General features: G+C 38.8%; 83 protein-coding genes. 39 read left to right on the top strand and 44 right to left on the bottom strand.

Translation table 11 applies throughout. The features are described 5' to 3' along the window. Positions 1 to 268: 268 nt before the first annotated feature. The 3 genes from DUT70_RS19685 to DUT70_RS19675 all read left to right on the top strand — a co-directional run bounded on the left by DUT70_RS19685 (position 269) and on the right by DUT70_RS19675 (position 5,875). Entirely contained in the window at positions 269 to 2,038 is a 1,770-nt protein-coding gene (locus tag DUT70_RS19685) for a S8 family peptidase (RefSeq protein ID WP_113649069.1), read from the top strand. Between the two features lie 117 nt (positions 2,039 to 2,155). After that, positions 2,156 to 2,980, top strand: coding sequence for a hypothetical protein (locus DUT70_RS19680; RefSeq protein WP_113649068.1), 825 nt, complete (start codon positions 2,156 to 2,158; stop codon positions 2,978 to 2,980). Positions 2,981 to 3,001: 21 nt separating this feature from the next. Beyond that, positions 3,002 to 5,875 (top strand): outer membrane beta-barrel protein, encoded by a 2,874-nt coding sequence (locus DUT70_RS19675; RefSeq protein WP_113649067.1) that lies wholly within the window; start codon positions 3,002 to 3,004, stop codon positions 5,873 to 5,875. A 17-nt stretch (positions 5,876 to 5,892) separates the two neighbouring features. Here the strand turns inward: DUT70_RS19675 and DUT70_RS19670 are convergent, their stop codons facing one another. The 3 genes from DUT70_RS19670 to DUT70_RS19660 form a co-directional block, all read right to left on the bottom strand. After that, on the bottom strand, positions 5,893 to 6,381 hold the full coding sequence (locus DUT70_RS19670; RefSeq protein WP_113649066.1) for a MarR family winged helix-turn-helix transcriptional regulator: 489 nt from the start codon (positions 6,379 to 6,381) through the stop codon (positions 5,893 to 5,895). 9 nt (positions 6,382 to 6,390) lie between these two features. After that, positions 6,391 to 6,876 (bottom strand): GNAT family N-acetyltransferase, encoded by a 486-nt coding sequence (locus tag DUT70_RS19665; RefSeq protein WP_113649065.1) that lies wholly within the window; start codon positions 6,874 to 6,876, stop codon positions 6,391 to 6,393. 197 nt (positions 6,877 to 7,073) lie between these two features. Beyond that, a complete protein-coding gene (locus DUT70_RS19660; protein ID WP_113649064.1) occupies positions 7,074 to 8,192 on the bottom strand; it encodes a M42 family metallopeptidase in 1,119 nt (372 codons plus the stop codon). A 117-nt stretch (positions 8,193 to 8,309) separates the two neighbouring features. Between DUT70_RS19660 and DUT70_RS19655 the strand changes: the two genes are divergently transcribed. Then, on the top strand, positions 8,310 to 8,711 hold the full coding sequence (locus tag DUT70_RS19655; protein ID WP_113649063.1) for a flotillin family protein: 402 nt from the start codon (positions 8,310 to 8,312) through the stop codon (positions 8,709 to 8,711). Here the strand turns inward: DUT70_RS19655 and DUT70_RS19650 are convergent. Genes DUT70_RS19650 through DUT70_RS19635 form a run of 4 tightly spaced genes read right to left on the bottom strand, consistent with a single transcriptional unit; the run spans position 8,701 to position 13,107 of the window. Beyond that, a complete protein-coding gene (locus DUT70_RS19650; protein WP_128353405.1) occupies positions 8,701 to 9,117 on the bottom strand; it encodes a GNAT family N-acetyltransferase in 417 nt (138 codons plus the stop codon). The two genes, DUT70_RS19655 and DUT70_RS19650, sit on opposite strands and share 11 nt — an antisense overlap. A 4-nt stretch (positions 9,118 to 9,121) precedes the next feature. After that, the gene (locus DUT70_RS19645) at positions 9,122 to 10,279 is read right to left on the bottom strand and encodes an MFS transporter (RefSeq protein ID WP_240432199.1); all 1,158 of its coding nucleotides are present in this window, start codon (positions 10,277 to 10,279) and stop codon (positions 9,122 to 9,124) included. A 6-nt stretch (positions 10,280 to 10,285) separates the two neighbouring features. Continuing rightward, a complete protein-coding gene (locus DUT70_RS19640) occupies positions 10,286 to 11,827 on the bottom strand; it encodes an acyl-CoA carboxylase subunit beta (RefSeq protein ID WP_113649061.1) in 1,542 nt (513 codons plus the stop codon). Positions 11,828 to 11,871: 44 nt separating this feature from the next. Next, complete coding sequence (locus tag DUT70_RS19635) at positions 11,872 to 13,107, bottom strand: porin (protein WP_113649094.1); 1,236 nt, start codon at positions 13,105 to 13,107, stop codon at positions 11,872 to 11,874. 179 nt (positions 13,108 to 13,286) lie between these two features. Here DUT70_RS19635 and DUT70_RS19630 point away from each other — a divergent pair, with 179 nt between their 5' ends. The 3 genes from DUT70_RS19630 to DUT70_RS19620 all read left to right on the top strand — a co-directional run bounded on the left by DUT70_RS19630 (position 13,287) and on the right by DUT70_RS19620 (position 15,956). After that, positions 13,287 to 13,625 (top strand): hypothetical protein, encoded by a 339-nt coding sequence (locus tag DUT70_RS19630; RefSeq protein WP_113649060.1) that lies wholly within the window; start codon positions 13,287 to 13,289, stop codon positions 13,623 to 13,625. Between the two features lie 80 nt (positions 13,626 to 13,705). Then, positions 13,706 to 15,304: a SulP family inorganic anion transporter gene (locus DUT70_RS19625; protein ID WP_113649059.1), complete on the top strand. Its 1,599-nt coding sequence runs from the start codon at positions 13,706 to 13,708 to the stop codon at positions 15,302 to 15,304. Positions 15,305 to 15,320: 16 nt separating this feature from the next. Then, on the top strand, positions 15,321 to 15,956 hold the full coding sequence (locus DUT70_RS19620; protein WP_113649058.1) for a carbonic anhydrase: 636 nt from the start codon (positions 15,321 to 15,323) through the stop codon (positions 15,954 to 15,956). A 469-nt stretch (positions 15,957 to 16,425) separates the two neighbouring features. Here DUT70_RS19620 and DUT70_RS19615 read toward each other — a convergent pair whose 3' ends face one another. Next, positions 16,426 to 17,835: an amino acid permease gene (locus DUT70_RS19615; protein WP_113649093.1), complete on the bottom strand. Its 1,410-nt coding sequence runs from the start codon at positions 17,833 to 17,835 to the stop codon at positions 16,426 to 16,428. 141 nt (positions 17,836 to 17,976) lie between these two features. After that, positions 17,977 to 19,611, bottom strand: a complete 1,635-nt coding sequence (gene pruA, locus DUT70_RS19610) for an L-glutamate gamma-semialdehyde dehydrogenase (RefSeq protein WP_113649057.1) — start codon at positions 19,609 to 19,611, stop codon at positions 17,977 to 17,979. A 346-nt stretch (positions 19,612 to 19,957) separates the two neighbouring features. On the opposite strand from pruA, the gene DUT70_RS19605 reads away from it, so the two are divergent. From DUT70_RS19605 to DUT70_RS19585, 5 genes are all read left to right on the top strand, one after another. Continuing rightward, a complete protein-coding gene (locus tag DUT70_RS19605; RefSeq protein WP_113649056.1) occupies positions 19,958 to 25,435 on the top strand; it encodes a T9SS type A sorting domain-containing protein in 5,478 nt (1,825 codons plus the stop codon). Positions 25,436 to 25,544: 109 nt separating this feature from the next. After that, positions 25,545 to 26,189 (top strand): TetR/AcrR family transcriptional regulator, encoded by a 645-nt coding sequence (locus tag DUT70_RS19600; protein ID WP_113649055.1) that lies wholly within the window; start codon positions 25,545 to 25,547, stop codon positions 26,187 to 26,189. Positions 26,190 to 26,212: 23 nt separating this feature from the next. Next, the gene (locus DUT70_RS19595) at positions 26,213 to 27,562 is read left to right on the top strand and encodes a TolC family protein (protein WP_113649092.1); all 1,350 of its coding nucleotides are present in this window, start codon (positions 26,213 to 26,215) and stop codon (positions 27,560 to 27,562) included. Positions 27,563 to 27,565: 3 nt separating this feature from the next. After that, complete coding sequence (locus DUT70_RS19590) at positions 27,566 to 28,615, top strand: efflux RND transporter periplasmic adaptor subunit (protein ID WP_113649054.1); 1,050 nt, start codon at positions 27,566 to 27,568, stop codon at positions 28,613 to 28,615. A 32-nt stretch (positions 28,616 to 28,647) separates the two neighbouring features. Next, a complete protein-coding gene (locus DUT70_RS19585; protein ID WP_113649053.1) occupies positions 28,648 to 31,704 on the top strand; it encodes an efflux RND transporter permease subunit in 3,057 nt (1,018 codons plus the stop codon). A 181-nt stretch (positions 31,705 to 31,885) separates the two neighbouring features. Here DUT70_RS19585 and DUT70_RS19580 read toward each other — a convergent pair whose 3' ends face one another. Further along, on the bottom strand, positions 31,886 to 33,025 hold the full coding sequence (locus DUT70_RS19580) for a sterol desaturase family protein (RefSeq protein ID WP_113649052.1): 1,140 nt from the start codon (positions 33,023 to 33,025) through the stop codon (positions 31,886 to 31,888). Positions 33,026 to 33,306: 281 nt separating this feature from the next. Between DUT70_RS19580 and lpxK the strand changes: the two genes are divergently transcribed. From lpxK to DUT70_RS19560, 3 genes are read left to right on the top strand one after another with little or no spacing between them, the layout of a single operon-like run. After that, complete coding sequence (lpxK, locus tag DUT70_RS19570) at positions 33,307 to 34,359, top strand: tetraacyldisaccharide 4'-kinase (protein WP_113649050.1); 1,053 nt, start codon at positions 33,307 to 33,309, stop codon at positions 34,357 to 34,359. Next, positions 34,331 to 35,146 carry a purine-nucleoside phosphorylase gene (locus DUT70_RS19565; protein ID WP_113649049.1) on the top strand — a complete coding sequence of 272 codons (816 nt, stop codon included), beginning with the start codon at positions 34,331 to 34,333 and terminating at the stop codon, positions 35,144 to 35,146. The genes lpxK and DUT70_RS19565 overlap by 29 nt, the downstream gene beginning before the upstream one ends. After that, complete coding sequence (locus DUT70_RS19560) at positions 35,146 to 37,152, top strand: putative porin (RefSeq protein ID WP_113649048.1); 2,007 nt, start codon at positions 35,146 to 35,148, stop codon at positions 37,150 to 37,152. Before DUT70_RS19565 ends, DUT70_RS19560 begins: the two co-directional genes overlap by 1 nt. 395 nt (positions 37,153 to 37,547) lie before the next feature. Here DUT70_RS19560 and DUT70_RS19555 read toward each other — a convergent pair whose 3' ends face one another. From DUT70_RS19555 to DUT70_RS19525, 7 genes are all read right to left on the bottom strand, one after another. Beyond that, positions 37,548 to 37,961 (bottom strand): DUF6157 family protein, encoded by a 414-nt coding sequence (locus DUT70_RS19555; RefSeq protein WP_113649047.1) that lies wholly within the window; start codon positions 37,959 to 37,961, stop codon positions 37,548 to 37,550. Beyond that, positions 37,948 to 38,370, bottom strand: coding sequence for a hypothetical protein (locus DUT70_RS19550; protein ID WP_113649046.1), 423 nt, complete (start codon positions 38,368 to 38,370; stop codon positions 37,948 to 37,950). Before DUT70_RS19550 ends, DUT70_RS19555 begins: the two co-directional genes overlap by 14 nt. Positions 38,371 to 38,391: 21 nt before the next feature. Further along, positions 38,392 to 38,802: a DUF4180 domain-containing protein gene (locus DUT70_RS19545; RefSeq protein ID WP_240432198.1), complete on the bottom strand. Its 411-nt coding sequence runs from the start codon at positions 38,800 to 38,802 to the stop codon at positions 38,392 to 38,394. A gap of 41 nt (positions 38,803 to 38,843) precedes the next feature. After that, positions 38,844 to 39,554: a porin family protein gene (locus DUT70_RS19540; RefSeq protein ID WP_113649045.1), complete on the bottom strand. Its 711-nt coding sequence runs from the start codon at positions 39,552 to 39,554 to the stop codon at positions 38,844 to 38,846. Positions 39,555 to 39,801: 247 nt separating this feature from the next. Next, positions 39,802 to 41,391 (bottom strand): ribosomal protection-like ABC-F family protein, encoded by a 1,590-nt coding sequence (gene abc-f, locus DUT70_RS19535; RefSeq protein WP_113649044.1) that lies wholly within the window; start codon positions 41,389 to 41,391, stop codon positions 39,802 to 39,804. A gap of 133 nt (positions 41,392 to 41,524) precedes the next feature. Next, positions 41,525 to 41,950, bottom strand: a complete 426-nt coding sequence (locus tag DUT70_RS19530; RefSeq protein WP_113649043.1) for a hypothetical protein — start codon at positions 41,948 to 41,950, stop codon at positions 41,525 to 41,527. Positions 41,951 to 41,959: 9 nt separating this feature from the next. Further along, a complete protein-coding gene (locus tag DUT70_RS19525) occupies positions 41,960 to 43,144 on the bottom strand; it encodes an asparagine synthetase B (RefSeq protein WP_113649090.1) in 1,185 nt (394 codons plus the stop codon). Between the two features lie 433 nt (positions 43,145 to 43,577). On the opposite strand from DUT70_RS19525, the gene DUT70_RS19520 reads away from it, so the two are divergent. The 3 genes from DUT70_RS19520 (at position 43,578) to DUT70_RS19510 (ending at position 47,047) form a co-directional block, all read left to right on the top strand. Beyond that, on the top strand, positions 43,578 to 44,036 hold the full coding sequence (locus DUT70_RS19520) for a peptidylprolyl isomerase (protein WP_113649042.1): 459 nt from the start codon (positions 43,578 to 43,580) through the stop codon (positions 44,034 to 44,036). 72 nt (positions 44,037 to 44,108) lie between these two features. Next, a complete protein-coding gene (locus DUT70_RS19515) occupies positions 44,109 to 44,645 on the top strand; it encodes a DUF5606 family protein (RefSeq protein WP_113649041.1) in 537 nt (178 codons plus the stop codon). A 110-nt stretch (positions 44,646 to 44,755) separates the two neighbouring features. Further along, the gene (locus DUT70_RS19510) at positions 44,756 to 47,047 is read left to right on the top strand and encodes a GH92 family glycosyl hydrolase (protein WP_113649040.1); all 2,292 of its coding nucleotides are present in this window, start codon (positions 44,756 to 44,758) and stop codon (positions 47,045 to 47,047) included. A gap of 46 nt (positions 47,048 to 47,093) precedes the next feature. Here the strand turns inward: DUT70_RS19510 and DUT70_RS21370 are convergent, their stop codons facing one another. Further along, a complete protein-coding gene (locus tag DUT70_RS21370) occupies positions 47,094 to 47,234 on the bottom strand; it encodes a hypothetical protein (RefSeq protein ID WP_164881236.1) in 141 nt (46 codons plus the stop codon). A 104-nt stretch (positions 47,235 to 47,338) separates the two neighbouring features. Then, positions 47,339 to 47,812, bottom strand: coding sequence for a 23S rRNA (pseudouridine(1915)-N(3))-methyltransferase RlmH (gene rlmH, locus DUT70_RS19505; protein ID WP_113649039.1), 474 nt, complete (start codon positions 47,810 to 47,812; stop codon positions 47,339 to 47,341). Between the two features lie 114 nt (positions 47,813 to 47,926). On the opposite strand from rlmH, the gene DUT70_RS19500 reads away from it, so the two are divergent. The 4 genes from DUT70_RS19500 to DUT70_RS19485 all read left to right on the top strand — a co-directional run bounded on the left by DUT70_RS19500 (position 47,927) and on the right by DUT70_RS19485 (position 52,235). Then, positions 47,927 to 49,738, top strand: a complete 1,812-nt coding sequence (locus DUT70_RS19500; RefSeq protein WP_113649038.1) for a MutS-related protein — start codon at positions 47,927 to 47,929, stop codon at positions 49,736 to 49,738. A gap of 320 nt (positions 49,739 to 50,058) precedes the next feature. Further along, a complete protein-coding gene (locus DUT70_RS19495; RefSeq protein WP_113649037.1) occupies positions 50,059 to 51,393 on the top strand; it encodes a GH1 family beta-glucosidase in 1,335 nt (444 codons plus the stop codon). An 18-nt stretch (positions 51,394 to 51,411) separates the two neighbouring features. Beyond that, on the top strand, positions 51,412 to 51,645 hold the full coding sequence (locus tag DUT70_RS19490) for a putative signal transducing protein (protein ID WP_113649036.1): 234 nt from the start codon (positions 51,412 to 51,414) through the stop codon (positions 51,643 to 51,645). A 74-nt stretch (positions 51,646 to 51,719) separates the two neighbouring features. Then, positions 51,720 to 52,235, top strand: coding sequence for a transposase (locus tag DUT70_RS19485; RefSeq protein ID WP_113649035.1), 516 nt, complete (start codon positions 51,720 to 51,722; stop codon positions 52,233 to 52,235). A 147-nt stretch (positions 52,236 to 52,382) separates the two neighbouring features. Here the strand turns inward: DUT70_RS19485 and DUT70_RS19480 are convergent, their stop codons facing one another. The 4 genes from DUT70_RS19480 to DUT70_RS19465 form a co-directional block, all read right to left on the bottom strand. Continuing rightward, positions 52,383 to 52,793 carry a hypothetical protein gene (locus DUT70_RS19480; RefSeq protein WP_113649034.1) on the bottom strand — a complete coding sequence of 137 codons (411 nt, stop codon included), beginning with the start codon at positions 52,791 to 52,793 and terminating at the stop codon, positions 52,383 to 52,385. 368 nt (positions 52,794 to 53,161) lie between these two features. Beyond that, complete coding sequence (locus DUT70_RS19475) at positions 53,162 to 55,444, bottom strand: aconitate hydratase (protein ID WP_113649033.1); 2,283 nt, start codon at positions 55,442 to 55,444, stop codon at positions 53,162 to 53,164. 192 nt (positions 55,445 to 55,636) lie between these two features. Further along, positions 55,637 to 58,402, bottom strand: a complete 2,766-nt coding sequence (locus DUT70_RS19470; protein WP_113649032.1) for a bifunctional aconitate hydratase 2/2-methylisocitrate dehydratase — start codon at positions 58,400 to 58,402, stop codon at positions 55,637 to 55,639. Positions 58,403 to 58,929: 527 nt separating this feature from the next. Further along, positions 58,930 to 59,856 carry a M23 family metallopeptidase gene (locus DUT70_RS19465; RefSeq protein ID WP_113649031.1) on the bottom strand — a complete coding sequence of 309 codons (927 nt, stop codon included), beginning with the start codon at positions 59,854 to 59,856 and terminating at the stop codon, positions 58,930 to 58,932. 149 nt (positions 59,857 to 60,005) lie between these two features. On the opposite strand from DUT70_RS19465, the gene DUT70_RS19460 reads away from it, so the two are divergent. Continuing rightward, positions 60,006 to 60,944, top strand: a complete 939-nt coding sequence (locus DUT70_RS19460) for an erythromycin esterase family protein (RefSeq protein ID WP_113649030.1) — start codon at positions 60,006 to 60,008, stop codon at positions 60,942 to 60,944. A gap of 114 nt (positions 60,945 to 61,058) precedes the next feature. Here DUT70_RS19460 and DUT70_RS19455 read toward each other — a convergent pair whose 3' ends face one another. Continuing rightward, positions 61,059 to 61,715: a polysaccharide deacetylase family protein gene (locus DUT70_RS19455; protein ID WP_113649029.1), complete on the bottom strand. Its 657-nt coding sequence runs from the start codon at positions 61,713 to 61,715 to the stop codon at positions 61,059 to 61,061. Between the two features lie 84 nt (positions 61,716 to 61,799). Here DUT70_RS19455 and DUT70_RS19450 point away from each other — a divergent pair, with 84 nt between their 5' ends. The 4 genes from DUT70_RS19450 to DUT70_RS19435 all read left to right on the top strand — a co-directional run bounded on the left by DUT70_RS19450 (position 61,800) and on the right by DUT70_RS19435 (position 66,410). Next, on the top strand, positions 61,800 to 63,245 hold the full coding sequence (locus DUT70_RS19450; RefSeq protein ID WP_113649028.1) for a TolC family protein: 1,446 nt from the start codon (positions 61,800 to 61,802) through the stop codon (positions 63,243 to 63,245). 42 nt (positions 63,246 to 63,287) lie between these two features. Then, positions 63,288 to 64,634: an efflux RND transporter periplasmic adaptor subunit gene (locus DUT70_RS19445; RefSeq protein ID WP_113649027.1), complete on the top strand. Its 1,347-nt coding sequence runs from the start codon at positions 63,288 to 63,290 to the stop codon at positions 64,632 to 64,634. 120 nt (positions 64,635 to 64,754) lie between these two features. Then, positions 64,755 to 65,756 carry an NAD(P)H-dependent glycerol-3-phosphate dehydrogenase gene (locus DUT70_RS19440; protein WP_113649026.1) on the top strand — a complete coding sequence of 334 codons (1,002 nt, stop codon included), beginning with the start codon at positions 64,755 to 64,757 and terminating at the stop codon, positions 65,754 to 65,756. A 309-nt stretch (positions 65,757 to 66,065) separates the two neighbouring features. Next, positions 66,066 to 66,410: a hypothetical protein gene (locus tag DUT70_RS19435; protein ID WP_113649025.1), complete on the top strand. Its 345-nt coding sequence runs from the start codon at positions 66,066 to 66,068 to the stop codon at positions 66,408 to 66,410. A 128-nt stretch (positions 66,411 to 66,538) separates the two neighbouring features. Here DUT70_RS19435 and DUT70_RS19430 read toward each other — a convergent pair whose 3' ends face one another. From DUT70_RS19430 to DUT70_RS19420, 3 genes are all read right to left on the bottom strand, one after another. Further along, positions 66,539 to 68,452, bottom strand: coding sequence for a DEAD/DEAH box helicase (locus DUT70_RS19430; protein WP_205529846.1), 1,914 nt, complete (start codon positions 68,450 to 68,452; stop codon positions 66,539 to 66,541). 488 nt (positions 68,453 to 68,940) lie between these two features. Further along, positions 68,941 to 70,230, bottom strand: a complete 1,290-nt coding sequence (locus DUT70_RS19425) for a T9SS type A sorting domain-containing protein (protein WP_113649024.1) — start codon at positions 70,228 to 70,230, stop codon at positions 68,941 to 68,943. Positions 70,231 to 70,303: 73 nt separating this feature from the next. Beyond that, complete coding sequence (locus DUT70_RS19420) at positions 70,304 to 70,750, bottom strand: DUF4293 domain-containing protein (RefSeq protein ID WP_113649023.1); 447 nt, start codon at positions 70,748 to 70,750, stop codon at positions 70,304 to 70,306. Positions 70,751 to 70,923: 173 nt separating this feature from the next. Between DUT70_RS19420 and truA the strand changes: the two genes are divergently transcribed. Both truA and DUT70_RS19410 read left to right on the top strand, forming a co-directional pair. Then, entirely contained in the window at positions 70,924 to 71,673 is a 750-nt protein-coding gene (gene truA, locus DUT70_RS19415; RefSeq protein WP_113649022.1) for a tRNA pseudouridine(38-40) synthase TruA, read from the top strand. Positions 71,674 to 71,720: 47 nt separating this feature from the next. Further along, on the top strand, positions 71,721 to 73,505 hold the full coding sequence (locus tag DUT70_RS19410; protein WP_113649021.1) for an ABC transporter ATP-binding protein: 1,785 nt from the start codon (positions 71,721 to 71,723) through the stop codon (positions 73,503 to 73,505). Positions 73,506 to 73,513: 8 nt separating this feature from the next. Here the strand turns inward: DUT70_RS19410 and DUT70_RS19405 are convergent, their stop codons facing one another. Continuing rightward, positions 73,514 to 73,936: a hypothetical protein gene (locus DUT70_RS19405; RefSeq protein WP_113649020.1), complete on the bottom strand. Its 423-nt coding sequence runs from the start codon at positions 73,934 to 73,936 to the stop codon at positions 73,514 to 73,516. A gap of 138 nt (positions 73,937 to 74,074) precedes the next feature. On the opposite strand from DUT70_RS19405, the gene dctA reads away from it, so the two are divergent. Next, entirely contained in the window at positions 74,075 to 75,358 is a 1,284-nt protein-coding gene (gene dctA / locus DUT70_RS19400) for a C4-dicarboxylate transporter DctA (RefSeq protein ID WP_113649019.1), read from the top strand. Between the two features lie 48 nt (positions 75,359 to 75,406). Here the strand turns inward: dctA and DUT70_RS19395 are convergent, their stop codons facing one another. Continuing rightward, the gene (locus DUT70_RS19395) at positions 75,407 to 76,108 is read right to left on the bottom strand and encodes a 4'-phosphopantetheinyl transferase family protein (RefSeq protein ID WP_113649018.1); all 702 of its coding nucleotides are present in this window, start codon (positions 76,106 to 76,108) and stop codon (positions 75,407 to 75,409) included. Between the two features lie 144 nt (positions 76,109 to 76,252). Further along, positions 76,253 to 76,951 (bottom strand): SMUG2 DNA glycosylase family protein, encoded by a 699-nt coding sequence (locus DUT70_RS19390; protein WP_113649017.1) that lies wholly within the window; start codon positions 76,949 to 76,951, stop codon positions 76,253 to 76,255. Between the two features lie 154 nt (positions 76,952 to 77,105). On the opposite strand from DUT70_RS19390, the gene sucD reads away from it, so the two are divergent. Further along, the gene (gene sucD / locus DUT70_RS19385) at positions 77,106 to 77,978 is read left to right on the top strand and encodes a succinate--CoA ligase subunit alpha (RefSeq protein WP_113649016.1); all 873 of its coding nucleotides are present in this window, start codon (positions 77,106 to 77,108) and stop codon (positions 77,976 to 77,978) included. 152 nt (positions 77,979 to 78,130) lie between these two features. Then, positions 78,131 to 78,622 (top strand): methionine-R-sulfoxide reductase, encoded by a 492-nt coding sequence (locus DUT70_RS19380; protein ID WP_113649015.1) that lies wholly within the window; start codon positions 78,131 to 78,133, stop codon positions 78,620 to 78,622. A gap of 119 nt (positions 78,623 to 78,741) precedes the next feature. Here the strand turns inward: DUT70_RS19380 and DUT70_RS19375 are convergent, their stop codons facing one another. The 3 genes from DUT70_RS19375 to DUT70_RS19365 all read right to left on the bottom strand — a co-directional run bounded on the left by DUT70_RS19375 (position 78,742) and on the right by DUT70_RS19365 (position 81,015). Further along, on the bottom strand, positions 78,742 to 79,956 hold the full coding sequence (locus DUT70_RS19375) for an MFS transporter (protein ID WP_317047828.1): 1,215 nt from the start codon (positions 79,954 to 79,956) through the stop codon (positions 78,742 to 78,744). Between the two features lie 115 nt (positions 79,957 to 80,071). After that, complete coding sequence (locus DUT70_RS19370) at positions 80,072 to 80,257, bottom strand: hypothetical protein (RefSeq protein WP_128353404.1); 186 nt, start codon at positions 80,255 to 80,257, stop codon at positions 80,072 to 80,074. A 170-nt stretch (positions 80,258 to 80,427) separates the two neighbouring features. Next, positions 80,428 to 81,015: an RNA polymerase sigma factor gene (locus DUT70_RS19365; protein ID WP_113649087.1), complete on the bottom strand. Its 588-nt coding sequence runs from the start codon at positions 81,013 to 81,015 to the stop codon at positions 80,428 to 80,430. Between the two features lie 475 nt (positions 81,016 to 81,490). On the opposite strand from DUT70_RS19365, the gene uvrA reads away from it, so the two are divergent. Both uvrA and DUT70_RS19355 read left to right on the top strand, forming a co-directional pair. Further along, on the top strand, positions 81,491 to 84,292 hold the full coding sequence (uvrA, locus tag DUT70_RS19360) for an excinuclease ABC subunit UvrA (protein WP_113649013.1): 2,802 nt from the start codon (positions 81,491 to 81,493) through the stop codon (positions 84,290 to 84,292). Between the two features lie 14 nt (positions 84,293 to 84,306). After that, positions 84,307 to 84,963 carry a LysE family transporter gene (locus DUT70_RS19355; RefSeq protein ID WP_113649012.1) on the top strand — a complete coding sequence of 219 codons (657 nt, stop codon included), beginning with the start codon at positions 84,307 to 84,309 and terminating at the stop codon, positions 84,961 to 84,963. Positions 84,964 to 85,099: 136 nt separating this feature from the next. Here DUT70_RS19355 and DUT70_RS19350 read toward each other — a convergent pair whose 3' ends face one another. The 11 genes from DUT70_RS19350 to DUT70_RS19300 all read right to left on the bottom strand — a co-directional run bounded on the left by DUT70_RS19350 (position 85,100) and on the right by DUT70_RS19300 (position 94,564). Beyond that, positions 85,100 to 85,540 carry a hypothetical protein gene (locus DUT70_RS19350; protein ID WP_113649011.1) on the bottom strand — a complete coding sequence of 147 codons (441 nt, stop codon included), beginning with the start codon at positions 85,538 to 85,540 and terminating at the stop codon, positions 85,100 to 85,102. A gap of 131 nt (positions 85,541 to 85,671) precedes the next feature. Further along, positions 85,672 to 86,064 carry a group III truncated hemoglobin gene (locus tag DUT70_RS19345; protein WP_113649010.1) on the bottom strand — a complete coding sequence of 131 codons (393 nt, stop codon included), beginning with the start codon at positions 86,062 to 86,064 and terminating at the stop codon, positions 85,672 to 85,674. A 181-nt stretch (positions 86,065 to 86,245) separates the two neighbouring features. Next, entirely contained in the window at positions 86,246 to 87,286 is a 1,041-nt protein-coding gene (locus DUT70_RS19340) for a DUF2157 domain-containing protein (protein WP_113649086.1), read from the bottom strand. Between the two features lie 57 nt (positions 87,287 to 87,343). Then, complete coding sequence (locus tag DUT70_RS19335; RefSeq protein ID WP_113649009.1) at positions 87,344 to 89,569, bottom strand: cation:proton antiporter domain-containing protein; 2,226 nt, start codon at positions 89,567 to 89,569, stop codon at positions 87,344 to 87,346. A gap of 60 nt (positions 89,570 to 89,629) precedes the next feature. Then, positions 89,630 to 89,962, bottom strand: a complete 333-nt coding sequence (locus DUT70_RS19330) for a hypothetical protein (protein WP_128353403.1) — start codon at positions 89,960 to 89,962, stop codon at positions 89,630 to 89,632. Between the two features lie 76 nt (positions 89,963 to 90,038). Beyond that, the gene (locus tag DUT70_RS19325) at positions 90,039 to 90,983 is read right to left on the bottom strand and encodes a bifunctional riboflavin kinase/FAD synthetase (RefSeq protein WP_113649007.1); all 945 of its coding nucleotides are present in this window, start codon (positions 90,981 to 90,983) and stop codon (positions 90,039 to 90,041) included. A 12-nt stretch (positions 90,984 to 90,995) separates the two neighbouring features. Further along, positions 90,996 to 91,859, bottom strand: coding sequence for a YitT family protein (locus DUT70_RS19320; protein WP_113649006.1), 864 nt, complete (start codon positions 91,857 to 91,859; stop codon positions 90,996 to 90,998). 2 nt (positions 91,860 to 91,861) lie between these two features. Further along, positions 91,862 to 92,605: a tRNA pseudouridine(55) synthase TruB gene (truB, locus tag DUT70_RS19315; protein ID WP_113649005.1), complete on the bottom strand. Its 744-nt coding sequence runs from the start codon at positions 92,603 to 92,605 to the stop codon at positions 91,862 to 91,864. Beyond that, on the bottom strand, positions 92,605 to 93,399 hold the full coding sequence (locus tag DUT70_RS19310; protein WP_113649004.1) for an undecaprenyl-diphosphate phosphatase: 795 nt from the start codon (positions 93,397 to 93,399) through the stop codon (positions 92,605 to 92,607). The genes truB and DUT70_RS19310 overlap by 1 nt, the downstream gene beginning before the upstream one ends. Before the next feature lie 59 nt (positions 93,400 to 93,458). Next, positions 93,459 to 93,686, bottom strand: a complete 228-nt coding sequence (locus DUT70_RS19305) for a DUF3098 domain-containing protein (RefSeq protein ID WP_113649003.1) — start codon at positions 93,684 to 93,686, stop codon at positions 93,459 to 93,461. Then, positions 93,686 to 94,564, bottom strand: a complete 879-nt coding sequence (locus DUT70_RS19300) for a cell division protein FtsX (RefSeq protein ID WP_113649002.1) — start codon at positions 94,562 to 94,564, stop codon at positions 93,686 to 93,688. Before DUT70_RS19300 ends, DUT70_RS19305 begins: the two co-directional genes overlap by 1 nt. Positions 94,565 to 94,847: 283 nt before the next feature. On the opposite strand from DUT70_RS19300, the gene DUT70_RS19295 reads away from it, so the two are divergent. From DUT70_RS19295 to DUT70_RS19275, 5 genes are all read left to right on the top strand, one after another. Then, positions 94,848 to 95,270: a hypothetical protein gene (locus DUT70_RS19295; protein ID WP_113649001.1), complete on the top strand. Its 423-nt coding sequence runs from the start codon at positions 94,848 to 94,850 to the stop codon at positions 95,268 to 95,270. A 118-nt stretch (positions 95,271 to 95,388) separates the two neighbouring features. Beyond that, complete coding sequence (leuS, locus tag DUT70_RS19290; RefSeq protein WP_113649000.1) at positions 95,389 to 98,169, top strand: leucine--tRNA ligase; 2,781 nt, start codon at positions 95,389 to 95,391, stop codon at positions 98,167 to 98,169. A gap of 343 nt (positions 98,170 to 98,512) precedes the next feature. Next, positions 98,513 to 100,942 carry a TonB-dependent receptor domain-containing protein gene (locus DUT70_RS19285; RefSeq protein WP_113648999.1) on the top strand — a complete coding sequence of 810 codons (2,430 nt, stop codon included), beginning with the start codon at positions 98,513 to 98,515 and terminating at the stop codon, positions 100,940 to 100,942. Between the two features lie 157 nt (positions 100,943 to 101,099). Continuing rightward, entirely contained in the window at positions 101,100 to 102,299 is a 1,200-nt protein-coding gene (locus DUT70_RS19280) for a helix-turn-helix domain-containing protein (protein WP_128353402.1), read from the top strand. Positions 102,300 to 102,403: 104 nt separating this feature from the next. Then, positions 102,404 to 105,953, top strand: a 3,550-nt coding sequence (locus tag DUT70_RS19275; protein ID WP_205529845.1) for a LamG-like jellyroll fold domain-containing protein, incomplete at its 3' end; no start/stop codon positions are given.

Genomic DNA, 105,953 nt, shown 5'->3' with positions numbered 1-105,953 from the left:
GTGCCTATCCCTAAACGCCCCCCTTCAGAAATGTCGGGGGGCTTTTTTGTGCACAACACTTCCAAACAATAAGGCCAATGAACGAAAATGGCAGCCAAAAGGGCCAACCCTATTGTTTCATAATCCCCTACATCTTTGGAATTGGGAAAATACTCCCAGCCAATGTCTATACTTTCTGTTAATTTTTGTTAAAGTTTTTTTCTAAACCATACCGTGGCTTCTTTTAATGGTTATTTTTGTATATTAAGAATATACTGAAAGAGTTAAAATGAGAGTTTATAGAATAATTATAATCGCTTTTGCGTTATTGGTTTCTTTTAATAAGGGTTATGCCCAAGATAAAAATGTCAAATTACCTCCCAATTGGTTCAATTTAGATTTAACAGCTGATGGGTATTTTGGGATCAGTACCGAGAAAGCTTATACGGAGCTGTTAAAGAATAAAAAACCTAAGCAAAAAATTGTGGTGGCCGTTATTGACGGCGGGACAGATATTAAGCACGAAGATCTGAAGGATGTACTTTGGACCAATACAAAAGAAATCCCAGGGAACGGTATCGATGATGATGGCAACGGCTACATTGATGATGTGCACGGATGGAATTTTATCGGTTCAAAGAACGCTAACTTAGCTCACGACAACTTAGAGTTGGTAAGAATAAAACGTAAGCTTGAGCCTAAGTATAGGTCTGTCATTAGAAGTACCGTGTTAGATAGTGCGGAGAAAGAAGAATATGCTCTTTATAAAAGAGTGGTATCAGATTTTGGGAAGAAATATGATGAGGCTAGTGCTGCATTTCCTATCTATATCGCTATAAAAAAAGTAATGGACTCTGTGGCGATGATTAATCAAAAGAAAATTCCTTCGCTAGAAGATATGGAGAAATACAAAGCTGATGATGAGTTGGAAGAGTACATTAAAAAGATTGTGCGTAAAGGATCTAAAGATGAAGGGAGTATAGAGAAGTTTTACGAAAGCATTCAAAAAGGACATAAAGAACTTGAACAGATGCTAAAATACAACCTAAATGAAAAATACGATGAAAGAGCAGCGCTTGTTGGTGATGATTATACAAATTCTAATGAGCGTATTTACGGCAATTCGGATGTGATTGGTCCAGATGCAGAACATGGTACCCACGTTTCTGGAATTATTGGTGCAAATAGAAGTAACGATATCGGAATTAAAGGCGTAGCCAATCATGTGAGCATCATGACCATTAGAGTGGTTCCACAGGGAGACGAAAGAGATAAGGATGTAGCCAATGGAATTAGATACGCAGTAGACAATGGTGCGAGAGTGATCAACATGAGTTTTGGTAAAGGGTACAAGTGGGATAAAAAAGTAGTTGATGAGGCTATTAAATACGCGGAATCGAAAGGAGTACTATTGGTTCATGCAGCAGGAAATGATAATCAAGACAATGATGTCACTGATAATTTTCCGACTAAATATTATGATAGTCCAGAAGCAGAGGCTTATGCGAAGAAAAATAAGCCACAAGTAAGTATGTTTCCTCCAATGCCAATGCCATCTAATCGAATGAATGGAGGACCTGCTCCAGCTCCTAAAAAAGATCCATTCGCTAAACTTACTTTAGATTCGGCAAAATACCAACTTCCGCATGCCAAAAATTGGATTGAGGTGGGTGCTAGTGCTTATAAAAATGATGATGACTTGAAAGCTTCTTTCTCCAATTATGGTAAACATAATGTAGATGTCTTTGCTCCAGGTTTTATGATTAACTCTACTGTTCCTAATTCAAAATATGAAGAATTTGACGGTACGAGTATGGCGGCTCCAGTGGTTACGGGCTTGGCTGCTTTAATTTTGAGCTATCATCCAGAATTGACCGCGGTAGACGTGAAAGATATCATCATGAAGTCGGTAACCAAAGTATCACGAAAAGTGAAATACAAAAATGATAAAGATGAAACGGTACGTGCTAATTTTTCGGAATTATGTGTGAGCGGCGGAATTGTCAATGCATACAATGCCTTAAAGCTGGCAGAGAGTTATAAGTCCTCGGCCAAGTAATTGATATAAAATTGTAGATCCCCAGCTCAACTGGGGATTTTTTTTTTGCTTGCTAGTTTTAATCCTTTTTCCCTTATTGATGTCTATGTAAATTCACCACAAATGTAAACCACTAAAATGAAGCTATTTTACACTCTTTTGCCCATACTTTTGCTAAGTATAGGTGTCAGTGCCCAAAAACTGCCAGATGTGCAAGTAAAGGGTGTTTTGGCACCAAGTACTATTCGTATAGATGGAAAGAACCTAGAATGGGGCACTTTCGCTGCTGAAAACAAGCGAACCAACTTATGGTATACCATTGCTAATGATGATAAGAACCTTTATCTGGCTATTAAAGCAAATGATAACGAAACCATCACCAAGATTATGGCGGGTGGCATTTCATTTACGATCAATACCAAAGGGAAAAAGAGAGAACAGGATGCAATCGTAGTCACCTATCCACTTATTGCAAGGACAAACGGTAATCGTGGGAATATGGGACAAAATAGACAAAGAGCTGGACAGGAAAGACAGGAACAAGGCCAAAAGGAAAGAGATTCGATTAATTTAGCACAACGCAAAACCCAATTAGCAGGAGTAAAGGAAATCAAGGCGCTTGGATTTAAACAGTTTTCTGATACGCTAATCTCTATTTATAATGAACATGGTATTAAAGCGGTTGCTAAGATGGATGACCAAGGTGCTTATGTTTACGAAGCTGCTATTCCACTATCCTTATTGGAAATTGCAGCAGGAAGTACCAATGAAATTGCTTATCAAATCAAACTTAATGGGCTGCCAAATACTGGAAATTTTGCGATGAGAGCTAATGCTGCTCCTGCTTTTGGTGGAGGGAATGGTAGAGGTGGCAATTTTGGTGGTGGAGGAAATGCCAATGCTTCCCGTCAAGATTTAATGACAGCGACTGATTTTTGGGGTAAATATATTCTTCAAAAGTAACGGCTAGCTACTATGATAAATATGAAGAATTACCTGTACGGTCTGGTGTTGCTTTCCATATTGCTTGTCATCAATTTAAAAACGCAGGCACAGAATACACCTAAGGGTAAAAATGTTCCGCCGCCAGTAGCTGCTAGAGAAATTAGTGGTATCGTAAAGGACACTACCGATTTAGGTATTCCAGGAGTTACCATTAGGTTAACCTCAGAGAAAGATACTTTAGTCACTAGTTCCAATCCAGATGGGATTTTCGTCTTTAAAAATGTAAAATCTGCAACTTATACCATGAGTTTTACGATGCTAGGCTATAAACAGCAAATCAATAAATACAAGCAAAATGATGCCATTCCTAGAATTGTGATGGACCCTATTGTTTTACGGTCCATGTCTAATACCCTAAATGAAGTAGTCATTAACGGAACACCATCCATCACCTACAAAACAGACACGGTAGAATACAAGGCCAGCGACTATATTGTAAGAGAAAATGCTACGGTTGATGAGCTTCTAAAAAAGATGGAGGGGATGGAAGTGGGCACAGACGGTAGTTTGATTCACCAGGGAAATAATGTAACCAAAGCGAAAATTAACGGAAAGGTTTATGCCGGTGGCGAGATCAGTACGGCCATACAAAATTTACCTGCTGAAATTGTAGATAAGATACAGATTGTAGATGATTACGGGGATCAAGCTGCCAGAACAGGTATTAAAGATGGCGATCCCGAAAAAATCTTAAATATTGTTACTCGTGCCGATAAATCTGTAGGAAACTCTGCGAATATTACTGCAGGAGGGGGTAATAATGAACGTTATGAAAGTTCAGTATTTGGAACAAGGCTTAACGGAAATCAGAATATTGCGGTAAACCTGCGTTTAAACAATACCGTAAATGGCGTCGCAAATACAGGTACAATGGGTGGTGATTCAAGTAATGGAGGGGGCGGTGGTGGCGGCCGAGGAAACGGAGGAAATGCAGGTGGCGGTCGTGGTGGCGCTAATGGTGGATCAGGTGGTAATAACGGAAACTCATCAGGGGGAAGTGGAGGTACCACCAATACAGGTTCTTCGGCATTTTCTTATAGAGATCAAATCGGCAAAAAAATACAAATCAATACCAACTACCGTTATAACTTTAGCAACGTAAATTCATTAAATAGTAGCTTATCTGAAATATACAGTACCAATGGAACTATTTTCTCTACCAATGAAAGCGAAAGGGATAATAAAACCAAAGGCCACAATTTCAATTTCGAGCTGGAAGCAAACATCGACAGTAATAACTTTTTAAGGGTTACTCCAGAAATTAGCTATTCTTCTACCACCAATAGTAGCTTGTCAAGCATAGGACAATCGGGCGCTTTAATTACTCAAAATCAGTTAGGTAATAGCTCGGGTAAAAACACCAGACCAAATATTGGTGCAACCGTATTTTATCAACATATTTTTAATAAACCCCGTAGAAATTTCTCGGCTCAATTTAGCTTTAACACCTCTGATCAAGAATCAGATCAGGAACGAAACACCAAGTTCTACAAGGACGATATTAACGTACTCGATTCTTTGGTACACCGATTAATCGAACGACGAAACCTCACCAACAATTATCGGGGAAGTTTGACTTATGTAGAGCCTTTGGCCGCAAATAGTCAATTGGAATTTAACGGTCAGATCACCTACAATGGCTATGACAATAGGGCAATTACAAGCAATATCGATGCCTTGGATAATAAGCAAGGGGTAGATTCACTGAGCAATATCTACGATTATTCGTTCACGCAAGCTCGAATTGCTTTGAATTACCGTTATGGTTTATCTAACACCTCAAAAGTGCGATTTTCTGTGGGAATCACAGGAGTACCTGCGGTGTTAAGTGGCACAAAAGTGAGTTTGGGAACGACTACCAATCGTAATAGTTTTAATTTAATTCCCATTGCCAGATTTCAATATGCTTGGTCACGCACCCATAGTATACAAATCAATTATTCTGGTAACGCAAAAGAGCCAACTTTCGATCAGATACAACCTGTTAGGGATGTGTCAAATCCACAGAATACCATTGTCGGTAATCCAGATTTGAAAGTTACTTTTAACCATTCCATTAACACGAATTATAACAATTACATCGCCAATCAAAGGCTAAATTATTCCGTTAATTTAAACGCTACTTTTATTGACAATTCTGTGGTGAGTAACATGGTGCAAATTTTCAATAACAATAATCAACTGTTGCGTAATGAAACGCGCTATGTGAACATGAATGGCAGCTATCGGATTGGGGGTAATTATTCGGTAAGTAAGCAATTGAACAATCGCAAGTATAACCTTTCTTTAAGTGGAAATGTAAATTACAATCACGGAGTTTCCATGAGTAATAACCTCGAAAGCATCACCCGCACTTGGAATATTACCGAACGTTTTGGCCCTCGTATCAACCCGAATGAATGGTTGGAAGTGAATCCTAACGTGTCATATAACATCACCAAATCCCAAAATACCATTAGTACAAACAGGGTTAACACTAAAACTTTGGCATTTAATATAGATGGGCGTTTTTATATGTGGCAATCGCTGATTTTCGGTTATAGTGCAAGTAAGAATTTTGTAAGTGGGATTGATGCAAACATCACCAGCAATCCATTGGTGATTAATGCCTATGTGCAGAAAGAATTTTGGAAGCGTAGGGCGTCTATTACGTTCCAAGCTTTTGACCTTTTAAAGCAAAATAATTTTGTAAACCTCAACGTGACGGATTTGGTAAAGACGGAAACCCGTACCAATGCCTTGAGTCGATATTTTATGTTGAGAGCCAACGTACGCTTACAAAAATGGACAGGAGCAAGAAACCGTAATGGTAGACAAATGATGCGTAGGGGAGATGGTAGTTTCTATCAATAAACAACCATCCTCACCAATTATTTTAACCCTGCTTTTTCTTTTAAAATTAGTGCCCGTTGAAAGAAACTTGATCTTTTGATTTTCTCTTCGGCTTCGTTAATGGCTTTCAATAGGTTGTTCTCGTTATCGATGATTTCTTCTAAGGCGCTGTTAATGATAGACCAAACGGGAAGCATTTTTACAATCAGCTCTTCGCCTTTTGCATTTAAAGAAATGATTCGTTTGCGCTCATCGGCCTTGTCCTTTTTGGATTGAACAATTTTTTCTTTTTCTAATTCTTTTAACAAACTAATGGTCGACGGATGGCTGTAGCCAATTTCTGTTGCAATTTCGACCACACTTAATGCTTTTTTCTGATGAAGCGTGTAAATCACAGGAAACCATTTAGGCTCAAAATTGATGTCGTATTCCTTGTATAATAAGGCACCGTCTTTACGTAACTGTTCACTTAATACTTGTAAACGAGTTGACAAAGCTAAAGCACCTACACTATTGATAATATTCATTTTTACCTGTTAGAATGATAAACGACAAAAGACATTGTCTACAGGCATAATTGGGAAAGCTTTTGGTAATTCGCCCTTTTCAATAAGCGAAAAGCCATTTTTTTCGTAAAAACGCAACGCCGCCTGTAAAACATCTTTGGTTCCCAAGTATAGGCTTTTTAAGCCAATTTCTTTGCTATAAGCCATTAAAGTCTCCAATAAAAGCTGTGCAATACCATATTCTTTGCCTCGGTATTCTTTTTTCACAAACATCTTTCTAATGGCTCCAAAATCGTCACTGCATTTGATAAGCCCGATGGTTCCTACCAATTCTCCGTCAATTTTAGCGCCCCAAAAATGCCCTCCACCTTGATGGTAGAATTCTTCGATGGTTAAAAGGTCTTGTTGATCTTTGATCCCAATGGCGATATTGAACTCATTTTGTTGTATGGGTAAAATGATATTAATCACAGCCTCGCTGTCATTATTGTAAATTGGAACAATGGTTATATTCATAATGTACAAAACTACGTAGTTGAATACGTATATTCAAATATTTTTTAAATAAGGATGGATGAACTATGAAATTTTGTTAATGCTATAGCGTTTTCTATGTGTCTATGTGGTTATATTTTTTAATTAAATGAACCACATAGGGGAATTAACTTATATGAAAAAGGCCTGAATAATTTTCAGGCCTCTTGTTATTTTGATTAGATTTTTGAGAATTCTCTAAAATCCTGTCCATCTTTAATGGCTAATAAACTTTCGTAAATTAAGCTGATCACATTGTCCACATCTTCTTTGTGTACCATTTCCACGGTAGTGTGCATGTAACGTAAAGGCAAGGAGATTAATGCCGAAGGAACACCTCCATTAGAATAGGCGAAAGCATCGGTATCCGTTCCTGTAGAACGTGATGAAGCTTGGCGTTGGAATGGAATGCCCGCTTTTTCAGCAGTTTTGATTAACAACTTATTCAAATTTGTTTGTACTGCTGGAGCATATGATACCACTGGGCCTTTGCCTGCTGATAAATCGCCTTGTGTAATTTTGTTAATCATTGGCGTGGTCGTATCGTGGGTTACATCAGTCACGATGGCTACGTTAGGCTTAATACGATCAGCGATCATTTCGGCACCGCGTAAACCAATTTCCTCTTGTACAGAGTTCACGATATATAAACCAAAAGGTAGTTTTTTCTTGTTCTCTTTTAATAAACGAGCTACCTCAGCAATCATAAAACCACCCGCACGGTTATCTAAGGCACGACCAACATAGTAACGGTCATTTAGCACCATAAATTCGTCTTCGTAGGTAATTACACAACCCACATGTACACCTAAGGCTTCTACTTCTTCTTTAGTGGTACATCCGCAATCCAAGAAAATGTTTTTAAGCTCTGGCGTTTGTTCTTTTTCGCCATGGCGGGTGTGGATAGCTGGCCAACCAAAAACAGCTTTTACATAGCCTTTTTCAGTATGGATATTTACACGTTTTGAAGGTGCAATTTGGTGATCAGAGCCTCCATTGCGGATAACGTAGATCAAACCATCATTGGTAATGTAATTCACATACCAAGAAATTTCATCGGCATGTGCTTCAATTACTACTTTATATTCGGCTTTAGGATTAATTACACCTACAGCTGTACCATAGTTGTCTACAAAATGCTCGTCAACATAAGGTTTTAGATATTCTAACCAAAGTTTTTGACCTTCCCACTCGTATCCAGTTGGTGCAGCATTATTGATATATTTTTCGAAAAACTGTAGCGATTTTTTGGTAACTACAGGCACATGTTTTTTATTTTCGTCTTTTTTCTTTGCCATAGTTTTTTAATATATGTGTGGCGGTAAATGTACATATTAAAGGCTTATAATGGAACCATTTTCTTGATTTTTGACAGGAAAATCATTATATTAAACAAACTCTAAAACTCAATATTTATGAACGTAATCAAGATTTTTATTCCAGTGGCTCTTTTTGTTTTAATGGTGATTGTAGCTTTAATGTGGGGCCTGCCGAGATATAATGTTTGGCAACAAGAAATGGCAGGTAAAGCTGAGATGGCCAAGGCAGAACAAAACCGCAGAATTTTGGTTGAAGAAGCCAAAGCTCGTTTGGAAGCGGAGAAATTAAATGCAGCTGCCGAAATAGAAAGAGCCAAAGGGATGGCAGAGGCGATGAAAGTGGAAAATGGCACCTTGTCTGCTACTTATAATCAGTATCTGTTTATTAGAACTTTAGAAAAATTAGCAGATAAAGGGAGCTTGCCACAAATTATTTATGTACCCTCAGAAGGTTTAACTCCTGTGATGGATTTGAATAAAACGCTGCCTAAAAAATAAGCTGCATTTTAATGTATTCCAGTTGGTTTCGTTGGTAAGGTACTCCTTCAGTAACGAAACCAATTTTTGTATAAAAGCCAATAGCACTTGTTCTGGCATTGCACCAAAGCAGTTGAACTGGTTGTTGGTTACAGTAGTCTATTACATATTTCAGCAATAATTTCCCTAACCCATTTCCTTGCTTGGATGGAAGCACGGCCATTTTCCTGAATTGTGCAATACCATCCTTTACGAATAAAGAAACTACTGCCGTAAGTTCATGGTTAAAGTATAGACCGAAATGGGTGCCTTCAAAATCATCAGCTAATTCCATGTCTGTGATTTCCTTTTCGGGATACATAGCTTGTTGCCTAATTCGCCAAGTAAGCGAAGGAAAGATTTGTTCTATTTGAATCGTTTCACTCAAGAGTTTAAGCTTTTTTGTACCACTGATAAATCAACATATTTAGGATGATGATTGCCGTAATACCATAGCAGAACATGGCCCATCCTCCTAATGACCATAGCCACAAACCTAATGCTGAACCACAGGCTGCACCTACAAAGCTCACCGACATAAAAATGGTGTTCAGTCGGTTCCTGGCTTCGGGAACTAGGGTGTAAATACGGGTTTGATTGGTGACGTGAATGGCTTGCTGTCCGATATCTATCAAGATAATACCAACAACAAAAAGGAATACGCTGTGGCCAGTGAAATAGAATAATGCCACACTGGTTAGTTCCAAAATAAAGCCTATCATCAAGTTTTTTCGTGGATTTCCGCCACCGCTCAACTTGCCTACCAATGGAGCAGCTAATGCGCCAGCGGCACCAGCAATGCCAAATAAACCAATTTGATAAGCACTAAAATGATGTGGCGGATTGGAAAGATAAAGCACCATCGTAGTCCAAAAACCCATGATGACAATAAAGGCAAAGAAGTTGATGATCGATGCTTCTCTTAAAACGGGTTGGGTTTTGATATAGGAGAACATAGATCGCATTAACTCTTTGTAGCCACCTGTAAAAGTAGGACGGCTTGTTGGAAAACGCACCGCCATCAACATTACCAACAAAGTACAAATGCCAGCGGCAATTAAGAACATGGCTCGCCAGCCTAGTAAATCGCCCACAGTTCCGCTAATAGCTCTTGAAGCTAAAATGCCTACCAATAAACCGCTCATTACGATTCCTATGTTATGACCACGGCTTTCATCATCACTTAAAGATGCGGTGAGAGGGAGAATAAGTTGTGGCACAATAGAACAAGCGCCAATTAAAACGCTGGCTATTTCAAGTACGAAAAAACTGTGCGAAAAACCAGCGATTAGTAGGGAAACAATTGCCAAAACGGTGATAACCAAAATCTGTTTTTTACGTTCGAACATATCGCCTAATGGCACCAAAAGGAATAGGCCAATGGCATATCCAGCTTGGGTTAAAAAAGTGATGCTTCCCGCTTCGCTTTCGGCCAGTTTAAACTCCTTGGCAATTAAAATTACCAAGGGTTGGCAATAATAGATGTTGGCAACGATGAGACCTGTGCAAAAGGCCATCAAAATTACATCGGCGCGTTTTAATGCTTGCATTTATAATTACAGTGGGATATTCCCGTGTTTTTTTCTTGGGGTGTTTACGACCTTGTTCTCGAGCATTTTAAAAGCCTTAATTAGTTTTTCACGAGTTTTAGATGGTTCGATTACTTCATCAACAAAACCACGTTCTGCAGCACGGTAAGGATTGGCAAAAATATCTGAATATAATTTCTCCTTCTCCAACCATTTTTCTTCAGGATTTTCGGCTGCAGTGATTTCTCTTTTAAAGATGATTTCAGCAGCTCCTTTAGCACCCATCACGGCAATTTCGGCACTTGGCCAAGCATAGTTCATGTCAGCACCAATGTGTTTAGAGTTCATCACATCGTAAGCACCACCATAAGCTTTACGGGTAATTACTGTAATACGAGGAACGGTGGCTTCGCTAAAAGCATATAGTAGTTTTGCGCCGTTATTGATAATACCATTCCACTCTTGGTCGGTACCAGGCAAAAAGCCAGGAACATCTTCAAAAACCAACAAAGGAATGTTAAAACAATCGCAAAAACGTACAAATCTGGCCGCTTTTACAGAAGCATTATTGTCCAAAACTCCCGCTAAATAAGCTGGCTGATTGGCCACAACGCCAATGCTAAGACCCGCTAGTCGGGCAAAGCCCACTACAATATTTTCGGCGTAAGCAGCATGCACTTCCATAAAACTATCGTCGTCGGCAACTTGTGCAATGACCTCTCTGATATCGTAAGGTTGGTTGGCGTTCGAAGGGAGCAGTTCGTTTAAGCCAGCTCTTTCTTCATTGCCTAAATCATAAGCGATAGCTGGAGGAGTTTCCTCGCAGTTTTGAGGGACGTAGCTTAATAGTTTTTTAACGTGATTAATGGCATCAATTTCATTGGCACAAGCAAAATGGGTAACCCCCGATTTGGTTGCGTGGGTACTGGCACCACCTAGTTCTTCGGAACTCACTTCTTCGTGTGTAACTGTTTTTACCACATTTGGTCCAGTTACGAACATGTACGAGGTGTTTTCAACCATTAAAATAAAATCTGTAATGGCAGGAGAATATACCGCACCACCAGCACAAGGACCCATAATGGCCGAAAACTGTGGCACTACTCCAGAAGCTTGCACGTTACGATAGAATATATCAGCATAACCACCCAGGGAAACAACACCCTCTTGGATACGGGCACCACCACTGTCGTTTAAGCCAATGATAGGCGCACCATTTTTCATGGCCATGTCCATGATTTTACAAATTTTTTCTGCGTGGGTTTCAGACAAAGATCCCCCAAAAACAGTAAAGTCTTGAGAAAAAACATAGGTCAATCTGCCGTTTACGGTGCCATAGCCCGTAATTACACCATCGCCAAGGTATTTCTCTCTTTCCATTCCAAAATCGGTACTGCGGTGGGTCACCAACATGCCGATTTCCTCAAAACTGCCTTCGTCCATTAAAAAATGAATACGCTCACGAGCCGTGAGTTTACCTTTTTTGTGCTGGCTATCAATACGAGCTTGTCCGCCACCTAAATGGGCTTCCTCTATTTTATCTTTTAAGATTTGGATTTTGTTGTTCATCGGTTTATATGGTTTATAGATTTGGTTAAAATTTAAAATATTCGCTACCAGCGATACTGGAGGCGAGTGGTAAAAACATTATCCTTAATGTCGTTTTGGTAATTGGCTAATTGTGTACCATCATTATGTACATGCTCGTTATAAATGGTAAGCTTTAAACGACCGTTAAGTGCATAGGTTATACCGTAGCCTAAAGTGCTAAATTTGATGTCGCCCGCAGTAGTATTATTTCCAGTTTTTCCAATTTCGGATTCATCAACATCAGTGTTCGGATCATAAACATCATAACCTACTATGGCAGTTAATTTAGTACTTGCAATTTGCTGCGTGAACCAGATAAAATATCCGTTAAAATTTCTAAGATATAAATTGGTGGTAGGTTGGGCCGCAAAACTTTGACTGGCTGCTAATCCCGAGATACTAGAGGAAGAAGCTACACCTGGTTGTTTACCTTGGATATATTCCGATTTGAGCGACGTGGTTCCAAAAGAGTTGTTGTATTCAAGCTGAAGATTGGCACCATAATAATCTCTTCGGAAATTATAACCTACGTTATTTGCATCTGTAACGCTTGCAAAACCATTTTCAATCGGTTTTAGATAGGTATCGGTATTGCTTCTAACCGTGCCTTTATAAATAGATCCACCAAATCCTAAGTGAAATTTTTTATTGGCTAAGCTGTCAAATTTAAAGTTGAGGTTTCCAATGATGTCTTTGTTAGAGTCGTAATCTTTGGCATTAAGTCCGCTACCGTTAACTACCGCTAATTCGGCAGTCACAAAGTGAAGCATTTTTTTGGGTCTGTAACTAATCATTGCACCCAAATCCCTTTCACGTGGCATTAAAGTTTGGAAAACTCGAGCCCTTTCAGGAAAATCTCTGTAACCAGAAGAATAAACGATGGAATAGCCAAATGGTCTGTTAAACAAACCAGCGGTAACAAGCAATGATTTGTCTTCGGGACTATGGAATTGAATAAAGGCATCCATAATGCGAAGACCATCTTGCGTACCATCCAGCTGAAATACTACCGAAGAAAATTTGTCTACACGATCTACCTTTAAACGCCCACGTCTAAGCATAAAACGGCTAGCAGAGTTTTGGCTAAAGTCGCCTCCCGACCATGAAAATATACCTGGTGATTGGGCTACTTGGAACTGTGTTTGCAGATATCCAGTAATCTTAATGTCGTGTATATCATAGGATGAAGGGGCATTATTATTCTGCGCCAACACAAAGAGAGGCAATATAGTTAGTAAACAAATAAAAAAAATCCTCATTAAATTTTGCTTCGATATGTATAAGAAAAGCTCAAAAGTAAATAAAGTTTGAAAATGCCCAATAATTTTGATTTCCACAGCACAAAATCTTTATATTACAAATTTATTACGTAATAAATTTTGAATTTAAGGGTTTTCGGAATTACTTTTGAAAAATCTGAAAAAGAAGATTTGAAAAAATGAAGCTAAGAAAATATAAGCTTTTGGTAGTTGCTATTTTTATGTGCGTTTTCGCGTCGAAGATGGTAATTTCTGCTGCGCCTATGTTTTTCAAGCATTTGGACGAAGATTTTATGGTTTCTGTAATCATGCAGTTGGAAAATGAAAACAGCGGCGATGATAAGGGAAAATCAAGCGTAAAGTTTGTAGACTATAAAATGACGTTCCAAAAATTTGACCTTAACTACGTTCACTTGGATTTAGATTGTGGCGTACCGAGTAGCTTTATCGAGCACTCGCGGCGCTATGTAGACCCATACCATCCTTCGGTGCCAACACCCCCTCCTAATTTCTCTTAAGTTTTTACCCGTACTATTTCCGTATGCATAATACGGAACTGATTTGATAAAAAAAACTTTAGAAATTAACATAATTCTTTATGAAAAATTCGAATTCGGCTTCTATGGGAAGCGGAATAGGCAAATATTTGCAAAAGAGGAATTTAAAAGCCGATTTGCCAGCAAGTATTGTAGTGTTCTTAGTGGCTTTGCCACTGTGTTTGGGGATTGCCTTGGCCTCTGGGGCTCCTTTGTTTGCAGGTTTACTTACTGGGATTGTTGGTGGTGTAGTAGTAGCCTCTATTAGCGGTTCGCAGTTAAGTGTAAGTGGTCCAGCCGCTGGGTTAACAACCATTGTTTTAGCCTCTATCACTAGTTTAGGAAGTTATCAGGCATTTTTGATGGCCGTAGTTTTGGCTGGTGTATTCCAACTTATTTTAGGATTGATTAAAGCTGGTACCATTGGTAACTATTTTCCCTCAAGTGTGATTGAAGGAATGTTGGCAGGTATTGGTATTTTACTGATCATGAAACAATTGCCGCATGCTTTAGGGGTAGATAGCGATTTTTTTGGTGACGAAAGCTTTTTCCAGAAAGATGGGGAAAATACATTTTCGGCACTAGCAAATGCTTTTCAGCACTTTAGTGTAGCAGCCATTGCGATTAGTGCGCTTTCCATTTTGGTGTTGGTATTTTGGCCTAAATTTAAGAAACTAGCAGTAGTTCCTGCTCCTTTAGTAGTGGTAGCGTTGGGTATATTGGGAGCCATTTTGTTTAGCGGCTCATCAAGTGCTTTAAAAGATAGCCAAATGGTGAAAATTCCAGAAGTAAACAGTGCAGCCGAGTTTTTTGGTTTGTTTACCATGCCTGATTTTTCTACCATTTTTGACTCAAAAGTGTTGATGGTTGCGCTTACTATTGCCGTAGTTGCCAGTTTAGAAACCTTGTTAAGCTTAGAAGCAGTTGATAAAATTGATCCTCTGAAAAGAGTATCGCCAACCAACCGCGAACTGATTGCTCAAGGTGTGGGTAACATTACAAGCGGTATGCTAGGCGGCTTGCCAATGACGGCGGTAATTGTGCGAAGCTCGGCTAACGTTAATGCTGGAGGCCGCACCAAAGTTTCGGCTATTTCGCACGGCTTATTGTTGTTGCTATCATTACTATTCATCCCCTCAATCATCAATATGATTCCGTTATCGTGTTTGGCAGCCATTTTATTGGTTACTGGATATAAACTAGCGAGAATATCTCTATTTAAGCATATGTATCACAAAGGTTGGGATCAATTTATCCCGTTTGTGGTTACTGTTGTAGGTGTAGTAGGTATTGATTTGTTGAAAGGTGTTGGTATTGGTATGGCGGTTTCAATTTTCTATCTATTGAGAACCAATATGCGCAATCCCTTCTTTTACCGAGTACAAGAAGAAGGAAACAAAAAGAACATCAGAATCAAGCTCGCCGAAGAAGTATCATTCCTAAACAAAGCTTCTATTCAGGTGTTGTTATCTGGGATTCCAAGTGAAACCAATGTGATTATTGATGGTGCTAATTCTAGGTATATCGATCCAGATGTGTTGGAAGCAATCCATAACTACAAACATAATGCTTATACAAAAGGGATTATTGTTACTTTAGAGAATATTAAGAAAACTTACTCGGTACCAAAAATTAACACAAAAATTGTTGAACAAAATTAATCATAGAAATAAAATAATGAAGGCACATACTTTAGAAACACAAACGACAATTACCCCTGAAAAGGCACTTGAAATATTAAAAGAAGGTAATGATAGATTTGTTCAAAATTTGAAAGCCAACAGAGATTTACTAGCACAGGTAAATGACACTAGAGCAGGACAATGGCCATTTGCTGTAGTATTGAGCTGTATTGACAGTCGTACTTCTGCAGAATTGATTTTTGACCAAGGACTAGGAGATATTTTTAGTGTAAGAATTGCTGGAAATTTTGCGAACCAAGACATTTTGGGTTCTATGGAATTTGGCTGTAATGTTGCAGGATCTAAATTAATTGTTGTTTTAGGGCACTCAAAATGCGGTGCTTTAAAAGGAGGACTAGATGCTGCTGCGATTCGCGGAATGGGAATGGAAAACCTTACACATTTAGTAGATCATTTTAATCCAATTATTGAGGAGATCATTACAGAAGGAGAAGAACGTTCATCTAAAAATGATGATTTGTTGGAAAGATTGAATGTACAAAATGTAAAACAAACCATTTTAGATATCCGCAACCAAAGTACCACTTTAAACCAAATGGAAAAAGATGGGAAAATAAAAATAGTTGGTGCCAATTATAATGTAGAAACTGGCGTTGTAAGCTGGTTATAGTATGATAGGATAGTTGTAGGTTTAGTAGTATATAATGTTGGAGAGGGTGCCTAGCGTTTGGGCATCCTCTTTTTTATGTAATTATGTTTAGCGAGCTATTTTCCAACCATTCATTTAGGCGTCATTCCTAAATGATTTTTTTTGAAAAACAAGGACAGCAGCTTCTTTTAAAGCTAGTCGGGCTTTACGCTACAATCTTTTTGATTGTCTGCCTGTCATTCCGAGGAACGAGGAGTCTACTTCTGATGAGCAACAACTTACAGATTCTTTGCCAACGCTTAGAATGATAATAAAAAACAAAAAGGATTTTCGCTGCAATCCCGTTTATGAAACTCAAGCAAGTAAATTGAAAACCAACGAAATTAAAGGCTTGTTAATGCTACTGAATTTACGATGTGTCTATGTGGTTCATCTAGTCACATAGATTATTGTTCTCAGTCTTAAATATTAAGAAGATTAAAAACGTTCTTTATTTTTTACGTTGAACTAAGTAATAACTTCCGTATAAAAACAACATCCATAACGGAATTAGTTCTACAGACATTTTCAAATCTGTAAGCCACATTATGACGAGTATGCCTGCTAAAAATAACAAGCAGATATAGTTGCTAATTGGATATAGAAACGATGGAAACTTTGTTTTTTGCGATTGATGTGCTTTCCTGAATTTAATATGCGTATAGCTAATCATTAACCAGTTGATGACAAGTGCTGAAACAACTAAAGACATGAGTATGCTTAGCGCTTGCTCTGGAATAATTTTGTTAATGACTATACAAATGGCAGCAAATACAGCGGAAACTAAAATCGCCATTACAGGCACGTAGTTTTTGTTAAGTTTAGATAGAAATTTTGGTGCATTGCCTTGTTGTGCCAATCCGTAAAGCATGCGGCTGTTGCTGTAAACACTGCTGTTATATACCGATAGTGCTGCGGTAAGTACAATCACATTGAGTACGTTGGCAATCAGTTTGGTGAAATTGATATGCTGTCCGAAAATATCAAGTTGGAAACCGTTAAGCCTTTCAAACACCATTACAAATGGACTGCTGCCGTCGGTAATGCTTTTCCACGGCGATAAAGAAAATAGAATAATCAATGCTCCAACGTAAAAAATCAATATCCTATAAATTACCTGATTGGTTGCTTTAGGAATGTTTTTCTCTGGATTTTCAGCTTCTGCAGCAGTAATGCCCACCAGTTCTAATCCGCCGAAAGAAAACATGATCAGTGCCATCGCTGCCAAAAGCCCTTCGTAGCTACCATTTCCGTTAGTGCTCAACCAGCTTTTTGGAAAGAAACCACCATCATTCCAAAGGTTTTTTATCGTTGCTTGCTCCCCACCTGTGCCGCTTAACAAGAGATATCCGCCAAATATAATCATCGCTATAATAGCCACTACTTTTACAATGGAGAACCAAAACTCTGCTTCGCCATAAACTTTTACCGAAGCAAGGTTGAGCATATTAATCACTACAAAAAAGAAAGCGCTAGAAGCCCAAAGCGGTATTTCTGGCCACCAAAACTGCACATAAATGCCAATAGCAGTCAGTTCAGACATACTTACTAAGATGTAAAGCATCCAATAATTCCAGCCAGAGGCAAAACCAGGAAAAGGTCCCCAATACTTATAAGCAAAATGACTAAAACTGCCCGATACAGGTTCTTGAACCACCATTTCGCCAAGTTGGCGCATGATGAAGAAGGCGATCATACCCGCAATGGCATAGCCTAAAATAACAGATGGCCCAGCCAACACCGCCGCGGGACCAATGCCCAAAAACAAACCAGTGCCTATTGCTCCGCCTAGTGCAATGAGTTGTATATGTCTGTTTTGTAAACCTCTTTTTAGATCGTTTTTGTTGTCAGTATTTTCCAAGGTTAATGGCTTTGAAGTGATCAAGTATTATTATGGCCGCAAAAATAGTCTTTTTGAATAAGAAAGCCCCGCAATGCGGGGCTTTCTGTGGTGATATGTTTAATAAAGCAATCAAAAAAATCACTTTTATTGAAATCAAGATTAGTCTTTTGCCAAAAACGGATAAGTATAATCTTTTGGAGGATCAAAAGTTTCCTTAATTGTACGTGGAGAAACCCAACGCAATAAGTTGATCATTGATCCTGCTTTATCGTTGGTTCCGCTACCTCTAGCACCACCAAATGGCTGTTGGCCTACTACTGCACCAGTACATTTATCGTTAATGTAAAAGTTTCCAGCGGCATTGCGTAGCGCGTGAGTAGCTTTATCAATCGCATAACGATCTTTAGCAATTACTGCACCTGTTAATGCATAAATAGAAGTAGTGTCGATGATTTCTAAAGTTTTATCGAAATCTTTATCGTCATAAACATACACCGTTAGTACTGGGCCAAATAGTTCTTCACACATGGTGGTGTATTTCGGGTCGTCTACCACTAAAACAGTAGGTTCAATAAAATATCCTTTACTCTTATCGTAGTTTCCGCCAGCAATAATTTCAACGCCTTTTGCTTTTTTTGCCTCGTCAATGTACTTAGCTAATTTGTCAAAAGATTTTTCGTCGATTACTGCATTGATGAAATTGGTGAAATCTTCGGTTGGCCCCATTTTTAAGGTTGCCAAATCTCTCAATAGATACTCTTTAATTTGAGGCCATTTGCTTTTTGCGATGTACACTCTTGAAGCCGCCGAACATTTTTGTCCTTGGTATTCAAAAGAACCTCTCAAGATTGCGGTGCTTGATACCTCAGCATCTGCAGAACCATGAACTAGGATAAAATCTTTACCGCCAGTTTCACCTACAATGCGAGGGTAAGTTTTGTATTTGTGAATGTTGCTACCAATAGTGTTCCAAATGTCTTGGAAAACTCCAGTAGAGCCTGTGAAGTGAATCCCAGCAAAATCAGGGTGTGAGAAAATCACATCGCCTGCATCAGGGCCTTTAACATAAACTAAGTTGATGACACCATCTGGCAATCCAGCCTCTTTAAAGATTTGCATGATTAAGCTTGCGGCGTAAATCTGCGTGTCGGCAGGTTTCCAAACTACCACATTTCCCATCATGGCTACGCATGAAGGTAAGTTTCCTGCAATGGCAGTAAAGTTGAAAGGAGTTAATGCAAAAACGAAGCCTTCTAAGGGGCGTTGCTCTACTCTGTTCCAGCTGCCTCTTGGAGAAACAGGAGGTTGTTGTTTGTAGATTTCGGTCATGTAACTCACGTTAAAACGCAAGAAATCTATCAGTTCGCAGGCAGAATCTATTTCAGCTTGGAAAGCATTTTTGCTTTGGCCTAGCATGGTTGCCGCGTTCAATTTATATCTGTATGGGCCTGCAATTAAATCAGCAGCTTTTAAGAAAATAGCAGCTCTTTGTTCCCAAGCTAAATTTTCCCAATTGGCTTTTGCCGCTAATGCAGCATCAATGGCTTGTTGTACGTGAGTTTTACTGCCCCTGCTAAAGGTGGCTAAAACATGTTGGTGATCGTGAGGAGGAGTGATGTTGATTTTCTCATCGGTAAATACCTCTTTGTCTCCAATATACATAGGGATATCCGTCACTTTAGATCTTCCCTCGGCCAAAGCCGCTTTTAATAATTCTCTTTCCTTGCTTCCTGGTGCGTAACCCAAAATGGGCTCATTAACAGGAACAGGAACGTTAAAAAATCCTTTAAGCATAATAAGTAGTAATTTTCACAAATATAGAGGTTTAATTTTGGATAGCGGATGATTAGCAACTATTGATTGCAGATTATTACGGTACAGTAACTAAATGCTCTAATTATGTTTATTGTCGGTGTTTTATATGGTGAAATCTATCTTTAAATGGGAAGGTGGAGAGATGGCCAGATGAATTCTTTGAATAAAAAAAATAGGAAAATAATCTTCGTTTTTAGGATGCAAATGAAGATTTATTCTTTAGAGAAAAAAGTTGTAACGTAATCTTTCTTTTTTTATTGTGATTATATCTAATTTAGATTTAAATCGCTCTCTCATAGCTAAATAGTTCTTAACCAGATAAATTATGAGAAAAACTCTACTCAGAGCACTACCTATGCTTTTTGTTGGATTGCTAGTGGCCCTTCAGGGCATACATGCGCAAACAAATTACTACGTAGACCCTGTTGTAGGGAATGATGCCAATGCGGGAACAGTAATAGGAGCGCCTAAGCGAAGTATTCAAGCTGCTGTAGATGCTGCAGCCTCGGGCGATATTGTTAATCTGGCCAATGGAACCTACTCTCCAGTAGGCGCCGTAGCTGGCTATTTCGTCAACATCAATAAATCTTTAACTATTCAAGGGGCTTCCACGGCAGGTACTATTATCGATGGTACTTTAGCCAACTACATTACTACGAGTAACTACGGACTTAGGGTTGCAGCAAATGACGTAACAATTTCTAACCTTACGGTGACTAATTTTGAAACGGGTATAGGAGTAGGAGTGGATGTCAGTAATGTTTATGTGATTAATGTGTCGGCTAGTGAAAATTACAGATATGGTTTTTATACCAATAAAAGTGTCACAAATTTAATCATCAGATTTTCAACGTTTAATTATAACGGAAATAAGGGTGGTTCTCCGGTGTCAAGCAGCGCAAGGGGAATTATGCTGCAAAGTACTGCAGCAACCTATGAAACTATTGAAATAGATAATAATGAGGTTTCTTATAATCAGTTGGTAGGGATAGATTTTGCGGGTTCAGCTTATACTAGCGGTATTAAGGTGATGAACAATACCGTAAATTCTAATGGGGATTCTGGTATTGGAATGTGGCTGGGTAAAAATGATCTTACATCCGCTCAAACTATTATTTCTGCTAATACTATTACACTGGCCAACAATGCTAGGTTCGGAATCGAAGTCAAAAATGTGTTGGCGTCAGGTGCTAATTCGGGAAATGGTGCTGTCATGGTTAATGGAAATATCATTACACAGTTGGGCACGCCAACAAACTCCAGGGATTTCGCAGCCATTGCTGTGTTGAGAAGGAAAGATGGCTATACGGATATTAATGATCAACCTTTTGGCGTATATATTTGGAATAATACGATTTCCAATATCAAAGGATCTGCCGCCGCGGAAGGTGATGGTTTTGGAATTGTGGTTGGCGGTACAGGACACACTATCATTGGAAATACCATTACGGGAACAGAAGTAGCTGTCCAATTGCAAAAAGGTAATATTGGTTATAATGGTGACGCTAATAGCCCTAGTAATTCAGGTGATGCCAATACACTTTATTTCGACAGGGATAACTCAGGCGATGCTTGTGCTTATTTGAGTGGTAATAACTTTAATTTAAACGGCACCAATTTCAGATTGGTGACCAGTGCGGTTGCCTCTACTGCCGTTGAGCCAGAATTGGTGGCGAGTAATACTACGACTTCGGTGCGTTTCTGCTCCATTCAATCAGCGATAGATGCGCCTTCAACACTTGCTGGTAATACCGTGAATGTTTTTGAAGGAACACATACCTTAACTACAGGAATTAATATCACAAAAAGTATTTCGTTGGTAGGTAATAATGGTGTTCTAGCTAACAAACCGATCATCACAGGAGGTGATGTGGCCAACAAAGCGCTGATTTATGTAGCAGTGCCGAATGTGACGATTTCAAATTTGCACCTCCGCTTTCAAGAAAGCAATTTTAACAACGCAACCACTACCACTACCGCGGGCTATGGGATCAAATCGGGACCAACGGGTAGTTTTAATAATTTAACTATTACCGATAATTTAATAGAGGGAACCAATACGAGCTACGTATTTAATAGTGCGGCAATCTTTTTAGGTGTTTTAAATACCAATGGAAACGATAAGGTGACCATCTTAAGAAATACCGTTGGGCATACTGTGTCGAATAACGCTTTGGGTAGAGCGGTAAGGGCATCTAATATCAACGGAAATATAGACGATAACAATTTTAAAGCGCATTACGCTACGATACAAGCGGGAGATATGAGCGGCGGAGCGCTGATTGTGAATAACAATACCTTGCAAGGTAAACTGGCCATGAACGGTTATGTGAGTCCAGGTAATAAAATCACCAATAATATTATCACCTCTGGTGGAACTGCTGATGCGAATGGACAAACAGGAGCTGATAGACAACCTGCATTGATTGAAATCATTTCTACCATTAACCCTGGTTCAACGGTTGAAGTGTCAGGGAATACCTTGAATGACTTTAAACTGTTAGGATTGGCGGTATTTTATTCGAGTAATGTGAGTGTGATTAACAATATCTTTAATCCGCTTGCGGGAAGTTCAAATACGGTAGGGCTTTATTTCGATACCAAAACCACCAATTCAGGAACTCCAGGTGCAAAATCATTTTCAAACTTAGTGGTGAAGCAAAATACCTTTAATACGCCTACACCTTTAGGTGCTGGACACGTGGGTATTAAATTCGCTAATTCGTATAGTGATGTCGCTTTGGCACCTTTAACCAAGGCTGTTATTGGTGGCCCAGGGGCTGATGCGAATATTTTCGTTGCTACCTTAGACAGATACATCAGCCTTGATGATAGGCCTGCTGGAACCACAGCGGGAGATCCAATTTGGTCTTCCCAATATTATAATTCAGCTGCGGTTACCAACATTTTACCTTTCTCTTCCAATATCGTTGCGGAGAAGAACGTGTATGGGACTTATGATACCAGAACAGACAGAACTTTGGCTACATTTTCAATTGTGAAAGCAAAAATTCATGATATAGATGACGTACCAGGTTTGGGAGAAGTGATTTTGAACCTTCCGATAAGAAATGTAAATACAAGTGAAGGTTTTGCGACGCTACAAGAGGCTATTGACGATACGGATACGCAAAACGGACATGTCATTAACGTGGAAGAAGGCACTTATACGCTTACTGCTGCCGTGTTGGTAAATAAGCAAATAACTTTGAGGGGGAATAACTTAAATCTGGGAGCTAAACCAATTATCAACGGTAGCACCGGTCCAGTGATTAATACAGGAGATCGAAAAAATGCACTGATTGAAATTGATGCGCCTAATGTGAAAATCCAAAATTTTGAGTTCCAAATTAACCAAGAACCGACTTATATTGGTATCGCTACCACTACCACAGATAATTTCAATAACCTAGAAGTTTCCGACAACGTGTTTAAAGGAACCAAAACACAAAGTGTGGCTGGTTACGAATGGTATAGTCATGCCATGAGATTGGGAAGAAATGATGTTGGTGTTCCAAATAATGCGATTAACCTAGTGCGTAATACCGTTACCTATGCTAATTTATTGGCTCCGGAATTGTTTGGAAGAGGTATTTATGCGTATAATACGTATGGGGTTATCGGTGGTTCACCTGCTGATAAAAATAATATTATCGCAGTGTATGGCTTACAAGCAGGCAACATTGGAGATGGTGCTGGTAATGATTTTGATTTTTCATATAACGACCTTCCAGTGGGTTTGGTGTCAGTGCTAAATGCGAAAGTGGGCAATCATAAAATCAACAATAACAACATTGGTGCTGGCATTCCAAGTTTGGCACAGGCAAACTTGATGGTAAGAATGTTGGAAGTGAAAGGAAGCAGAACAGCAAATGCAAATATCGAAGTCGCTAACAATGTTATTACTAACTATGCCAATATCGGGATCTTTGTGCAGCGATCAAACAATGTGAGCATCAAAAATAATACCTTAACGCCATTTACTGGAGCGACGGCCTTTAGTTCTATTGTGTTCTCAAGCAAGGAAGGAACTGCTGGTCCGCAAAGTCCAGTGACTTCAGAGAACCTTTCGATTACTAGCAATACCTTTAATGGTACAGGCGGTGTGGGGATCAGTTTCTATAACCATAACGGATCTGCTTCGGTAAAGCCAGTTTCGAATGTGAAAATTGGTGGTACTGAGGTGGATAAAAATATATTTGCCGCGAGTTTGGGAACATACATCTTTTTGGATGGAACGGCTTCTGGAACTTCGGCAGCTTATGGGACACTTTATGATGTGGCGCAAGATGGAACAAATACCACTAATATCTTTCCATTTAATGGCGATATAGATGCTTCCTATAATATGTTTGGAACCGTTCATAGTGGGACGGAAACAAATTTTGATAACTTGGTGGGGGTTAAAGCTCAAATTGTAGATGGGGTGGATAATGGCTTGGCGGGTTATGTGAACATTCAGCCGCAAAAAGCTTTTATTGGAGCCTTGGCTACCCTAGACAATGCTTTAAAAACAGTGCCCGATGGATTTACAGTGGTGTTAAAAAATGACCCAGCCATTTATGCCACTTTGGGTAATAGAACGCTTACCAATGCACACACTTTCGGTATCGATAATAATGTCATAAGCGAAATTGTTTTTGGAGATGTTAACCTAGGGGCGTTGGCAAAAGCGGTAACTTTTAATCAGCCAGTAAAGGCTACAGGTAACTTTGTGGTCACCGAAGGTAAGGTAAACGCCGCTGCGGGGCTAACGCTTGACGCTGCTAAAACCATTAGTTTTAATTTGAGTAAGCCGCAAAACTTCATTAACGGAAAAATTAAATTGCTTAATGTGGCTAACGGCACGGCCACAAACTTGATGATTGGAAAAAACACCGCTTCTACGGCAATTTCGCTAACTGGTGTAGTGGGTACTGCTTCAGATTTTGAGTTGGAGTATTTTCCAGTATCTTATGTGAATGTGGCTAGTTTTGACCCAGTGGCCTTGGGTTACATTCATAACAAAGAATATTGGACTGTGAATAAACTGAGTGGAAATGCTCAAGCCAAAGTGGGCTTAACCACCTACGATTTTGCTACGTCTGGTTTTTCAAGTTTTGCGACGCTGGATGCCGTGGTGGCGAGATTTAATACGGGTACGAATACTTGGGTAGGTGCTGGGAACGACAGCTTCTCGGTAGTTGGAGGTACTGGAACAATCACTTCAGGCCTAAATACTGATTTTGGGGTATTCACCTTTGCGAAAACACCTGGTGTTTTGCCTGTCGCTTTGGTAGATTTCACCGCAAAGCTTTCTGCCAGTGGTGCCTTAATTAGATGGACCACAAGCTCGGAGCAAAACAATGCCAAGTTTGAAATAGAGAAAAGCTTGGATGGTAAAAACTTTAGCGTGATTGATAGTAAAACAGGAAAAGGAAATTCAGCTACGGTGTCTAACTATGAAGTAGTTGATGTGAACTTCACACAATCTGCTTATTATAGATTGGCACAAATTGACGTCGATGGCACGAGGATCACTTTCGATAAACTCACTCGATTTGTAAAAGGCTTTGATCAAGAACTTTCTGTATTGGCTTATCCAAACCCAGTAACCACTAAACTTTATGTGAGCTTGGGTGCTTCAGCAAAAGAAAATGTTAAATTATTACTTACCGACATGACGGGCAAAACTTTGAAGGCGAAAAATGCAGATGGTTCTCAGTTAATGGAGCTAGATGTAGCCGAGGTTGGTCCAGGTTCTTATATCCTACAAGTAATTAAAAATAGCGGAAACGTGTCCAAAAAAATTGTGAAACTCTAATCCAAAATTAACAGCAACAATGAAAAGGAGGGGCCTAGCTTCTCCTTTTTTTATATAAAATGATTTGAGATTTTAAAATATTAACACTGTTAATTATATTTGCTTCGTCATGAGTGAAACAAATACAAAAAGCAAGCGCCTCAAACATAAGGAGGATCTGAGGAGAAAAATTTTAGAAGTGGCCAAAGAGCTGTTTCTAAAGCATGGCTATGATTCCATTTCTATTAGAAAAATTGCGGATAAAATTGGCATAAGCCCTACCACCATTTACCTCTATTACCAGGATAAAAGCGATGTGATTTATGCCCTGCACCAAGAAGGGTTTAAAATGCTTGCCACGCAATTTGCGGTGCTCAGAAATGTAGAAGAACCTTTCGAGAGATTGAAGGCTATGGGTAAGAGCTATATTGAGTTTGCAATGGAAAATCGTGATTTTTATGAGCTTATGTTCATTATGCGGGAGCCCATCGAGTTTGTGAATAAGAACTATGCCTGTGAATGGGAAGAGGGTGGGGCGGCTTTTGAGGCCTTGCTGGTTACTGTTGCCGATTGTAAAGCTAAGGGGTATTTTAAGCAAGCAGATTTGCACGCAATGTCCTTGTATGTTTGGGCAACTATCCATGGTATTTGCTCCTTAAAGTTGCAAGGACATTTGGACCATGTGGTGAATGCCCACTTTCCAGAAAAAGAACAGCAACTTAGTTTGGAGAAAGCTTTTGACACCTTGGTATTAAACTTGAAAAGTATTCAATAATAATGTTAACACTGTTAATTAAAATGAAAAATATTTGCTTGATGCTGATGCTTGTATTTGCTGCTTTCTCAGTGAATGCGCAGGTACTCCAGACTTATATTGATACCGCCTTTAAGAATAATATAGTGCTACAGCAAAAGAACGTGTCGTTGGAAAAAGCGCAGTACGCTTTGAAAGCGGCAAAAGGCTTGTTCCTTCCTTCGGTGGCTTTTCAAGCGGGGTATCAAACTGCCGATGGAGGCCGTAACATTCCGTTGCCCTTGGGAGATTTGCTCAATCCGATTTATAGCACTTTAAATCAAATTACGGGCGCTAATAATTTTCCAAGAATGGAAAACCAAACCATCAATTTCTTGCCCAAGAACTTTCACGATGCCAAAGTGCGTACTACCGTGCCTATCATCAACACTGATATTATCAATAACAAGCGCATTAGCGAGCAGCAATTGACTTTGAAGGAATTTGAAGTGCAAATTTATAAGCGTGATTTGGTGAAGGAAGTGAAAACCGCTTATTACAACTATTTAAGTGCGCTTGCTGCGGTTGATGTTTATAAATCTGGCTTGCAGTTGGTTAACGAAGGACTTCGCGTAAACCAAAAGCTGTTGGAAAACGGAAAAGGTTTGCCCGCCTACGTACTTCGTTCGCAAAGTGAAGTAGAAAGTGTAAGAGCTACCTTAATTGATGCCGAACAAAAAGTAAATAATGCTCGCTTATACTTTAACTTTCTTTTAAACAGAAATGCCGACGATGCAATTATTGTAGAAAAAGATGATAAAAATGATTTGGCTAAAGTGCAAGGTTTGTTGGCTACCTTGGATATTTCAGGACAACGAGAAGAGCTCAAAGCCTTAAACCAAGTGGTGAGTATTAATAAAACTGTCCGAAAAATGAATGGCCAATTTGCCGTGCCAAGACTAGGGGCATTTTTGGATTTGGGAACACAATCAGAAGGATTTAAGTTTAATTCCAATACCCGATATTATATGTTGGGTCTACAATTGGAAATCCCGATTTTTTCTGGAAATAGAAATAGCAATCGAATTAAAGAGAGCAATTTGGACTTGAAGAACGCCGAACTAAACGCAAATCTAGTAGCACAACAATTAAGTCTATCGGCAAAAACTGCACAAAATAATTTACGCTCAGCCTATCAAACCTACCAATCGTCCCAAAAACAATTTGAGGCTGCTTCTACCTATTTGCGCTTAATAGAAAGAGGTTATTTGGCAGGAGCCAATTCTTTTGTAGAAACCATTGATGCACGAAACCAATACACTTCGGCACAAATACTAGTCAACATTAATTTATACAAGGTGCTGATGGCCATGGCCAATATTGAACGAGAAACAGCATCCTATACGCTAAACTAAATTATGAAATCAAATATTACACAAATCAGCCTCAGCCTAGCCTTACTCATGCTGTTTGCCTGCAAAGGAAGTGACAAAAGAGAAAAGGCAATCGTTCAACAAGATACTATTCCAGTAAAAGTGATTTCGCTTTTGGCCGAAAATGCTGATGGAGAGGTGGCTACTTCTGGCTATTTCACCACTAACGATGAAACATTATTGTCTTTTAAAAACGGCGGCGTCATCAATCGCATTTATGTAAAAGAAGGAGATAAGGTAAGCAGAGGACAAGTACTGGCTACGGTGAACCCTACGGAAATTAGTTCCCAAGCCCAACAAGTACAGCTTTCCTACCAAAAAGCGTTACGTGATTACGAACGTGCCGACAAACTTTACAAAGACAGTGTGGCCACTTTAGAGCAATTGCAAAATGCCAAAACAATGCTCGATGTTGCAAAAAAGCAGCTGCAATCGGCCAAGTTTAACGAAAGCTATACCACTATCAATGCAACGGTGAGCGGTTATGTACTTAGAAAACTGGCCAACGAAGGTCAAATTGTAGGTCCTGGTACGCCAGTGTTGCAAATAAATGGTGCTAGCGAAGGTAATTGGGTGTTGAAAGTTGGCTTAAGCGATAAACAATGGTCGGCCTTAAAAGTTGGAGACAGGGCTGTGATTACCGCCGATGCATTGGCCGGTAAAACCTTGCAAGCCAAAGTAAGCAGAAAATCAGAAAGCATTGACCCGCAAAGTGGAACTTTTGGACTTGAGTTGTCCTTAAATGAACCAGTAAAAGGTTTGGCTGCGGGGATGTTTGGTAAAGCCAATATCTATCCATCAAAAAAACAAAGTGCATATGTGATTCCTTATGATGCCTTGTTGGACGGTGGCGAAAATGAAGGTTATGTATTTGTCACCAGTGATAACCAAGTGGCCAAGAAAGTGAAGGTACAATTGGGTGCTGTACAGAAAGATAAAATTGTCATTACAGGTGGATTAGAAGAAGCCAGTTCTGTCATTATTTCTGGCAGCGCCTACCTTACCGATGGCTCAAGAATAAAGGTGATTAAATAATATTTTTTACGCTTAAAATCGACCGAAAGCAAATGAAAATCTCAGATTATGCAGTAAAAAATTATCAGTTCACCTTAATCATGGTATTAATGGTGATGGCCTTGGGAATTACTACCGTTTTTAACATGCCAAGGGCCGAAGATCCTGACATGAACCCACCCAATTTCCCAGTGGTGGTGGTTTATCCAGGAGCAAGCCCTAAGGATATGGAGGAACTGGTGGTGAAGCCTCTGGAAAAACGTATTTACGGGTTAGACGATATAAAGACCATAAAAACCAATATCAGGGATGGTTTAGCAGTTATCATTGTTGAGTACAAATATGGTGGTAATGTAGATGATAAATACCAAGAGCTGGTAAGGGAAGTGAACAGTGAAAGGCCCAGCCTGCCACAGGAAATTTACAGCATGGAGGTGCAAAAGATCACGCCTTCCGATGTAAATATCCTACAAATTGCCTTGGTATCGGAAAATGCCTCCCGCGATAAACTCAAAAGTGTTGCAGAAGATTTGCAGGACCATCTTGAAAAAATACCTTCACTGAAAAATGTGGAGATGATGGGCTTGCCCGACCAGTTGGTAAAAGTAGATTTGGACTTGGAGAAACTGGCGCTGCTACGTATTCCTGTAACGCAAGTTTCCAATGCCATCCAAAGTGAAGTGGCCAATATTCCAGGGGGAAGCATTGATGCTGGCAATAAATCTTTCAATATTAAAACCAGCGGTAATTACCAGAGTTTAGACGAAATTAAGAATACCATTGTAGCTAGTGCTACGGGCAAAAACACTACCTTAAAAGAAGTAGCCAAAGTTTATTTTGATTATTCCCAAGAGAAGCACATCACCCGCTTAAATGGTTTCCGAAGTGTATTTGTAGTGGCCGCACAAAAAGCGGGCAGTAACATTACTAAAACCCAAGAAGCTTATTTGCCAGTGCTGGAATCCTTCAAAAAGACCTTGCCTAGCAATATTGACCTACAGGTGATGTTTGACCAGGCTAATAATGTCAACACCCGACTGGGTGGTTTGGGCTTCGATTTTGGAATTGCCATTTGTTTGGTGCTCATTACCTTATTGCCATTGGGTACCCGTGCTTCGTTAGTGGTTATGGTATCTATTCCTTTATCCTTAGCCATTGGTATCATCTTGATTAACCTACTTGGATTTAGCCTCAACCAATTGAGTATTGTAGGTTTGGTTGTTTCTTTGGGGCTATTGGTTGATGACAGTATTGTGGTGGTAGAAAATATAGAACGATGGATGCGTGATGGCCACGACAGGCTTACGGCAACCCTAATGGCCACCAAGCAAATTGGATTGGCCGTATTGGGATGTACTGCCACCTTGGTGATAGCCTTTATGCCATTGATGTTCATGCCAGAAGCCTCGGGCGAATTCATTAGAAGCTTACCCGTAGCGGTAATCTGTTCGGTAATTGCCTCCATGGTGGTGGCGTTAACCGTAGTGCCTTTCCTATCGAGTAAACTTTTAAAACCACATGCCGATGTACATGGCAATATCTTTTTGCGTACCCTGCAAAAAATTATCCATGGTTCTTATGCTAAATTATTGGATAAAGCTTTGCGTAGACCTTATTTAACGATTGCGGTTGGTGTGGCGATTTTTTTAGGCTCTTTGGCTTTAATTCCTGTGATTGGTTTCAGTCTATTTCCGTCATCGGAAAAACCACAATTTATCATTACGGTATCTACTCCTTTACAATCGAACTTGAAATACACCGATTCAATTGCTAAACAAATTGAAAAGGAAATCGAGGATATTCCAGAAGTAAAATACTTTGCTTCTAACGTTGGTAAGGGTAATCCAAGGATTTACTATAATTTGCTGCAAACCAACGAGCGTAGCGATTTTGCAGAGATTTTTGTTTTGCTACATCCCGATGTGAGGGCCGATAAAAAAGTAGCACTTATAGAAAAATTGAGAGCTAAGTGGTCGCCGTATTTAGGAGCTAAGGTAGAAGTGAAAGATTTTGAACAGGGCCAACCGATTATTTCGCCAGTAGAAGTGCGAGTGTTTGGTGAAAACCTGGATACCTTGCGGCGATTGGCTGGAAAGGTGGAGAATTTATTGCTTAAAACCGAAGGCACCATCTATACCAACAACCCATTGAAGAATTTAAAATCTGACATCAAGGTAGACATCAATAAAGAAAAAGCCTTGGCTTTGGGTGTGCCGATGGTGAATATTGACCGCACCGTAAGGATGGCCATTGCAGGTTTTGAAGTAGGTAAATACTTAAATCCAAAATCAAGTGGCGACGATTATAGCATTTTGCTCACCACCAAATATTCATCGGAACCAAACTTGGGTGTTTTTGATAACCTTTACGTCAATAACGTACAGGGAACGGCCATCCCATTAGCGCAATTGGCAAATTTAAAACTCGAAACTTCGGCATTAAGCATTAACCATCAAAACAAGGTGCGCACCATTTCGGTGAATTCATTTGTGCAAAAAGGTTATTTAAATGATAAGGTGATTAAAGATGTGGAGGCCCAGATGAAAAAGATGAAACTGCCCGAAGGCTATCATTTTGAAATGGGCGGCGAGGTCGAAAGTCGTAACCAGTCCTTCGGTGGTTTTGGCAGCATTATTTTGGTTACCCTGTTCATGTTTATTGCGGTGTTAGTATTGGAATTTAAAACCTTTAAAAGTACGCTAATCGTATTGTCAGTAATCCCCTTGGGAATAGTAGGGGCTGTACTTGCGTTGATGGTTACTGGAAATTCACTTTCATTTGTGGCTACCATCGGTATTGTAGCACTGGCAGGTATTGAGGTGAAAAACACCATTCTATTGGTTGATTTTACCAATCAGTTACGTGCAGAAGGAAAGCCATTAAACGAAGCCATTGAAGAAGCGGGGGAGGTGCGTTTCTTGCCAATCATCCTTACTTCTTTAACCGCAATTGGCGGTTTACTACCTATTGCTTTGTCCAGCAACCCATTGATTTCACCTTTGGCCATTGTCATGATTGGAGGCTTAATCAGTTCAACTCTGCTTTCCAGAATTGTAACGCCAGTGGTGTATAAATTGATGCCACCAAATATCAAGAAAACGGAAGAGTAATTGATCGTTGTTCGCAAAATACAAAGCCTTTGATAGATAAATCAAAGGCTTTGTTATTTAAAAGAAATTTCCCTCTCTGGCTACGCCATCTCTCCCAAAGGGAGAGAAAAGAAATACTGCAACTCTCTCCCTTTGGGAGAGATGCCCAACGGGCAGAGAGGGTATTTCAAAATTGATTGTATTATCTCTCGCTTCGTTCCTCCATATTCAAATCGGTATCAAACGGACTTTTGGTGAACGGATAAATGGATTGTTTAATAAAACCTTTTGGATAAGAGGCTTCATGCACACCAGTTCCAGCAGGCCATTTTTTATCAGGTAAATAATAAGTGCCAAACATCATATCAATAAAAGGGAAGATGGAAGCAAAATTATGTCCGTAATATTTTGGATCTTCACAATGGTGCCAGTGGTGATATTGAGGTGTGGTAAAGATGTATTTGATGAAACCAAAATTGATACGCGTATTGGCATGGATAAGCACGGCATGTATCGCGATAAATACAATGTAAACGTTAAACACCGTAGAGGAGAAACCTAAAATATAAAGCGGAATAAAAGTCATCGCTCTCGTGAAAAAGATATCTATGAAGTGTGTTCTGCTGCCCGCAAGCCAATCCATGTTTTGCGTCGAATGGTGAATAGAGTGGAAGCGCCATAAAAATACCTTGGTATGAAAAAAGCGATGCGCCCAATACTGGAACAAATCAGTAGTGAAGAAAGCCAAGAATAAGGCGAGGATAAATGGCAAGCCCTGTACCCAAGTATGTAGGTTTTCTAAGCCGATCCAACCAAAGAATAATACCGCAGGTTTTTGGGTAACGATACCGAAAAACTGAATAAACAAATGGCTGATGACAAAGTAGGTTAAATCAGTGCGCCATTCTTCATGAAACTTAGTTTGCGATTTATTCTTAGGGAAAAATAGCTCCAAAGGAACAAAAATGGCGACCATCAACAACAGGTCTAAAATCATCCAATCCAGACCGAAATGCCAGTCTGTTTTAACCACGTCTCTACCATTTAAGGTCAATGCACCTAAAATAATGGCCACGCCAGTAATGGCGGTTCCTGTTAAGGCTAGTTTTATTTTCTTGCTTAATAATAAACTTACTGCCGCAAAGAAGAACGAAGCAATTACCCCGAAAATCATCAGAGCTTCTGCAATACTTTTGGTGTAAACTTCCCTAAATTCTGGGGTGGTCAACTGTTCTGGATATCTGAAACAGAATACCGCAAGCAACACCAATACGGCTAAAAAAATAGAAAGATACCCGCTAATTTGCCCTTGTCCTACTTTGAGGCGTTTGTTTGTCGTCATATGGTTTGAAATGTTTGTTCCAATAATAGTGAAATTGCGGCGAATTTTAAATCATTCCAGTAAATGGCCAATCATTGGCGATAGGGGACTGTTTAAATTTTATTCAAAAAATTACGCGAATGGCGGGGACGCCATTTTTTGGCCCCATGCAACGTTTGGCGTCCTCGCCAAATACCACTTGTAAAATAACAGGCTATTTTTAAACAGTTTCTAAATCTTTACCAAAAAAATAATGTGGCCTAAGCTTTAGTGCAAATATTCAGTATTTTTGTGTTGCTTATATGTTAAAATACCTGCGTCTAATACTATTGCCCTTTAATTTGGTGTACGCCTTGGTGGTTTACCTGCGCAACAAGTTTTATGACTGGAGTATTTTTAAGTCGACGAGTTTTGAGATTCCGATTATCTGTGTGGGCAATTTGGCCGTTGGCGGTTCAGGAAAAACACCCACTACCGAATATTTGGTGCGCCTGCTTAGCCAGTACAAAATTGCCATTTTAAGTAGAGGCTATGGCCGCAAAACCACGGGATTTATTTTGGCTGGGCCAAATGCCACTGCCGAAACCATTGGCGACGAACCTTTGCAGTACTATCATAAATTCAAAAACGTGACGGTTGCCGTTTGCGAAGATAGGGTAACAGGCATTAATGAACTGAAAGCACAGCATGATTTGATTTTATTGGACGACGCCTTTCAGCACCGAAGCGTTAAAGCAGGATTTAATGTACTGCTGTTTGAATTTGCGAAGCTGCAAAAAATGCAATGGCTAATGCCAGCAGGCAATTTGCGGGAACCATTTTCGGGCGTTAAAAGAGCACAAGCAGTACTCGTAACCAAATCTCCTGCTGAAATTACACCAGCTACGAGAAAAAAAATGTGGGCCAAATTTAGATTGCAGCCCGACCAGCAATTGGCTTTTTCGCACATCAATTATCAAAAACTAAAGCACCTTTACACGGCAGAAGAAACTGCATTTGAAAAAGACCAACACCTGTTTTTGTTAACTGGAATTGCCAATCCAACACCACTGGTGCAGTATTTAGAAGAAAAGCAATTGAACATCCATTCGTTCGAATATCCCGACCATCATCGTTTTACGGAAAAGGAAATTACACAGTTGGTAACGGCCTATCAACAACATCCAGCGGCAAAAAAAATAATCGTGACCACAGAAAAAGATGGACAACGCTTATTAACTAACAATTTAAGAGATTTACTATTAAATTTGCCTGTATATTATCTGCCCATTGCCATTGAAATCAATGCAGAAGACAAGGCAATTTTTGACCAAAAAATATTAGACTATGTTGCAAGCATTAAACGATTCGATTAAATACATTAAAAATAAAATAGGTGATTTTGAACCCGAAATAGGCATTGTGCTAGGCACAGGATTAGGTGGCTTGGTGAACGAAATTGAGGTAGCACACAGCATCATGTATGCCAGTATCCCCAATTTTCCTATTTCTACGTTAGAGTTCCATTCGGGTAAATTGATATTTGGTACCCTTAAAGGTAAAAAGGTAGTGGCCATGCAAGGTCGTTTGCATTTTTACGAAGGCTACAGCATGCAGCAAATTACCTTTCCTATTAGAGCGATGAAACTATTAGGCATTCAATACCTTTTTGTATCTAATGCTGCGGGTTCTCTAAATCCTGAATTTAAAAAAGGCGATTTGATGATTATCAACGATCATATCAATTTACAGCCAGAAAGCCCATTGAGAGGAATCAATAACAGTGATTTTGGCCCACGTTTTCCAGACATGAGCCAGCCTTATCAAAAAGACCTGATTGCAAAAGCAGTAAAAATTGCTGAGGAAAAAAATATTACCTGCCATCAGGGCGTTTATGTTTCGGTAACAGGGCCAAATCTAGAAACCAAAGCCGAATACAAATATTTACGTATCATAGGCGGCGATGCAGTAGGAATGAGCACCGTACCCGAAGTAATTGTAGCCAACCACATGAGTATTCCAGTTTTTGCCATTTCAGTATTAACAGATGAAGGTTTTCCTGAAGATTTGAAACCTGTAAGTTTAGAAGAAATTATAGAAACTGCAGCCAAAGCGGAACCCAAAATGACCGAAATTTTAAGCCAGCTTATTTCAACTCTATAATGCAGAAATTATTTGTTGCTGTTTCTTTCTTCTTGTTGTTAGGTGTTGCCAATGCTTTTGCGCAAGACTTAAAAACATCCATTGCGGGTAACAAAGAGCTCGATTCGCTTCGTAAAAAAGAACAAAGCGCACGCGACTCGGTCATATTTAATGCCAAGTACATTAGGTACACCACCCGTAAGCTTACCAAAGACAGTATACAAACCATTCCATTGGACACCACACTAACGGGTATCCAGCAATTTAGCCCCATAGCGCAACCTCGTAGACCAACGGTAGGTACAGGGTTAGTAGGTTTGGCAGCCACCTCTTTGTTGTTTGAACCTGTAAAAACCATTGGCTTCGATGCAGGTTTCCATTCCTTAGACTATTATAAGTTTACCCACGATGATATTAAGTTTTATCGTGCCCGCACACCGTTTACCAGCCTCTCTTACATCAGTGCAGGGGATAACGTACAGTTGCTGAAAATTATCCACTCCCAAAACATTAAACCTAATTGGAATTTTGGGGCCAACTTTAATCGTATTGGTGCAAATGGTTTTTATCAGCACCAACGTGGCGATGACCTTAACGGTACACTTTTTACCTGGTACCAAACCAAAAATAAGAGATACAACATTTGGGTCGATGCCGTTTTTAATACCTTAAAGGCCGAAGAAAATGGTTCGATTCTTAAGGACAGTATTATTTTTGCCCCAGCTGGAAATAACTTAGCCACTAAGGAAGCCGAACCTGTACGTCTTAAAAGCGCTCGCCAACTTTACAGAGATAACTCGCTAATGATTAGACAGAGTTATTTTGTGGGCCGTATTGATAGTACCGAAAACGCCAATAACCAAAACATATTGCCTACCAATAAAATTACCCATACACTTACCTATACCAATAGTTCTTATAGTTTTAAAAAAGACGAAGAAGATACCTACGGCATATTACCTGCACCACGTAACCTCAGTACATTTACCAACGATACCACTAACGTTAAGCATTTGCAAAACGAGTTTATCTACAGCTTTTTCTTAAGAGCCAAAGGCAGTTCGGTCATTAAAAATGAGTTGAAAATAGATGCAGGGATCAGGTACGATATGTACACCTTTAAGCAGCAAATGTTGCAAAAAGATAAAACCCTATTCTATGCTCGTGATTTTAATGCACAAAACACGACCATTTTAGGGGCAATAGGCTATCGTTTCAGTAACAAGGTTGATGTAAACCTTGATGTACAACAGATTTTACAAGGCTTTAACGCAGGCGATTATTTGTATGAAGCCAAAAGTAATTTTTCGTTAAGTAATAAAGCGGGAAAAATTGTAATGAGCGCCTACACTCAAAATAAATCTCCCGAAGAAATCTATAACCGTTATTTCGGAAACTATTACGATTGGAACCAACGTGCTAACCTGTCGCGTACAAAAACGACCAATTTTACTTTCACCTACCTTAACAATTTTCTGAAGCTTGATGCCAGCGCAGCGTATTATCTGATTAGTAACTATCTGTACTTTACCGCCTCGCCAACCATCACCAATGCCATTATCCCTGCACAAAACAGTAGTGAAATTAGCATTTTGCAACTTAAGGTAGGTAAGCAAGTAGATGCGGGCAGCTTTCACGTAAGTGCTTATGGCGTTTACCAAAAAACCGACCAACAACGCATTTTACGTATGCCAGAGATTTACTTATTTGCCAGTGTGTATAAAGATCAAACCTTTTTTAAGTTCTTGAAAACACAATTAGGTTTCGATGTATTTTATAACGATACCTACTTGGCTAAATCATACGCCATTGCCGCCAGTCAATTTTACAATGGTAAAGACATTACCTTTAGTTCAAAACCAGTGGTTGATGCTTGGATAAAAGTAGGTCTACGAAGGGCCAATCTTTTTGTGAAATACCAAAATGCTGCCCAAGGCTTGTTTAATAATGGTACCTATACCGTAAACCGTTACCCAATGCCCGATCGGTTATTGCTTTTTGGCCTAACTTGGAACTTCTACGATTAACAAATTCTAATCTATTGAAAAGCAATTTTGGAGCTACTATTCACCCATAGTCCTGCTTTACGCTGCAATCTTTTTGTGATCGTCACTGCTAAACCTCGCAGGTTTTAAAACCTGCGAGGTTTATGGGCGCCATGCAACAAAAAGTATTTCCGCTACAATCAGGTTTAACTGGCAGTTGCAGTATATCGTTTTATGATATGCTAGATGTAATTTAAACCTACGAGGTTTTTTGTTGAACAGACTTGCAAAGTTATCTCTATAGTTCCTTTTTGTCATTCCGAGCGCAGCGAGGAATCCAAAGAGGCAACGGTAATGCCTCAATTTATGGTCAAGTAAAAACGTATAGACTTACGAAGTTTTTAAAACTTCGTAAGTCTATAAAATAATTAAAATTATTACTTTTTCGACCGCATGGCTTTCACAACCTTCACCTCTTGCTGATTTAAATAGTCATGATATTCAGGAGTGTTGCAGCCATACACGGCAATTTTACCTTCGGCATTATGATGTATGCCCCAGCCATAACGTTTACCCAAAGCCGACGCCCTTAAACAAGCTTGACCTTTGGAAAAGAACTCCTTTCTTGCTGCTTCCATTTCATCACCAGCAAGGTCATTACGTTGAGCAAATAACGTAAAAAGCACCTCGTCGGAAGTATATTGGTATGGATTTTTGCCAAGCATTTCCAGTTGTAGACTAGCAACTGTTTTTTGTCCTCCCTTCTCCGCAGGAATTTCTCCTTTCGAAGCAGGGCAGTCATCAGCCACGGCAATAAAAGTATTGTAATAATTGGTGCTATGAATTTTCATTTTTGCTGCTGCTTGCAATTTTACCAGCAAAATAGGCTACAGGTAAATAAGCGCCTAATAAATCAACAAGCGTAAACCAAATTGGCGAAGGTACCATCATCACCATATAAATACCGCCAGCTAAGAAAAATAAGCCAATAAACATGGCCAAAACCATTTTATGGACAGCAATTCTAGCACAAACATAAGCACCAACAAAAGTACCAATGGCATGTGCCAAAAATGGAAAGATAAAATGTTTTGGTTCAAACAAATGCATGGTCGCTTTTAGGCCTTCAACAGTTGTATTATCGGCACCTGCTGGTAACGGAATAATGCTGTGGCTTATCATAATAATGCCCATGTTTACTATACTGCCAATTACAAGACCTGCAATTACTGCTAGTATATTTCTTAAAATAGGATTCATCGGATTTTATTTATTTGGTTCTTACTTCTTTGAAAGGGCATTAACCGCTTCCAACTTTGAATTTACGAAATTGATTTGGCCATGTTGATTACTTTCTGAAATAAAATCACTCATACTCTTGCTAGGATATTTGCTAAAATCGCCAACAATGGCTAAACGCATGCGATAATTAGAGAATTTCTGTAAAATTTCACCTGCTATTTTAGTGCTTAAATCAAAAAACAAAGGCGTAATGTTTTTTTCATACACAATGGCCTTATCAAAACCTTGATAGTAAATATTGCCAATTAAATCTACACCATCTTCCACGTTGTTGATGATCAATTCGTCGGCTACTATTTCTGCAATACTGTCACTTAAACGGATAATTTCCATACCCCAAATATAAGATATACTTAAATTAAAGTATTGCGCAAAAAAAAGTGCATCCATGGTTTTTCCGTGGATGCAACTACTATATGCTAGTTAATTAATTAGAAAGAATAGCCTACGCTAAATCCCCAAACCCTATTGGTAGCTTTTCTGTCGCCACTTCTGCTATCTTTAGGAACCAAGTTGCTTAAACCTAAGCCATAATTAGCTCCTAGGGTAAAACCGCTATTTAAACGATATCCTAATCCAAAGTTAGCTCCAAAATCAGTACTCGATAAATCATCATCGGTTTTACTACCAAAGTTCAAATTATTGCTTTCGTTGGTAGTGGTACTACCTGCAGGCGTGGTTACCGTGGTATTGGTTTTGGTTTTTCCATCAATGTTAAAACCTATGTATGGTCCTGCACTAATTTGCAAGGCTCCAGAGGTACCCGTAGGGATACGAAGAACCGCATTAACTGGAACTTCAATAGCCATCACATTCGTTTTAATTTTGCCACTTGTGGTCACTCCGCCACTGGTGCTGCTTCCTTCAATTTTTGTTCCCTTGTTTTGTAAAGAAACCCCAGGTTGGATGAAGAAGTTATTACCCACACCAAAATCTCCAAAAACAGTAAAGTTATAACCTACGTTTTGTTTCGTGTTGTCGTTTAGTGCACTTGAACCATCAAAGCCACTATATCTGATAGTACTTAAGTTCACCCCAGCTTTAATTCCAATACGTGCATCGCTACCGCTCATGGTAGTTTGTGCAAAAGTTGCACTGGCAGAAAACAAGAGAGCGCTTCCTAATAATATCATCCTTTTCATAGCAATTCATTTTTGTAGTTGAAACCATTTTCAACGATTGCAAAAGTCCAAAAGCTATGCCAATTGTTATTTTAAAATGGGGACAAAAGCCTTAAAAATACCCTTTAAATAACCAGCAAAGCATGTTTTTAAAAAAGTTCGAGGAACTGCCCAGCAGTGTAACACCATGTTTACAAAAGCAGACAGTTTGCACTACATTTTGGAAAATTTAATCTGTTTTTGCTTGCCAAAAATTAAAAACACAGTGCTATTCTAATTTGATTTCCCGTTGAATATTGATCTGTTTCAAGAAATAATTGTCATGTGAAACCACCACTAAGGTGCCTTCATATTCGTTAATGGCTGCGGTTAGTATCTCTATATTTTGAATGTCTAGATTGTTGGTTGGCTCGTCTAAAACTATCAAATCGGGGGCATGACTACCCAAGGTTAAACAACACAACATCAACCGCATTCTTTCGCCACCACTTAAACTGCTGCATGTTTTTTCCCAATCTTCTTTGTCAAATAAAAAACGATTGAGTCTTGTTTTTACTTCATGTTCCTGTAGCGTTCCTGTGTTAAAGTGTTGTGCCTGTTCATAAATAGTTAGTAAGGGGTTAATCAGCGAATAATCTTGGTCAATGTACGCAGCTTTAATTTCTGTAATTTTTAGCTGTCCAACATAAATTGGCAGATTTCCTAATAGTAAATGAATTAAGGTTGTTTTTCCCGAACCATTTGAACCTTTTATCGCTATTCGCTCTCCACTAGTGATTTGAAAACTGAGATTTTCTTTCCAAAGGTTTTGTTGGGTGTAGCGATGATTGAGACCAATAGCTTCAAATAATACTTTGCCTTTGTGCAGCAAGCTATGGTTAAAGCCAAACTTCATTTTGTCGGCATCAGGCAGTTGGCTGCGCAATGTGCTTAACTCCTGTGCCACGCCACCAACTTTTTCGGCATGTACGTCTTTCATTTTAGAAGTGCTTTTTTCTGCATTGTTGCGTAGGGTATTCATCATGATGCGGGCTACACCAGCTTTTTCCTGTTTCTTTTTTCCTTTGGCATCTTGTTTTTGCTGGCGTGCTAAAGCTTCTCTTTCCTTTTCCTTGGCTTTGCGAAGTTCCTTTTCTTTATTGTGGATGTCTTGTTCCAAAGCATTTTTGGCAAGTTGTTTTTGCTCCGTGTAAAAATCGTAATTACCGCCATAAAGGTTAATGCCTTGTGGGCTTAGTTCGCAAATAGAATCTAAAAGATTAAGTAATTGTCGATCATGGCTAACTACAATTAAAGTGCTTTTAGTACGTCTAATGAATTGATACAAGAGCTGTCTGCTGTCAGCGTCTAAATGGTTGCTCGGTTCGTCAAGTAAAATCAACTGTGGATGATGAATGTTGATACCCGCCAAAAATACCCTAGTTTTTTGTCCGCCACTTAAAGAAGCCATGGGTTGTTGCAAATCGATATCCTGTAGTTGCCAATGGTCAAGGGCCTCTAAGCAACGTTGCTCGATGGTCCAATCGTTATCAAGGTTCTCAAAGTATTCGTCGTTGGCATTGCCATTTAATATTTCCAATAATGCATTGAGTTTCTCATTTACACCCAAGGCTTCGGCTACTGTATAATGGTTATACTGACCAAAGATTTGGGGTACGTAATACGGAACAGTCTCAAGCTGCAAATGCCCAGTGTTAGGCGTAATTTTACCCGCAATTAATTGGAGTAGGGTTGATTTTCCTATCCCGTTATTGCCAATTAAGGCTATTTTTTCATGTGGATTTACTGTAAGATTTAAATTGCTAAACAGTAATTCCTTATTCGGATGTTGATAAGTAATTTGTTGTAAGCTAAGCATGAAATTTCTTCCTTTAAAGATGAATGAATAGCAAGGCAGATGTGCTTGCGGTCTTTAATGAAATGGAAAGAAATTGAATCCTACATGCTAGTATTTTTGTGATTTTAACGCTGCAAATATAATAAAAACAGTTTTAATGGTTGCGATTTTTGCTTAAAACAGTTTTTGATAGCTCAAAACCTAAGCCCCCTTTACTCAGCTGGGGGTTAATTTCTGTGCTAAATTGCCTATTGGCAAAACTGGCGAGAGATAGGGTTAACAAACAAATAATCACCGACAAACCTAGAAAACTTTTTGGAGTATAATAGTTTACTATTCTTGCCCTCCATAATAGGTAGGACATTAAAAAAGAGAGCGTGATACCTACTAAAATAAGTAATGATAAAAACCAAAAAGGGGAAATGAGTAAAGAGATGTGAGGAGCCTCAAATACGAACCACAGCAATGTTGGTACAAATAGGATATAGAGAATAACAATTATTTTGGGTCGCTTTTTACCAGCTTCGTCTAGTAAACGCAAGCTATCGACAGTTACATCAAAAATATCCAGTAAGCTCATGTATAGACACTAAGTTTTCTGTGGTTTCTTTTTGGCAGCAGGAAACAATACGTTGTTTAAAATCAAACGATAGCCTGGTGAAGTAGGATGCAGGTTTAAGTCGGTAGGAGGGTCGTTCACCTGATGTTGGTAATCTTCGGGGTCGTGACCACCATAAAAACTGAACTGTCCCTTGCCTATTTCGCCATGCAAGTAACGTACTTCAGCACCAGCTTTGTTCTCGCCAAGCACCGTAATGCTAGGTTTAACCAAGCTTTTGCGGAAAGCCGTGGTTTGGCCCATAAAGCCTTTAATTACTTTTTCGTGGTTTTGGGTAAGCATGGTTGGCACTAAATCCCACTTGGCAGAAAAATCAAATAGCGTAAAATAATCGTTGCTTTCGTTAAAGCTATTGCGGGTTTGGGTTACATCTATATCCGAAAATTCATAATTGTATGGGTTCATGTCGAGCTTAAAATTGGTAAAAGCCACACTCTTCCCGTAATCAATTTTGGCTTGTGCATTGGCGTCCATGCCATCACCATCAAACATGCTTTCTAATATATCTACACCTTCGGCAGCAAGGGCAATATCAAAACTATCGGTACCTGAACACATGGCAAACAAAAAGCCTCCGCCTACACAAAATTCTTTGATGCGTTTGGCAACCGCCAGTTTCATCTGCGAGACTTTCTTAAAACCGTTACGTTTGGCAGCAGCTTCTTGGTATTTCACATCTTCTTGGTACCAGGTTGCGTTTCTATAGGACGACCAGAACCTTCCATATTGTCCTGTAAAATCTTCGTGGTGCAGGTGCAGCCAGTCGTAGGAAACCAGTTTGTCTTTCAGGATGTCATCATCATAAATAACGTCGTAGGGAATTTCGGCATAGGTAAGTACGAGGGTTACGGCATCGTCCCAAGGAAGTTTGCTTTTGGGAGAGTACACAGCAATTTTAGGTGCTTTTTCCAATTTCACCATCTCCATATTTACGGCAGGGTCGCTAATTTCGTTGAGAATAGCATTCACTTTACCATCAGGTAATACTTCGTAGGAAACCCCTCTAATTTTGCATTCGTCTTCAATGGCTTTGACTTGCTTTACCAAAAAACTGCCACCACGGTAATTAAGTAACCAGTCAACTTCTACCTGCTGCTTAATGCACCAATAAGCAATTCCGTAAGCTTTGAGGTGGTTTTTCTGGTTCTCATCCATGTGAATGAGGATGGAAGCTGCTTTGCCTGCCAAGTGAAACAGCAGCAATAGCACCAATAGCATGTATCTTTTACCTTGCATATACGAATGTAACTTTTTTAGCCCGATTTTAGCATATTAACGTGAAAGTTGATGATGGATTGTTGTTGTTGTTTAGCTTTAAAATTTGAGATTTGATGCAGTGTAGTCGCTCTTTAAACCCGATTGCAGCGAAAATACTTTTTGTTGCACCAACGCAAGGAAAAAACCTCGTAGGTTTCAAAAACCTACGAGGTTTAAGGGGCAGTAGCGACAACAAAAAGATTGTAGCGTAAAGCGGGACTTGAGTTACCGATGGGCATTGGCTTACATTTTCAAAAAGCATCATCTCGTCGTCACCTTATCACATTTGATTTATTTGTTTAAATTTGCACTCTTATATAAAAAATTGAAAATGGGTAAAGCGATTATAAAAACGGTAAAAGGCGATATGACCGTGGAGTTTTATGAAAATGATGCTCCTAAAGCCGTTGCAAACTTTAAAAAATTAGCTAAAGAAGGATTTTACGATGGCGTAACTTTCCACCGTGTGATCCCTAATTTTGTTGTACAAGGTGGTTGCCCTAACTCTAAAGATGGTGCAACGGGTATGGCAGGTACTGGTGGTCCAGGTTACAAAATTGATTGCGAATTGGATGGTGATAACCAATACCACGATAGAGGAGTACTTTCAATGGCGCACGCTGGTAGAAATACAGGTGGTTCACAGTTTTTCATTTGCCACAGCAGAGATAATACGGCACATTTAGATCGTAACCATACTTGTTTTGGTAAAGTTGTTGAAAATGTTGACCTTGTTGATGATATTCGTCAAGGCGATAAAATTTTGACGGTAGAAGTAATTGAAGACTAAATGCGTTGAGCGTTTGGAGTTTGGCGTTTTGAACGCTTTACGCCCTGCGCTAGCCGCTTAACAAATAAAAAAATGAATTTAAGAGGAATTGTATCTGTTTCTGGTAGACCTGGACTTTTTAAGCTGATTGGGCAAAATAAGGCGGGCTATGTTTTGGAAAGTCTTGATGCACAAAAATTGAAAATCGTAGCCAACTTATCGAACACTAAATTGGCTTCGTTAGAAGATATTACCATTTATGGTGAAGACGATGAGTTGAAACTTGTTGATGTATTGGCCAACATTGCAGCTACTAAAACTGCAGTGCCAGATTTAAAGGCTGATGGAAATGCTTTGAGAAGTTTCTTTAACGAAGTGGCTCCAAACCACGACCAAGAAAAAGTTTATGCTTCGGATATGAAGAAGATTTTAACTTGGTACAACTTGTTAAAGGATATGCCATTGTTTACTGAAGCTGCTCCAGGTACTGAAGAGGCTGCTCCAAAAGTGGAAGACAAAGTTGAGGCTAAACCAAAAGCTGCACCAAAAGCAAAAACTGCTAAAGCACCAACAGCAAAAACCGCTGCTCCTGCTAAAAAAGCAACAATGCCAGCTAAAAGAGGAGCTTAGTCTTCCTTTGGTTAAAGAATAAATACGCCTCGTGGTTTTTAAGCTACGGGGCTTTTTATTTCTATCGAATTAAACCGCTATAAAACTAAAAACTGAAAGAAAAATTAAAGATGATTAAACGGATTGTTACCATAGGAGCTTTACTATTTGTCTTAAAAGCATCTGCGCAGCAAAACCTGGTAAAATATGTGAAACCCCTTATTGGTACCGAAAAAATGGGTCATACCTACCCTGGTGCTACAGCCCCATTTGGGGCGGTGCAGTTAAGTCCTGAAACGGATACTGTTTCTTACGAGTTAAACGGACATTACAATGGTGAGGTTTATAAATATTGTGCTGGTTATAAATATGAGGATAAAACGATTACTGGTTTTAGTCATACGCATTTCAGTGGAACGGGGCATTCTGACTTGGGAGATTTTTTGATGATGCCAACTGTAGGGAAGTTGAAACTCAATCCTGGAACAGCAAAACAACCTGGGTCTGGTTACCGCTCAAGTTTTTCGCATGTGAACGAAACCGCCGAAGCGGGTTATTATAAAGTTAAACTCGATAGCTATAACATTATCGCAGAATTAACGGCTACTAACCGTGTAGGTATGCACCAATACACCTTCCCGAAATCTGAGCAATCTCATATTGTTTTGGATTTGACCGCAGGTATATATAATTATGAAGACAAAAATACTTGGACTTATGTGCGTGTAGTAAACGATACTTTAATTACTGGGTATAGGCAAACCAATGGTTGGGCCAGAACTCGTACGGTTTATTTTGCCATGAGTTTTTCTAAGCCATTTAAATCTTATGGGTCTAAATATGAAAACCAAAACCCAGTCTATCGTGGTTTTTGGCGCAAATTCGACCAAACTAAAAACTTTCCTGAACTAGCTGCACGTCAAATTAAGATGTATTTCGATTTTGATACCAACGCAGACGAAAAAGTAAAAGTGAAGGTGGCGCTATCACCCGTTTCGCAAGCAAATGCTTTAGAAAATATGCGTTTTGAAATTCCTAACTGGGATTTTGATGCGGTAAAAAAACAAGCACAAAATACTTGGAACAAGGAATTAAGTAAAATTGTAGTCAATGCCGATCAAGACCATATGGTGAACTTCTATACGGCATTATATCATTCCTTTATCAATCCAACTACTTATATGGATAGTAATGGCGAGTATAAAGGTTTGGATCAGGATGTTCACAAAGCCAATGGCTTTACTAATTACACTACCTTTTCGTTGTGGGATACTTATAGGGCATTGCATCCGTTTTTTAACATTGTACAACCATCTAGGAACAATGATATGGTAAAATCGATGTTGGCACATTTTGATCAAAATTCGTTAAAGATGTTGCCTATATGGTCTCACTATGCCAACGACAACTGGTGCATGAGCGGTTATCACTCCGTTTCTGTAGTTGCTGATGCTGTTGTAAAAGGTGTGTTTAATGGTGATGCGGAAAAAGCTCTTCAAGCATGTATAGTGACCTCGAACAAACGGAATTATGAAGGAATTGGCTATTACATAGACAAAGGTTATATCCCTGCAGAGCGTAGCGGTATTTCGGTTTCTAACACGTTGGAATATGCTTATGATGATTGGGCCATTGCTCAGTTGGCTAAAAAATTGGGTAAAACCGATATCTATAATGAATACATGAAACGCTCCCAAAATTGGATGAACAATTTTGATAAGCAATCTGGTTTTATGAGGCCTAAGTCTGAAAATGGCAATTGGATTTCCAAATTTGATCCGATGAGTACACATGGCCAGGGTTTTATTGAAGGAAATTCGTGGAATTATAGCTTTTTTGTTCCTCATGATACTAATGGATTGGCAAGTGCAATGGGAGGGAAGCTAAATTTTGCAAAACGATTAGATACTTTGTTTTCCATGCATTTACCTGATGAATTTTTTGCGGAGACAGAAGATATTACAAGAGAAGGTATTATTGGTGGTTATGTGCATGGTAATGAGCCAGCGCATCACGTTCCTTATTTATACAATTGGGCAGGACAACCATGGAAAACTCAGGCACAAGTTCGCAGAATATTAGAAATGCAATACAGACCCACACCTGATGGATTAGGAGGAAATGATGATTGTGGACAAATGAGCGCCTGGTATATGTTTTCGGCAATGGGATTTTATCCAGTAGCACCAGGATCAGCCGAATATGCAATTGGCAGTCCAGCAGTGAACAGCGCAACGATACATTTAGAAAACGGAAAAACGTTTAGTATTGAGGCGATTGGACAAAGTTCCAAAAATGTTTATGTTAAAAAAGTAACGCTTAATGGACGGCTCATAACTAATTATAGTTTAAATCATACCGATATTTTAAATGGCGGCAAGTTAGTTTTTTTGATGTCGGCAAAGCCGAATAAGGGCAAATAATCATTAATAAGATAAAAAACACCAACCTGAAGAGGGTTGGTGTTTTTTATGTGAAGAAATATTTATAGGCGTACCACAATACAACCAGCAAAACCATGATAAAAAGTATGGCATTGATGTATTTTTTTTCCTTAGAGGTATCAGTCCTGAATTTGTAATTTCTCTTATAATCGCTGGGTAATTTCATAATGCCTCCTTTTTTATAATGTGATGTTTTGGTTAAAGATATTCCATAATTTTTTGCCGCAAATACACAGATTTTATTTTGTTGTTTGCATCTGCGGTTAAATTTTATTCATGATGATAAGGTTCGTTTTTCAAGATCGTAAAAGCACGGTACATTTGTTCTACAAAAAAAAGCCGTACCATTTGGTGCGAAAAGGTCATGTCTGATAGGGATATGCTACTGTTGGCTCTTTTGTAAATACTTTCATCAAAGCCATAAGGACCACCAATAATAAACACCAAGTTTTGTACACTACCCACCATTTGCTTGTTGATGTATTGGGCGAACAGTACGGAACTGTATTTTTTCCCTTTTTCGTCCATCAGTACTACTAAATCACTATTGTTCAACTGTTTTAAAATCAATTCCGCTTCCTTGCTCTTTTGTTGTGCTTCGGTAAGATTTTTGGTGTTCTTGATGTCGGGAATAACCGTAAAACTAAAGTTGATGTAATGCTTCAATCGGTTAAGGTATTTATCAATGCCTTCGATTAGATATTTGTCTTCAGTTTTGCCAATGGCAATTAGGCTAATCTTCATCTAGTATTTTATCTTTACAGCTTACAAAGTTGCAATTGTTCAAATGGATCATTGAAACAAGTAAGCGGTTTCAGTGTCCATATTCAACACACGTTTATAATTTCTTCAAATATAATGTTAAATACCGAGCAAGATAGACTAAAACCATACGAAGGTTTAGCAAAACAGCAAGAGGAACATATAACAGTAATAAAGAAACAGATTGACCGATTTTCGGTGGTTAGGGTAGCTTTGTTGCTGGTCGAAATAGTTTTCTTTGTAGGGTTAGCAAGTTCAAGTACAGACATTGCCATCAGCATTTGGAGCATTCTTTTGCTGTTGCCTATTGCAGTATTCGTGGTGGTGGTTAAAAAACAAAACCAACTCGAAAAACAATACACTTTTCATCAGAACCTACTTTGGGTGTTTAAAAATGAAATTGGTATGCTGCAAGGAAAGGCAAATGGATACGACGACGGCACCCAATTCGAAGATGAGCAGCACGCTTATCTTTCTGATTTGGATATTTTCGGCAGGTCATCTTTATATGCTTTGATTAACAGGGGAGCAAGTAAGATTGGTATTGAAACTTTGGCCAAGCACTTAGCTACGGATAGTAATAAAGAAACCATTCTGGGTCGCCAGCAGGCAATCGTAGAATTGGGAGAATATATAGCAAGTACTTTTGAATTTAGGGCTAACCTAAAAGGGCATGAGCTAAATAGGATAGAAGAGATTCAGTATAAATTAAGCCATCAACTGGTGAAACAAGTTGCCTTTACCGCTAACCGTTTTTTAAGGCTTTATGTGAAATTGGTACCTTACTTGATGTTATTCCTTTTCTTGGCAGGATTGATTTTTGGAGGGAAGTTGTGGGGTATTTTTGGTTTAATGGCTTTTGCTAATGCGATGCTTACTTATGTGTATTCTAAACAAATCACCCAAGTTTATTATGGCTTTAGTGGAAGTTCTAATTTGTTGAGTAGCTATGCAGAGGCGATAGCATGGACGGAAAAGCATGACTGGAAAAGCAATTATATTATTCGATTGTTTAACACCAAAGAAAAAGTAAGTGGTCACATTAAAGCTTTGGCAAAAATTATTGTTGAGTTTGATGCAAGGCTGAATTTTTTGTTGTACGCCATTCTTAATTTCTTTTTGTTGTGGGATTTAAAATGCTGTATCAAGCTGGGGTATTGGAGTGAAAATGCAGGAGCAAAAGTAGCAGTAGGTTTAGATCGTATTGGTTATTTTGAGGAGTTGATTTCGATGGCAACCTTACATTATAATCAGCCGCAATGGATCTTTCCGCAAATAAATGATGACTTCTCGTTAAAAGCCCAAGCCTTGGGACATCCTTTAATTCCTTCAGATAAAAGGGTAGATAATGATTATGTGCTGAAAGAAAAACCTACAGTGGACATTATTACAGGTTCAAACATGGCAGGTAAAAGTACTTTTTTGCGTACGGTAGGCATCAATACGGTGTTGGCTTATGCTGGTGCCCCTGTTTGTGCTACGCAGATGGAACTTTCCATCTTTAAGCTGCTTACTTACATGCGTATTAAGGATAACTTGATTGAAAATACTTCGACATTTAAAGCGGAGCTGAACCGTCTGAAGATAATTTTGAAAGAGGTTGAAGTACATCCGAATGCTTTTGTGTTGATCGACGAAATGCTAAGAGGAACTAACAGTAAAGATAAGTTTGATGGTTCTAAGGCATTTATTGAGAAGCTGATTGCTCTGCAAATTCCTACTTTGTTTGCTACGCATGATTTACAGCTTTCGGAACTTGAGCATGAACATCCTAAGGCGGTACGTAATTTCCATTTTGATATTCAGCTGATAGGCGAGGAAATGGATTTTGATTACCTGATGAAGCAAGGGCCTTGTACCAAGTTTAATGCAGCAATATTGTTAAAGCAAATTGGATTGGGAGGATAGTTTATCATCTTGGATATTTTAGTTTTGAACCATTAAGAAGTTAAGGGACATTAAGATTTTTTTATAGCTCCATGTCTTAATTTTCTTCATTCTTTAATGTTTAGTCTATGGGGCTGTGCTTAGATGAACTTAGGTGTCTTAGATGGTTGATAATTATTTTTTACCACCTTAGACATTTTAGAACATTTTAGTTTTTGGGACTGTGCTTAGATAAACTTAGATGTTTAATTTTATTGACGAGCAAGTACACTTACACAGTTAATATTTAAATAACTTTAACTTTATACAATCCCGCATTTTATTCATTTTATTTGAGGTTAATGTACAGCAGCGATTTCGGTAAGGATTTTTTATGGGGAGTAGCAACGGCGGCGGCTCAAATAGAAGGTGCTGCCAGTGTTTATGGTAAAGGCCCGAGTATTTGGGATACCTTTTCTAAAAAACCTGGGAAGATTAAGAAAGGGCACAAACCCGATGAAGCCTGTGACTTTTACCATCGTTATGAGCAGGATATTGCTATGGTGAAAACATTAGGATTTAAAGTATTCCGTATGTCGATTGCTTGGTCACGTATTTTTCCTTTAGGAGGCGGAACGGTCAATGCTGAAGGAGTAGCTTTTTACCACGAAGTGATAGACGAGTGCTTGAAAAACGACCTGATTCCAATGGTGACACTATATCATTGGGATTTGCCCGAAGCGCTTTCGAAAGAGGGTGGATGGACGGCTTACGGAATCAACAATGCTTTTAATGAATATGCGCTTTTTTGTGCTAAAGAATATGGCGATAAGGTAAAGCAATGGATTGTCATCAATGAGCCTTTTGGGTTTACTTCTTTAGGCTATATGTTAGGGGTACATGCGCCTGGACTTACTGGAGTAACTAATTTTTTTGAAGCAGCATTGCATACCGCCATTGCACAAGCGGACGGAGCCAAGATATTAAGGGCTGAAGTTAACCAAGCAGTGATTGGTACAGCTTTTTCGTGCTCAGAAATTGTACCTTACAGCCACTCCGACCAAGATGTGATGATTGCCAAAAGGACGGACATATTGATGAACCGTTTTTTTCTGGAGCCAGCCTTGGGCTTAGGTTTTCCTACAGGAAATTGGGACGTGTTGGAGAAATTTGCCATTAGCTATTCAACATGGCGTCACCAAAGTCGTATGGCGTTTGATTTTGACTTTATAGGTATCCAGAATTATTTTCCGCTAGTGATTAAATACAATGCTTTTATTCCTGTGGTGCAGGCTTGGGAGGTAAAAGCTAAAAGTCGTAAAGTGCCGCACACCGCTATGGGCTGGGAAATTAATGCTGATAGTTTTTATCGGATCATCAAGCAGTTTGCAACGTATCCACAGGTGAAAAATATCATGATTACCGAAAACGGTGCGGCTTTTCACGATAAGTTGATAGATGGAAAGATTGAAGATGGAGAGAGGGTAGATTATTTTAAGGCTTATCTAGCTGCCATGTTAAAAGCAAAAAATGAAGGCATCAATATCACGGGTTATTTAGCTTGGACTTTGATGGATAATTTTGAGTGGGCCGAAGGCTATCAAGCTCGCTTTGGTTTAGTACATAATGATTTTAAAACACAACAGCGGACGATAAAACAATCTGGTTATTGGTGGCAAGAATTTCTGTCGAAGTAAATCCTTATATTTAGCCGTATGGAAAATAAAATTGTAGTCTACAAAACTTTTGAGAGCCCAATGGAGGCGAACATTGTAAAAGCCCGCTTATTAGACGCTGGGTTTGAATGTTTTCTTACTGGAGAAAATGCGGCATTGGTTTATCCTGTGTTTGATACCTCTATCAGTGGGATACAATTGCACGTTTTTGAAAGAGACGTAGAAGCTATTGGCCATTTTCTAACTGAAGATGACGCTTTGGAAGGTTTATAGAATCTAGTATTATTGAATTCCGACAACTAATGAGTATAACAAGTTCTATGTTTTTCTATACTTAGAATATTGTCATGATTAAATCTTACCATGTTGAATTTTTAACAGCTACTATTTTAGATTGGAAGCACCTGTTAAATGATGATTTTAAGAGGTTGATTTTAGATTGTATGGAATGGCTCGTAGTAAATAATAGATGTGTGATATATGGCTTTGTGATTATGCCTAATCATATCCATCTGATATGGAAGATTTCTGACGGATTTGATCGATCGCAGGTTCAAGGAGCCCTTTTAAGCTATACAGCTCATGCTTTTAAAAAAGAACTGTGTGTCGGTAAATCTAAAACGTTAGCTGCACATCGAGTTAATTTGTCGGATAGAGCCTTTCAGTTTTGGCAAAAAGATTGTATGGTAAAGGAATGCTGGAACGAATGGTTTTTGGAAGAGAAATTAGAATATATCCATCAAAATCCTTTACAAGAACATTGGCTCTTGGCTACCTTGCCAGAAGATTATTATTGGTCTTCAGCATCATTTTATATAAGAAATGAAAATCATTTTAAGTTTTTAACTCATTATAAGGATTGAGGCTATGCCGTTGGCGAGGACGCCAACTTTAGGCAAAACAAGAGAGGTTGGCCTTTCTTTGTGAATATGCTATCACTTGCGGTAGTTGGCGTCCTCGCCAACGATATTAAAAGCAACGCCACTTAGTTAACGAGAATGTCAGTTTTTCTAGACCTTGCGTTCAAGAAAAAGTGTTTTTGTTGTGCTGCTGAAATTTTTTCGCTTTGCCGAAGGGATATTCCTCTGCTGATATTCAAATTGCTTTTTATCTCTTTTCACAATTTCTCCAATTTGACCAATAGCTTGGTAGATATTATTTATGGGGGCTCCATTGATGCCTGTTTTAATCGCATATGCTTTTGGTCTAAGGCCTTGCTGGTGGAGTTGCTGTTCAAATAGTCTTACAATTTCCGCTTTATTTTGATACCAATCTGTGGTCGTAAACACGTCGGAGAAATAATAGGTAAACACATTTTCTTTTTGGTCTACATAGTAAATGAATTGGTAGCTCTGTTTTTGCGTTGTGCTTTTAAAAAATGAATTGGTGGTTAGTGTAATAAATAACAAAAAGGTGTTCATAGAGATTAGGAGAGTTAGTTGAATTTTGTCGACATATGAAAGCAAATGCTTTTGTTAGGCCAACAGCTTATTTAATGATACAAGTTGATGCGAATTACTTTATGGGATTAAAAGTCCATAAAATTTTGGTACGATGAGGCGGCGCTCGGTTGAAGTATTTTTCATAATTGACGTATGTTAAGTAGGTAGCTGCAAATATAGCGAATAAATAGGAAAAGTGGCAACAGTAATACTATTGATAGGTTTTACAGCTTAGGTGAGTTGTAAGTTATTAGTGATTAGGGGTTAGTCAAGATAAAAAAATCCCAACTAGCTGTTACACTAATTAGGATTCGCTTGTCTTCCGGTCTTTTTAGACTTACGGACTATTAATTTTTAGCAGCTTTAGCTGCGGCTTCTCTTCTGATGATATTTAATGCACCGCCAGCTTTGAACCACTCAATTTGCTGCTCATTATAGCTGTGGTTAACATCAAATTGCTCTGTTGTTCCATCAGCGTGGTGTAATACCAGCGTTAATGGCTTGTTTGGAGCAAATTCTGTTAAACCCAAGATGTCAATGGTGTCATCCTCTTGAATTTTATTGTAATCTTCTTTATTCGCAAAGGTTAAACCAAGCATTCCTTGTTTTTTCAAGTTAGTTTCGTGAATACGGGCAAAAGATTTTACCAATACTGCACGTACGCCCAAGTGACGAGGCTCCATGGCTGCGTGCTCACGTGATGAACCTTCTCCATAGTTTTCATCGCCTACGACAATTGAGCCAATGCCATCAGCTTTGTAAGTACGTTGCGTAGCTGGTACAGGACCGTACTCGCCAGTCAATTGGTTTTTAACAGTGTCGGTTTTATCGTTAAAGAAGTTAACTGCACCAATTAGCAAATTGTTCGAAATGTTATCCAAGTGACCACGGAATTTTAACCATGGACCAGCCATTGAAATGTGGTCGGTGGTACATTTGCCTTTAGCTTTAATTAATAATTTCAAGCCTTTAAGATCAGTACCTTCCCAAGCTGCAAAAGGATCTAGTAATTGCAAACGGTGCGAAGTAGGTGAAACTTTTACTTCTATGTTAGAACCGTCTTCGGCAGGCGCTTGATAGCCAGCGTCGTCAACAGCATAACCCTTTTCTGGCAATTCCCAGCCAGTAGGTTCATCTAGCTTTACTTGTTCGCCTTTATCGTTGGTTAAGGTGTCTGTTAATGGATTAAAACTTAAATCACCAGCGATAGCCAAAGCAGCTACAATTTCTGGAGAAGTTACGAAAGCATAAGTGTTAGGATTACCATCGGCACGTTTAGCAAAGTTACGGTTAAAAGAGTGTACAATGGTGTTTTTCTCTTGTTTCTCTGCACCTGTTCTGTCCCACATCCCAATACAAGGACCACAGGCATTAGTGAAGATGGTCGCATCTAGATTGGTAAAAGTGTCTAATAAGCCATCTCTATCAGCGGTAAAGCGCACTTGTTCAGAACCAGGATTGATGCCAAATTCAGCTTTTTTACCCAATCCTTTGTCAATCGCTTGTTTAGCTACCGAAGCGGCACGAGACAAATCTTCATATGAGGAGTTGGTACAAGAACCAATTAATCCCCATTCAACTTTGGTAGGCCATCCATTAGCAGCAGCAACCTCTTTCATTTGCGAAATTGGTGTAGCTAAATCTGGTGTAAAAGGGCCATTTAAGTAAGGTTCTAATTCGTCTAGGTTGATTTCGATTAATTGGTCGAAATATTTTTCAGGCTCTGCATAAACTTCAGCATCACCAGTTAAGTGAGCTTTTACCGCATTTGCAGCATCTGCAACATCTGCACGGTTGGTGGCACGTAGGTAACGCTCCATACTATCATCATAACCAAAAGTTGAGGTAGTTGCACCAATTTCTGCACCCATGTTACAGATGGTACCTTTGCCCGTACAGCTTAGGTTAGTTGCACCGTCGCCAAAATATTCTACAATAGCGCCAGTACCACCTTTTACAGTTAAAATACCAGCAACTTTTAAGATCACGTCTTTAGCAGAAGTCCAACCGTTTAATTTTCCAGTTAATTTCACACCAATTAATTTAGGGAATTTAAGCTCCCAAGGTAAACCAGCCATTACGTCGCAGGCATCCGCACCGCCAACACCAATAGCCAGCATTCCTAAACCACCAGCATTTACTGTGTGGCTATCGGTACCAATCATCATACCGCCAGGAAAAGCATAGTTTTCCAAAATTACTTGGTGAATGATACCGGCACCTGGTTTCCAGAAGCCAATGCCATATTTATTAGAAACCGACGAAAGGAAGTCGAAAACTTCTGCACTCTCGGTCTTAGCATGAGGTAAGTCAATTTCAGCACCTAATTTGGCAGTGATTAAGTGATCGCAGTGTACAGAGGAAGGCACTGCTACTTTCGGTCGACCAGCTTGCATAAACTGCAACAAGGCCATCTGAGCCGTCGCATCCTGCATTGCTACTCTATCTGGAGCAAAATCTACGTAGTCTACACCACGGGTAAAAGCCTTATTCGATTTTTCGTCCCAAAGGTGTGCATATAATATCTTTTCTGAAAGGGTTAAAGGTCTGCCAACCAATTCACGAGCCGCATCTACACGTTCACCAAAGGTTGCATATACCTTTTTGATCATTTCTATATCAAAAGCCATACTTTATTTTGTTTAAAATTATTGTCAATAATGACATTATCTAAATTAGATATTTTTTGACAGACTTATTTTTGAGATTTGTCAAATTATGTTATTTAAAACCATTCTATACAATTGCTTGTATAAGCAAAGAGGCTATCTGATTTATCAGATAACCTCTTATTTTTAACAAATGATATGTTGATTTGTTTCTTACTGTTTTGTAGAAATAGGGGTGAACTTTGTTAAGTTGATACCCTCTACGGCTAATTTATATTCTTCGATACTTGGAATACGACCTAAGATCGCAGAAAGAACCACTACTGGGGTTGAAGCTAATAACGACTCTCCTTTTTTACCGTCTTTGTCTTCTACTACACGACCTTGGAACAAACGAGTAGAGGTAGCCATCACTGTATCTCCTTTAGCTGCTTTCTCTTGGTTCCCCATGCACAAATTGCAACCTGGACGCTCTAGATACATGATGTTTTCGTACTCGGTGCGTGCAGTGCTTTTAGGTAAGGCATCGCTGAACTCAAATCCAGAATATTTTTGTAAATATTCCCAATCGCCTTCAGCTTTCAGCTCATCGATGATGTTGTAGGTAGGGGCCGCAACTACCAACGGTGCTTTAAACTCTACTTTGCCTGTTTGCGTTTCTACATTTTTCAGTAATTGAGAAACAATTTTCAAGTCGTCTTTATGCACCATGCAAGAACCTACGAAACCAAGATCCACTTTTTTATCGCCACCGTAATAGGTCAAGTCTCTAATGGTATCGTGCGTATAACGTTTAGAAACGTCTACGTTGTTCACATCAGGGTCGGCAATCATTGGCTCGTTGATTAAATCAAGGTCAATCACTACTTCAGCGTAATATTTGGCATTATCGTCTGGTGTTAAGGCAGGTTTGATACCTGTTTTAATTTCCTCTATACGTTTATTTGCTTTGTTGATCAAACCTTGAAGCACTTGGTTATGGTTATCCATACCTTTGTCTATCATGATTTGAATGCGGTTTTTAGCAATTTCTAATGATTGGATTAAAGTATCGTCTTGCGAAATACAGATAGAAGCTTTTGCTTTCATCTCTGCCGTCCAGTCGGTAAAGGTAAAGGCTTGGTCAGCTAACAAAGTACCGATGTGTACCTCAATAATTCTACCTTGGAACACGTTTTCGCCATCAAATTGCTGCAACATTTGTAATTGAGTTGCATGAACCACATCACGGAAATCCATGTGTTCCTTCATTGTACCTTTGAAGGTAACTTTTACCGACTCAGGGATTGGCATCGAAGCCTCACCAGTTGCCAATGCTAAGGCTACCGTGCCCGAATCTGCACCGAAAGCTACTCCTTTAGACATACGGGTATGCGAGTCGCCGCCAATGATGATTGCCCATTCGTCAATCGTGATGTCGTTCAATACTTTGTGGATCACATCAGTCATTGAATGATAAACGCCTTTAGGGTCACGAGCCGTGATTACCCCAAATTCATTCATAAACTTCATCAATTTAGGGATGTTTGCTTGTGCTTTTTTATCCCAAACAGATGCCGTATGACAACCAGATTGATAAGCACCATCAACAATTGGAGAAATAACGGTTGCCGCCATTGCTTCTAATTCTTGAGCGGTCATTAAGCCCGTAGTGTCTTGAGAGCCTACAATATTTACTTCTACGCGAACGTCAGAACCAGCATGTAAAACTTTGCCTTGCGCAATGCCTACCGCATTTCTGTTAAATATTTTTTCTACAGCAGTTAAACCTTGGCCTTCTATCGATACTTCTTTGGCAGGGGCAAATACTACAGGAGCTTCAATTTCTAAAGTTCTAGCTGCAAAAGTTTGGATTTTTTTACCAAATACAATGGCGTAAGAACCGCCCGCTTTGATAAACTCCATTTTTTGCGGCGTTAAAGCTTTTGAAATATCAATCAGTTCTTGATCGCCGTTGTATAATTTTTTTGTTTTTGTATTGATAGTGAGCACAGTTCCTGTGGCTACAGAATATACTTCTTCTAAAATAGGTTCGTCGTTTTCATTACGAATAATGTTTCCGTTTTCGTCTGTTTTCTTTACCCAGTTTTTAAGGTCGATACCAATACCGCCTGTCACATCAACCGTAGTTAAAAAAATCGGAGAAATGCCATTGGTTCCACCTACAATTGGAGCAATGTTTACAAATGGAACATAAGGGCTAGATCTTTTACCTGTCCAAAGTGCCACGTTGTTAACCCCCGACATACGTGAAGAACCTACACCCATGGTACCTTTTTCTGCGACTAACATCACACTTTTATCTGGATGTTGTGCTTGTAAAGCTCTGATTTCCTCTTGGGCTTCTGGTGTAATCATGCACTTGCCATGTAGTTCACGATCTGAACGAGAGTGCGCTTGGTTGCCTGGAGACAATAAGTCGGTAGAAATATCACCAATACCAGCAATAAAAGTTACCACCTTGATTTCTTCTGCTACTTCTGGAAGTTTGGTGAAGAATTCGGCCTTAGCATAGCTCTCTAATATCTGTTTAGCAATTTCATTGCCATTGTGGTAGGCTTCTTTCAAACGGTCTGTGTCGGCATCGTAAAGGAAAACTTGCGTTTTAAGTACTTCTGCTGCTTTTTTGGCTTTATCACCATTGTCAGCCAAAGCGATGTCTAACAAAACTTTGATAGAAGGTCCACCCTTCATGTGCGACAACAATTCGAAAGCAAAATCAGGGGTGATTTCTGCAACAACAGTTTCACCTAAAATAATTTCTTTTAAGAATTGAGCTTTCGCACCCGCTGCAGCAGTGGTACCTGGCAGAGTGTTGTATATAAAAAAGTTAACAGATTCTTCTCTGTTGAAATTGTTTACACTTTTAATTTGAGTAATGATTTCACTCAATAATTCGGCGCTGTCAATAGGTTTTGGATGAAGACCTTGGGCTTTTCTGTCTTCAATCTCTTGGATATAATCGTTGTAAATACTCATCTTAGGAAAGGTGTTTCTTGCGGTAGGTTTGTGCAACAAAATATACACTTGCTTTCTGCAAAAAGAACACTGTTTTGTATATTAAATTTTGTGTTTATTGATCAATAAAAAACTTGAATTTTTGATCAAAACAAAAATAGCAAAAACAACCTTTAAAAGCAATTAAAGCAGGTAATTAGGTAATTTGAATTTATTATAAACTAAAGAGGAATGAGAATATTTTTTTAAAACCATAATCTGTTGTTTTTCTGGTGTTTGTGTTGTTTTTTTTGCGCTATTAGATAGAGGGTTTTTAATCTTTTAATGATTTCTGTAAGATAATCTTTCTGTAAAGAAAAAATTATAAAAAGAATTTGCTGAAAAATCTAGGGTCTTATGGTGTAGTTGATGTTTTAGCTAGCGCTACTATTAAACCTCGTAGATTTTAAAACCTACGAGGTTTTTGTGCGGTCCGCTTTAGTCTTTTAGTCGATCGTCATTTCGAGGCACGAAGCAATCTCAAAACAGTTTCATAAAGGCTGTCCAACTTACTTTTTCGTCAAGCTTTTAATCTCCTTTTTACTCATCTCTTTTTGGATAATTTCAGGAGTAATTGCTGTAGTATAATATTTTTGACTGGTTAAAACCCCATTAGCATTTTCTGCCGTGCAAAAATAAGGCGTAATAAAGCCGTACAAACTTTTGGTTTCCTTTGGATTTTGTTTGGCCGCTCCAATCTCAGCCGATTTGAGATAAGTAATCATCAAAGAAATGCCATACCTTTCGTTAGTGATGGTGTTAATGCCTAGCGCAGTGCCTGGAAATACGGTTTGTCCTTCTTTTACCAAAATTCCCTTTTTAAAGCCTTTGTAGGTAGCTAAAGTACCGTCCGCATGCTCAATAATTACAGTGTTTACTCTGCTGGTGTACTTTAGTTCTTTGGTGTCCTCATCATATAAATCGCTCACGTTTACTACTATTCCTTTTCTAATGGCTGTAACCGTATCAGCTTCTTGCGTATAAAAGCGGTAGGCTTTCCAGTCGTCAGGTGTGGTTGATCCAAAATAAGTTGCATTTAGGAAAGTCGATTCCACGGCCCTTACTTTGGTTTCTTTTCCGTAAGGCAAAACGTAAACAAAATCCTTGTTGTATTTGGGGTTCAATTCCCCCCTGATGTACGTGTAGCTATAAGAAAGTCCAATGCCTTGATTTTTATTGATAGGATTTAGCGTTAAGATGTTGTCGTTGTCGTGTCTTACTTTGTAAACTGGATCGCCTGATTCACTAGCGTTGGTCAGTTCCCTAAAATTAAGGACTACGGTATAAGTTCCTGGCGATCTTTTCGCTGCGGTGATGCTTACGCTGCGGTCGTTATTAGTTTTACTGCTTAAGGAAAGTTCTCTTTCTTGGGCGTGGCAAATTGATGCTGATAAAAGGAAAGCGAATGATAAAATGACTTTGTAAAATTTGTTCATTAATGGTGAGTTAGAGGACTAAAATAGTTTTTTGATATGATTTTAATGTTAAGGATGAGAAAGAAGCTGTAAATCCATACTGAAAATAAAATAAATATCTCAAGTGTATGGAAAAGGTTTGTGGTTTGCATCCAATAAGAAAAAAATAGATGAAAAAACTTTACTTCGTTATCCTCTTGTTGATGAGTTTGGCAAGCTATGCCCAAGAAACCGATCTCGCTTGGCTAAATCAAAATGCAATCAGTTTAACCAGCTGCCAATCAAAGCTAAAGCAAGATTTAAAAGGTATTGAAGTTTTAATGTTGGGCGAAGCTAGCCACGGGACCAAAGAATTTTACCTCGAGAAAAATAAAATTATCCAGTATTTGGTGACTCATGAGGGATACACTCAGATAGGTTTTGAACATCTAGATACTGAATTTGCAAGAATCAATGATTTCATTCAGGGCAAGAATGTTGATTTATCTACTGCAATGAAAAACCTGAGGGCATATCGCACTCAGGAATTTGTGGAGTTGTTTCAATGCCTAAAGGCCTATAATGACAGAAATCCTACCCATAAAGTGACCGTATTTGGTTTCCACCGAGAGGGTTTTTATGATCCGTTTACTAGAGATCAGCTTATGACCGATGAAGTTGTAAAAGTACAAAATGCCACCAAGGCGAAAATTGTTTTGTGGGCGCATAACATTCATACAGCAAAAAATAAAACCATGCCCGAGATCAGTGCCATGGGTGATTACTTAAAGGGAGTTTATGGTAAAAGGTTTTTTAACATCGCTTTTGATACTTATGAGGGAAGTGTACGAACCATGAATTGGAGCGAAGATAAAGGTTATACCTTTGCCGTTAACCAATTGGTGCTGGTAGAAAAAGATAGCTTTACTTGGTTGTTTGGACAATCAAAATCTCCAGATTTTTATGTGCGATTTACTGAAGAAAGTCCTTTTGCGAAGCAGACCAAAAAAATCACCAATATTATGGTGGGATGGAAGGCCCCATTTGCACTGCCCACTACCATTGGTAAGGATTTCGATGCGTTGATTTTCATCAAAAAAACTTCCGAAAGTCAGTTGATTAAGGATTAATTAGGTTGATTGGAGATAGCTTTGTGAAATTTTCCGGTAATAAAGGGCGGCAACGGGCAAGATGTTCAAATCGTAATCTTTGTTCGACGGATACAATCAATTATCAGACAAAATTTACAGTGTTTTAAACTGGTAACCCTGCTGCAGTAAATATTCGATACTTTTGGGCAACGCATATTCTAATCGGTCCCAAGCTTTTAAACTGTCGTGAAATACAATAATGGAGCCGTTTCTGGTGTTTTTAATCACATTTTGGTAACATTTTTCGGGAGAGAGTTTTAGGTCAAAATCTCCACTTAGCACGTCCCACATTACAGTTTGCAGTTCGCTGTTTTCAGTTTTCAGCCTCTTGCCAACTGTCAATTGCCAACTGTTAACTAACTTTCTTATCTGACTTTTCTTAATCCTACCATAAGGCGGCCTAAACAAGTTCGTTTCCGTTAATTCTTGGCATTGCCAAAAATTATCAATGTAGGTTTTGTCATCCGTTTTCCAACCTTTTAAATGGTTGTAAGTATGGTTGCCTATGGCATGTCCATTTGCTTTGATTTGTTCAAAAACTTCAGGATGCTTACTGATATTGTCGCCAATACAAAAAAAAGTAGCCTTAACATTAAAACTTTTTAGTGTATTTAGCACAAAGGTTGTAACATTTGGCATGGGGCCATCGTCAAACGTGAGGTAAACAAATTTTTCTGTGCTATCTTTATTCCAAATTAAATTATTGCGATAATACCATTTGAGAAAAAAGGGCGGCCTAACGGTGTACATGCTGTAAATGTAAACATTAAAGGCTGTAGTTAAAAAATTACAGAAAGCAACCCCTTGTTTATTTATAATTGTGAAACTTAATTTATGAAGAAAATTTATAGCCTAGGTTTATTGTTTGGTGTGGTATTATCCACGACTGTTGGCAGTCAGATAGCCTCTGCACAGGAGGTAATTACTATCCAAGATGCCATCGATAAAACCCTCAAAAACAACCTACAGGTTAAGCAGGCCCAATTTAGTGCAGCTTTAGGCGACGAGACTTTTAAGCAATCGAAGCATGCCGTATTGCCTTCGTTAAATGCTAGCGCTAGTGGTAATCGGAATTTCGGTCGTAGTATCGACCCATCTACTAACCAATATATTAGTCAGCAGTTCAACTCGGCTAGTGGTAGTCTTTCTGCCAGTGTTGATTTGTTTGCGGGATGGCAAAAGGTGAATCAAATTAAACAGAATAAACTATTGCTTGATGCCGATAAAGCGAATGTAGATAAGGTAAAAAACGATCTTATTTTACAAGTGGTAACGGCCTATATGCAAATTTTGTTTAATAAAGATTTGTTGAAAGCGGCTGAAGCTCAGTTAACGGTGGCAAAACAGCAGCTTAACCAGCAGGAACAATTGTTAGAAGTAGGAAATAAAACTTTAGCTGACGTTTCTCAAGCTAAATCTCAGGTAGCAAGTTCTGAATTGGAAGTGACCAATGCGCAAAATAACCTTAGTATTTCGTACTTAACGCTTAACCAGTTAATGGAATTGCCTTCGGATAATCAATTTGCAGTGCAGGTGCCACCCGTGGATGCTTTAGTGGTTGCGAAAAATAACTATACCGCTTCTGAAGTGGTTTCTTCAGCAATGAATGCATTTCCAGATATTAAATTGGCATCTTTAAGAACATTAGCTGCCGAAAAAGGCATTGATGTGGCAAGAGGGACTTACTACCCACGTTTATCTTTTGGCGGAGGTTTAGGGACCAATTATTCTAGCGGAAGACAAAAAGTAACAGAGGTTGATAATGGTCTTAAAGAAGTTGTTGTTGGCCAAGTAAAAAGTACGCTAGAACCAGTTGTAACTGAGGTCCCAGATATTGTTAGGACATTTTCTAACCAGACTTTTGGCTCACAAATTAAAGATAACTTTAACCAATTTGTTGGATTTAGTTTGAGCATACCAATATTTAACGGTTTTAATGCTCGTTCCAATGTAAGAAGAGCCAAAATCAACTATCAAAATACACAAGTGCAAGAGCAGCTTTCTAGGAATAACCTGAATAAAGTTATTTTTCAAGCTGTTGCTGACTTGAGAGCCGCTGAAAGCAAATATCAATCTACCCAAAATGCTTTCGCCGCCCAAAAAGATGCGTTTTATGTAATTGAACAACGCTACAATGTAGGCTTGGCCAATTCAGTAGAATATAGTACTGCTTTAACCAATAAAAACAGGGCAGAAATAGATATGATACAAGCCAAGTATGATTTGTTATTCAAATCAAAGGTGATTGATTATTATTTAGGAAAACAAATCGCATTTTAAAAAAATAAAAACAAGCTGTTAAAAGCATATTTAAAATAAATTATGAAGTTAAAACACATTTTAATAGGCGCTGGAGCAATTATCGCATTACTGATCGTATTGAAATTAACAGGAGTAATTGGCAAGGAACAGATCGAAAAGGTAACTGTAGAGAAAGCTGGAGAAAAAACAGTGATTGAAACCGTAACCGCCAGTGGTAAGATACAGCCGGAAACTGAAGTGAAGCTAAGCTCTGAGGTATCTGGGGAGGTAACTGAACTTTTGGTAAAAGAAGGTGATGTGGTAAAGAAAGGACAGTTGCTTTGTAAAGTACGTCCTGATATTTTGCAGTCGGGTTATGAAAGAGCAGTAGCTTCTTATAACTCGCAGAAAGCTAGTGTGGCAGCGTCACAACAACAATTGGTTCAATCGCAAGCTAACTTTGTGAATGCTGAAGCTACCTATAAGCGTAACGTAGAGCTTTACAATAAAAAGGTGATTTCTGCAGCAGAGTTTGATAATGCCAAAGCAGCTTACTTGACCGCGAAATCAACTTTAGCAAGTTCTAAAGAAAACGTAACTGGCGCTAAATTTGGATTAGAGCAATCAGCAGCTAACGTGAAAGAAGCAGGTGCTAACCTAGCCAGAACTACCATTTATGCACCTGTTGATGGTGTAGTTTCTAAACTATCTATTGAGCTTGGTGACCGTATTTTGGGTACTTCACAAATGGCGGGTACTGAGATCATGCGTATTTCTAACTTAAGCAGTATGGAGGTTAACGTAGATGTTAATGAAAACGACATTAACCGCGTGACTTTGGGTGATAGCGCCACTGTTGAAGTAGACGCTTTCGCAGGTAAAAAGTTTAGAGGAGTAGTAACTGAAATTGCAAGTTCTTCTACTAACGTGGGAGCGGCTACTACTGCATCCGTAGATCAAGTAACCAATTTCTCAGTGAAAGTAAGATTGTTAGCCGAATCATATAACACAGTTAAAGGTGGTGCGAAAGATCTTCCTTCGCCTTTCAGACCAGGCCTTTCAGCTACGGTTGATATTGAGAGCGAAACAGTGAAAGGTTTAGCAGTGCCAATCCAAGCTATTTTTACAGATAACAAAAACGATAGCGGAAACAGTAGTGAAGATACTGAAAAGCAAAAAAGTAAATTGAACGACAAACAGATCAAACAATATGTATACCTTTTTGATGCTAAAACCTCAACAGTTAAAAAAGCAGAAGTGAATACAGGTATCCAAAATGATCAATTTATCATAGTTAAAAAAGGATTGAAAGCGGGGGAGCAAATCGTCTCTGGACCTTATTCGGCTATTCAAAATAAGCTGAAAGACGGTACAAAAGTAGAGCAAACCTCTAAAGATAAGTTGTTTACTACTGGAAGTAAAAAGTAGTCTTAGCAAATCATAATATTTAGTTATTTTTGTAAAGGTTTAAGGAAGTGCACATCGCATTTTCTTAAACCTTTTGTTTTTAGCCGATGTTAACGGTATACAGCAGAACTAACAACTGATATGAGCAGACCGAAAATAGCCATGATTGGCGGTGGGAGCTGGGCAACAGCTATAATTAAAATGCTTTCTGATAACGAATCCGAAAAGGAAATTTTTTGGTGGATGCGTAATGAAGAAGCCATCAGCCATATCAGGGACTATAACCACAATCCTAGCTACCTTAGCGCCGTTGAAATTAGGGTAAAACCAGAGAACGTTTCTTCAGATATTGAATATGTGATTGCTCAGGCAGATTATGTGGTACTTAATGTTCCCGCTGCATTTTTGACCGATACGTTAAAAAATATAAGCCCAGCGCAGTTAAAAGGTAAAAAGCTCATTTCAGCCATCAAAGGTATTGTGCCAGAAGAGAACTTGATCATCGGTGATTTTCTTCACCAAAAGTATGAATTGCCCTATGAGGATATTGTAGTGATCAGTGGTCCTTGTCATGCCGAAGAAGTCGCTTTAGAAAAACTTTCTTACCTAACCATTGCCTCTACAGATGTAAACTTGGCAGAGGATTTCGCCAATCATTTAAATACCAGATATATCAAAACCAATATCTCCGATGATATTTTCGGTACCGAATATGCTGCGGTGCTGAAGAACATTTATGCGGTGGCTAGTGGTATTTGTCATGCAGTAGGTTATGGAGATAACTTTCAAGCAGTGCTCATTTCCAATGCTATCCGAGAAATAGAACGTTTTGTGGGTGTCGTTCATCCTATTGAGCGAGATATCAAAGAGTCGGCCTATTTAGGCGATTTGATGGTAACCGCTTATTCGCAATTTAGCCGAAACCGTACTTTTGGAAACATGATAGGGAAAGGGTATACTGTAAAATCTGCACAGCTGGAAATGGCGATGATTGCCGAAGGATATTATGCTGCAAACTCCATGCACCATATCAATGAAAAATACGGCGTGGACATGCCCATTTCAGAGGCGGTTTATCAAATCCTTTACGAAAGAAAATCTGCCCATTTGGAAATGAAAGCACTGACTGAGAAACTAAGCTAGCTCTAATCAAAACAGCTTAATTTTTTTATACCGACTGACGAAACGTCCCCGTCGTTTCGAGCGAAGAGAAATGGAGTCGAAAAGTCTTTGATTCAATATAACGAATTCCAAAAACTTCTCTGTTGCCCTTTTGTTGGTGATGAGACTAGACGCAAGTTTAATAAGGTGTTCTCTGAGGGAGAAATCTAAGGACTTGGTTGATGGACCAAATGAATAAACTGGTTACGTCTATTCCTATTAGGTAATAAGTGTCTCTTTAAAACCAAACCATTCCCTCGTTTGTTCTCTCCTCATAAAAACCAAAAGAAAATGAAAAAGACATATATCATAGGCTTATTTGCTGTAGCAGCATTGGGTTTGTTTTCATTGAATACTAACGCTCAAGAAAAAAAAGAGAAAAAAACAGAAGTAGGAAAAGCACTCCAAAAAACAGGTAAAGCAGTAGAAAAAGGAGCAAATGCGGTGGGAAATAAAACAGCCGAAGTTGCAGTAAAAGGTGGCGCTAAAGTTGCCGACCAAACCTACAAGGGCAAAATGGCTCCAGATGGCTCAAATGTTTACATTGATGGTAAAAACCGTAAATACTATGTAAACAAAAAAGGAGGAAAAGTGTATTTGAAAGCCAGCGAAATTAAAAATAAACCAGCTCAATAATTGACAGTTTCCAATTGACAATTTCCAGTGATGAGTTTAAGTTTTGCAACCGTAAACTGATATAAATGAGAAAGTCCCGTAATTTAACGGGACTTTCTCATTTATAACTGTGAACTATGAACTGAAAACTACGACCTACGTCTTCTGTCGCTTCCGCCACCGCCATTTCCGCCTTCACGTCTTCCGCTTCCGCCACTTCTTTCTTCACGGCTACGACCAGAGAAATCTCTAAATCCACCACCGCTATTTCCACCATCACGATCTCTTCTTCCACTTCCGCCGCCACTTCTTCTGTCACCACCTCTGTAGCCACCACCACCTTCACGTCTTCTGTCTCCACCAAAACCGCCACGGTCTCCACCACGTCTTCCTTCGCCACGACTACCACGAGCAGGTTCGCCACTTACTTCAATTCTAACTTCTCTGCCGTTGTATTGTACATCTTTAAAGTTAGCTAAAAGTGTTTCAGCTGCTGCGCTTTCTACTTCAACAAAAGAGAAAACACCTTTCAAGTCAATTTTGCCAACAGCTTTACCGCTAATGCGACCGTTGTTGCAAACAAAGCTCAATAAGTCACCTCTGGTGAACTCGTCTACCGAACCAACGTTGATAAACAAACGAGAGTAACCCGCTTCAGCACCTCTGCCGCCACGTTCTCCACGTTCACCACGCTCTCTTCTATCGCCACGCTCACCACGTTCGCGGTCATCAGCACTTAAATTAAGGTCTGGTGCGTTTTGATAATATTCTAAGAAACGATTAAACTCTAATGAAGCAAATTTCTTGATCACTTCCTCTTTGCTCAAATCAGCAAATTCGTCGTTAATCCTCGACATGTATTTGTCGATTTGCTCTTCGTTAACCTCTACGTTATGCACGCGGTGAATTAATCCGAACAATTGTTTCTCACAAACATCAAAACCTGTAGGTAATTCTGCTTTGGTAAACTGTTTTCCGATAATTCTTTCAATCTGGCGGATTTTGCCAGTTTCCTTAGCGTTGATGATACAAATAGAAACACCAGTTTTACCCGCACGACCAGTACGGCCAGAACGGTGAGTGTAACTTTCAATCTCATCAGGCAAAGCGTAATTAATTACGTGCGTTACATTGTTTACGTCGATACCACGAGCAGCAACATCAGTAGCAATTAATAACTGCATGTTACGATCGCGGAAACGTTGCATTACCTTATCACGTTGTTGTTGAGATAAATCTCCGTGTAAAGCATCCGCATTGTAACCATCTTTAATTAAATGCTCGGCAACATCTTGCGTATCCATTTTAGTTTTGCAGAAAACCACACCAAAAATGTCTGGATTGTAATCTACAATACGTTTTAAGGCAGCATATTTATCACGAGCTTTAACAATATAATATTCGTGCTCAATATTTACGTTACCTGTATTCTTGGTGCCCATGGTTAACTCCGTAGGGTTGTCCATGTAATTTTTAGCTATACGGCGCACCTCTGGTGGCATTGTAGCAGAAAATAACCAAGTTTTCTTTTCATCTGGTGTAGTAGAAAGGATGTCGTTGATGTCTTCTTGGAAGCCCATGTTCAACATTTCATCCGCCTCATCTAATACTACATACTTCACATTAGAAAAATCAATGGCTTTACGGCCAATAATATCTAACATACGGCCGGGCGTGGCCACAACAATTTGAACTCCGTTTCTAATTTCGCGGAGTTGCTGCATGATGTTAGCGCCACCGTAAACGGCAACAACACTAGCACCAGGCGTGTTCTTTGAGAAATTTCTGATGTCGTTTGCAATCTGCAAACAAAGCTCACGAGTAGGGCACAAAATAAGTGCCTGTGGCTTATTGCTCTTAAAGTCGATTAATTCTAACAACGGCAAACCAAATGCGGCTGTTTTTCCTGTTCCTGTTTGGGCCAAACCAACAAAGTCGTTACTACCCTCTAACAGTACAGGAATGGCTTGCTCCTGAATAGGCGTAGGATTTTCAAATCCTAGCTCTTTAACGGCATTAACAACGTCATCACTTATCCCCAATTTACTAAATGGGTTTATCATTATAACATTTTTAAATTAAGGCGCAAAGGTACGCTTAATAATTGGTAATTTATAGTGTTAACATGAATTAGTTTTTTTCTTAATAAATTGTAAATAAGAAGGTTAAATACAATTCATCTAGTATTAATGCCCTTTTATGAGTTTTGGAGCGCATTTGTAGTGCAATCCACAGCAGAAAGTCCCGTTTTTCGCTTCAATCTTTTTGTGATTGTTGTTGCTCTTAAACCCCTTAGGTACGCGGTTTGATCCGTATCCACCACAAAAAGTATTTACGCTTCAATCGGGGCTATCAAACCTTGGTCTATGCCAAGGTTGTCAATGTTGTTAGCGAGGTGCGAAATTTGGGATTGCCTGCAAACAAAAAAGCCAATTCATTTTAACGACTGGCTTTTAATTGAAGACTTAAGAAGTTTTTAAACGGCGACGCCCTCAACTTTACCTTTAAAAATAATAAATGGCAAAGTTAAACTTCGTAAGTCTAAAGTGTTTTATTGAATAAATTTCTGAGTAACAGTTTCGCTTGCGGTGGTTAATGATGCCACGTGCAAACCATTAGCACCATTAAAAGGTACCGAAACATTGGTGTAGCCCTTATTTAAGTTCAATTGCTGTTCAGTTAATTTACGGCCATTTAAGTCGTAGATTTTAATAGAGCCCTTGCCTTCATTAGCAGCAAAAATAGTGAGCTTAACTGTACCTTCTTGTCTGTTGGCAAATACCCTAAAATTGCTTGCTGCTACATTTGATTTTACTGCGACAACCTCCGATTCAGAACTTTTTCCGTCTGCATCAACCTGTTTAAGTTGGTAATAACTTACTCCAGGTAATGCATCTTTATCCGTAAAGGCATAGCTTTTTGCAGTACTGCTAGTGCCAGCACCTTTTACCTCGCCAATCTTTGAAAAGATTTTGCCATCTCCAGAACGTAAGACCTCAAAATGAGAATTGTTGCTTTCAGATGCAGTTGCCCAAGCTAATTCAATATTTTGCAAGTTGGCTTTTGCGTTGAAAGAAGTTAGGGAAACTGGTAAAATTGTTGTTTGGTCGTTAATCAAAAAATCATCAAATGTTATGGTCGCATTTTCCGATCCTGTGTCATATCTAAAAAAGAATTGTTCAAGAGCTAAATTTGCAGATTGAGCACCTCTTGCAGCTAAAACAGGTGTGGCAGTAGGGATTCCGATATCATCAACATATAAGTCCCATGTGTCGTTGGCCAACGTTTTTGCACTTCCATCTGGTGCTGAATAATTTAATATACTTCCTGTATTATTTATTACCCATGTAATTACTTTTGTAGTATTGTAATATGGAGTGGAACCAGTAGGGGCATTAGGGCCAGAGATATTGAAGCCTTGCGCTGCATCAAAGCCAATTACTAATCTGCTGTGAGTAGTTGAGGCTAAAGTTGGAGCTCCTGAGCTGTTTGCAAATCCAGTTCCTGCATATAGTTGAGCTTGAGTAGTATTTGTAGCAGCTATGTTTGACACATTTAGTGTGAAGCTAATTTTTAATGCTGTAGGCGGACCAATAAAGGACGCGTTTCGACTGAAATGGGCTGTTCCCGAACCTGTTTTCGTAAAGCGTAAGGTTCCGCTAGTTATACTCGCGATATTGTTTGTTCCACTTCCAATTGCTGTAAATTTGTTAGCCTCAGCGGTTGAGGTTATATAGTCTACAATATTAGAGGAGGAACTGAAATTCTGCGAAAATATCTGTGCATATCCAGCCACAGTAATTCCAATAATAAATAATAGAGAAAGTAAAAGTTTTTTCATATAAAGGGTTTTGAGGTGAACGATTACTTATAAAGTTAATAAAAAGCTATTATATGAAAAAAATATAATGGGCTTAGCGCAACCTATCTGCCGAGCGAATCAGTTTTTCGTCCTTTTTGATGCCTCTGATGGCTAATAGTGTAAAAATAATCGCTAACAACGAAAGATAGATCCCTGGTTCAAGGTCAATTTGAGTTTTGCCATTTATCCCGTTAATAATTTGGAAAAACCAAGCCGATAAGGCCAAAATCAATACAATGTTCAATAGCGCAATGCGGATCTGTAATTTCCTGTTTCTGAAGTTGAAAATGTTTACTAAGCTAATCAATCCTGCAAATAAAGTGCTAATCAATAGCGGGATATTGGTAGGCGAACCATCAGCTCCAGTGGCTTTAAGCCCTGTGCCGTACAACGTGTAGTATCCAGTATTTGAACCCACGCCAATAATAGGAATAAACAATAAACACAAAATAGTAATCGCGGCAAGCAAAAGCCAAATAGATTGAATTCTCTGAATCATAATAGAGCAAAATTAAATAAAAGTATTGTTAAATTGTTGTATTGTTTTATTGTTGTGGAGCGGGTTCGCTGTTTGAATTGGTTAACTACTCACTGAAAACGTTTTGCCATCTATTGGGCTTTCTAACAATTCAGCAATTAAACAATTTGAACAATTAACCTATCTTTGCAACATTGGAAACAAAACGTTATTTCGTTGAGCTTAGCTATAACGGCACCGACTTTCATGGCTGGCAAATGCAGCCTAACGGAATCACCGTTCAGGAATGTTTGGATAAGGCATTAAGCACCTATTTCAGACAGGAAATCGTCTCTTTGGGATGCGGACGTACTGATACTGGTGTTCATGCTACGCAGTTTTATGCCCATATCGATTTGGTAAATGTAACGCATAAGCAAATCGCCAATGCAACTACAGGATTAAACGCGCTACTACCTTATAGCATTGCCGTACATCGTATTTTTGAAGTGGCTACAGATGCTCATGCCCGCTTTGATGCTACCGCTAGAGAATACAAATACCATCTTCATTTCCAAAAAGATCCGTTTAAGTTAGATCGATCGTGGTTGTACAAAGGGGAATTGGATGTAGAGAAAATGAACCAGGCCGCACAATTGCTACTGCAATACACCGATTTTTCTTGTTTCAGTAAATCGAACACGCAAACATTTACCAATAACTGTAAAATTAGCCATGCAATGTTTGAATTACAACCAAACGGAATTATTTTTACCATCAAAGCCGATAGGTTTTTGCGCAACATGGTGAGAGCAATTATGGGAACTTTGGTAATGGTAGGTCGAGGAGATATTGAGGTACAGGAAGTTTCAAAAATTGTGGAAAGTAAAAACCGAGGTAATGCAGGCCAATCTGTACCCGCTTGCGGACTTTATTTGGTGGCGGTAGAATATCCATATATATAAATGCGATGATTAGCCAATGCGCTAATGATCAAATTAACTAATTAAACATGTCAAAAGTAACTGGAGACGCATTTAACTTTAGCTTATTAAAAAGGGTAATGGCCTATGTAAGGCCTTATCGGGCTATTTTTATCTGGTCGGTAGCACTTACAATCTTATTGGCTGCCATTGCTCCAGCTAGGCCACTTTTGGTAGGTTATACTTTAGACAAGCACATTCTTAAAGGCGATTATTATGGTTTGCTAAACGTGACCATTTTGATGTTGGTATTGTTGGTGCTACAAACTATTTTCCAATATGCACACACACTGCTTACCAATAAACTCGGGCAATCTGCCATTAGAGATTTACGGATCAATGTATTTAATCATATCAGTAAGTTAAGACTGAAGTTTTTTGATAAAACACCCATTGGTCAGTTAATTACCCGTACCGTTTCTGATTTGGAGACCATTGCCGATATCTTCTCCGAAGGATTAATTGCCATGATTGGAGATATGCTGCAAGTAATTGTGCTGATGACCATCATGTTTTGGATGGATTGGAAACTTACTTTGGCCGTATTAATTCCAATGCCATTTTTGATCATTGCTACTAGGATTTTCCAAAAGGCGATAAAAGTCGCTTTCCAAGAAGTTCGGGCAGAAGTATCCAACCTCAACACCTTTTTACAAGAGCATATCAGCGGTATCGCCATTATCCAATATTTCGCCAGAGAGGATCAAGAATATAAAAAGTTCGAAAAGATCAACTCGCGCTACCGCGATGCCAATATTCGTTCCAACTGGTACTATTCTATTTTCTTCCCCGTAGTAGAACTGATATCGGCAATGTCCTTAGGACTTTTAATTTGGTATGGTGCTAAGACGGTATTGGCAAAACCTGATCTGGATCCAGGAATCATTACCACCTTTATCATGTTCATCAACATGTTGTTTAGGCCAATTAGGGAGCTGGCAGATAAATTTAATACCTTGCAAATGGGCATGGTAGGGGCTGAACGTGTTTTTAAAGTATTGGATACTCAGGAAATCACAGTAAATTCTGGAAATTTGGCTCCAAAAAAACTAGATGGCAATATTGCTTTCAAAAATGTTTGGTTCAGCTACGATCAAGATGGAGAAGAAGATCCAAAATATGTATTGAAGGATATTTCTTTTGAGGTGAAATCTGGACAAACCATTGCTTTGGTAGGCGCTACTGGGGCGGGGAAATCTTCCACCATCAACATCTTGAATCGTTTTTACGAAATCCAAAAAGGAAGCATCACTATTGATCAACACAATATCCAGGATTACAATCTATCTTATTTGCGCAGAAATATTGCGACGGTTTTACAGGATGTCTTTCTCTTTTCGGACACTATTTTTAACAACATTACTTTAAATAATCCTGATATTGAATACGAGGAAGTAGTGGAAGCGGCCAAAAAAGTAGGTGCGCATGATTTTATTGAACGTTTGCCAGGTGGCTATCATTACAATGTGATGGAAAGAGGAGCAACGCTCTCTGCGGGACAGGCACAGTTGATTTCTTTTATCAGGGCCTTGGTTTACAAGCCTGCCATTTTGGTATTGGATGAGGCAACTTCATCGGTAGATACCGAAACCGAAATGCTGATTCAAAATGCGATTGATAAATTAATGCAGGATAGAACTTCTATCGTCATTGCCCATCGTTTGTCGACCATCCAAAAAGCAGATTTAATTATTGTTTTGGATAAGGGAGAGATTAAGGAAAAGGGGACACACCAACAATTGCTGAAATTGGATGGTTATTATAAACGTTTGTACGATTTGCAGTTTTCGTCAGTAGGTATCGCTAAAGGCTAACAAACATTTTATTTTCTGAAATCTCTTTCAATAACGTGTGAGATCACATTGTTGCCAACCGTTTCTTTTCGGGTATAAACCAGTTTGAAATAACCTGTTCTCAAGTATTCGATATGCCAAGTGCTGTCTGGGGTGGAAGAGAATTTGATGTTTTCGCCAGTCGCATCAACAGTGAAATCAACGGCTGCTGCTCTTCTAATAAACTTAAGGTCGCTTGTAAAGGTTGTAGTATCTATAGGCGTAAAGGTGGTGGTATCTCTTGGGCTTGAAATATTGTTTGTAATGGTGCTTTTGATTTCCGCCCTTAATGGCCATTTGCCTGTGAGGTAGCGTTCTACAAAAAGCTTGCTGTCCACGGGTTCCTTTTTACAGGAATAACCTATTGCTACAATTGTAAGCAAACCGATTAAAACAAACTTTAGTTTACGCATCGCCTTTTGTGTATTTACAGCAAATATACAAAACTAAAGTTTTTAATTCGGGTAATGGAGCGTATCAAATGGATAAAGGAGTATTGATACATATTCGAAATATGTTATTATCTTTCCAGCTTCAAACCGATACTAAACATGAAGAAAATTGTTTCCAACCTAACTTTTCAGGTCCTTGTGGCTATATCGTTAGGTATTTTAGTGGGCGTAATCTATCCAGGTTTTGCTCCGCATGCCGAACTCATCAGTAAGAGTTTTATTAACATGATCAGTATGCTGATCGCTCCGATCATCTTTTTCACCATTGTGCTCGGTATTGCCCACATGGGCGATATGAAAAAAGTGGGGATTGTTGGAGGTAAAGCACTACTTTACTTTGAAATTGTCACTACCATTGCTATCGTCATTGGTTTGGTGGTAGCCAACGTATTGAAGCCAGGAGTAGGGGTAGAAGTACCCGCAGGTGATGTAGCCAAAATGGATGCTTATGCTAAACAGGCAGGATCTATTAACTGGCTAGAATTTATTGCACATATCTTTCCTAAAAATATTTTCGAGGCCTTTTCAAAAGGTGAAATTTTACAAATACTCGTGTTCGCCATCTTATTTGGCTACGGATTAAGTAAAATGGGGCAAACGGGACAATCGTTATTAATCACTTTTGATAAAATAGCCAAGGTGTTATTTAACATGATGAAAGTGATCATGCGTTTGGCACCTCTAGGCGCTTTTGGCGGAATGGCCTATAGCGTGGGTAAATTTGGTTTACACACCTTATTGCCGATGGCCAAACTGATGGGAGCAGTATATTTAACTTGTTTCCTGTTCATTTTTGTAGTGCTTAACGCCATTTGCCGTTACTATAAATTCAGTTTATGGAAATACTTGAAGTTCATCCGTCAGGAGATTTTAATCGTTTTAGGAACTTCTTCCTCTGAATCGGTATTGCCAAGTATGATGAAAAAAATGGAAGATATCGGTTGTAATAAATCGGTAGTGGGTTTGGTGATTCCAACAGGCTATTCCTTTAACCTTGATGGCACTTCTATTTATCTGGCCATGGCCGTTATTTTTCTCACGCAAGTATTTGGTATTGATTTAACCATTGGTGAGCAGGTTTCTATTATGATGGTACTGATGGTGACCAGTAAAGGTGCTGCAGGAGTTACGGGAAGTGGCTTTATTGTGTTAGCAAGTACACTTACAGCTTTAAAGATCATGCCAGTAGAACATATCGCCATTTTACTTGGCGTAGATAGGTTCATGAGCGAGGCCAGGGCCATTACCAACATGATTGGAAACGGTATTGCTTCTATTGTGATTGCTAAAAGTGAAAATGAATTTGATGAGGCAAAATACCTGAGAGCAACCAGTCCATCAGCTATTGAAATGGCCGAGGAAGAGAATATCATGAAAGAATAGTTGCTTAAATAGCAGAAATGGGTTTAACAAGTTGATCTAATCGATGAGTTAAACCCAATTCCATAATATCAATTCCTTTTGATCTAAAGCCGTAGCAATGCTGGCCACATAATTTTCGCCAATGGTGAAAGTTCGCATTTTAAAAATTTCCTCATCCCAACGCAGCTGTTCATTCAGGCACTCTATCAAATGGAGGTTGTCGCTTACCCCTTCGCCACTCGCTTTTAACAAGGCTTCCTTTCGGGTCCACATCACGTAAAAGTTCTTAGGATCTACCCGTTTTTCTCCAATAAAAGCAATTTCATTTTTAGAAAAGGTAATGTCTAAGATGGATTTGAAATCGAATTCTTCATTGATGATCTCGATATCAATGCCTACAGCCCTTGGACTAATCGCAATCAGTACATAATCACCGGTATGGCTAATATTAAACTCTATTCCCTTAACGGTTGGCTTTCTAAATTCGTGAAAAATAAAATCAATTTCTTGCGGACTGGTATTTAGGCACAGCGATAAGATACTACGTAAACAGAATTTACTAACCACATAACGCTCTTTGTCTTTTTGGATAAACATCCTACTCGCCTTTTCCTGTTCGCGTTCAGATAGTACATCTGCTAATCCTTTTTTGATTTTCTGGAAATGATTGTTGATGTCAATCCTGAAAATATGGGTTTTGTCTGTATCTAGCGATTGTCCAGTGGAATAAGGTTTCCAGGCATAATCGTAGCTCAACAGCGTATCTATCATTTTTAATGTTTTATAGTTAGTCTTAGCTCGAGAACTGATAAGTAAATATCGTTAAAATTCTCTTTTACGAGAATTTATTGTTAGATTTTTATGGAAAGTTGTCCTTTTATTCCTTAATGAGGTATTGTTGGTTAGAAACACGCATTAATCGGCTATATTTTTTAATGCTCGTAAGTATTTTTCGATATAAAGCTGTTTTTCCCTGGATTTGTATTGCTGAATAAATCGAGGATGTTCCAATATGGTTAGTTTTTCGAATAATTTTTCCTTTCGATTGATTTTCTGGATGAAATCAGTATTTTTCTTGCCCAAAACAAAAACTTCAGAGGTGTCTAGGCCCAAACTGATGTGTTTCCTTAAAGAAGAAATCATGAAATCTTTCACCATTTCAAACAACTCGGGGTCGTCATAATAATTGGCATTTAGCCACTTGCCATCTTTCGCCCTGCGAATAATAGCCAAAGGAAAAGGAGAATTGATATAGAAATCTCGATAAAAAGAAGCAGCCCCACCATATGCTTCAATCATATCATATATAAATACAGAAGAAATTTCGTGTGTATGCGCCGATTGCATTTTGATGCCACAAACACTTTCCAATCGCTTGGTGTCCGTAAATGGAACACCCGTTACCCCAGCGCCATGACGGCTGGGATTAATACCCACGATGAATTTCCTTTGAGCGAAGTCATTATAATATTTGTGGTAAAATTGCTGCATCACCACCATGGTTTCAAGGTTATCCATATAAGGGTTCATCACTTGGAAACCATCGGGTAGTTTACCCTCATAATGCAAGTGGCAATTGAAATCAATGACGTGGTCTGCGAAAGTTTTTTCCATGTATGAAATAGTGCTTAAAAATAAATCGTTTTTAGTCAGATATCAATATCATACCTGTATGATTTGTAAAGAAATAAGTAGATAAGAAATAATATACTTTTAGAGTTGACATTCCGTAGCATTTACCTTAAGTTTGCACAAAAAAATAGATACAATGAGTGTTTTAGTAAATAAAGATTCTAAAGTAATTGTTCAGGGTTTTACTGGAAATGAAGGTACTTACCATGCTGAACAAATGATAGCTTACGGTACAAATGTTGTTGGTGGGGTAACCCCTGGCAAGGGCGGTCAGGAACATTTAGGCAGACCTGTTTTTAACACAGTTAAAGACGCGGTTGATAAGGCTGGCGCTGATGTATCTATTATTTTCGTACCTCCTGCATTTGCAGCTGATGCTATTATGGAAGCAGCTGAGGCTGGAATTAAAGTGATCGTTTGTATTACTGAAGGTATCCCAACTAAAGACATGATTGCGGTAAAATCTTACCTTTCGGATAAAGATAGCCGTTTAATCGGTCCTAACTGCCCAGGCGTAATCACTGCTGATGAAGCTAAAATTGGTATCATGCCAGGTTTTATTTTCAAAAAAGGTACAGTTGGTGTAGTTTCTAAATCTGGTACTTTAACTTACGAAGCAGTTGACCAAGTAGTTAAAGCTGGTTTAGGTATTACTACTGCTATCGGTATCGGTGGTGACCCAATTATTGGTACGCCTACAAAAGAAGCAGTTGAATTGTTGATGAACGATCCAGAAACTGAAGGTATCATCATGATTGGTGAAATTGGTGGTGGCATGGAAGCAGAAGCTGCTCGTTGGATCAAAGAAAACGGTACTAAACCAGTAGTAGGTTTCATCGCTGGTCAAACTGCTCCTGCGGGACGTAGAATGGGTCACGCTGGTGCTATTGTTGGTGGTGCTGATGATACTGCTGCTGCAAAAATGAAAATCATGCGTGAGTGTGGTATCACTGTAGTAGAGAGCCCTGCGGAAATTGGTGCTGCAATGGCTGCATTATTGAAAAAATAGTCTCGACAAATATTATTTTTAAAAGCGTCCCAAATTTTGGGGCGCTTTTTCTTTTTACAAGAAGTACAAAACTTACTTCAGCATGAAAATCAACAAACGATTAATGCTTATTTTTGTTTAAAGGCATAGGCCCATCACAAATGTAAACCGCCATGAAATCAATTTTTAACCGTATCACACTCATTGGCTTACTTGCACTGAGTACAGGTTTTTCGGCTTGCGCCCAGCAAAAGGAAGAAAAGAAAGAAACCCCATCAAAAACTACAAAGAAAATGGAATGGAATAAGTTAACACCCGAAGAAGAGAGAGTAATTGTAAATAAAGGCACTGAATATCCAGGAACGGGCAAATACGATCAGTTTTTTGAGAAGGGAACTTATATCTGTAAAAGATGTAACGCACCTTTATACAAATCAGATTCGAAGTTTGATGCACATTGCGGCTGGCCAGCGTTTGATGATGAAATTAAAGGAGCGGTAAAACGTATTCCTGATGCCGATGGAAGCAGAACAGAAATAGTTTGTGCAAATTGCGATGCACACCTTGGCCATGTGTTTGTTGGTGAATTTTTAACTTCTAAAAATACCCGTCATTGTGTAAATTCTGTCTCCATGACTTTTGTGCCTGATAAAAAAGAGCAATAGTCTAAAGTATTCAGAAATGCTGGCCATATTGAAAAAGAAAGCGGAGTAGACACTTAAAGTTTGCTCCGCTTTTTTATTCAAAGAACTTAAAAGTTCTAAAATGTCTAAGGTAATAAAAACTAAACTACTTCCGTTACCGCTTCTTCTACCTCAACTTCATTAGTCACTTCTTCTTGAACTTTCATTTTTGAAAACCTTCTGATCAACCAATAAGCAAAAAAAGACCCACTTAGTGCCATGCCTGCACCCACTAAAGAAGGGTAGTTGTAGCTTAGACCATAAACCAGAGGAAAGCCACCAAATAGTGCGCCTAAAGCATTACCTATGTTAAAGCTCGCTTGACTGACCGAAGCAGCAATCATCTCGGAACCTGTAGCTGTTTTAATCATCAGCATTTGGATAGGCGCCGCACAAGCAAACGCAATAGCGCCAGTTAAAAAGGTAGTAATTAATGCTAATGTTGGACTGGATGAAACGAAGAATACGATCACCAAAATAGTGCACATGGCAAGTAGTAGCGCTGCACATGCCTTGGCAGGAGAAAATTTGTCGGCCAAATAACCACCAGCAAAATTACCCAGTAACATGCCCAAGCCAGCCAGCATTAAAATATAGGTTACACTACTTTCTGCAAAGCCAGCAACATCAGTCATCAACGGTGCAATGTAGCTGATCCAGCAGAATAGTCCGCCAGTACCAATAGAAATCATCAGGATAATGATCCATGCCTCACGTTTAGCAAAAAAGCTAAGCTCACTCTTAATGTCACGATTTTTAACCGCTGGTAAATATGGTAACCAATATTTAAGACTAAATAAGGTGATGATACCTACTATCGCTACAATGGCAAAAGAATATCGCCACGAAAAATTATGTCCAATATAAGTACCCAATGGGACCCCGAATAAGTTGGCTATCGTAAGACCTGCAAACATTAAGGAAACTGCCTGTGCTTCTTTTCCTTTTGGAGCAATACGGCTGGCCACTACAGAACCCACACCAAAAAAAGCACCGTGTGGTAAGCCCGAAAATAGTCTGGCGATAAATAGTGAGGTATAACTAGGTGCAAAGGCAGATAGTGCATTAAACACCGTAAATAATCCCATCAAAGCAATTAAGATATATTTTGGTGGATATTTACCAGCAATAATGGCCAATAAAGGCGCTCCAATCACTACGCCTAGAGCATAAGCCGAAATTAGGTGGCCTGCTTCTGGAATGGTGATGGATAGGTCTTTGGCAATATCAGGCAATAGTCCCATCATTACAAATTCTGTAATGCCTATTCCTAAACCGCCAAAAGTGAGGGGAATGAGTTTTTTGTTCAATAACATCTGCTTAGTGTTTTGTTTACACTAAGCAAAGGTAGCCGTTTTTATGATAGGATTTTGTCAGCTAAGGGTTAATAATGGGATCCATAAAAAAGGCCAGCATTTGCTGGCCTTTGCACTAACGCTTTTTAGCGTATTTTAAAATCTTTGCTATCGTTTCCTCTGATGGTTCTCTGTATAGCTCATCTAGTTTAGGTTTAATGGCTTCATACAGTTTTTGGTCGGGATTATTTTCCTGTTCCAAAGTGCTGAGGGTTGATAGGTCTTTTAGTGATGTTGGAGTAAAGGTTTTTGTCATACGCATTTATATCTTTTTGTTTAGAAATTAAACGCCGACTAATAGCCTTTATTTTATGTTTATGGTATTAAAATCAAAATAGTTTAGAAGTGCTTATTAAAATAAAGCTAAACCTTTGTAAAAATGGCAATAGGCGTGTCTGCCTAATATAAATCCATTTGCAACATTGTTGTTACTTAGCTTCTGCTGATACTTACTTCTTTAATATTCATCATTTTGCGCAAGTTACTAAGCGCATAACGCATACGCCCCAATGCTGTGTTAATGCTCACATCCGTAAGTTCAGCAATTTCTTTAAAGCTCAAATCTGCATAGTGGCGCATTATCAGCACTTCTTTTTGCTCATCTGGCAAATGATGGATCATTTTGCGTAAGTCGGTATGTGTTTGTTCTCTAAGGATGCGTTCTTCAGCACTTTCTTCATGAATTTGAATAAGATTAAGTACATCGGTACCATCTGAACTGGTAATGGTTGGTGTACGTTTCTCCTTTCTAAAATAGTCGATCACCAAATTGTGTGCAATACGCATTACCCAAGGTAAAAATTTGCCTTCTTCGTTATAACGTCCAGACCTAAGCGTGTTGATGACCTTGATGAAAGCGTCTTGAAAAATGTCTTCCGCTAAATATTGATCTTTTACTAATAAGTAAATAGAAGTGAAAATTTTGGATTTGTGCCTACGTAAAAGTTCCTCGATCACGGCTTCGTCACCGCTGATATATAACTTCACCAAATCCTGATCACTAGTCTGCTGTAACCTCATAGGAGTGTGTTTGATTAAACCCATCTTTATTAAATAATAAACACGTAAAAGTTTTAATCTATAGCTTTTCTCCTTTTAAATTTTTGTTGGTGAATAATGAATGTTAATGTGTTACAATTTCAAAAGAAACATTTTTTTGTGAGATTCAAAGAATTAAATTGTTAAAAATTGTAAAAATGCCCAATAAACCTTAAAATCATAGGTCTCTTTTTGATCGTCAATTTCATTTGCCTCGTTTAAATGTTGTTAAAAGACTTTCTATATTATGTCAAATTTTATACCAATTATAAATAATTGATTTGGATCTGTACCAACACAAGGATTAATTTAAACAGTTTTGAAGTTAAACCAGTAGAGAAATCTTAGAAATAGAGTTAAGAGTTTTAACACTTAATTGAATAGCTGCTTTAGACTTTCAGCCCATAGTTTTCAACTTAATAAGTTATCTTTGTAAATTACAGCGAAGAGGTAATTCATGAGCAAGGAACTAGAGAAAGATCCACATCAACATATTCTAATTAAAGGGGCTAGGGTACACAATTTAAAAAATATTGATGTAGCTATTCCTAAAAACAAATTTGTAGTCATTACAGGCATGTCGGGCTCGGGCAAGTCTTCATTGGCCTTTGATACATTGTATGCCGAAGGCCAGCGGAGGTATGTAGAAAGTCTATCGGCTTACGCACGTCAATTTATGGGCCGTATGAACAAGCCCGATGTTGATTATATCAAAGGCATTGCTCCTGCAATTGCCATTGAGCAAAAAGTGATCACTTCAAATCCTAGGTCAACCGTTGGAACTTCCACAGAAATATACGATTATCTTAAGCTACTTTATTCTCGAATTGGTAGAACTTATTCCCCAGTGTCGGGTAACGAGGTAAAAAAAGATACTGTAAGTACTGTCGTTGATTTTGTATCTGCCTTGGCTGATGATGAAGTGGTAACGGTTTTCTGCCCGCTGCATCCCCAAAACAAAAGAACCATCAAAGAAGAGCTAGCCATTTTACTGCAAAAAGGCTTTTTGAGGGTGTCTTATCTAGGCGCTGTTAAAAAGATCGAAGCTATTTTAGAGGACGATGCTGTTCAAGATAAAGAGTTGGTTGCAGAAGATCAGGTTTTTATCCTGATTGACCGTATTGTGGTAGCACATGATGATGAAACCCTAAGCCGCATTGCAGATTCGGTACAAACCGCTTTTTTTGAAGGCAAAGGTGATTGTTATGTAGAGCATGATGGCAAACAGCACTTCTTTTGCGATCGTTTTGAATTAGACGATTTAAAATTTGAAGAACCAACACCAAACTTTTTCAGTTTCAATAATCCTTATGGGGCTTGCAAACGTTGCGAAGGTTATGGGAACATCATCGGTATAGATGAAGATCTAGTTGTTCCTGATAAAAGTAAAAGTGTTTACGATAATGCCATTGCCCCTTGGCGTGGCGAAAAAATGGGCGATTGGCTAAAGCAATTTGTTAAAAATGCCGACAAATTCGATTTCCCTATCCATAGATCTTACAGTGAACTTACCGAAGCGCAACAACAATTGTTGTGGACAGGAAATAAATATTTCAGAGGTTTGGATGAGTTCTTTAAAGAGCTCGAAGAGCAAACTTATAAAATACAGTATCGTGTAATGCTATCACGTTATCGTGGTAAAACTACTTGCCCTGATTGTAAGGGCACACGTTTACGTAAAGATGCTTCTTATGTAAAAATAGGTGGTAAATCTATTTTAGAATTGGTGTTAATGCCACTTTCTACCATCTTGCCATTTTTTGATGGATTGGATTTAACGGCTAATGAGCAAAAAATCTCTAAACGTTTGCTTTCTGAAATCAGTAGCCGCATTTTATATCTAAATAACGTTGGTTTAGGATACTTAACTCTTAACCGTTTATCAAATACCCTTTCAGGAGGAGAAAGTCAGCGGATAAACTTGGCTACCTCATTGGGAAGTAGTTTGGTAGGTTCGGTGTATGTATTGGATGAACCTAGTATTGGTTTGCATCCTCGCGATACGCACCGACTCATTGGCGTACTTGAATCACTGAGAAATGTGGGCAATACTGTTTTAGTAGTAGAGCATGAAGAAGAAGTGATGAAAGCTGCCGACCATTTAATTGATATTGGTCCCGAGGCAGGTACCCAGGGAGGTAATTTAGTATTTAGCGGTACCTATAATCAAATTATTAAAGATAAAAAATCTTTAACTGGCAGATATCTGTCTGGAGCGGAAAGCATTGAAATTCCTAAAAAACGTAGGAACTGGCAAGATCATATCCTGCTTAAAGGCGCTAGAGAAAACAACCTCAAAAATATCAATGTAAAATTTCCTTTGGGCGTTTTTACTTGCGTAACAGGCGTTTCGGGATCTGGAAAAACGAGTTTAGTCAAACGAATTCTATATCCCGCTTTGCAGAAAGCAATTGGTAACTATGCTGGTGAGCAAACAGGTTCTTACGATGGTATTTTCGGGAATATTGATTTGGTACACCAAGTAGAAATGGTGGATCAAAATCCAATTGGTAGGTCGTCACGATCCAATCCAGTAACTTACGTAAAAGCTTGGGATGATATCCGTACCTTGTATGCTTCGCAGGCCTCGGCTAAAGCAGCAGGATTAAAACCTTCCGCATTTTCATTCAACGTTGAAGGAGGCCGCTGTGATGTTTGCCAGGGAGAAGGAGAAGTAAAGATAGAAATGCAGTTCATGGCTGATATTTATCTGCCTTGCGAAACCTGTAACGGAAAAAGATTTAAGCAACAAGTACTAGATGTTACCTATCAGGACAAAAATGTTTCTGATGTGTTGGATATGACCATTGATGAAGCCGTGGCATTTTTTGCTAAAGAGGCAAAAATTATGGCCAAGCTACAACCTTTGGTTGATGTAGGTTTGGGCTATGTACATTTAGGACAATCGTCAAATACACTATCAGGAGGTGAAGCGCAACGGATTAAATTGGCGTCTTTCCTAATCAAAGGTAACAATGCACAAAAAGCGGTTTTTATTTTTGATGAGCCTACCACTGGATTGCATTTCCACGATATTAAAAAGCTGTTGAAAGCACTAAATACATTGATAGAGCAAGGCAGCACTGTGATTGTGATTGAACACAATATGGACATGATTAAGAGTGCCGATTGGGTAATTGATATCGGTCCAGAGGGAGGAGACAAAGGCGGAGGCATAGTTTTTGAAGGCAAACCAGAAGATTTGGTGAATGTAGAAAACTCTTACACTGGACAGTTTTTAAAAACGCACCTTAAATAGTAACTTCGTAACCTATGCTTTTGCTCGAATTTCTAATTGGCGTTGCTCTTAATGCGATGGGGTACATCCCCCCAGGGAACATTAACCTTACTTTAGCCCGATTAACCATCAATAGAGGAATGCGCCAAGCTTGGGGCTTTATCCTCGCTTTCTCTTGTGTAGAGGTATTTTTCACCTTCGGAATGATGCGTTTTGCTCGCTGGGTTTCTAGCGATGTGGATATTGAAGCCATTAAAGTGGGTAGTTTTAAGCTCAGCTTTTTGGTCGATGTTTTTATGATTGTATTGCTATTGGTAATGGCAACCTTAGCTTGGAAAAATAGAGACAAGGTACATCAACCTAAAGAAACGGAGGAAAGCAGAAGAGGCAGTGTGATTTATGGTTTGGTTTTGGGCGTGCTTAACCCCGTTCAAATCCCGTTCTGGTTATTTTTTGGCAACTATATCATCCTGCACGAGTGGGTCACTACTGATTATCTTTCTCTCGTGATTTTCAGCATAGGCTCAGGTGTAGGTTCAGGTTTGGCCCTTTATGCTTACGCCTATTTTGCAAAATACATCCAAGAGAAATTTACGTTAAGTAGCCGCATCATCAATAAAGGGATTGCTATTTTTCTTTATTGCCTGGCGCTTTATCTCATCGTCAAACAATTAATCGCGTACTGGTCTTAAATCTTATTTGAAAAGCAAATGCCGTATTCCATTGGGTGCGGTAGCCCTGCTGTGCGCTACTATCTTTTTGTTGTCGTTACTGTCCCTGAAACCTCGTAGGTTTCGAAAACCTGCGAGGTTTTATGAAAGTCTTAAGCTATGCTCTTTCCAATTTAAATAGCCTAATTCCGAAAACAAGTAGAAGCACAAACTTAATTCCTTCGGCTATAGCAAAGTATAAATGCATCGAAGAAGGAGGAACGGGTTTTGCTTCAATATAAAGTAGGGCTCTAGAATCTAGCGCAGGCAATAGCCACACTGTTTGCAAAATCAGTATCAAAACAACGATCACATAAAACGGACTGATTTTAATTTTTCTAACCGTTCGGATATTACTGATTAAAATGGCTACAGCAAATACCCATTCCACTTTGTTTAAAGCAGCAAAAACCAATCGGCCTATACCTAAACCAATGGGTAAGGTAACCCCAGGAGCTCTAAATTTCAGCCAAGCCTCCATAAAGCTAATGGAACATATAAAGCCTATCCAAGTAAAAGTGCAAATAAGTGCTAAAGGCTGTTCTACTTTTGATTTCATGATTTTTGTATTAAGACGTTATTGCAATATACAGCCTGTCCCGATTTTTGGGAAGGCAATCTTAAAGCGAGTGTTGTAGAATTAATCTTTACTTCCCAATGAAGAACGATGAAAACACTAGCGGAAGCCTGTTACAATAATGGTTTCGCATTATTGTTGCGGTAGTAGTCAATTTTATACATAAACATTTCTGCCATTCGGCTGCCTCGCCATTTAGCTTCCTCTGCTTTTTCACCAACAAAAAAATCATCAAGTGTGCCATGCCAAAGTTGTAGCCAGGTATCGAAATGAAGCTGGCTTACAGGTAATTTAGCGTGCGGCGGAAACGGACTTCCAGAATAGGTTGGCACCTCAAGCAAAATGGTTTGCCAAAAGCGATACATTTTTTCCAAATGCTCAGTCCATCTATCCTTTAAAATGCCATTGAAAATTGGCCCCAAAAGCTCGTTTCCTTGTACTCGTGAATAAAATGTATTAACCAATAATTGAATGTCTTCTATATTGCTAATGTCTGCCCTTGCCATTTTGGATTTCTTTGTGATACAAAGATACGGCTTATCTAAGTGTATTTTTTCTGATGCAAGTCATGTAATTGCTTAATCATCATCAAAATCTTGAATTTAGTTTGAGAGAGACTTACTAAATTTTTAAAACTTCGTAAGCCTAAACCTCTTAGGTTTTTAAAACCTAAGAGGTTTGAGTTATCTACTTCTTCATAAATTCCAAGCTCCATATTTTTTCAGCCTTGCGGCCAATCAGTACGAAAGAAATGCCCAAAACGGAGAAGAATATTGCCTTATGCCAGCTATCCCAAAAGTATTCGAAATATCGGGTGTAAAGGTTGATGAACAAAAAGATGATCCCAAATTCCCTAAGCATGGTGTCATTTTTCTTTAAACCAATAACAATGGAAATCACACAAACCACAGCAGAAATAATTGCCCAATAAAATAAGGAGATCTGTTTAATGCTATACCATTCTTCTAAGCTGCCATAATTTCCAAAAACAGAAAGTAACAGTAACGAAGTAAATAGATAAAGTAGTCCACCAAAGTAGGTGATATCGAAGAAATAGGAGAGTTTTTGACTCCTACGCAGTAATATGGATATGAAAGTAAGGCAAAGACCAAAAGCCACAAACCTTAGCGGATAGTTAAGTCCTAAAAAATACCAGTTTCCTCTAGAAAGGTAGCCAGTTTCGGTGCCAAACCACGCGCCCAAAGCTAATAGGGCAAATGCCCAAATCAATCTCGATTTAAAGAAATAAGCTAAGCTCAAATAAATGATGACCGAAAAAAGAATGAGTATAGAGAAATGGTTACTGGTGCTGTTTAATGCCTTGCCTAAATAGGCTACTGCATTTGCCGTAAGCATTACGCCCGAAAAAATAATGGCCTCGTTACTGAAAACTTGTTGAGGCTTATGCTTCTTTCGGCGAATTCCAAACACATAACAAGCTGCAGCCAATAGTGCTGAAACAATACTGATGATGATGTTGGGCGTATTGTACAGGTTTTTAAGATAATCGAGTAAAGATTTATCTACGAGCAATGCACTAAGTGCTACCACCCCACAGCCCATGGCAATCCAAAAAGAATATTGAGCTAGCCGCCTCCAATCGAAGGCTTTAGGTTCGTAGCTGTCTTTAAGTTTCTGTGCCTCGGTATCAGTTAGCAGTTTCTCAGATTGCCAGTAATCTAGCATTTCATCTAAAAACTCACTATGATCGCGATCTATTTTTTTCATGGAAGCTTGCGCCAATAATTATATAACATCGGCACCGTAAATATAGTTTTTTCGGCTTTATTTCAATAGCTCTGGAATGCGCTTATTGTTTCCAACAATCCAAACAATGTCCTCATTTTCAAAAACAAGGTTTGAATCTGGGTTTAAAATACGTTGGCCATTTCTTTCTATACCTACTACCAAACCTTGGGTTTTTTCCCTAATTCCACTGTCTCTAATGGTTTGCCCAAATACTGGCGATTTACTGTTGATGACAATCTTTTGCAGTGACATGTCTTGTTTCGGGAAACTTTCTTCTTCATCAATTTCCACGTTTTCGCCGTCAAAAAGATGTTTAACACTGGCCAATTGATCATCCGTTCCAATCACCAGAACTTTGTCGTTAGGATACAGACGTTCATCTCGTTTTGGGGTAGGAATCATGATCTTTCCCCGCTCAATCATGGCGATATTGATGCCGTATTTTTCTCGTACGGCTAAATCTACCAAGGTTTGTCCCACCAATTTCGATTCTGGTGCTACCGTAAGTTCCAACAAGTGGGTGTCCCAAGGTAAAATTTCAGGTTGTTTTTTTGCCGCTTCTCTTGCGTTAAGATTGTAAAAGAATCGGTTTTCCATACGCTCGTAAAAGCTCTGTAGTTTACGTGAGAAGATAATCATCACCAAGATGATTAGGCCTAATGCAATGCCTGCAGCAATCCAAGTATCGAAAAACTCGTACATCAAGAAGCCTACAAAAAAGATCCCTAAGGCAATTCTGAAAATTTCGATGGCAATTAGTGGTCCGCGGGTATATTTTTTATTAAGCCAAAGGTGAGAATAGGCTGTTTTTTCAATCCTTTTAATAGATAAGGCCCATAAAAATGGCGACATGATCAAGAACGAAATGATTACATTTATAATGACACCGTTTTTGCCATTGGTAATATTGTTCTCAATAAATGGGTGTAAGTAACGCGAAGCCAAAAATATAACGGCGATGATGATTACCGAGTGGATAATGGTATTTACAATGTATGACCTCAACAAAACCTTCCAGTCGCTCAAAGTAGTAATACCCTCCGTACTGCTACTATATCGACTAATGGCATCTAACCATTTTTGAGGGAGTATCTTGGCCAAAAAGTTATAGAAATTTTCGGAATATTTAATGAGGTAGGGGGTAGTAAAGGTGGTGATGGCTGATACAGCTACCGTAATAGGATATAAGAAATCGCTAGTTACTTTTAGGCTTAAGCCTAGTGTAGCGATAATGAAGGAGAACTCTCCAATTTGGGTTAAGCTCAATCCTGTTTGTACCGATGTTTTTAAGGGCTGGCCCGATAATAAAGCACCACTTCCTGTGGTAATCAATTTACCTACAATGGTGATGCCTGTAATAATCAAGATTGGTTGCCAGTAGGCGAATAATATTTTAGGATCAATCAGCATGCCTACCGATACAAAGAAAATGGCTCCAAATAAGTCTTTAACGGACTTCGTGAGATGCTCAATTTTTTCTGCTTGCGTAGTTTCTGCTAAAATAGATCCCATGATGAAAGCTCCCAAGGCAGGAGAGAAACCTACTTTTACTGCCAAAATTACCATTACTAAACATAAAGCTAAAGACACTACTAGGAGCATCTCGTCGTTCATGAGTTTTTTGGTAAGCTTTAAAAATGTTGGGATAATGAAAATACCACCTAAGAACCAAAGAATAAGGAAAAAACTTAATTTAAGGATAGAAATCAACATATCAGCACCTGCAAATTGCTGACTTACAGCTACGGTGGTGAGCAATACCATGATTAAAATGGCCGCTAAATCTTCTACAATAAGTGCCCCAAAAACCAAATTGGCAAACTTTTTATGCTTTACACCCAATTCATCAAAAGCTCTAATAATGATGGTGGTTGAAGAAACGGAGAGGACGGCACCTAAGAAAATACTGTCCATCGTTTTCCAGCCCATGAGTTTGCCTGCAAGATAGCCAATCAAACACATGCCGATAATCTCTACCAACGCTGTAATTGACGAGGAGCCTCCAACTTTTACCAGTTTCTTGAAGCTAAATTCTAAACCAAGGCTAAAAAGCAAGAAAATTACCCCAATTTCGGCCCAAATGGTAATGTTGGCATTGTCGGAAACGGTTGGCGTAAATTTAAAATGCGGGCCAACTAGAAGGCCTGCAATGATATAGCCCAAAACCAATGGCTGTTTAATTTTTTTGAAAATAATAGTGGTGATACCACCTGCTGCAAGTATTAATCCTAAGTCTGCAATGAGTACCGGTAAGTGTGTCATCTAAGCAAAAAATGTGTTGTTGAGTTGTTTACTATTTTGTTTGTAAGGGCAAAATGGTATTTACCAAAACGCATGTTTAGGTAACAGGTAGTTGAATGCTGCTTTGTAATCGAAGTATTTAAAAAATGAACCTTTTAGTTTAAGGTCATCAGGGGTAGAAATGTGAGGTTTTTTATCGGCAATTTTAGTTAACGTATATTCCGCTAAAATTAGCCTGGCTTTTTGCAAAAGCAGTTTGATTTTTACAAAAGCAGTTTTTTTATTTTTTTGAGAATCAGTGCTAAATGAGATATAGCTAGATAAATCTTTTGGAGTAGAGGAGATGGTTTCGCTGGCAGATAACGAAAAGCAACAAGCCAACAACCATCCGCAAAAGAGTAGCATAAATCTCATAGCCTCTAAAATACTAAAAAATATTGATTTTTTGAGCTATGGAATAGGCCTGGGCCTCTAAACAGACACTTGGATGTTATTTTCCTTTAAAAAAAGCCAAGGTTTCTTCTTTGTCTTTTTGAAGTTGTTTGGTCAAGGCTTCTAAGCCAGTAAACTTTACATCTTCCCTTAAAAAGGCTAAAAAGTTCATCTTAATATTTTGACCATAAATTTCACGGTTGAAGTCGAAAATGTTTACTTCAATGTTTCTAGTCATCCCATTAATCGTTGGGCGTTGTCCAATGTAGGCCATTCCACGATATACTTCAGGATTTTTATCTTCTCCCATTTCCACGGTAACGGCATAAATGCCATCCCCAGGAATGAGTTTGTAGGTTTCGGGTACGAAGATATTTGCAGTAGGGAACCCAATGGTCCTACCAATTTTATCACCTTTAATTACTGGGCCATAAATGGAAAAAGCATAGCCCAGATAGCTGTTGGCCAGGGCTACATCGCCATCCAATAAGGCTTTTCGTATTTTGGTTGAGCTTACGGCAACATCATTGATATCTTGTTCGGGTATTTCCTCCACTTGATAACCGTAGGAGCTAGCATTTTCTACCAACGTGCTAATATTTCCTAATCTATCCTTGCCAAAACGGTGGTCGTAACCGATGATGATTTTTTTAGTTCCAATAGCGTCTACTAAAATATTCTTGATGTAATCGTTGGCACTTAAATTAGAAAAATCTCTAGTGAATGGGGTAATGATCAAGTGGTCAACACCTAAGCTAGCCAATATCTGCGCTTTCTCTTCAATAGTGTTGATCATCTTCAACTCTTGATTTTCGGGGTCGATAATCATCCTTGGATGCGGAAAAAAAGTAAGTAGTACGCTTTCTCCTTCTGAATTTTTGGCCAACTCACAAAGTCGTTTAATAATTTTCTGATGTCCAAAATGAACCCCGTCGAAAGTACCAATGGTTACTATTGCATTGTCTAATTTCTTGAAATCGGATAGCTGATGATATATTTTCAAAGCAAAAATCTTTTAATGGAAAGCCTGACGTTTGACTACGCCACCCTTCAGATCGGCAATTTGTTGTTGAACTACGAAAGCGTTAGGGTCTATTTCATCAATCTTGTCTTGTAGTTTACTCAGTTCTAATTTGGTAACCACAGTGTAGATGATGTCAATGTCTTTTTTCTGCAAATAACCACCTTCGCCTTTGTAGATGGTAACACCACGTTTCATTTCGTTGATGATAAATGCTTTGATGACTTCATTTTCTTCTGAAATAATGGTGACACCAGTGTAAGCTTCTAATCGGTTGACAATAAAATCGATGGTGTTGGTTGCCGAAAGATAAGTTAAAATGGCGTATAGCGCCGTATCGATATTGATAAAATATGCGGCAAAAAGGAAAATGACAATATTGAGCATGAAGATGATATTGCCAACGGTAAGCTGGCTGTTTCTGCTAATATAAAGGGCCAATACCTCGGTACCATCAATTACGCAGCCGCCACGCATGGCCAAGCCAATTCCGCCTCCCAAAAAGAAACCACCAAAAAAGGCTACCAAAACCTTTTCGTGGGTAATGGGCTGAAAGGGGATGAAAATCAAACAAAGCGATAATGCTGTGATTGCAATGGCTGTTTTTAAGGCAAAAACTGGTCCAATTTGTTTATAACCTAAAATGATGAAGGGAATATTAATGACGATGATCAGATAGGAAAGTTTCCACTCGCTAAGGGTACTTATCAATAGAGAAATGCCTGTTACCCCACCATCAATAAAATGTTCGGGCATTAAAAAACTCTTCAAACCAAAACATGCGGATATTACACCTAAGCACATAAAGAGGATTTCTTTTGCTGTACGTATTCTTTCTGCCTTGCTGTTTACTTGCATCACTAAGGTTGGTTAGCGGTGTTCTTATTTTCTTCTTTCTTACTACGAAGATAAGCAATCAACTCTTTGAGCTCAAAAGCATTGCTCAATAAAAAGTTGCCGCTTCTGGTACGTGTTAGTTTAGAGAGGTAGGCTCCATTGTTAAGCGCTTTGCCAAAATCAGAAACTAATGATCTGATGTAAGTGCCCTTGCTACAAACAATCCTAAAGTCTATTTCAGGTAAGGCAATTCTGGTAATTTCAAACTCAGGTACGGAAACGAAGCGTTTTTTCAGTTCTACTTCTTCGCCCAAACGTGCTTTTACATACAGGCGTTCCCCATTCACTTTTACGGCAGAGTGTGCTGGTGGATATTGAGAGATATCACCAATAAAAGGTTTAGTGGCATTGTAAATTTCCGCTTCGGTAATGCCCGAAATATCAAATTTAGCATCTACTTCGGTTTCCATATCAAAAGAAGGTGTGGTAGCGCCCAAAATTAGGGTTCCAGTGTATTCCTTTTCTTCAGCTTGGAAAGTGTCTATTTGTTTGGTGAGTTTACCCGTACAAACAATCAATAAGCCAGTTGCTAAGGGATCAAGTGTACCTGCATGGCCCACTTTCAGTTTTAGCGGCTTTAGGGTATTCCTGATTTTTCCAACCACATCAAATGAAGTCCACTCATAAGGTTTGTTAATGAGTAGGAGTTCTCCTTCTGGAAAATTAAAGTCTGGAAATTCAGTGTTCGATTTTTCTTCGTTCAGCATTAAAGTATCGTAATTTCAATCCCAGCAAAGTACAATCCTAAAATAAGGATGCCTATTGCAATTCTATACCACCCAAAGATACGGAAGCCGTGTTTTGTTAAGAAACTAATGAAAGACTTAATGGCGATGATGGCAACAATGAAGGCCACCACATTTCCGAAAAGTAATATCTTGATGTTTTCGGCATTTAAAAGTTCGTAGCCTTTCAGCAGTTTATATCCAGTAGCAGCCACCATGGTAGGCACCGCTAGGAAAAATGAAAATTCTGCTGCAGCATTTTTGGTAAGCTTTTGTTGCATACCGCCAATAATAGTAGCGGCACTTCTGCTCAAACCTGGAAAACAAACCGCCAATACTTGGTAAAGACCAATTTTGAAAGCGGTAGCATTGGTAATCTTGCTTTCGTCGTTTACCGTGGGGTTTTTAAATAGCTTGTCAATAAACAACAGGACAATACCGCCAACTAATAGAATAACGGCAATAAAAATGGGATTGCCTAGTTTGTTGTCGATAAAATCGTTCAGTAAATACCCAAAAAGTAAGGCTGGTACTACCGCAATGGCTAATTTTACATAAAAGGCAAAACTGTTGAGGTTTATAAATTTCTTCCAGTAAATCACCACTACGGCTAAAATAGCCCCAAGTTGTATGGCAATGGTAAAAAGTTTCACAAAGTCGTCGGTAGCAATGCCCATGATAGAACTTGCAATCACCATGTGTCCAGTCGAGGAAACGGGCAAAAACTCGGTTAACCCTTCAATAATAGCAAGGATGAGTGCTTGTAAATAATTCATTTAGAAATTTACGTTTTTAGAATGATGAGGGGCGATTGGTATGTCGCCTTCAAATGATGCTATTTTTTCAATACAGCGTAAACGCCAAATGCAAAGCCGAACAATACAACTACAGGAGCAATCAATGTTCTTCTCGTGTCATAAATGTCACCATCAGCACCCATCATCAATAAAAAGCCAAGTACTACAATAGCGATGCTGATTAATAGTAATTGATAATTCTTTTTGCTGAAGACCAATTCTTCTTTTTGTTTCTGCGTTGCAGAAGTTGATTTTTGATCTGCCATTATCTATATAAATCGTAAATTTTTAAACGTAAATATTTGCTTACCGCAAACCAAGTACTGATTGCAGTGATAAAAATGCCAATAGCGATCATGCTGATAAATACCAAACCAAATTCGGTAAAGTTTCTAAGGATGATGATTTCTGGCAACTCTTGTTGAGCGTAGTATAATAATCCTAAAAGGATAATAATTGCAATGAATGAGGCAATGATGCCGTGTAACGCTGCCACTAAAATAAAAGGCCGCCTAATGAAATTTTTGGTAGCGCCTACCAATTGCATGCTCTTGATGAGGAAACGTTGTGAGAAAATGGCCAAACGAATGGTGTTGTTAATTAAAGCAACTGCAATAATTAAAAGAATGGCTGCAAAACCCAATACAATTAAGCTAATGGTATTGATGTTTTTGTTCACCATATCAATTAGTGAACTTTGATAAACTACTTCTTTTACGATAGGATCTTTCTCAATGGTTTTCTTTAAAGCATCAATATTTTGGTTGTTGGCATAATCAGCCTTTAAATAGACATCAATGGTTGAAAGTAGCGGGTTATAACCTAAAAAGTTCACAAAATCCTCACCCAAATCTTTGGTTAGATTGTGCTGTGCTACCTCCTTATTTACGTATTGCGTTTGTTTAACCGCAATGTTATTGTCCAAGTTTTTCTTGAACGCGAGCACTTCTGTTTCTTTAGCGCCTTCGTCTACAATGATATTAAGTACAATGTTTTCTTTTACATAGTTAGACAAGTTTTTGGCGTGTACTAAGATTAAACCAAGCATGCCCAACATTAACAACACTAATGCAATACTGAAAATAGTAGAAACATACACTGTTTTGGTTTTTTTTGCGGCTTGGCTTACTTCGAATTCTTCCATATGTACTTAATTGTTTTTGCGAAAATAAGTAAAGATAAGCTAAAACTTAAATTATGCGCTTATTGTTTTGTCTAAACAACTTTTTTATCTATTCAAAATTGTGAAAAAATGTTTTGGTTTCATGTATTTTAACATTCCTTAACAAAGTTTTTGTAGAGGAGAATCTATCATATCAGCGTTTAGCAAAGCATGTTTTTTGTTTGATCAATTACGAGTGGCACACGGATTGTTAACGGAATGTCATCTAAGTTGCGCAGTTAAATAACCCTAACCCGTAAAACAAATGAGAAAAAAAGTTGTATTGCTAGGCGCTATCTTAATTGCTATGGTTACTTTCAGCAGTTGTAAAAAGCAGGATGAAGCCACCAAACCCCTTTCAGAAAAGCTTTTTGGTAGATGGTCGGTAGAGAAAGTGGTAACTACCACCGAAACAGAAACAGGTCCTCGAGCGGTTACGCAAAATTATCAGACATCAGATTACATGGACTTCAGAAAAAGTGAAAACAATGATGTTGAAGTAAAATTAGGAGCCAATACTAGTTTAGGGACCTTTACTACTACTGTAGATCAAACCTTATATTTGACCATTTCTGGTAAAAGCTTGGTTTGTCAAATGGACCAAATTACGGATGGCAAAGCTCAATTTACAGGAACGGTTACTGGATCAAATCCCAAAGTAACAGAAACCTATTATCTATATCGATAAAACCAAAAATAAGTGAATGAAGCACCGCTATTTCCCGTAGCGGTGTTTTTTGTTTAAAGCTTTACCAAAACAGGCTTAATTTCCGTACTTTTGCAAACTATTTAGAAACAGCATATTAATGGATTATCAATTTGCAGCCATAGAGGAAAAGTGGCAGAAATACTGGGCCGATCACCAATCATTTAAAGCCGAAGCCAATTCAGACAAACCGAAATACTATGTTTTAGACATGTTTCCGTATCCTTCGGGAGCAGGTTTGCACGTAGGACATCCACTGGGCTATATCGCTTCTGATATCTTTGCCAGATACAAACGTTTAAAAGGTTTTAACGTATTGCACCCTATGGGTTACGATTCGTTTGGCTTACCTGCAGAGCAGTATGCGATACAAACCGGACAGCATCCAGCGGTAACCACCGAAACTAATATCAATACGTATCGTCGTCAACTGGACCAAATCGGATTTTCATTCGATTGGAGCAGGGAGGTGCGCACTAGTGAGCCATCTTATTATAAGTGGACACAATGGATTTTTATGCAATTGTTTAACTCTTGGTATAATTTAGAGACAGACAAAGCGGAATCTATTTCGACCTTAATTGAAAAATTCAATGCTGCTGGTAGTGCTGATATTAAAGCAGCTTGTGATGAGGATACCAGAACTTTCTTGCCAAGTGATTGGGCTAATTTCTCGGAAGAAGAAAAACAAGAAGAGCTGTTGAAATATCGTTTGACCTATTTGAAAGAAAGCACCGTGAACTGGTGTCCAGCTTTGGGTACGGTATTGGCAAACGATGAAGTGAAAGATGGTTTTTCGGAACGTGGTGGCTATCCAGTAGAGCAAAAGAAAATGATGCAGTGGAGCATGCGTATTACTGCCTATGCAGAACGCTTGTTGCAGGGCTTGGATACGATTGATTGGCCAGAGCCAATGAAAGAAATGCAACGTAACTGGATTGGTAAAAGCTCAGGCGCTTCGGTAAAGTTTAAAGTTGAAAACAGCGATTTGCAGATAGAAGTATTCACTACCAGGGTAGATACTATTTTTGGCGTTTCTTATTTGGTATTGGCACCTGAGCACGAATGGGTTGCTCAATTGACCACGCCAGTACAAAAAGCTGAAATTGAAGATTATATTGCGCAAACCAAAAAGAAATCTGAATTGGACCGCATGGCTGATGCAAAAACCGTTTCTGGTGCTTTTACTGGGACTTATGTCATTAATCCAGTGAGTGGCGAGCGTGTGCCGTTATGGATTGCTGATTATGTGTTGGCAGGTTATGGAACTGGTGCTGTAATGGGCGTGCCAAGTGGCGACCAACGCGACTGGTTGTTTGCCACGAATTTCAATTTGCCTATTGTACAAATTTTAGATAGCCAAAAGGAAATTGATGTACAAGCTGATCCTACTAAAGAAGGAAAATATATCAATTCGGGTTTCATTAATGGAATGACCTATAAAGAGGCGGTTGCTTTCTTGAACCAATGGTTAGAAGACCAAGGCGTAGGAAAAGCGAAAATCAATTACCGTCAACGTGATGCTATTTTTGGTCGCCAACGTTATTGGGGCGAACCAATTCCCGTATATTTTAAAGATGGCTTGCCTTACTTGTTGAAAGAGGAAGAATTACCATTATTATTGCCAGAAATTGATAAATATTTGCCAACAGAAACAGGTGAACCGCCACTAGGCAGGGCCGAAGGTTGGAAATATGAAGGTAAATATGAGTACGAACTTTCGACCATGCCAGGTTGGGCGGGCAGTAGCTGGTACTGGTACCGTTATATGGATGCCCAAAATGATCAAGTTTTTGCAGATCCAAAAGCAGTTGATTATTGGAAAGATGTAGACTTGTACATTGGAGGTTCTGAACATGCTACAGGGCACTTGCTTTACAGCCGTTTTTGGAACAAGTTTTTGAAAGATTTAGGCTTCTCAAAAGAAGAAGAACCTTTCAAGAAATTGATCAACCAAGGCATGATCCAAGGTAGAAGTAATTTTGTTTATCGTGTAGTGGATGAAGAGGGAAGAGGAACAAACAAGTTGGTTTCTTTTAACCTTAGAAAAGATTATAAAACCATTGCCCTACATGTTGATGTAAACATCGTGGAGAATGATGTTTTAAATATCGAGAAGTTCAAAGTGTGGAGGGATGAGTTTGCTAATGCAGAATTTGTGTTAGAAAACGGCAAATACATTTGCGGCGTTGAAGTGGAGAAGATGTCGAAATCTAAATTCAACGTAGTAAATCCTGATGTATTGATCGCTCAATACGGAGCGGACACATTGAGGATGTACGAAATGTTCTTAGGACCTTTAGAGCAAAGCAAACCTTGGAATACCAATGGTATTGAGGGTGTATTTAAGTTCTTGCGTAAATTTTGGCGTTTGTTCCATAATGAAGCTTGGGAATTTACTGTGAGCGACGAAGCGCCTAGCAAAGCCGAATTGAAGTCGTTGCATAAAATCATTAAAAAAGTACAGGAAGATATTGAGCGTTTTTCTTTCAATACGTCGGTTTCAAGTTTTATGATTGCCGTGAACGAATTGACCGATTTGAAATGTAATAAGCGAGCAATCTTACAGGAATTGGTAGTGGTTTTGGCTCCTTATGCGCCACATATTTGCGAAGAGCTATGGTCGTTATTAGGTAATAAAGATTTATCTACTGCGAAATATCCAGTTTTCAATCCAGAATATTTGGTAGAGGATGAATTTGCTTATCCAATTTCCATCAATGGAAAAATGAAGATGAACTTGAACTTGAGTTTAACCTTGGAAGCAAAAGATGCCGAAGCAGCAGTTTTGGCCAATGAGCAAGTGCAAGGATTTTTAAATGGCGCAAGCCCTAAGAAAATCATCTTTGTTAAAGGAAAGATTGTAAATATTGTAGTTTAGGATACTATACTATAAATAATGAAAGGGCTCTGGTTTTATATCGGAGCTTTTTTTATTGGACTTTCAATAGACGTAGATACTACGTCATTGCAAAGAACGAATCAATCTTAAAGTGATATTTTATCGCCTAGCGATTGTTGTAGGATTGCTTCGTTCCTCGCAATGATGATTCTACGCCTGTCTAATCTCTAAAATAATTCTCAAAGAGCAAGAAGGCCAAACCATTCGCCGCCTAAAAAATACCATTCACCGACAGTTTTGTGCAAATAGGAAAAAAATGCTTTAACGACACTGTAACAAAAAATACCTTTGAAAGACTAATACGTACAAACAACAAAATAATATGAAAAAACTACTACTAATTTGTGCCGCTTTATTGATGATGGTGAATGCAAAAGCTCAATTCCCGATGATGGGTGGAGGCAATGCAGCTCCAAAAGTGACAGGGCGTGTTTCGGCTACTATTTTAGATTCGGTAAGTAAACAACCTGTAGAATATGCTACGGTTTCATTGGTAAATGCTAAAACAGCTAAAGCCGTTAACGGAGGTCTTACCGACGCGAAAGGTAAAGTATCTATCCAAAATATTGCACCAGGCGAATACAAAATGATTGTGGGTTTTATTGGTTATGCCACTAAAACAATCGCTGTAAAAACAACGCCAGAAAAACCAGATAATAACTTAGGTAATTTATTCTTGGCAGGTAACTCAAGCACTTTGAAAGAAGTGACGATTGAAGGCAAGAAAAATGTAGTTGAAAATAAGATCGACCGTATGGTGTACAACGCGGAGGCAGATGCGACCAATGCTGGTGGTGACGCTACTGACGTGATGCGTAAAGTGCCAATGCTATCGGTAGATATTAATGGTAATGTACAATTGAGGGGAAGCGCTGTTAGGGTATTGATTAATGGAAAGCCTTCTGGTACGATGGCTAACAGCGTAGCTGATGCCTTGAAAATGATCCCTGCAGAGCAGATTAAAAGCGTTGAGGTTATTACTAACCCATCTGCTAAATATGATGCAGAAGGTTCTGGTGGTATCATCAACATCATTACTAAAAAGAGCAATGCAGAAGGTGTAAGCGGTTCAGTAAATGCTTCGGCAGGTACTCGCCAAAATAACGGTAGCTTAAACTTAACAGCTAAAAGCGGTCGTTTTAGTGCGAATACAGCTTTGGGTGGTTTTCTTGCTTATCCACAAGAAACCAAAACAGCTTTCTTGAACAAAATAAGTGTAGGAGACATTTTACAAAATGGAATGTCTGATTGGAAAAGAGAAGGATTTAATGGTAGCTTAGGTTTAGATTACGATTTCAACGCTTATAATAACTTAAGCACTAACGCTAAATACAATACTTTTTACAACGGTGGAAGTTCTGGCTCGAATATTTTTGCCAACGGTATACCTACTGGTAACATTGTTGGTAATAGCGATATGTCTAATGGAAACTTGGATTGGAACTTAGACTACAGACGTACCAGTAAAAAACAAGGAGAAGAATTTTCTGTCGCAGGTCAATTAACACTAGGTAGAAATAACAATGAGTTCGTAAATGATGAACGTACTGCTGCTGGAGCACCAATTTCATATGACGAAAGCAACAATATTGGTAAAAACAGAGAATATACTTTACAAACAGATTATATCTATCCATTTAGTAAAACTATAATTTTTGAAGCAGGTGCAAAAGGTATTTTAAGGAATATTAAAAGTGAATTTTCTCAGGATTCTGAACGAGATTTTGACTACGACCAAAATGTAGGTGCTGCTTATTCTACCATCGCTTTTAATTTAACTGACAAGATTAAGTTTAAAGGTGGGGTAAGAGGTGAATACACCGAGATTAGTTTTGTGGATGTGAATGGAAACCTAAATAAAAATGACTATTTTAATTTGTTTCCAAATGCCATACTTTCTCAGGCAATTAATCCAACAAGTACCTTAAAGTTAGCTTATAACAAAAGGGTACAACGTCCAAGTTTGGCTTATTTAAATCCATTCCTTAATAGAACAAACCCGTATAGTTTAATGCAGGGTAATCCTGATTTGAACCCTGAGTTGAGCCACAACGTAGAGTTGGGTTATTCAACCTTTATTAAAGGCTCAATGATTAATGCTTCGTTATTTTATAGAAATACAAGGAATGTTATTGAAAGTATTAATCAAAAGTATACTGAGAACGGAAGCACGGGTAAAATTTTAACTACTTATGCTAACGTTGGTACTACTCAAAGTTTTGGAGCTAACTTATTTGCTTCATACAATCCAACTCCAAAATGGACTTTGATGACCAATCTGGGTGTAAATACCTATGAGATCAGAAAAACTGCTAATGCCTTAGGAGGGATGAATGAAGGAACCTATTTGAACTATAACTTGTTCCTGAGATCTGCTACAGCATTTAAAGGTGGTTGGAATTTAGAATTGTACGGTGTGGTGAACTCGCCGCGTTATACTTATCAAAGTAAAACAGATCCGATGTTCTTTTACGGAGGTGCGGTGAAAAAAGACATCATGAAGAAACAAGCTTCTATTGGTCTGAACATGTTAAATCCTTTCAACAGAGATTTACATATCAAAACAGTAACTCAATCGGATGATACTTATCAAACCACTAATATTTACTATCCATTACGTCAAATTAGCTTAAACTTTAGCTACAAATTCGGTAAGCTGAAATTTACTGAGAAGAAAAAGATCAAAAATGACGACATGAAACAAGACCAACAACAAGGCGGCGGCATGGGCGGCATGGGTCAAGGTAAATAAGTAGGATTTAAAAATATAAGATTAAAAGGCCGTTCATGATTTGAGCGGCCTTTTTTTATAAGCCGTTTAGAACAAATGATTTATCTCACTTTTTTATTTTTACTCCTTTTAGTTGTTTAAAAACGTTTATTTTTGTGAACAACCAACACAACAAACATTGCTTCTTTTTCATTTGGCAGTTATTGGAGGTATATTTATATTTTCTCTAATTGTCGTTTTGCTTATTCTATTTGGGCGGGGCAGACGTTACCAAAACCTATTGCTCTGCATTGGTATTGCGGGTATTATCTGGTATGCGGTGATGTACCTTCTCACCAGCACGGGGTATATTCGTCATTACCCATATTTGTTTAATAAGGGATTGCCTTTTTACTATCTCATTGGACCGTGTTTTTATTTATATATTAGAGGGACAATCTATCCTCAATACACTTCTTTCCGCAAAATAGATCTACTTCATTTGCTGGTGACAATTCCGGCTATTTGCTCCATCATGCCTTATTGCCTTTTAGATGATGTTGGTCAGCAGTATGTGGTAGATCAGATTGCAAAAGATCAGAACTATTCCTTTAGTGGCGCAAAATATGTAGTAGGCATTTGGCATTGGTTTACTTGGCCCTTAACGGCATTGATTTACACGGTACTTCAATACCATTTAATTAAAAATGCAGCAATATCAGCAAGTTTAACCCAAAAAAGTAAGAAGTGGATGTATGGGATTACCATGATCTGTTTGATAACCTTTGGGATGATACTCACTTTAAATTTAGCGGTGTTATTTGATAAAACTTCTGCAGCAATCATCCTTAATTCTAGCAAAATGATTGTCTTTTTAGCGTTATGTTTCTTAACCTTGGGAGGCGCTTTTTTTGTGAACCCAAACTTTATTTATGGGCATTTTGTTTTGAATGGGGAAAATATTGCTCATACTGATTCAAGCACCGTTCAGGAAAAGCCATTAAGTAAACAAAGCTTATTTAAAGAAGAAGTAACGCCAATATTACCTGATTTTGAATTGATTGATCATTTAGAAGCATACCTTTCGAAAAGTAAGATCTATTTAGAAACAGGATTAACTTTAAGCAAACTAGCGGTAGCAGCAGATATCCCCAGTTATAAACTTTCAGAACTGCTAAATACTTATTATGAGCAGAATTTTAATGCTTATGTTAATGTCTGGCGCATTAAATATATTGTACAAAGACTCGAAATAGGCGACCATAAATTTCTTACCCTAGAAGCCTTAGCCAATGAGGCTGGTTTCACGTCTCGAAATTCTTTTTTTACTGCTTTTAAAAAGCAGATGGGTCTATCTCCCTCTGCTTACATTGGAACTTTAAAGCTAAAAACGGCTTAAAAAGATGTACTAATTTCTAGAATCTAGTACATTGAGTGAGGAATAAAAGCCTCGTTTTCAATGTTTATTGATGAATTTTATCCACGAAAATTAATTAACAATTTATGGAGAAATTCTACAAGAAATTTGCATTCAATTTTAGTGATGTGGGTATGGCTTTGCTAGTTCTCATTTCATTATGGCTCAATGCTAACGTTAACGCTCAAGCACCAACGTTTAATTCTACCCCTGTAACCAATGCTAAAGCGGGTACGCCTTACAATTATTCCCTTTTCGCTACAGACCCAGGGAATAACAATATCACATTTACCGCACCAACATTACCAAGTTGGTTAAGCTTTTCTGCTAGTGGGCAAAATACTCCGACTGAATTTGGAATGACCCTAGCTAATCCAGGAGGAATAGTACAGGATGACGACGGCAATACCTATATTACTTCTTTTTCTGATACCAAGATTTATAAAATAACACCTGATGGAAATTCTAGTGTTTGGGCTAACAGGGGTACGGGAACTGTTTTATCTTTAATGATACATGATGGGTTTATGTATGTGCCTTATTATACAGGGGGTACTTCTGGTTTAACAAGGATAGCCATGAATAATCCTGCAGCAGGTGAAAGCTCGATTTATAGTGCTGCAAAAATTATAAGTTTGGCCCAAAAAGATGGGTATTTATATTGCGCCTCTTATGGTTCTGGTAAACTGGTTAGAATAAGAATTTCTGATTTCCAAGCTACTGATTTAGCGACCACAGGTACTGGCTTATTGGGTGGCCCATTTGGTGTGGCATTTGATAGCGAGGGTAAATTACTAATAGCGTCATGGAACGGTCAACGTTTGCAGAGGTGGGATGGAGCCACTTTCACTACATTGCCTATAACTTTCACTGGTAATTTGAGTGACGTTAAGGTAGATAGAGCTGGCTATGTTTACGTTTCTGTTTACGGGAATAGCACCATACTTAAATTTACCCCAGACTTAAGTTCTTCAGTAACTGTTGCGTCTAATATGTCCACTTATTCGATGACACTTAGTTCAAATGGCACTTTAGTTTTCGGTAATCGTCTTGACTCCAAGCAGTACCGTCTTCAAACTGGAGCAGTGTTAACAGGTACACCAACACAAGCTCACATTGGTACACACAATGTAAAAATTACTGCTGATAACGGTACTCAAACCACAGACCAAGAATTTATCATTACCGTTAAAGGTGCGCCAACTGTTGGTAGTTTCGCTGATATCAGTAAGTCAATTGGAGATGCCAATTTTTCTTTAACCGCGCCAAGTTCAAACAGTGCGGGTGCTTTTACTTATACAAGTAGTAACATTGGCGTAGCTACCATTTCTGGTAATATGGTTACGATCACGGGCGCTGGTACAACCACCATCACTGCTACGCAAGCTGCGGATGGTTTTTATGATGGAGCTTCTGTTACTGCGACCCTAACCGTGGGCATTAAGCCACCAGGTAATGCCTTAACCTTTGACGGTAGTGGTGATTTTGTACAAATTGGGAATGCGAATACTTTCGATGCCCGTAACATGAAAACCATTGAAGCTTGGGTGAAGTTCAATGATTTGGTTAATGAGCAAGAAATTATTAGTAAAAGTACCAGTAGCAATGGCCTTGAACTTATAATTTATAACAGACAACTTGCCGTATTTGCCATGGGCGGAGGCCTAGATAGGCACGTCGACTACCCAACTTCTAATTTAGTAGCGAATAGATGGTATCACGTAGCCGCTACGCATAATGGTGCAAATTCAACCTTAACCCTATATTTAAATGGCGTTGTGGTTGGTACTGCACAAACGCCAACTGGAATGACTAATTCCGCTGATCCTTTGCATTTAGGTAAATGGAATGATCCTTATAGCAACAGATATTTTAAAGGGAGTTTAGATGAGGTAAGAATTTGGAACGTCCAACTTACACAAGCTCAAATTCAAGCCGGAATGTATCAAGAAATAGATCCAGCTACAGCAGGACTGCAAGCCTACTACAAATTCTCTGAAGGTATTGCTGACGGTAATAACACCGCTATCACTACAACCTTAGATGCTACTGCAAATACTAGAAATGGTATCTTAAATGGTTTTGCGAAAACAGGTTCAGCATCAAATTATACAGAAAGCTATGCCTTGGTGGCTCCAGTACTACAAGATGCTGCTGATATCACGGGAGAAGGTTTCACCGCTAAATGGCAAACCCCAATTACAGGCGTGGTTGACAATTATCTGTTAGACGTTTCTGAAAGTTCAAACTTCTCAAGCTTTGTTCCGGGATATCTGAATAAAGATGTAGGCAATGTTAATGAATTTGCGGTAACTGGACTCACTGCAAACAGGACTTACTATTTCAGAGTTAGGGCAAATAAAACTTCGGTAAATACCCAAGGAACTTATTCAAATGTAAAAACTGCAGCTACCACAAAAAGCAATCAAACCATTACATTTGCAGATTTGACTGCGAAAACCTATGGTGATGCAAGTTTTACACTAAGCGCTACATCGACATCCAATTTGACTGTTACTTTCGAAAGCAGTGATGAAACGATTGCGAGTGTTTCAGGGACTACGGTAACGATTAAAAAAGCAGGAACGGTAAATATCATCGCTAAGCAAGCAGGAAACAGTCTTTACAATGCTGCCTCTAATGTTACTAAACAATTGGTAGTCAATAAAGCTCCACTTACAGTAACAGCGCAAAACGCTACTAAAACTTATGATAAAGTTGCGTATACAGGCGGGAATGGAATCAGCTATGCTGGATTTATTACTGGGGATAATGCTGCAAACAGCATAGCTGGAACAGTTGTTTACGGAGGTACTTCACAAAATGCAATCAACGTTGCCAGCAACTACACCGTTATTCCTTCGGGATTAACTTCGGCCAACTATGCCATTACTTACGCTAATGGAACTTTAACCATCAATAAAGCCCCACTTACAGTAACAGCACAAAACGCCACTAAAACTTATGATAAAGTTGCTTATACCGGTGGAAATGGAATCAGCTATACTGGATTTATTACTGGAGATAATGCTGCGAACAGCGTAACTGGAACAATTGTTTACGGTGGTACCTCGCAAAATGCGATCAACGTAGCTAATAACTACACCATCATTCCTTCTGGTTTAAGTTCGGACAACTATGTCATTACTTATGCTAATGGAACTTTAGCTATTAATAAAGCTACATTAACCGTAACTGCGCAAAATGCAACCAAAACTTACGACAAAGTAGCTTATACTGGTGGAAACGATGTTACCTATGCAGGTTTTATCGCTAGTGACAATGTTGCAAATAGCACCACTGGTACCATTAATTATTCAGGTACCTCACAAGGGGCTATTGCTGCAAATACTTACACCATTATTCCTTCTGGTTTAAGTTCGGACAACTATGTCATTACTTATGCTAATGGAACTTTAGCTATTAATAAAGCTACATTAACCGTAACTGCGCAAAATGCAACCAAAACTTACGACAAAGTAGCTTATACTGGTGGAAACGATGTTACCTATGCAGGTTTTATCGCTAGTGACAATGTTGCAAATAGCACCACTGGTACCATTAATTATTCAGGTACCTCACAAGGGGCTATTGCTGCAAATACTTACACCATTATTCCTTCTGGTTTAAGTTCGG

The sequence above is a fragment of the Pedobacter chitinilyticus genome, assembly GCF_003313385.1.
GTDB classification, from domain to species: Bacteria; Bacteroidota; Bacteroidia; order Sphingobacteriales; family Sphingobacteriaceae; genus Pedobacter; species Pedobacter chitinilyticus.
The sequence above is the reverse complement of the archived record's forward strand: the minus strand, read 5'-3'. Positions and strand labels throughout refer to the sequence as shown.

Excerpts from the sequence above, each read along its gene's own strand:
- DUT70_RS19685 (WP_113649069.1), top strand. The coding sequence starts at position 269 with ATGAGAGTTTATAGAATAATTATAATCGCTTTTGCGTTATTGGTTTCT.
- DUT70_RS19680 (WP_113649068.1), top strand. The coding sequence starts at position 2,156 with ATGAAGCTATTTTACACTCTTTTGCCCATACTTTTGCTAAGTATAGGT.
- DUT70_RS19675 (WP_113649067.1), top strand. The coding sequence starts at position 3,002 with ATGAAGAATTACCTGTACGGTCTGGTGTTGCTTTCCATATTGCTTGTC.
- DUT70_RS19670 (WP_113649066.1), bottom strand. The coding sequence starts at position 6,381 with ATGAATATTATCAATAGTGTAGGTGCTTTAGCTTTGTCAACTCGTTTA.
- DUT70_RS19665 (WP_113649065.1), bottom strand. The coding sequence starts at position 6,876 with ATGAATATAACCATTGTTCCAATTTACAATAATGACAGCGAGGCTGTG.
- DUT70_RS19660 (WP_113649064.1), bottom strand. The coding sequence starts at position 8,192 with ATGGCAAAGAAAAAAGACGAAAATAAAAAACATGTGCCTGTAGTTACC.
- DUT70_RS19655 (WP_113649063.1), top strand. The coding sequence starts at position 8,310 with ATGAACGTAATCAAGATTTTTATTCCAGTGGCTCTTTTTGTTTTAATG.
- DUT70_RS19645 (WP_240432199.1), bottom strand. The coding sequence starts at position 10,279 with ATGCAAGCATTAAAACGCGCCGATGTAATTTTGATGGCCTTTTGCACA.
- DUT70_RS19640 (WP_113649061.1), bottom strand. The coding sequence starts at position 11,827 with ATGAACAACAAAATCCAAATCTTAAAAGATAAAATAGAGGAAGCCCAT.
- DUT70_RS19635 (WP_113649094.1), bottom strand. The coding sequence starts at position 13,107 with ATGAGGATTTTTTTTATTTGTTTACTAACTATATTGCCTCTCTTTGTG.
- DUT70_RS19630 (WP_113649060.1), top strand. The coding sequence starts at position 13,287 with ATGAAGCTAAGAAAATATAAGCTTTTGGTAGTTGCTATTTTTATGTGC.
- DUT70_RS19625 (WP_113649059.1), top strand. The coding sequence starts at position 13,706 with ATGAAAAATTCGAATTCGGCTTCTATGGGAAGCGGAATAGGCAAATAT.
- DUT70_RS19620 (WP_113649058.1), top strand. The coding sequence starts at position 15,321 with ATGAAGGCACATACTTTAGAAACACAAACGACAATTACCCCTGAAAAG.
- pruA (WP_113649057.1), bottom strand. The coding sequence starts at position 19,611 with ATGCTTAAAGGATTTTTTAACGTTCCTGTTCCTGTTAATGAGCCCATT.
- DUT70_RS19605 (WP_113649056.1), top strand. The coding sequence starts at position 19,958 with ATGAGAAAAACTCTACTCAGAGCACTACCTATGCTTTTTGTTGGATTG.
- DUT70_RS19600 (WP_113649055.1), top strand. The coding sequence starts at position 25,545 with ATGAGTGAAACAAATACAAAAAGCAAGCGCCTCAAACATAAGGAGGAT.
- DUT70_RS19595 (WP_113649092.1), top strand. The coding sequence starts at position 26,213 with ATGAAAAATATTTGCTTGATGCTGATGCTTGTATTTGCTGCTTTCTCA.
- DUT70_RS19590 (WP_113649054.1), top strand. The coding sequence starts at position 27,566 with ATGAAATCAAATATTACACAAATCAGCCTCAGCCTAGCCTTACTCATG.
- DUT70_RS19585 (WP_113649053.1), top strand. The coding sequence starts at position 28,648 with ATGAAAATCTCAGATTATGCAGTAAAAAATTATCAGTTCACCTTAATC.
- DUT70_RS19580 (WP_113649052.1), bottom strand. The coding sequence starts at position 33,025 with ATGACGACAAACAAACGCCTCAAAGTAGGACAAGGGCAAATTAGCGGG.
- lpxK (WP_113649050.1), top strand. The coding sequence starts at position 33,307 with ATGTTAAAATACCTGCGTCTAATACTATTGCCCTTTAATTTGGTGTAC.
- DUT70_RS19565 (WP_113649049.1), top strand. The coding sequence starts at position 34,331 with ATGTTGCAAGCATTAAACGATTCGATTAAATACATTAAAAATAAAATA.
- DUT70_RS19560 (WP_113649048.1), top strand. The coding sequence starts at position 35,146 with ATGCAGAAATTATTTGTTGCTGTTTCTTTCTTCTTGTTGTTAGGTGTT.
- DUT70_RS19555 (WP_113649047.1), bottom strand. The coding sequence starts at position 37,961 with ATGAAAATTCATAGCACCAATTATTACAATACTTTTATTGCCGTGGCT.
- DUT70_RS19550 (WP_113649046.1), bottom strand. The coding sequence starts at position 38,370 with ATGAATCCTATTTTAAGAAATATACTAGCAGTAATTGCAGGTCTTGTA.
- DUT70_RS19545 (WP_240432198.1), bottom strand. The coding sequence starts at position 38,802 with ATGGATGCACTTTTTTTTGCGCAATACTTTAATTTAAGTATATCTTAT.
- DUT70_RS19540 (WP_113649045.1), bottom strand. The coding sequence starts at position 39,554 with ATGAAAAGGATGATATTATTAGGAAGCGCTCTCTTGTTTTCTGCCAGT.
- abc-f (WP_113649044.1), bottom strand. The coding sequence starts at position 41,391 with ATGCTTAGCTTACAACAAATTACTTATCAACATCCGAATAAGGAATTA.
- DUT70_RS19530 (WP_113649043.1), bottom strand. The coding sequence starts at position 41,950 with ATGAGCTTACTGGATATTTTTGATGTAACTGTCGATAGCTTGCGTTTA.
- DUT70_RS19525 (WP_113649090.1), bottom strand. The coding sequence starts at position 43,144 with ATGGATGAGAACCAGAAAAACCACCTCAAAGCTTACGGAATTGCTTAT.
- DUT70_RS19520 (WP_113649042.1), top strand. The coding sequence starts at position 43,578 with ATGGGTAAAGCGATTATAAAAACGGTAAAAGGCGATATGACCGTGGAG.
- DUT70_RS19515 (WP_113649041.1), top strand. The coding sequence starts at position 44,109 with ATGAATTTAAGAGGAATTGTATCTGTTTCTGGTAGACCTGGACTTTTT.
- DUT70_RS19510 (WP_113649040.1), top strand. The coding sequence starts at position 44,756 with ATGATTAAACGGATTGTTACCATAGGAGCTTTACTATTTGTCTTAAAA.
- DUT70_RS21370 (WP_164881236.1), bottom strand. The coding sequence starts at position 47,234 with ATGAAATTACCCAGCGATTATAAGAGAAATTACAAATTCAGGACTGAT.
- rlmH (WP_113649039.1), bottom strand. The coding sequence starts at position 47,812 with ATGAAGATTAGCCTAATTGCCATTGGCAAAACTGAAGACAAATATCTA.
- DUT70_RS19500 (WP_113649038.1), top strand. The coding sequence starts at position 47,927 with ATGTTAAATACCGAGCAAGATAGACTAAAACCATACGAAGGTTTAGCA.
- DUT70_RS19495 (WP_113649037.1), top strand. The coding sequence starts at position 50,059 with ATGTACAGCAGCGATTTCGGTAAGGATTTTTTATGGGGAGTAGCAACG.
- DUT70_RS19490 (WP_113649036.1), top strand. The coding sequence starts at position 51,412 with ATGGAAAATAAAATTGTAGTCTACAAAACTTTTGAGAGCCCAATGGAG.
- DUT70_RS19485 (WP_113649035.1), top strand. The coding sequence starts at position 51,720 with ATGATTAAATCTTACCATGTTGAATTTTTAACAGCTACTATTTTAGAT.
- DUT70_RS19480 (WP_113649034.1), bottom strand. The coding sequence starts at position 52,793 with ATGAACACCTTTTTGTTATTTATTACACTAACCACCAATTCATTTTTT.
- DUT70_RS19475 (WP_113649033.1), bottom strand. The coding sequence starts at position 55,444 with ATGGCTTTTGATATAGAAATGATCAAAAAGGTATATGCAACCTTTGGT.
- DUT70_RS19470 (WP_113649032.1), bottom strand. The coding sequence starts at position 58,402 with ATGAGTATTTACAACGATTATATCCAAGAGATTGAAGACAGAAAAGCC.
- DUT70_RS19465 (WP_113649031.1), bottom strand. The coding sequence starts at position 59,856 with ATGAACAAATTTTACAAAGTCATTTTATCATTCGCTTTCCTTTTATCA.
- DUT70_RS19460 (WP_113649030.1), top strand. The coding sequence starts at position 60,006 with ATGAAAAAACTTTACTTCGTTATCCTCTTGTTGATGAGTTTGGCAAGC.
- DUT70_RS19455 (WP_113649029.1), bottom strand. The coding sequence starts at position 61,715 with ATGTACACCGTTAGGCCGCCCTTTTTTCTCAAATGGTATTATCGCAAT.
- DUT70_RS19450 (WP_113649028.1), top strand. The coding sequence starts at position 61,800 with ATGAAGAAAATTTATAGCCTAGGTTTATTGTTTGGTGTGGTATTATCC.
- DUT70_RS19445 (WP_113649027.1), top strand. The coding sequence starts at position 63,288 with ATGAAGTTAAAACACATTTTAATAGGCGCTGGAGCAATTATCGCATTA.
- DUT70_RS19440 (WP_113649026.1), top strand. The coding sequence starts at position 64,755 with ATGAGCAGACCGAAAATAGCCATGATTGGCGGTGGGAGCTGGGCAACA.
- DUT70_RS19435 (WP_113649025.1), top strand. The coding sequence starts at position 66,066 with ATGAAAAAGACATATATCATAGGCTTATTTGCTGTAGCAGCATTGGGT.
- DUT70_RS19430 (WP_205529846.1), bottom strand. The coding sequence starts at position 68,452 with ATGATAAACCCATTTAGTAAATTGGGGATAAGTGATGACGTTGTTAAT.
- DUT70_RS19425 (WP_113649024.1), bottom strand. The coding sequence starts at position 70,230 with ATGAAAAAACTTTTACTTTCTCTATTATTTATTATTGGAATTACTGTG.
- DUT70_RS19420 (WP_113649023.1), bottom strand. The coding sequence starts at position 70,750 with ATGATTCAGAGAATTCAATCTATTTGGCTTTTGCTTGCCGCGATTACT.
- DUT70_RS19410 (WP_113649021.1), top strand. The coding sequence starts at position 71,721 with ATGTCAAAAGTAACTGGAGACGCATTTAACTTTAGCTTATTAAAAAGG.
- DUT70_RS19405 (WP_113649020.1), bottom strand. The coding sequence starts at position 73,936 with ATGCGTAAACTAAAGTTTGTTTTAATCGGTTTGCTTACAATTGTAGCA.
- dctA (WP_113649019.1), top strand. The coding sequence starts at position 74,075 with ATGAAGAAAATTGTTTCCAACCTAACTTTTCAGGTCCTTGTGGCTATA.
- DUT70_RS19395 (WP_113649018.1), bottom strand. The coding sequence starts at position 76,108 with ATGATAGATACGCTGTTGAGCTACGATTATGCCTGGAAACCTTATTCC.
- DUT70_RS19390 (WP_113649017.1), bottom strand. The coding sequence starts at position 76,951 with ATGGAAAAAACTTTCGCAGACCACGTCATTGATTTCAATTGCCACTTG.
- sucD (WP_113649016.1), top strand. The coding sequence starts at position 77,106 with ATGAGTGTTTTAGTAAATAAAGATTCTAAAGTAATTGTTCAGGGTTTT.
- DUT70_RS19380 (WP_113649015.1), top strand. The coding sequence starts at position 78,131 with ATGAAATCAATTTTTAACCGTATCACACTCATTGGCTTACTTGCACTG.
- DUT70_RS19375 (WP_317047828.1), bottom strand. The coding sequence starts at position 79,956 with ATGTTATTGAACAAAAAACTCATTCCCCTCACTTTTGGCGGTTTAGGA.
- DUT70_RS19370 (WP_128353404.1), bottom strand. The coding sequence starts at position 80,257 with ATGCGTATGACAAAAACCTTTACTCCAACATCACTAAAAGACCTATCA.
- DUT70_RS19365 (WP_113649087.1), bottom strand. The coding sequence starts at position 81,015 with ATGAGGTTACAGCAGACTAGTGATCAGGATTTGGTGAAGTTATATATC.
- uvrA (WP_113649013.1), top strand. The coding sequence starts at position 81,491 with ATGAGCAAGGAACTAGAGAAAGATCCACATCAACATATTCTAATTAAA.
- DUT70_RS19355 (WP_113649012.1), top strand. The coding sequence starts at position 84,307 with ATGCTTTTGCTCGAATTTCTAATTGGCGTTGCTCTTAATGCGATGGGG.
- DUT70_RS19350 (WP_113649011.1), bottom strand. The coding sequence starts at position 85,540 with ATGAAATCAAAAGTAGAACAGCCTTTAGCACTTATTTGCACTTTTACT.
- DUT70_RS19345 (WP_113649010.1), bottom strand. The coding sequence starts at position 86,064 with ATGGCAAGGGCAGACATTAGCAATATAGAAGACATTCAATTATTGGTT.
- DUT70_RS19340 (WP_113649086.1), bottom strand. The coding sequence starts at position 87,286 with ATGAAAAAAATAGATCGCGATCATAGTGAGTTTTTAGATGAAATGCTA.
- DUT70_RS19335 (WP_113649009.1), bottom strand. The coding sequence starts at position 89,569 with ATGACACACTTACCGGTACTCATTGCAGACTTAGGATTAATACTTGCA.
- DUT70_RS19330 (WP_128353403.1), bottom strand. The coding sequence starts at position 89,962 with ATGAGATTTATGCTACTCTTTTGCGGATGGTTGTTGGCTTGTTGCTTT.
- DUT70_RS19320 (WP_113649006.1), bottom strand. The coding sequence starts at position 91,859 with ATGCAAGTAAACAGCAAGGCAGAAAGAATACGTACAGCAAAAGAAATC.
- truB (WP_113649005.1), bottom strand. The coding sequence starts at position 92,605 with ATGCTGAACGAAGAAAAATCGAACACTGAATTTCCAGACTTTAATTTT.
- DUT70_RS19310 (WP_113649004.1), bottom strand. The coding sequence starts at position 93,399 with ATGAATTATTTACAAGCACTCATCCTTGCTATTATTGAAGGGTTAACC.
- DUT70_RS19305 (WP_113649003.1), bottom strand. The coding sequence starts at position 93,686 with ATGGCAGATCAAAAATCAACTTCTGCAACGCAGAAACAAAAAGAAGAA.
- DUT70_RS19300 (WP_113649002.1), bottom strand. The coding sequence starts at position 94,564 with ATGGAAGAATTCGAAGTAAGCCAAGCCGCAAAAAAAACCAAAACAGTG.
- DUT70_RS19295 (WP_113649001.1), top strand. The coding sequence starts at position 94,848 with ATGAGAAAAAAAGTTGTATTGCTAGGCGCTATCTTAATTGCTATGGTT.
- leuS (WP_113649000.1), top strand. The coding sequence starts at position 95,389 with ATGGATTATCAATTTGCAGCCATAGAGGAAAAGTGGCAGAAATACTGG.
- DUT70_RS19285 (WP_113648999.1), top strand. The coding sequence starts at position 98,513 with ATGAAAAAACTACTACTAATTTGTGCCGCTTTATTGATGATGGTGAAT.